Raw genomic sequence first — 80,982 nt, forward strand, 5'->3', positions numbered from 1 at the left:
ATTCTGGAGTGCAGCCACCTGGGCATCGACTTCGGCGGCCTGCGGGCGGTGAATGACTTCAACCTCACCATCGGCCGGACGGAGATCGCCGGCCTCATCGGCCCCAACGGCGCCGGCAAAACCACCATCTTCAACCTGCTGACCAAGGTCTATCAGCCCACCCGGGGCACCATCCTGCTGGATGGACTGGATACCTCCGGCAAGACCACAGCTCAGATCAACCGCATGGGCATTGCCCGGACCTTCCAGAACATCCGCCTGTTCAACAACCTCTCCGTGGAGGACAATGTGAAGATCGGTCTCCACAATCAGGAGCGCTACTCCGCCATCACCGGCGTTCTGCGCCTGCCCTGGTACTGGAGCCGGGAAAAGGCCGCTCATGAGCGGGCACTGGAACTGCTGTCCCTCTTCGGGATGGCGGACTTGGCGGACCATCAGGCCGGTTCCCTTCCCTACGGCGCCCAGCGCCGGCTGGAGATTGTCCGGGCCCTGGCCACCAATCCCTCTCTTCTATTGCTGGATGAGCCCGCCGCGGGCATGAATCCCTCTGAGACGGCGGAGCTGATGGAGAATATCGTCAAGATCCGGGACACGTTCCAGATCGCCGTCATGCTGATCGAGCACGACATGAAGTTGGTCATGAGCATCTGCGAGGGCATCTGCGTCCTGAACTTCGGGCAGGTCATCGCCAAGGGCACCGCCGAAGAGATTCAATCCAACCCCGCCGTCATTGAGGCATATCTCGGTAAACAGAAGGAGGCGTGACCATGGAACCGATTCTGAAAGTCAGCGACATCAACGTCTACTACGGCGCCATACACGCCATCAAGGGCGTCTCTTTCGAGGTAAATCCCGGAGAGGTCGTCACCCTGATCGGCGCCAACGGCGCCGGCAAATCCACCACGCTGCAGACCATCTCCGGCCTGCTCCACTCCCGGACCGGCTCCATCGAATTCCTGAACGAGAACCTCATGGGCGTTCCCGCTTTCAAGATCGTCTCCCGGGGCCTGGCCCAGGTGCCGGAGGGCCGCCGCGTCTTTTTGCAGATGACGGTGGAGGAGAACCTGGAGATGGGCGCCTATACCCAGCCCAACGCCACCATCGCCCCGGGCCTGGAGCGGGTCTATGACCAGTTCCCCCGTCTGAAGGAGCGCCGCCGTCAGATCGCCGGCACCCTCTCCGGCGGCGAGCAGCAGATGCTGGCTATGGGCCGGGCCCTGATGTCCAACCCCAAGCTGCTGATGCTGGATGAACCCTCCATGGGCCTGGCGCCCATTCTGGTGGAGCAGATCTTTGAGATCATCCGCAGCCTCCACAAGGCGGGCACCACCATTTTGCTGGTGGAACAGAACGCCCAGGCGGCGCTGTCCGTGGCGGACCGGGGCTATGTGCTGGAGACCGGCAAGATCGTCACCACCGGCACCGGCGCGGAGCTGCTGGCAAGCCCCGCCATCAAGAAAGCATATCTGGGCGGCTGACCGTCTCGTTTCCCCGGAAAACCGCCGAAAAAGGAGAGCGCAAAAGCGCTCTCCTTTTTATTTGCAGCGGAGGATCCGCTGTGGTATACTCCTGTCAAGACAGATTACGGGAGGCGGTATCATGCGCGCAGAAGAGCGGCGGGCAAAAATTCTGGAGATTCTCCACGGGGCCGGCGGGCCCGTCAGCGCGGCCACCCTGGCGGGGCAGTTTTCCGTCAGCCGCCAGATCATCGTGGGAGACATCGCCCTGCTGCGGGCGTCGGGCGCCAATATCTCTGCCACGCCTCGGGGATATGTGATTCTGGGAGAGACCCCGGGACTTGTGCGGCGGGTGGCCTGCCAGCACGGCCCCGGCGGGATGGAGGCGGAACTCAACGCCGTGGTGGATCAGGGCTGCACGGTTTTGGACGTCATCGTGGAGCACCCGGTATACGGACAGCTCACCGGGTCGCTGCAGCTGTCCAGCCGCTACGATGTTCAGCAGTTTCTCCACCGCTGCGCTGCCTCCGACGCCCAGCCCCTCTCCCTTTTGACGGAGGGCATCCACCTCCACACCCTTGCCTGTCCGGATCAGGCCGCCTTTGACCGGGTGCAGGCAGCTCTGCGGGAAATGGGCGTCCTCTTGGAGGGCTGAGCTTCATCTGGGCCTTGACAGATGGACAAATCGTGAGTATGATGTGGTATACAGGTGTCAAGACACCTGTATACCACATTTATTTTTGAGAGAGAAACAGGTGCTTCCCATGGAAAATTTCAAAGCTTTTCTGAAACGTAAAAACATCGTCATCTCCGGCAAGCGGTATGGCATCGACGCCCTGGGCGCCATGGCCCAGGGACTTTTTTGCTCGCTGCTCATCGGCACGATTCTGGACACCCTGGGGGATCAGCTGGGGATCGCGTTCCTCGTAACCGTAGGCGGCTACGCCTCCGCCATGTCCGGCGCGGCCATGGCCGTGGCCATCGGCTACGCCCTCCAGGCGCCGCCCATGGTGCTCTTCTCCCTGGTAACGGTGGGCTATGCCGCCAACGCCCTGGGCTCCACCACCCTCTCCGGCGGCAGCGGCGCCGGCGGCCCTCTGGCAGTCCTGTTCATTGCCATCATCGCTGCGGAGCTGGGCAAGGCCGTCAGCAAGGAGACCAAGATCGACATCCTGGTGACGCCCCTGGTGACCATCCTGGTGGGCGTGGCTCTCTCCGCCTGGTGGGCACCGGCTATCGGTACCGCCGCCAGTGCCGTCGGCGACTTCGTCAAGTGGGCCACGGTGCTCCAGCCCTTCTGGATGGGCATTCTGGTCTCCGTGGTCATCGGCATCGCCCTGACGCTGCCCATCTCCTCTGCCGCCATCTGCGCCGCCATCGGCCTGACCGGCCTTGCAGGCGGCGCCGCCGTGGCGGGATGCTGCGCCAATATGGTGGGCTTTGCCGTGATGAGCTTCCGGGAAAACCGCTGGGGCGGTCTGGTGAGTCAGGGGCTGGGCACCTCCATGCTGCAGATGGGCAACATCGTGAAGAACCCCCGGATCTGGCTGCCGGCCATCCTCACCTCCGCCATCACCGGACCGCTTGCCACCTGCGTGTTCCACTTTGAGATGAACGATCCCGCCTCCGGCGTGGCCAGCGGTATGGGCACCTGCGGCATGGTGGGCCCCATCGGCGTCTACACCGGCTGGGTCAACGATGTGGCCACCGGCGCCAAAGCCGCCATCACCGGCATGGACTGGCTGGCCATGGCTCTTTTGTGCTTCATCCTCCCCGCTGTCCTCACCTGGGCCTTTGGCCTGTTCTTCCGGCGCATCGGCTGGATCAAGGAGGGGGACCTGAAGCTCTCCTGACGTGACACCCCCTGGCCCGGAGGCCAGGGGGGACTTTTTATCGGTTCAATGACAGGAACAATGTACAGCCGGAAACAGCCATAGAACTATAGCGAAGCAGATCATTTCCAACGGTAGCCAACTTCATAACCCACAGCCACCATGGCCTCCATTGATTGAGGATCCGAGGAAGCAACCCGGAATAGGCCGCTGCCCATACTATATAATAGAGCAGTGCCAGCAGCCCCAGCACCAGCAGCACCCGCCGGGCCCGGACGCTGCGCACCCGGATGTCCGCCCACAGCGACGCAAAAGCGGGAATCAGGCAGCCTGCCGCCAGAACTCCCAGGGGCGGCACCACCAGCAGGTATACCAATCCTGGAAGAACCGTAAAGGTCTCCATGCGCAGGCGGTAGAGATACGGCTCCAGGGTCACCTCCATCACCAGCCAGGCAAGTACCACCACGGCACAGAGCACCGTGCACACCACATACCGCCGCTGGAACCGGGCATAGCCCTCCTCCACCGCGCCCGGGCCGTAGATCAGCTCCCGGATGTCGGTGCCCAGGGCCTCTGCCAGTGCAGTCAGGGTCTCTGCATCCGGCTGATTCTTCCCGGTCTCCCAGGCAGACACCGCCTGCCGGGTGACGTGGAGCCGCTCCGCCAGATCATCCTGGGTCAGTCCCGAGCGCTGGCGCAGCCGCTTGAGATTACGTCCCACCATGGGTTTTCCCTCCTTCCAGATTGGATCTATGATAGCATACCGGCAAATCTTTGTCACGCAACGATCCGTTGCCCGTCGGATGCAGCAGGCAAACCTGCGAAAAAGAGCCTGCAGATGGCTGCAGGCTCTTTTCTCTCCTTAAGAGATCGGGATTCTTATTCGTAGCGCAGAGCGTCGATGGGATTCAACCGGGCTGCCTTGTTGGCAGGCAGGTACCCGAAGAGGATGCCGATGGCCACGGACACGCCGAAACTCACGGCGATGGACCCCAGGGTGGGGGTGGCCGTGAAAGTGGCGGCAGTACCGCCGGTGGACATGCTGGAAGAGGCCATGAGGCCGTTGACCAGGGTGCCCGCCACAGTGGCCAGTACAAGGCCGAAGACGATACCCAGCACACCGCCGATGGCAGAGGTGGTGCCGGCCTCGATAATGAACTGGCCCCGGATATCCTTTTGCTTGGCCCCCAGGGATTTGCGGATGCCGATCTCCCGGGTCCGCTCCGTAACGGACACCAGCATGATGTTCATGATGCCGATGCCGCCCACCACCAGGGAAATGGCGGCGATGGCCACCAGGACGATCATCATGGTGTTCATCATGGTGTTCATCACGTCCATCATTTCGGCAGATGTGATGACCATGTAATAGTCCGAGGACAGATAGGTGTCATACAGCAGCCGCTCCACGATGCCCTTGGCAGCAGTGGAGGTATCCTTGCTGGTGCTGGTCATCATGTACATGTCCATCGAGGAACCGGCGCTCAGAAGCCGGGCGTTGGTATAGGGGATATAGACCTGGTCGTCTCCGCTGCCGGAGGTGTTGTCCGCCTGCTTTTCCAGCACGCCCACGATCCGGTAGGAGACGCCGCCCACGGTGAGGGTCTTGTCCAGGGCGTCGCCCCGGAAGGCCTCCTGGGCGATATAGGAGCCCACCACGCAGACATTCTGGTAACGGGAGACATCCACATAGCTGAGGAAGCGCCCCTGGGCCAGGGATCCGCCGCTCATGGTCTGCATCCGCTCGTCGTCAAAAAAGTCCTCGCTGACGCCGTACACGGAGGTATGGTCAAATTCCAGGGTGCCGGAGCTGACGGAGGTCATGGCCGACACGTAGGGGGAGACGCCGGAAAGATACTGGGGATAACGCTCCGCCAGGGCGTAGAGATCCTCCGGCTCCACATTGCGGGTGCTGCCGTCCTCCGGTCTCCACACCTGAACCTGCAAAAGGTTGGATCCCAGCTTCTCAAACTGCTCGTTCATCATGTTCTGCATGCCGTTGCCCAGAGACAGGATGACGATGACAGCGCCCACGCCGATGATGATGCCAAGCATGGTCAAAAGGGCCCGCATCTTGCTGGTGCGCAGAGACTTCAAGGCCAGCTTGAAAGACTGCGTAAAGCTCATGCCATCACCTCCCCCGCCTCATCGTCCTCGTGGGGCTGAACCACTGCCCGGGGATCCGAGGCGTCGCCGTCGTAAATAATGTGGCCGTCCTGGAGGCGTACAATGCGCCGGGCTTTCACGGCAATGGAGTTGTCGTGGGTGATGAGGACCACCGTGTCCCCCTCCCGGTTGAGCTGCTGCAGAAAGTTCAGCACTTCCCGGCCGGTGCGGGAATCCAGGGCGCCGGTGGGCTCATCCGCCAGAATCACCGAGGGCTTGCCCGCCAAAGCCCGGGCAATGGACACCCGCTGCTGCTGGCCGCCGGAGAGCTGGCTGGGCAGGTTCCGGCGCTTATCCGCCAGGCCCACCCGCTCCAGAGACTGGATGGCCCGCTTCCGGCGCTCATCGGCTCCCTCCCCCGCATACAGCAGGGGGAGCTCCACATTCTCCTGCACCGTCAGCTTGGGGATCAGGTTATACTGCTGGAAGATGAAGCCCAGCATCTTGTTGCGGATCTCCGCCTGCTGGTCATCGTCCATGGTAGAAACGTCGATGCCCCCCAGGTGGTAGCTTCCGGAGGTGGGCACATCCAGGCAGCCGATGATGTTCATGGCGGTGGATTTGCCGGAGCCGGAGGAGCCCACGATGGCCACGAACTCCCCCTGATCCACTGTCAGGCTGACGCCGTCCAGGGCATGGACCGTCTCGTCACCCATCTGGTAGATCTTATAGACGTCTTTCAACTCGATGAGATGGCCCATGGGATCAGCCTCCCATCATGGTCTGCATCAGAGTCGACGCCTGATTCAAGATCAGGATGGTATCCCCCTCGGACAGGCCGTCGGTGACTTCGATGTACTGGTCATCATTGCGGCCCACTGTGACCTCCCGCTTTTCGATCTTGCTGGGGTCCGCCACCGTGGTGCCGTCCTCGCTCATGGCACCGGGGCCGGGCACCAGCACGGTGCCGTCCCGATCCACTGCCTCCACAGGCACCGTCAGCACGTCGGGCACCTCCTCACCGATGATCTGGGCGGAGACGTTCATGCCCGGCAGCAGATCGCCGTAGTCCTCAATGACAATGGTGACGGGGTAGTTGGTAGCGCCGTTGGCAGTGGTGCCGTTGATGCTGATCTTATCCACCACGCCGATGTACTCCTCGCCCTCCCGGGCGTTGGAGGTGATGCGGACCTTCTGGCCCACCTCCACCTTGCCGATATCCAGCTCGTGGACGTTCATCTCCAGCTTCAGATAGGACAAATCGTAGATGACAGCCAGGTTGCCGGAGCTGACGCCCTCCACCTTATCTCCGGCCTTGAAATTCTTTTCGATGACCTCACCGGAGATAGGGGATTTGATGTTGTAATCGTCTACCGTATCCGCGGCAGTCTGGGAGGACAGCTGCGCCGTCTCCAGGTTCAGCTTGGCGTTTTGGATCTGATCCCGAATGGACTCGGAATCCACCGTGCAGAGCACCTCGCCCTTGGTGACGTTGCTGCCTGCCAGCTTTTCAAATCCGGTGACCGTACCGGAGCCGGTGGCGTACACCGTCTCCACGCCGCTCATATGGACACTGGCATTTCCGTAGCTGGCATAGCCGCCGATGGAGGCAGAGGCGGTGAAAGAATCGGAGACCACGCCGGGATTCGTCAGCTTCACCCGGACGGAGGATGCCTGCATACCGTTGCTGGTGACCACCTGCGTGTCCGAAATGGATACCACCGTCCCGGCCACAGAGCCCTCGAAATCCCCCACAAAGACGGAGGCGGGCTGCCCAATGTAAAAGGTATCGGCGGCAGTATAGGGGAACATGAAATCAATGGTCAGTTCCGTACTGGACACCACTTTAGCCAGGGCCGTGCCGGAGCTGACGGTATCACCGTTGTGGACATAAACTTCACTGATTACGCCGGAGATAGGCACCGTGGGGCTGCGCATCTCCAGAGCCTGCTGATAGTTCAGCTGAGCCTGCTCCACGGAGATATTGGCCCGGTCCATGGAGTTCTGGGCGTCGCTGTTGTCCAGGGTGTAAAGCAGGGTGTCCTTTTCCACATGATCGCCCTCCTCAAAAGGAGCGCTGAGAATCTCCCCGGAAACCAGGGTGGTGACGTTATAGGAGTCCGCCGGCTCCAGGGTAGCTGTACCGGAGACAGCCACCGTCAGGTCCCGCCTCTGGACGGTGTCCACCAGATAGCTGCTTCCCAGCTGGGAGTTGACGCTCTTGCGGGTCTGTGCCACGCAGCCTACCACCACAGCCGCCACCACTACCAAAACCACCAGGATCTTCATCCACTTGCGGCCCTTTTTGCCCTTGGGCAGGTGAAAGCGCTTCTTCCGGGGTGCTTCCTCCTGCTCCGTAACCGCCGGATCTTCCGTCTTCGTCTCCTGCATCAGTACTTCGTTCATAAATTACCTCCCACACGCATCTGCGTAATATACCATGTTCTTCCTTATGCTTCTGCCGGCTTCCCCAGGGAGCCTTCCGCCCCTTTGTCCCGGGCCATGCCCCGCCGGAAAATATCCAGCAGATTCTCCAGATGTGCCCGGATCTCCGGAGCGTTGTTGTTTTGCAGCGCCGAGTAAATCAGCGGACCCGTCATCACCAGCAAGGCTGACAACATGTCCCGCAGATCCCGGTCCCGCCGCAGATCCAGCAGCTCCGGATCCACCAGGCCGCTGAGTCGGGACAAAACAGCCTCCGGATCCAGCAGCCCCATCACCGAAGTCTTCTGCAGGCCGTGGTTGCATCCGATAATGGCCGCCATGGCGCCCATCTCTCCCAGCTGGCACTGGGATCCCCGCAGCTGGATGTAATCAAAGAGATCCAACAGCGCCCGGAAGATATCCCCTTTCGCCCGCATCAGGCACTCCTCAATGACCAGCATCAGCTGATCCAGATATCCGGACATCAGATAGCGGAACAGATCTTCCTTATCCTGAAAGTACATGTAGAAACTGCCGCGGGGGATCCCCGCATCCTTGATGATCTGATTGATGGACGCCTCGTTGTACGGCCGGCTGGAAAACTCCCGGGTAGCCGCCTCCAGCAGCTTTTCCTGCTTTTCCTGCGCAAGATTGAGAAAAGTCGCACTGGGCATCTGCCTCACCCTCCCTATACGAAATTGCGGCCGCAGTTTCCTCATTGCCAGCTGGATTCTACACCTTCCAGCCGGTAGAAAGTCAAGAAAAAAACGCCGCGGCGCGCATTCTGATGTGACAACCTGTCGCACATCATAAACGACAAGTTGTCATGTTGCAAGTGCCGCAGTTTAATATTCACAGAATTTTAACACATGCACTTGGATGTATCTGGCAGCATGTTCATAATTTATTCATGATTTTTCTTTAGCTTTCAGGTATGGTACAGGTATGAAAGAATACGCTTTCATAGATTCACAGTCGTGTTGTATGGAGGAACCTGCTTATGAAAAGGAAAAATTTCTTCAGGAAACGGTTACCGGCCTTTGTCATGACCCTGCTTCTGCTGGGCAGCACGGTACCAGCCGCAGCGGCCGCGGACTCACAAGCCGGTGAGGACGCCCGCACCATGAGCGCTGTGCAGACCTTCCAGGCCTCCGGTACCACCATTACCTATGAAGTGGATCCCGGCGACGAGGTCTATTTTGACTGGGAAGATTTTGACCAGTTCTTTTCCAGCTCTTATGTGCAATATGTAGAATTCGATGTCTCCAGCGGCGATTACAACGATGTGGACGGTTACCTCTGCATTGATTCCGACCGCGTCAGCGATGTGGATGACATCAATGACGCCCAGTTCTATTCTGACAGAGTCGATGATGAGGATGACTACGACTATCCCATCGACGATCTGAGCTTCGAAGCCTGGGATGATTTTACCGATACCTTTGAAATCGAATTCCGGGCCTATGACGAAAAAGAGGAACGGGTGGAGGGCAAAGTGGTCATCGAATCCACAGAGACCCACTCCTCCTCTTCCTCCCGGGGTGAGATCGTCTATGAGGTGGATGCCGGTGACGAGGTGACCTTTGACCGCTCTGATTTCAACGACGTCTTCCAGGAGGAATACGACGATTACACCCTCCGCTACGTGGTCTTTGACCCCGACAGCGATTATTCCTCCGCCGACGGCGCTATCTATTATGACTACGGCTACTCTGACGAGGCCTCGTTCTCCCGCAGCCGGCTGGGCAATTATGAGTTCTATTACTCTGACAGCGACTACGGCGACTATCCCCTTCGGGATCTGAGCTTCGTGGCCGGGAACGATTTCGACGAGGAGCTCTCCATCGACTTCCGGGCCTATTACTCCAACAGCCGCTATGTGGACGGCACCCTGGTCATCAAGCCCTCCGGCAGAAGTTCCAGTTCCAGCCGGGGCGACATTACCTATGAAGTGGATGCCGGCGATGAAGTCTATTTTGACAGCGATGATTTCAACGACTTCTTCCAGGAGGAATACGACAACTACGAACTCCGCTATGTGGTCTTCGATCCCGACAGCGACTACTCCTCTGCCGACGGCGCCATTTACTATGACTATGACGGGCGCAACGAGACCTCTTTCTCCCGCAGCCGGTTGGGCAACTATGAGTTCTATTATTCCGACAGTGATTACGGCGACTACGATCTGGATGATCTGAGCTTCGTGGCCGGGGATGACTTCGACGAAGATCTCTCCATCGATTTCCGGGCCTATTACTCCAGCAGCCGCTATGTGGACGGCACCCTGGTCATCAAGGCCTCCGGCTCCAGTTCCAGTTCCGGCAAAGCCGACATCACCTATCAGGTGGATCCCAACGATGAGGTCTATTTCGACCGCTCCGACTTCAACGATTTCTTCCAGGAGGAATATGATGACTATTCCATCCGCTATGTGGTCTTTGAAGCCGACAGCAACTACACCTCTGCCGACGGCACGCTGTATTATGACTATGGTTACTCCGGCGAGACCTCCTTCTCCCGCAGCAAGCTGAGCAACTATAAGTTCTATTACTCCGACAGCGACTACGGCGACTATGCCCTCCGGGATCTGAGCTTCGTGGCCGGACGGAATTTTGACGAGGCTGTTACCCTGTCCTTCCGGGCCTACTACTCCAATACCCGCTATGTGGACGGCACGGTGCGGATCGAACCCACCGGCTCCAGCTCCAGCACCAGCTCCCTGAAGGCCAATATTCTCTACACCACCACCACCGGCAAGGCCGTGCAGATCAACGCCAACGACATTGCCCGGTTCTACTCTGCCGCCTATCCCAACTATCAGCTCCAGTATGTGAAGCTGGACGGCGTTCCCTCCCTGGGCAGCCTGTACTACAATTACTACTCCGCCAGCAAGTACGGCACCACCCAGCTCAGGCTCACCGCTTCCAACTGCGGCAGCCAGCTTCTGTACTTCAGCCCCACTTCCACCAGCCAGTATTCCCTCTCGGAGCTGACCTACATCCCCGGCGGCACCAACTACTGTGTCACCGTTCCCTTCACCGCTTACGGCAGCGGCTCCACCTCTGTGAAGGGCACCATTCTCATCAGCGTGACTCCCACCCTGATCTCTGAGGTCTACGGCGTAACACCCAAGGGCAATTCCGTGAACTTCCCCAGCAGCTCCATCTATGCCTCCGTCGTGGTCTCCACCGGATCCTCCATGGCCAGCATCCAGCTGCTGTCTCTGCCTGCTTCCAATGTCGGCACGGTATACGCCAGCGGCACCTCTCTCACCAGAGCTGATACTTCCACGCTGTACACCTATACCTCCGGCACCAGCAGCATTTCTCAGCTGCGCTTTGTCCCTGCTACCGGCTATACCGGCTCCGTGGAGATCCCCTACGTGGCATACTCCAGCAACGGAACCGCCATCGGCGCAGGCAAGTTCTGCCTGGGCGTGGTCAGCAGCATCCGGCAGTTTACGGACATGACCTCTTCCACCTGGTGCTACAAGTATGTAACGGAGCTCTCTGACGCCAAGGTCATCGACGGCTATACCGACGGCACCTTCCGTCCCAACAATACCGTTACCTACGGCCAAGCCCTCAAGCTCATCATGCTGGCCGCCGGCTATCCCGCCCAGGCCCAGACCGGCAGCCATCCCTTCAGCGGCTACCTGTCCCGGGCGCAGAAGGACGGCCTGGTGTCCGGCTCCATCAACCTGGACACTCCCATCACCCGTCTTGCTGTGGCGCAGATCGCCGCCAAGGCCATGAAGCTGAGCACCAGCGGGCTCTCCAGTGTCAAACCCTTCACCGACACTTCCGATCCCTATGTCCAGGCGCTCAATGCCGCTGGCATCGTGGAGGGATACTTCTCCAACGGCACCAGCACCTACAAGCCCTATAACACCCTGACCCGCGGTCAGATCTCCGCCATCGTTTGGCGGATGGAGCGGGCTCTCTGATCCCATTTCCCCTAAACAAAAAAGACGCGGCCAGATCTGGCCGCGTCTTTTTTACGTGGGTGCCTCTCCCTGCCCGGGGCCGGAACCGAAGCCTTGTCCCGCAGATTTGCACCTTCTCTCCCAACGCCGAAGCTGCTCCCATCAGAGCGATCACCCGGACAAAACCAGAATAAAAAGCGCACCGAAGAGGGTCACCTCTCCGGTGCGCTTTTTGCAGTCCCGGTCATGCCTCTCCAAGACGGTACCGGTCAGGGAGGGAAGGCGCTGCACGCCCTCACGCACGTTTGGGGGCATCTCCCATGACAGGGCGGTACTTCCAGTACACATAAAACGACAAAAGCACCGTCAGCGTGTCCGCCGTCACCTGAGACCAGACGATCCCGAACATCCCAAATACGGCATTCAGGAAAAGCAGCATGGGGATATTGAACACCAGCCACCGGGTCACACCCAGAAACAGGGAGATCCGGCCCTTTCCGAAAGCTTGGAACATATAGACGGTGAAAAAGCTCAAAAACATCAGCGGCGTGGCCAGCACCCGGATGCGCAAAAACTGGGATGCCAGTTCCACCGTCTGGGGATTCTCAATGAACAGATGCGCGAACTGAACGGCAAACAGCTCATACAGGGCAATGCTGATCGCTGCGATGGTCAGCCCCAGCCGCCGGGCCAGGCGGATGGTATCCTCCATCCGCTGTTTGTTTCCGGCGGAGTAATTGTAGGCGATCAGGGGCATCATGCCCTGGCAGATTCCAATGCCCACATTCAGGGGGAAGCGCTCCACTTTCAGCACGATGCCCACAGCGGCCAGAGCCAGATCGTCATAGGACACCATCAGCTTGTCGATGATCACATAGTCCAGATCAAAGAGGAAGGTGGCAATGGCGGAGGGGATTCCCACCCCAAAGACCGCCAGAACGCTGTCCCGCCGGGGCAGGCCCCCCTTGGGGGAAAACGTGACCACGGAGCCCCGGCCCATCCGCATCAGCACCACTACGAAAAAGAGAAGGGCCGTGCAGTTGGAAAGACAAGTGGCAAGCCCGGCTCCCAACACCTCATGGCCGTCCGGCAGGAGAACAAACATAAACAGCGGATCCAGGGCAATGTTCAAAAGTCCTCCCAGGATAATGCCGGCACTGGCCTCCTTAGAACGGCCGACGCTGCGGATCAGGTTGGCCAGCACGTTGGAGAGCACCGTGGGAATCCCTCCGGTGATGATGACGCACAAAGCGTACTGCCTTGCGTATTCATAGGTATTTTCCCCGGCGCCAAGAATCCCCAGCACAGGCTCCATGAAAATTCCGATGCCCGCCGCAAACAGAGCTGCAATGGTGAGCCCCAGGTACAGCGAGAAGGCACTGACCCGCCGGGCCTCCGCCTCCTCCCCCTGGCCCAGCAGGCGGGATATCAGAGAACCGCCGCCGATCCCTGCCAGTCCGGCCAGGCAGAGGGTGATGTTGAATACCGGCAGGATCAAAGAAGTACCCGCTACCATATAGGGGTTGTCGGTCTGCCCCACGAAAAAGGTATCCGCCATGTTGTAGATCAGGACAATCAGCTGGCTGGAGATCGCCGGAACGATCATTTTCCGCAGGGCAGTGGGGATGGGAAGCTTTGCAAACACATCCTCCCGGGTGGAACTCACATTTGCTTGCATTGTACGACACCTGAGCTTTCTTGTGATCGTGCTGTTCCTTGAGAGATCCAGAGCGGCACCGTATTTCTTTTCTTGTAGTTTTTTATCATATCACACAAACAGGAGTTTCACCATCCCACGGCGAAAAATTTGCGTACACAGTGCCGGTAAAACGGCTGTCCCGTCAAAAACGTACAGGCAAAGCGGAGATCACAGGCACTTGGGCTATCATACCCCCACCGCTGACCGTCGTCTCCTATCCAAGGTCACAGTCCCCAATACATCACCCTCTCATCCCATTGGATCTGTAAGGCCGGAAAAAGCGGCAGGCCCGAAATGGGAGGCTTTCTCCCCTTCCGGGCCCGCTGGGCAATTTTTCCGGGATCCCATGGGTGCGGAAGCGGCCGCACCTGCTCCTGATCCCGTTACTCCTCCCCCATGCTCTGATGAGAGACAACGTGATACGTTTTGTCACCCACCTTCCGCAGCGTCAGCACATCCGTTCCGGAAGGGGACTCCTCGTTATAGAGCCACAGCAGATCGCCCTCCCGGTATCCCCAGGTACAGTTAAACATCCCGGGGCCGAAATCCGAGGTGTAATTGTAATAGGCATCATACTCCGACAGATAGGCCACGGCGGAGGTATCCAGATCCTCTGTGGTGATTCCGGCATACTCCTTCAGGATCAAATCCACCTGCCGACGGGGGTACTTATGGACGGGGACCGGCATGTCATCCAGGGATTCTACCTCCGAAAAGGGCCAGTTCTCCTCCTTCCTGAGGGCCTGGAACTCCGTCTCGCCGGTCTTGCTGCCGTCCCCCGGGAAGTAGCGCATGAATTCCTCGAAATCCAGCTGTGTCACGTCATCATAGTAGGAGGTCAAAAAGCAGCTGACGGGATTGACCCCGATGGGGTTTTCCTGTTCGTCCAGTACAATGGGTTCCAGGTATTCGTTGAACCAGGCCACCTCCTGGTCGCTCAGCAGCTCCGCGCCGTTCCGGATCGCCTGAGCTCTGTGGATAAAGGCCCGCACGTTCTCCCGGCGGATGTCGATACGATCCTCCTCTGTAGTCAGGTAGATGTACATGGGCTCCTCCTTCGGACCGGCGCCGCCGATGCTGAGGGAGAAGGTCTCGTCAATGGGATAGATCCGGATATAGAGCCCGGAACCGGTCTCGATGCAGTCATAGGCTTCAAAGTCCGCCCAAGACAGCTCCTCCCCTTTTCTCCCAACCAGATCCTGTACGTCCTCCAGAGTCAGCCGGGGCTTGACATCCGCACCGATACGGTCGTCCAGAGCGAAGCTCTCCGCCATCAGTTCCAGCGTCCGGGGCTCCATGGCAATGTAGGGGTAATCTGTGATGCGTCCGGAGTCATAGTCGGTGGTCACCCGCAGGCAGCCGCCGTCAGTCTCGTAGAGCCGGACGCGGATGTTCCCGTCGGGATACCTCCACGTCAGTTTTGTACCGTCTTCCGCAACGAAGCCTTGGTTCTCCAGAGCGGACTGCTGATCGGTCAGAGCCGTGTCCAACCGCTCTACCATCAGCGTGGAACCGGTTCCGTAACCGGAAACCCACTGCCACTGGTTTTCCGGATCTTCTGTCACGGCGCGCCCCCAGGCCGACACGGGAATATAGAGGTACCAGCCGTCCCCGTCAAAACGGTGGACCGGGAAATTCCCCAGGCTCCCTCCCTCCGGAACCTCCACCCGGTCGATCCAGTCCTCCACGTAGAGGGGCAGATCCAGGCCATATTCCGCCACATACCAGTCGTAGAGGGCCTCCTCACAGCTGTTGTGGTAGCCGTAGAAGTCCGTGTGTTCCGGGGCGGTTTTCTTCCAGAGGATTTCGTAGCGGCCGTTGTCGCTACGGCAGAGCACCACCAGCAGATCAGTCTGGTCGAAGTTACAGAATCCGTCCTCCGTCACGCCTCCGCCGCCGGCGATAAAGATTTCATGATTTTGGGCATTGGTGGGCTTGACCTCCCAGGAAAATTCCCACGCCTCCAGCCTGCCCTCCGGTGCCATACCCTCCAGCGACCCCAGAAACGTCACCTTCCCCCGGGCATCCTCCACCGTGTCCGTGACGGTCTGGTGGGTGTATGCACCGTCCTCACCGGCAATGGCATAGGTGATGCTGTTGCCATCCAGAATCTCCTGGACGCGGGCCTGGGCATAGTCCTCCATGCTGGCGTACTGCCCAGTCCGGTCATTGTCCGGATGGCCTGTGGGGTTTATGGCGCAGGCGGCAATGACTGCCGCGCAGGCTGCCCCGCCCGCCAGCACCGCCCACAACCGGGGCCGCCGCCAGGCCAGCACGTTTTTTACTCGGTCCCGGGGATCCCCCTCGCCGAAGGCCAGGGGCGCCCCGGCAATGATCCGCCGCCCAGTGGAAAGGCTCAGAAGGGACGCGGAGTAGTCTGCCCGGACATCCTCCCCCAGCTTCTTCATCACCGCCTCGTCACAGCTCATCTCCATATCCTTGCCCAGCAGCGTAAAGGCCAGCCACACCAGAGGATTGAACCAGTGGATGCAAAGGGCCAGAAATGCCACCAGCTTCACCACATGATCCAGCCGCCGGATGTGATGGCGCTCATGGAGCAGGATGTACCCCCGCTCCCGTTCCGGCAAGGCGGAGGGCAGATAGATTTTGGCCCGCACCAGTCCCAGCACAAAGGGGGTATCGATATGGTCAGCCAGATACACCTGCTTCTCCAAAGGCACCGCTCCCACCAGACGGCGGCGCAGCCGGATCAGGGACACCACGCCGTAACCTGCCAGCGCAGCCACACCCATTAACCAAACGATCGTGGCAATGGCCATAGGGGCCTCCAGGGGGTCAGCCACCGTCTGCTCCTCTCCCTGGGGCAGGGCACCGGTGATGGCCTCGCCCACCCCGGAAAGCGGCAGTTCCACCGCGGGTGTGGGATTGTGAACCACGTCCCGGGGCACGTAAGACACCGCGCTGGTGTGGTCGGTGACGGCTTCCAGGGGCGGATCCACCACCTGCAGCAGGGAGAATTCTGCCGTCAGCGACACCGGACACAGCAGCCGGAACAGTACCACCAACCACAGCGCATAGGAGAGGATTTTCGGTGCCTTCCGCAAAAGCAGGCGCATCAGCAGCACGAAGAGGATCACGACACCGGCGGTGAGGCTCATGTTCAGGATGACAGGCAGACATTCATAGGAGATGAAATTTCCCATAGCTCACCCCTCCCTGCTCTCATCGATCAGCTTCTGCAGCTGGCGGATCTCCTCCCGGGTCAGTTTTTTCCGGCTGGTGAAGGCCGCTAGAAACGCCGGCAGAGAGCCGTCAAAGGTCTCCTCCACAAAGCGCTTACTCTGCCTGGCGTGGAATTCCTCCCGGGAAACCGCAGCAGTGACGGTGCCGCCGTCATTGCGGAACAGTCCCCGGTCACAGAGCTTTTTCAGCACGGTGTATGTGGTGGATTTTTTCCACGTCAGCTCCTCCTGACACAGCTTCACCAGCTCTCCGGAGGTCAGGGGCTCGTGCGCCCAGATCAGATCCGCGAACCGGCTTTCGATAACACCCAGCTTCGTATCGTCCATAGGGACCTCCTTTTGGTCTATTTATTATAGACCCTCTTTCTGTTTTTAGTCTATCATAAATAAACCAAGCCTGTCAAGCGCAGCGGAAGCTGCGGCACCCAGGCGCACAACGCCGGGATCAGCCCCGGCTCCGCTTCCCCCTGCGTTTTCCCCGTCTGACGCCGCATGAGCCATTTGGTCAAAGGGCTCCCGTTATCCCGGGACACAGGCAGCAGAACAGCGGCACAGGAGATCCTGCTGCTCTGCTCTTTCCCAGATCACGCCCACCCCGTCAGCAGGGGCATCAGCTGGTTTCGGCAGATCCATGTTCCGTTATACCGGGTACGCGTCCGGGTCTTGGCCCACAGGCTGCGATCTTCCCGCATCAGGTTCACGATAGCCTCTCCGTGTTCTTCATAGTAAGCCTGTTCCGACGGGACATACTTCTCATGTGTATCATAGCCGAAATTCCGCCCGTCCCACCGCATGAAATAAGCGCCCAACCGGTCTCCCAGTTCCTTCAGAGCAGGGACCGCCTCATTGAGCACCAGAAAATTTCCCCGGCTGGCAGCCTCCAGCACCGTCAATCCAAAGGACTCGGAGTAAGAGGGGCACAAAAACAGGTTGGAAAGTCCGAACAAATCAAACACGCCCTGCCGGGGGAACCCCTGCTCATACCCCAGATCGGAGGTAAACACCAGATCCCCCTCCTCCAGTCCGAACTTGCGTCCTTCCATTCGAATGGTCCTCTTGTAGATATTGCTGGGTATATCCGCACAGGGGAAGTCGCAGAATACGACTTTGGTGCACTGCTCCGTTTTATGCTCAATGGCTCCCGCCAACGCGGCCACCTTGTCAAACCGCTTGCCGGGGGTAAGCCGTCCGGGATAGACCACCAGGAGATCCGCGCTCAGCAGATCCACACTCTCTGCCACCCGCTGTACGTCCTGACTCAGAGTTTCCAGCAGCGGCAAGCTGTTATACACCACCGCACAGTTGCCCTGGGGCACGTCATACTGCCGGGCCAGAGCCTCGATCCCCGAGTAGGTGGGATAGACAAAACGGGTGTTGGGCATGGGCGTAAACCGGGCGGAAAAGGGCTCTTCCAGCTTCTGCGGACGGTTTGCCGGCAGAGAGTGGGTAAAGGCCAGGAACCGCACTTGGGGCAAGGACTTCTGCGCCTTGCGAATGGCCACATTGTGAACCAGATGCCAACCCTGATAGAGAATGTCGTGCATGATACACACATCTACATCCTGAAGATGCCGGACATAATCCCCGGCAATCTGCTCTGCTTCCTCATAAAACCCCGCATGCACAGTCCCAGCAGGGGCAGAGTAGTCATGCCACACAATCGGCATTCCGTTACAGGTATTGGTGATCTTCACCCACTCCAGTCGCGGATCCAGGAAAACGCCCCAGCGCTCCTCATCCGGGCAAGTCTCACACACCAGGATTTTCAGCTCCACCTGGGCTTCCAGCAGCATCCTGATCTGATCCGCCACCACATTCACCAAGGAATACGTGGTGGACAGGCCGGAAAACATCGTCAAAATGGCAACCTTCATATCAGTTCCCCCTCACTCTCCTGATCTTCAAGCAGGGAGCGCGGCGGGATCCCGCCGCGCTCCTCCCGTCTTATGGTTCTTGCTCGTCGCAAATGCACGCCTTAAAGAGTGCAATCTTATCGGCGAGGATCATTTCCAGGTTGGAAACGGTGTTGACCATGGACTCCACAGACCGGTTGGTTTGCAGGATGGTCTCCACAGGCAGTCGGTCAAAGGAGAGGATCTTTTGAACCTTTTCCCCCTCGGCATTGAGGATGTGCGAGAGAGCTGCCTGCTGCAGAGCAACAGAGGTGAGCAGATCCGTAATGGCCTGGCTGCGGGGCACCGGGGCCTGGGTGGTGGTGGTAGAAGTCGTCGTGGTGGATGTGGTGGTGGTCGTTGTTGTAGTCGTCGTAGTGGTCGTGGTGGAGCTGGTGGTGGAACTGCTGGTGGTCGTTGTCGTGGTGCTGGTGGTCGTCGTAGTGCTGGTGGTGGTACTGGTGGTCGATGTGGTGGATGTGGTAGTGCTGGTAGTGCTGGTGGTCGATGTGGTCAGCAGACAGCCCATGGCCTCCGGCAGCTCTCCAATGAACAGCTCATTGTGGCTTTCGGCATTGCCCGTATAACTGTCAAAGATGATATTGCCGTTGATCTGGCTGAATGTGGTGTTGGCCGCAGCAAAGGGAGCCAACACGGAACCGTAAATGGCGGTGGTGCTGTTTGACCAGGTCAGAGCCTGGGGGAAATTCCACAGGATCCGCCGTGCATTTTCCCGGGTAGCACCCGTTCCGTTGCGGAAGATCTGATAACTGCCGTACGCAATGGCAGAGCCCTCCACGTTGATGAGGATGGTAGACCCCAGCGGCGCAATGATATTGATGCCGTTGAGCTGTGCCAGGGAGATGCCGGTACCATAGAGGTTGCCGCTGTCCATGGTAAAGACATTCAGGATCTCATCGGTACCAGTCAGATTCAGCTGTCCATAGATCACTTCACCAGTGCCGTTGGGCACCAGCGTGCTCCAAAAAGCGGAGGCACATTTCAGATACTGCTCCGCCGCCGCAAAGTCAATGGGAGATCCCACGATAAACTGGCCGTTGGGGTTTCCCATGGTATAGCTGATCACATTGCTGGCGGGATTTACCACCGTATTGCCGCCGGCGTTGGAACCTGCGGTGACGTTGACGTCTCCGCCTACCACAAAGGACGGATCGGTATTGACTGGAGGCAGCGGGATGATACCGGCGCCGACGCCGTAGTTGCTCAAGGTGGCATTGCCCCCCCACAGCCACTCGGCCCTCCGCATCGGTATTGCCCATGGTCAGATTCCCGAAAACAAATACATTATAATCATTGGCAAGGCCCAAATTGATTGCCATAGTCAATCCTCCTGTAGGAATTACACCAGCCTGGACGGATTGTTTCCAGGGGGGAGCCAGTCGAAACTGCTCCGAACTCATATTATGCGGCATTGACGAAGCCGTGAAAAAAGGCGGGGTCTCCTGTGGGAGACCCCGCCCGGTCGTTCATTATCCCTGGGGGGAAGCAGGCTGACACAGGCAGCCGTCGAAATTGGACAGTTTGGACTGGAGAATCATTTCCAGCCGGGACACCGCATTGACCATAGACTCCACAGATTTATTGGTAGCCAGCAGCACTTCCGGCGTCACGTCGGGAAGCGCCACCATCTTCTGGATTTTTTCACCCTCTGCATTGAGGATGTGAGACAGGGCGGTCTCCTCCAAAGCCACCGACTGAATGAGATCAGTGATCGCCTGATCTCTGGTCGTGGAACTGGCGGTAATCACAGGCATACCCATAGTAAGTTGTTCTTCTTTTTGCTGTATTGAGCCTTGGCTCTTGCCATCCTATGCAGCTTTGGACCCGATGATACCGGAATATTTCCGGAGCAGCACGTCCAGCTCCACCTCGTCTTCACAAATACCGCGCACCAGGATATACGCGAGCAGCTGTCCCGGAAGCCGTATTCCGCGCCTCCCCAGACGCGGCCTCTCCGGAATGACAGCGGAGCCTGCCCCCGGGCCGCCGGGGATAACAGAATCGGTCTGCTGCAGATGCGCTTTGGAGGGAGAATCCGCCCTCGACGCATCCGCGGCGGCAGAACGGAAGCCGTCCCTTTCTCTCCTAGACCGGAATACAGACCAGCAGTTCAAACCGCCCGGAAGCAGCGTCCGCTTCCAAGGTACCGCCATAGCGGAAAGCCACCTCCCGCATGCCGGGAAGCCCCAGGCCATGGGCGGTCTTGTCCGCCTTGGTGGTGCTCAGATCCGCTGGTACGGATCCAGCCAGGGCATTTTCCACCCGCAGCATGAAGAGCCCCTTCTGGATCCTGCACCGGACGGTGACGGTCTTGTCTTCCGCCTGCACTGCCGCCTCCATGGCATTATCCAGCGCGTTGCCCAGCAGTGCGCACAGATCCGTGTCCGAGAGCGGCAGGGTTTCCGGCAGGGATACGGCAAAGTCCGGGGTGAGGCCCGCCTGGCGCATAGCCTCCGCCTTAGCGGTCAGGACAGCATTGGCAGTGTCGTTGCCGCAGATCCGCCGGACACCCTGCAGGGCCTGATAGCCTGTGAGCTCCTCCAGATAAGAGAGGGCCCCGGCCGTGTCCCCCTGCTCCAATCTTCCCTGTACTACCGTCAGATGATTGCGCAGATCATGACGCAGCGTCCGCACCTGCTGCTCCTGCTGCCGCAATCCCTGATAGTAGACTTCCCGCAGGGACGCCAGGCGGCTGGACTGCTCCAACCTCTCATGATCCGAGAGCACCAGCACCGCCCGCAGCAGCATGACGGAGGTCAGCAGCACAAAGGGCAGCACCACCAGCCCCAGGTTCATGGCCTGGGCATACGCCGCCGGGGAATCATACTTCGTGTATGTCTGCAGTACCACTGCCGCCAAAGCACAAAAGGGCATGATGGAAAGGCCCAGCATCAGCCTCCAAAGCCGGGGTGAAAGGTTCACCGGCTCCGGCGGCAGACGGCGGCGCAGAAGGAGGTACAGTCCCCCAAACACCATGGGCCGGGCCAGCCGGGTCAGGACGCCATAGTTGTCCAGATTTCCCAGGTAGGTATCCAGCAGGGCGCACACCGACATCACCAGGCAGAAAACAATCAGGCACATGGTGAGCCTGCCCACCCGGTCGCCCCGGGTGCACAGGAAGAACACCGCCAGGAAGACCGGCAGGGTGTAGAGCAGATTGGGGTCCCCCACCCAGATCACCATGCCGCTGCTGCCTGCTAACAGAAGCAGCAGAAGGGCCCGCCACCACCATTTCTTTCTCACGAAAAGGAAGGGCGCCGACAACCGGTAGAGGACATATCCGTTGAACAGGGTCAAAACATACCAGAGCCCGCCCCACAGCAGATACCGCAGAAATTCCAGGAACCGCTCCCCCATGGCCTATCCCTCCAGCTCCGCCCGGGTCAGGGCCAGCAGGGCGACGGAGAGGCAGGAGCGGCTGATGGGCAGCCGGGTACCGTCGGCCAGCACTGCCTCGCTGCCCTCCACCCGTTCCACTGCCGCCGCCCGGACCAGATACCGCTGGTGGAGGCGGACAAAGCCGCCGCCCACCTCCTCCGCCACAGCGTCCAGCTTTCCATAGAAGGTATACTCCCGCCCGGGGGTGACACACTTCACCTGCCGCCGGTCGGAGACGAAGTACCGGATGTTGCTGATGGGGATACGGTAATAGGTGTCGCCGCTGCGGCAGATATAGGCGCGGTCCAGATCACGGTACAAGGCCGCCTGGGCCCGCTCCAGGATCTCCTCCAGCTGCTCCCCCTTAGGCGGTTTGAGAAGATACCCCAACACGCCCACACTGTATCCGTCAAAGACCCGGTCTGCGTATCCGGTGACAAACACCAGCTGGAGCCCCGGATCGGCGGAACGCAGCCGCCGGGCAGTCTCCAAGCCGTCCAGTTCTCCCATCTCCATATCCAGAAACACCAGATCCAGTTCCCCGGCGTGGTGCTCCAGCCATTTGAGGAGCCCCTCGCCGGAGGAGAATTCAAAAAACGCCCCCGCACTTCGCCGGTTCTCCAACGCCCGTTCCAGGGCGGATCGGAGCACCAGCCTGGCGTCGTATACATCGTCACAGATGCCGATGCGCAGCATCCTCTTTCCTCCGTTTCCGCAGTCCCGCCCAAAGGCGGGGCTTTTTTGCGGGAGGATCCTCCCGCTGTTGGGGCTATTCTACCACGGACATCCGGTTTCTCCAAACCAAACTTGACATCAAAGCCGTTGTTTATGACATCCGGGCAGTACGTTTTTCCAAATTTGTCAGCCCGGCCACCGGAAGTGACACCTCCGTTTGCGGCAGCCATTCTGCCGCGGTACCCTGGTATCAACAAGGAGGGTAACAACATGACCAACACCATCACCAGTCCCCACTCCAGGATATGGAGCGTTCTTACCACCCCGCCGTCGCTCCCCCAGGAGGGCCCCGGCTGAAGATCAACAAGTGGTTCTTCTACATCTTCTATCCCGCCCATCTGGCCCTCATCGCCCTGGTGCGGAATCTCATGTGAATCCAGAAAGGAATGACAACTATGCTGACCGTAAAAGACCTGCATAAATCCTATCAGGTGGGCAAAACCACCTACGAAGTGCTCAAGGGCGTTTCCCTGGAGGTGGGGAAGGGAGAGTTCGTGGCGGTGATGGGCCCCTCCGGGTCCGGCAAGACCACACTTTTGAACTGCATCTCCTGCTACATTCCCTCAGACTCCGGCAGCATCCTGCTGGGCGGCACGGAGCTGGCCAGGCTGGACGAGAAAGCCCTAGCCGCCGTCCGCAACCGCAAGCTGGGGTTTGTGTTCCAGGACTTCCTGCTTCTGGACGGGCTGACGGTTCGGGAAAACATTTTGCTGCCGGCCATCATCGGCGGGTCCGTCTCCGCCATGACGGAGGCCCGGGCGGACCAGCTGTGTGACGTGTTCGGCATCTCTGCCATCCGGAACAAGTATCCTGCGGAGATCTCCGGCGGTGAAAAGCAGCGCTGCGCCGTGGCCCGGGCCCTCATCAACCACCCCCTGCTGATCCTGGCCGACGAGCCCACCGGCAACCTGGACTCCAAGTCCGCCCGGGCGGTGATTCGCTCCTTCCAGCAGGCCAAGTCCGCCCTGGAGGCCACCATCTTCATGGTGACCCACGACTCCTTTGCCGCCTCCTTCTGCGACCGGGTGGTGATCCTCCGGGACGGCGTGGTGTGGAAAACACTGGGGAAGGGAACTCTGGAGCGGAGTTCTTTCCAGGATCAGCTGTTGGACGCCATCCGGGACATGGGCAAGGAGTGAGACCATGAAGACATTTACTCAGGTGTACGCCGCCCTGCGGCGAAAAAACAAGGGACAATACGCCCTGCTCACCGGCTGCTGCTTTTTCTCCGTGCTGCTGATCACCGCCTATGTGTGCATGATGCGCTCCCCCACCATTCTCTCAGTGCTGCCGGAGGGTGGAGACAGCCGCAAGCAGGTGATGATGATTTTTGTTCTAGCCGTCATCGGATGCGCCGTGTTCACCACCTACGCTGCCGGCCTCTTTTTCCGGCAGAAATCCCGGGAAACCGGCGTGTTCCTGGCTCTGGGGGCTTCCCGAAAGCAGCTGAAACGAGAACTGCGCCGGGATCTGGCCATCATCTCCCTGGGCGCCTGCGCCGCTGGGGCTATTCTGGGCGGCCCTCTGGCCTGGGGGCTGTGGCAGGTGTTCCGGGCACTGGTGGTGGACACGGAGGAGATGTCCCTTACCTTTGACCCGGCAGCCTACACCTACGCCCTGGCCTTTTCCGCTTATGTGACTGCCATGCTCTTTTTCCTGGGGGGCCGGTCTATCCGCAAGACCAACATCATGGACGTAGTTCAGGAGTCCCACAAATCCGAACCCATCCGCGAGGTGAAGCACTGGTACGGCTGGGTAGGGATGATTCTGCTGGCTGTGGGCGGTTTCTGCGGCTACATCGCCCCCACCGTGTTTGTCCGGGGCCTTCACTGGTACCCTCCGGAGGGGCTCACCGCTGTTTTCTACCTGCCCGCCCTGGTAGGACTGTATATGATTCTGCTTCACACCGTAGCCAACGGCTGGGGCGGCAAGCGGCGTAAGTATCAGGATATGATCTCTGTGTCCCAGATGCGTTTTCAGGGCCGGCAGACCGTGCGGAATATGCTGGTGATGACGGTACTCATCGCCGGGGCTTACTTCGCCACCTTTTACGCCCCCATGCTGGGCACCGGCGCCATGATGGGCTACGACGCCCGGCCGGTGGACTATGCCTATCACTTCCGCGCCGACCAGGACATCCCCCAGGAGGGTGAAGTACGCGCTCTGGCGGAGGAATATAACGTTTCCATTACCTCCTGGGCCCAGGCCCCCATGGCCCGGCTGGCAGTGGACGGAACCAGGCAAGTGGAGACCGAGGGATCTCTGGGCACCACCTGGGAGAGCGTCTACTATGAGCAGGCCAAATCCGACCTTTTCCTCTCCGAATCCGCCTACAACGCCCTTACCGGAGAAGATCTGAACCTGCAGCCCGGGGAGATCGCCGGAATTATGGACGCCACCGGCGACGGCCAGGGTGTTTTCGGCGGAGAAGTCTCCCTGGTCACCAACCCCTTCACCGGGGAGCGCTGGCCGGTGACCATGGTGGAAGATCTGCGCAATGACCTTCTCTTTGGCCGTTATGTGGTGGACGACGCCGACTACAAGGAGATGACCGCCAGTCTTCCCGACGACTGGCGGGAGGAAATGGTGTTCTTCAACGTGGAGAATGACCAAGAGACCTACGATTTTGCCAAGGCTCTCTTTTATGAGATCGTGGACCGCTCCGGTCCGGAAGTTGCACTGTACGACAGTTTCGATCCCATTGCGCGGGAGATCGAACTTGCCGAGACAGGGGAGTACTTTCTGGATCCGGAGACCTGCGAGAAGTACGGCTTTCCCTCCATCGACTACGGCCAACGGGACAGTTCCAACTTCCGCCTCTACTGGCAGTACATGCCCCAATTCCGGGTGCTGGATAAGGCGGACTTCGTCAAGACCACAGCGGTATTCCTGATGCTCTTCCTCTTTATCGCCATTGTCTGCTTTTCCGCTGTGATTGTCATCGCCTTCACCCGCTGCCTCACCATTGCCATTACAAACCGGCGGGTCTATGACGACCTGCGCCGCCTGGGTTCCCCAAGGGAATATCTGTTCCATTCCGCCCGCAGCCAGGTACGCCGTGTGTTCCTGGTTCCCATGGTGACCGGCACCGCCCTGATCTACGCCTTCTATACCATGATCATGTACTTCAACGACAATCGCCTGACTACGGGCGAGGTGGCCGGGCTTGGCATCTGTCTGCTGCTGATCGCCGCCGTGTCCGCGGTGCTCTATGGGGTCTATCGGCTCACCCGCCGCAGCGTGTGCCGCAAACTGGGCATCGGATAAAAACCGGCGCTGCTGCCGGAACAGCAGGAATGGCCTCCGTGTTTTCACGGCGGCCATTCCCGCTATAGCCGTCATCCGGGAGATCTATGCCGCAAAAAATCCTCCTATTGCGCTGTGCAACCCAAAGTTGACAAATAGTTGATGGCAAATATTCGGGATTTTCTTTATAATTGGGGCAGAGGTGATGCAAATGAGCATAGGGGCCAGGATTGCTGAACTGCGAAAACAACATCGTGTTTCCCAAGAGTATCTTGCGGAAAAGCTGGGTGTCAGCCGGCAAGCCGTATCAAAATGGGAACAGGACTTGACCCATCCCGACACAGGAAACCTAATCAAGCTGGCCGAGCTGTTCCATGTTTCTGTTGAATATCTTGCAACCGGGAAAACGGAAGATCCCGTTCCCACTAAAAGGCCCGCGAAGCGCCGCTTCAAATGGAAGAAAAAGCATGTTGCCGGCATCATCGTTTCCGCCGCATTGTGTCTTGTGATAGGCGGAATCATTCGGATCGCCACTTTACCTGTGGACTGGGATGCGGGTGCCTGCGCAGGGGGCTATGCCACGCATATTTTCAATATTTATGGCGATGAATTGGTTCAGAATTATCTGAACGCCTCTTCAAAAAAAGACGACATCCTCTCTATTTCCGCTGTACCTGGAACACAGGAGGCAGAATGGGAGGGAAGGACGATCTTTCTCCATTTTGATATTCAATATGAGGATCGTTTGGAAGGAACAACCACCGAGCGCCTAACTTTTATCGGAAACCGGTACTGGTTCGACACGTTCAAGTGGCGGGGCGCTATCATAGCAGGGTGATGTCCTTGCGTCTGCAGCACACCCGGCATCCCCCCACCGTCATTGACAATCCCATCACAGGATGGTAGGCTTTTTCCTATCAAGGAGGTAGAGCCATGTATCGTATTTTTGTGGTGGAAGACGACGATGTCATCGCAGGGGCTGTGGCCCGGCACCTGGAGGGGTGGGGCTACACCGTCCGCTGCGCCCGGGAATTTGACCGGGTGCTCCAGGAATTCGCCGCCTTTGACCCCCAGCTGGTCCTGCTGGATATCTCCCTGCCCTTTTTCAATGGCTACCACTGGTGCCAGGAGATCCGTAAGGTCTCCAAGGTGCCCATTTTATTTTTGACCTCCGCAGGAGACAGCATCCATACCGTCATGGCCATGCAGCTGGGCGGGGACGACCTGCTCTCCAAGCCCTTTGACCTGCAGGTCCTCTCCGCCAAGATCCAGGCTATGCTGCGCCGGGCCTATGACTTCGGCCCGCCGGCGCAGCTGCTCCAGTGCGGAGGGGCAGTGCTGAACGTGTCCGACGGGACGCTGACTGTGGCCGGGCAGCGGGTGGAGCTGACGCGCAACGAATTCCGCATTTTACAGATGCTGCTGGAGCGCAAGGGCCAGACCGTCAGCCGGGAGGCATTGATGACCAGGCTGTGGGAGTCCGACAGTTTCGTGGATGAAAACACCCTCACCGTCAACGTGGGCCGTCTGCGGCGGAAGCTGGAGGCGGCGGGGCTTCCGGACTTGATCCACACCCGCAAGGGTACGGGCTATCTGGTGGAGGAGTGATCCATGGTGCTTTGGGCATATCTGAAGCGGCAGTGGAAGCTGCTGCTGTTGCTGGTGGGGATCGCCGCAGTGTTTGCGGCTGTGTTCTCCCTGTACGACCTGCCGGTGGAGGCGGTGGGGTATGGGGCGGCGCTGTGCGTGGTGCTGGGGATTATCCTGTTCCTGCTGGGCTTCCGGCGGTTTTACACCCGGCACCGGGAGCTGCAGCGGTTACTGGACCGGGCGGAGGAGCCGGTGCTGCCCCTCCCCCCTGCCGGGGATCTGCTGGAAGCGGACTACCAGGCGCTGCTGACGGCGGTGGCCTCCCACCGGGCCAAGCTCTTGGCCCGGGAGCGGGACAAGCTGGAGGACATGACCGACTACTACACCCTCTGGGCCCACCAGATCAAAACCCCCATGGCCGCGGCCAGTCTTCTGCTGCAGGAGGACCCCCCGCCCCGGGAGCCGCTGGAGGCGGAACTCCTGAAAATCGGGCAGTATGTAGACATGGTTCTCGGCTACCTGCGGCTGGACAGCGACTCCACCGACTATGTCTTTCAGGACACGGAGCTGGACATTCTGATCCGTCAGGCGGTGCGGAAATTCGCCCGGCTGTTCATTCTCAAACACATCACGTTGGACTTCCGGGAAACCGGCCGCAAAGTGGTAACCGACGGCAAGTGGCTGAGCTTCGTGGTGGAGCAGCTTTTATCCAACGCCCTGAAATACACGCCAGCCGGAGGCACCGTCCGCATTTACGGCGACGGGGAGACATTGGTGATCGCCGACACCGGCATCGGCATCCGGGAGGAGGATCTGCCCCGGGTCTTTGAGAAGGGCTTCACCGGCTACAACGGACGCACCGGGCAAAAGTCCACCGGAATCGGGCTGTACCTGTGCCGCCGGGTGACGGAGAAGCTGGGTCACGGCCTGACCATTGTCTCCCGGCCGGGACAGGGCACCATCGCCCGGCTTGATCTGAGCCGGAAACAGTGGACCATGGAGTGATCCCTTACAAAACTGTAAGATACGGAGCCGGACTGTAAGCCAAAACCATGGCGGGCAGCCCGGCTCCCTTGCTATACTGGGGCCATCCCAAGCAAGGAGGCATGTTTTATGGCACTGCTGGAAGTGCAGCATCTGCAGAAAATCTACACCACCCGCTTCGGCGGCAACCAGGTTCAGGCATTGTCCAACGTGAATTTCTCCGTGGAGCCGGGAGAGTACGTGGCCATCATGGGGGAGTCCGGTTCCGGAAAGACCACGCTTTTGAACATTCTGGCCGCCCTGGATCGCCCTACCGCCGGGGAAGTCTTTTTGAACGGCAAGGCCCTCTCCGACATCCGGGAGCGGGATCTGGCTGCCTTCCGCCGATCCCACCTGGGCTTCGTGTTCCAGGACTTCAACCTGCTGGACACCTTCTCTCTCCAGGACAACATTTTTTTGCCGCTGGTCCTGGCAGGGATGGATTACCCGACCATGCGCAAGCGGCTCTTACCCATCGCGGAGCAGCTGGGAATCACGGATCTTCTGGCCAAATACCCCTATGAGGTCTCCGGCGGCCAGAAGCAGCGGGCCGCCGTGGCCCGGGCCCTCATCACCGACCCTCAGATCATCCTGGCGGACGAACCCACCGGCGCCCTGGACTCCCGGGCCTCGGACAATCTGCTGGATCTGTTCGGAGAGGTGAACGCCGGCGGCCAGACCATTTTGATGGTGACCCACTCGGTGAAGGCTGCCAGCCACGCCGGACGGGTGCTGTTTCTCCGGGACGGGGAGGTGTACCACCAGCTCTACCGGGGCAGTGAGAGCCGGGAGAGCCAGTTCCGCCGTATCTCCGACACCCTGACGGTTTTGGCGGAGGGAGGAAGCTCCCATGCGTAAGTCCAGTTTCTTTCCCCGGCTGGCCCTGGTGAACCTGCTGCGCAACAGCCGGTACTACGGGCCGTACCTGCTCTCCTGCGGCGGTACCGCCTCCATGTTCTATATTCTCCGCTACCTGACGGAAAGCGACATTGTGGCATCCGTCCGGGGCGCCGGGTACCTCCAGAGCCTGATGTACCTGGGGTGTATCGTGGTAGCGCTGTTTTCCGCCGTGCTGCTGCTCTACGCCAACAGCTTTGTCATGAAGCGGCGGCAGCGGGAGCTGGGTCTCTATAACATCCTGGGCTTGGAAAAGCGGCATATCGCCCTGCTGTGCCTGTGGGAGGCCCTCTACTGCGCCCTGGCCGCCATTGCAGGCGGCATCGCCGCCGGGATCCTCTTCAGCAAGCTAACGCTGCTGCTGTTGCTGCAGCTCTCCCGGCTGCCGGTGGAGTTTGGCTTCGAGATCAGCGTGAGCGCTATTTTCTCCACCGTTGCTCTCTTTGCGGCCCTCTTTGCCCTAACATTGGTGTGCAACCTGGTCCGTATCGGCCGGGCCAGGCCCGTGGAACTGCTCCACAGTGAGTCCGCCGGAGAGCGGGAGCCCCGGACGAAGCGGCTGCTGGTGGTCTTTGGCCTGCTGACTTTAGGAGGAGGGTACTTCCTCTCCTGGAAAGTCCGGCAGCCTACGGAAGCCCTGGCCCTGTTCTTCCTGGCGGTGGTGCTGGTGATGATCGGCACCTACTGCCTGTTCACCGCTGGATCCGTGGCTGTGCTGAAGGCTCTTCGCTCCAACCCCGGCTACTACTATCAGACCCGGCACTTCACCGCGGTGGCAGGATTGCTGCACCGGATGAAGCAAAATGCCGTGGGCCTTGCCAATATCTGCATCCTCTCCACCATGGTGCTGGTAACCGTGTCCACCACCGTCACCCTTTACCTAAGCTGTGAAGAGACATTGGATCAGATGTACCCCTATGACATCCAGGTGGCCCAGCGCCTCACCGGCTACGACGAAAATGTGGAACTTCCTGTGTCAGGAGACGTTCTGGATCAGGTGGAAGAGATTCTCGCCGCCTCCGGCCGAACTGCGTCTCATTTCGGTTGGCTCAACCTGGTGGAGGGCCAGTGCTGGTACAGCGGCAATACCCTCCAGTGGGAGACGGGCCCCGAGGTCCGTCTGCGGCTGGTAACGGAAGAGGATTACATCCGCTGCACCGGTCTGGAGGCTCAACTGGAGGCAGATCAGGTGCTGGTCTATACCCAGGGGCTTGATCTGCCGGACACCTTCTACATCGGTTCCCTGCCCTTTCATGTGGCACAGCGGCTGGAGGCTGATCTGCCGGTCAACGGCAACACCCTTGTCAGCAGCGAGGTCTCATGGGTGACGCTGGTGGTGTCAGGCCGGTCGGTGCTGGAAGATGTCATGGCACAGCCTTCCGGAGACCATTTCTCCGAGGAATTCCTGATCCAGATGAATCTGGACGGTACGGAGGAGGAAAAACTTGACCTGTCCTGGGAGCTCCTGGGCGGCATTTCCGGCGAGGGCATCACCGTCAACAGCCGCCAGGACAACACCGCCACCCTCTATACCATGTACGGCGGGTTTTTATTCCTGGGTGTCTTCCTGGGACTGCTGTTCCTGCTGGCTACGGCCCTCATCATCTACTACAAGCAGATCTCCGAGGGGTATGAGGACCAGCGGCGCTATGCCATCATGCGCCAGGTGGGCATGACGGATCGGGAAGTTCGCGCCTCCATCCACAGCCAGATTCTGCTGGTATTCTTCCTGCCCCTGGGCATGGCGGGCATCCACACGGCAGCGGCCTATCCCATGGTGTCCAAGCTGCTGGCACTGTTCCAGCTGACCAGCACCGCCCGATACGCCCTGTGCACGGCAGGCACCTTTGCGGTGTTCTGCGGCATCTACGCCCTGGTGTACGGACTGACTGCCCGTTCCTACCGCCGAATCGTGGCTTGACAGCTCGGATATCCCCACTTCAGGCCATGCTCCTAAGGCGCAGCGCTTGGCTCTCCCAGGGGGCAAAAGCGGCTCAAGTACAAAACCGTGCAATGCGGAAAATCCTACTAATCAGGACGTCAAGGAGCCGGGCAGCAGCCCGGCTCCTTGACGCATGGCAGGCCCCGCTCCTGCTCCATGGAGCCGGCTGCCAAAGAACGCCTGCTCAGGATTTTCGGAGGCAGGGATGTCGTTCCACAGGTTCAGGGACGGGAGATGGCGGACAGTCTTCTGCGATAACAGGGTCCAAAACAGAAAACGCCATCCCCAAAAGTTTTATTTCCCGGGAAACGGTTGAGCTGTTCACGAAAGAACAAGCCTTATCACATCATGATTTATATTTTTTGGGACTTTTCCGATTTTCCGGAGGTATTATAAGTGAAAAGCTTTTCAAGAAAATCAGGACAGGAGACAGAGCGCTATGCGGACAGAGCAGGAATTCAATGCGGCAGCAGAGCAATATCTGAATATGGTCTACCGCATTGCCTTAAACTGGTTCGGCTGTGTCCACGATGCTGAGGACGCGGCGCAGGAGGTGATGCTGCGGCTGTGGAAAGCAGAATCCGTACCAACAGAGGAAGCCCATCTGCGGCACTGGTTGGTCCGGGTGACATTGAACGTCTGCAAGGATCTCTCCCGGCCGTCATGGCACTTCCCCTTTGTTTCCCTTGCTGATATACCGGAAACATACGTGTCGGAAACCGAGTATCAGGGGGTACTGGAGGAGATCATGCGCCTCCCGAAAAAGTACCGCATCCCGCTGTATCTCTACCACTATGAGGGATATTCCGTCAAAGAAGTCGGGGAACTGCTCAAACTCAACCCATCCACCGTCAGAACCAGACTGGCCAGGGCCCGCGAGAAACTGAAATCACAACTGGAGGAGGGTGACCAATGAGAACTCCATATCAGGAAGCATTCGATCATGTCACCGCCTCCGAGAGGTTGAAAGCAGAGGTGTTAGACATGACCAAACGTGAAAAACAAGACCTATGCAGACGCATCCCAAAATTTGTCCTGATTGCCGCAGTGATTGCCCTGCTTCTGGCCGGGACTGCTTTGGCAGTCAATATGCCCCACCTTCAGGACTGGTTCCGGCAATACTGGGAAGAAGCTACCGGGGAAGAACTCATGAATGCGCAGCAGGAAGAAGTCATGAACAGCCTGACCCAGTCCGTAGATGCAACGTCAAATATGGAGGATGGATCGGAAAATACTTTCTCTGAGACAACATCCCCCAACGATATCCCCGCCCAGACAGCGGACAATCCGGAAGCTCCGGATACAACGCAGTCCCCGTCTGCCGGGCAAGCCCCGGCAGCATCCCCGGATCCAACCGTAACCGTGTCACTGGACTCCGTTACTGCCGGAGAAGATACGCTCTGGATGCTGGTGCATGTCACCGGAAACTATGAAGCCGGAAAGAGATACTCCTTTGGACGGGGGGAGCTGCTGGGAGCCCCGAAAAAGGAGTTTTCTGAACTGGGGATCACCGTAAGCAGCGGAGTCACAACGGAGCAGTGTCAGATTTTGACTGACGGCAGCTTGCAGATCTTACTCCGGTATCAGTGCCTGAATCCCACTGCGGATTTGACTCAAGGAGGAACCTATCAGCTCCAGCTGGAGAACCTGAAGATGGAGCGGGATCTGGTCTGGGAGGGCCAGTGGAATCTCTCCTTCTCGCTGGACAAGACAACAGCCTCGGCACCCGTGGTCTTGGAGCATATTACATTGCCTGTGGAAGGGTTAGAAGGCCAGGACACCGTAGAGTTTGAAGAGATCCGAATTACATCTACAGGGGTCAAATTGGTATGTCAGCCTCAATTCTCCGGGTACAGGCTGTGGGCGGATGTAGCGCTGATCCTGGCGGACGGATCGGAGATTTCCGGCTCCAGAGGACATGGCACCTGGACAGGTGAGGCGGATAAGAGCAACTGGTATTCCGCCTACAACTGGAACCTGCCGGTGGCAGTGGAACAAGCCGTAGCGCTTCGTATTGGTGAGACGATCGTTTCTTTCTCCCAAGAATGAAGGAAACCGGGCGCAGTTGGCATAGGGCGCCCCGGTTTCCGAATCCAGGAATGTTCCGGCATTTAAAATCTCCACAGTTGCTTCAGGACGAACAACATAGATGTCATACTTCCAAGTCTCCTGGCCATCGAATGTACTGCCCAGCCGCTTTTCTTCCACGCCTGTTACTTCCACAGAAAGCGCTCCGTATTCAAATATTTCTACGGTCCCATCATCCTGGGTGGAAACCGACGATTCCTGGTCCTGCTGCGGGGAAGCCTCAGCACCATCTGTACATCCAGGCAACATGATCAGCGCCGCAAGCATCATCCCGCGAATTTCCCTGGCCACAGCAAAATTTTCCCCTTTCAAATATGGTTCACGGAGCCTATCAAAGTATGGCGCGCATGTGGCTGGCACACGCTTTCCATCACTGCGGAAATCCCTTCGCCGCGGGAAAGATTCGTCGGAATGTCAGCCTCACTGGTAGCGATACCGCTCCCCGGTATAGCGATCCACACACCGCAGGAACAGCTCCCGGCTCTGGAACTCCAAAAAATGGAAGCCGTTCTCAGGATGGAAGGAAACGATCTTCCGCTCCGGGCAAACCCACATCCGCCAGGGCCCGGTCATGATGGTCTGTTCCATAGTGCATCTCCTTTCTTGTTACAGGACGAAGTCGTCAGAGGCTGCCCGTTCCGTCTCCAGATCCACGCCCTCCCGGCGCAGCTGCTCCTGCAATCGCTCCTGCCGCTCCGATGCCGTCAGCAGATGCTCGGTAAATTCCGGGTCCAGGGTGTCCGGCCAGGTCTCCGTAACAGCCCCATCCACCATGTCGTAGACTGTGTAAGGTTTCTCCGGCCAGCGGGTGCGGACCAGCAGCTCCGTGACGCCGTCACCGTCCCAGTCCGCCGTGGTAAAAGTCAGGCAGTCCCGCACCGTCACCAGCAGCTCCGCGTTCCAGGTCTCCCCATCTCCCCGCCAGAAGTTGTAGGTGAAGAGAAAACCGTCCCCAATGGGGTAAGGGTAAATGTGCCTGTACTCGACCGTCGCGTTGTAATAGCCGAACAGGGCGTCCCGGGTCTCCATATTGTAGTCCAGGCCCATGGCGCTTCCCACCTGGTTCATCTCGCGGCCAATACCCATCATGCCGGTTTCGGCACAGGCGGTAACGGTGCCCTCATAAGTCAGCCGGTTCCAGCGGCACTCCAGCGCATAGACCACCTCTCCGTACCCGTCCTCCATCACGGTGCCGTCAAAGTCCACGTCTCCCTCACACCGGAGCTTCAGCAGGTGGTCCCCCTCCTGAACGTAGAAGTAGTTGACTCCGTCCACGGTCTCCTTCAGCACTAGTTCCTGGGTACGGGTCTCCGTCACGTACAGGGCGCTGTAAGCGATCACCAGGGCCGCTGCGATCACCAGCGCCAGCACCGCCCCCACACGGCTCCAGGACCGCCGGCGTTCCCGACGAAGGCTGTCATCGGAAATGGTCAGTAAGTTCTTCATGGGGTCCTCCTCTCCGCTAGGGACAGCCCGCCGCCGGCAGGCCATCAGCTCCTCCACCCTCAGCCCCAGGGCTGATGCCAAGGGCTCCAGCAGCGTCACATCCGGGTAGCTGAGGCCCCGCTCCCACTTGCTGACCGCCTTGTTGGTCACATGGACTTGCTCCGCCAACTCCTGCTGAGTCAGGCCCAGTTCACGGCGGCAATCGCTGATGAAGGTGCCCAGCCGTTCCTTGTTCATGTGCATCACCTCTTGGGGAAAGTGTAACGTCAACCGTGCGAAAAGGCAATCGACCAGCAGTAGAATTGGCACAAAGCCCTTCTTCCTTCTGCGCTGCAGATAGCTTCTTTCTGCCATACTGGTGACGATACTGCTGCCCTGCATCGTGATGCACACATGGAAGAAACCGCCCCCGGCCTTCACTCCGGATACACCAGCTCCTCCGGCACCCGGTAGATCTGTCCCCACAGGGATCCATTGCCGTCCCGATAGAGAATGGTCACAAAGGTTCCCTCGTCATGGTTGTGAACACCGTCCAGATAATATCCATCTTCGTTAAACTCCAAGTTCTCCGAAATCGGAAGCCCATTTTGGATGTCGCCAATCCTGTAGGTGAACATATCTGTGACAGGTTCTTCATGAATCAGTTCCAGCTCCGAAACGGGAAGCGCGCAATAGTAGTCAAGCCGCGCCAGGGATTTGAGGCGCATTTCCTCGCTGACTGTCCCGGTGTGGACGGTAAAGCCTCCGTTTCCGGATGTCTCCTGGGAACCGGGCGCTTGCGCAGGAACCTCCGGTGCAGGCTGCTCCGGCGTTATCTCCGCAGAGGGCGGCTTCACCACCTGCCGTTCCGGGTTTTCCGTCTGCTTCGACTCCAGTGGCGATTCCTCCGGCAAATCAACGTCCGGGACGGACGCGTTCTCCCGCTCCGCCTGCTGCTTTTCCTCGTTCTCCCGGGAGTACTCCAGCTCCTGAGGCACCTTGTAGAGCCGTGCCACACAGGCGTCTTCCTCCAGCTGAAATACCGGCAGATAGAATGCCCCGCTGATCCGCTGCCGGCGGCCCCTGTATTGTCCATCCTCGTCAAATAACTCCCGCTCCGGCACCTGGATGGTCAGTGTATAACCGTCTATCGTGTATTCGTACAGATCCGTTACTGTCTGCTCATCTACCAGCTCACAGTCCGCCAAGGGCAGGTTTCGGTAATATTGAGACTGATGATATGCTACGGGCATGCCGTCCCGGTCATCCGTCTGCGCACTTCCGCCGAAAACACCCATACCGGAGAGGTCCAGGCAGACGTTCACAGTCTGGGTACCGCCGTCCCGGAATACCGCTTCCGCGGTAATGTTCGGATTTTTGGGAATATCGTCCGCACTGAGCGCCTGAATGCCCCAGAACAGCAGCAGTCCCTCCTCCATCTCCGTGCCCTCCAGGGTAACGGAGCTGCCGGAGACGGTGAACTCCTCGCCGAACACGATCAGCTTGTTCTCTGGTCCCACATAGATGGAGGACACCTGCTCCTCCGGTATGTCGGGCGTGATCCGCTGTTGGGCGAAGAAGCCCTCCTGGGTGGTAAAGGTAACCCGTTCAATGTTTTCGCCCTCGTAGCGCAAGCCCATGCTCACGTAGTAATTCTCTCCGTCGCAGTACCCGCCCCAGTAGTCGGACTTCTCCAGCAGATCCTCCTCCCGCAGCACCACCATACCATCCTCATCCAGATCCAAGGCATAGGCCTTGACGGTAAACAGGCCTGCGGGCTGCTGAGGCAGGAGCGCATACAGAACGGCCACCAGGCACAGAAGGGCGGCAACAGCTGCTCCCCCCCGCCAAAGCCACGTCAGCCTCCGCTTCTTCCAGGAATAGGTCTCCGCCTCCAAAACGAATTTTGGATCAATGCTGCTGATTGCTTGGGAAAGTTCCTCCCGTTTCATACCGGCACGCCCTCCTTTCTCAAGTAGGCCTTCAGTTTTTTTCGAATACGGTGGAGCCGGACGGACACCTGATTGTCGCTCATGCGCAGCCGAATGGCAATGGCGGAAACAGAGTCCGCATACCAGTACCGCCGCAGGAAAATCACCCGGTTCTCCCGATCCAACGCACCCAAAAAGCGGTTCAGCAGCTCCGCCAGTTCCTTGGCGGAAAAGGCGGTCTCCGCCGTATCCGGTACCGACAGACAGGTTTCCAATTCCTCCAGCGCCACGTCATAGTAGCTGTTGCGCTTGACTGCTGCACTGGCATGATACTTCTTCAGCGCCAGATTCCGGGTGATGCTGCACACATAGGTCATCAGGGGATTCGGCTGCTGAGGCGGCACCGAATTCCACACGCACAGATACGTGTCGTTGACGCATTCCTCCGTATCCAGGGAGTTGTGCAGGATATTACCGGCAATTTTACAGCAAAGCCTTCCATACTTGTTTGAAAGTTCTGATATAGCCTGTTCCGACCGGTCCAAAAACAGGGTAATGATCGCTTGATCCTCCATTTTCTCTCACTCTCCTTCCCGCCTCACCCATATACTACGGATTACAGAGCAAATCTTACAGGAAAACATCATTTTTTATTTCACGAAGAGTGTACCATCGCTGTATGATGCCGGCAAGCGGGCCACGAAGGATGAAGCAGGCAATCTCGTGGTCACCCGCCCCCAAACTGAAAACTCCATTCCAGATCTTCATTCCCCAGGAGGCAGCAGATCTGCTGGAAAAAGAGTACGCCAAATACCCGCGCAATCCCTGGCTGTTCTCCTCTTCCCGAGCCGGGGCCATGCACCGTCCGCACTCAGGGGGGCATCCTCCATCAGCGAATTCTGAAAGGCGGAAGCAGGACGAGGCAGCGCAAGCCATGGGAAACCTCATGGTGCAGATACAGTGAGGACAATAATGAACGTAAAACAGCGCACCGGGCGGGAACTTCCTGCCGGTGCGCTTTATCATGCAGCAACGTGGGCTGCGGTGGAAAAGGAGGCACAGTGAAAAGAACTTGCCTTGCCCCAATGGGCAAAGCGTGGGGTCTGGAACTTGTTCCAATGTGGGTCTGACTTTCAAAGCAATTCCCGTTTTCTCTGACGGCGGCAGGTCAGGACACAGAGAACGATGCTGACCGCCAGGAGTCCGGCTGCCACCGCCGCCTCTGTTCCTCTGGGCACCCAGGGGCCGCCCTCCCAGAGACGCCGGAAGCAGAAGGGCTGGTCCAGGAGCCAACTCCCCAGCGCCGCTCCCACCGCTGCAAACAGAGGCAGGGCCTTGAGCAGCATAGCGATGTAGCTGCCGCTGTATTGGGAGAGGAACATGGTCAATCCGGCAGCCGCCAGAGACAGCGCCAGGATCAGCCCCGCCAGCACCACCAGATAGGTCCCGTAGGTCCAGTCAAACCAGGGCGAGCTCCATTCCCAGATCCCGCCCAGGCCGCAATCGCGAAATCGCAGGGGCTCCTGAGCCAGAAACGGAATTGCATAAGCCACGAGATTGACGGCTGTCAGCACCAGTGCGGAGCACAGGGCAGCCGCCATCTGTGTGGTCAGAACGGATCGTCCCCGGCGGGAGGTCCACTGCATGGCACGGGTCCTCCGCAGCCGGTCCCGCACCAGCGTGGGGCAGAGCAGCAGCACGATGCTCAAAACACACCACACCGCCAGATCCCTGCCATACTCCCGGGTGGATTCCTTGACAGAGAACGGAAGCAGCCCGTGAGCCCTCTCCGGTTCGGCCAGTTGCTTCTCCCGCAGGATCATGGCCTCCGGATCGCCCTGCTCTTCACGGTTTGAGATGACCAGGGCCAGATGTTCATCCTGGGTGTCATAGGTATCCATGGTCTGCTCCAGCTCCCGGATCACATACCAGTTGGTGCCGCCGTACACCCGGCTCAGCAGATATTCCATGTCCATGTCCGCCTGATCACCGCCGTCGCGAGCGTTGTTCAGATAGTCCTCCCGAAATTGATCAAAGGTCTCGTAGTCCGTCAGGCCCGCTGCGGCAGCCTCCGGGATGCCGGCGATCTGCTGGGCAAAGGCCTGGATCTCCTCCGCCAGTTGGCCGTCCAGCTCCGCCCGTTCCTCCGGCTCCAGGGTGGGGCCGTATTCCGCCACCCACTCGGAAGCCAGCTGGAACTGGGCCTGAGAAGCAGGACCGTTGCAGAAGTATTCGATGTAAAACTCCGGGAACATCCAGTAGTACACCGCTCCCAGCAGCAAGATGGCCGCCAGGATGCCGGGACGCCAGATCTTCCGCAGTTCCCACGCCAAAAGTCTCATGTGAGCACATCCTTTCTTCGAAAGCGGCGCAGAGCCAGGGCCGTCCCGGCGCCGAGCAGCAGCAGATCCGCCCCCACGGCGATGGTCTCCTGCCAGGGCAGCACCGCGTTGAGGCCCAGCTCCGTAAACCAGCCGCCGCAGCAGAGCCACACGATGGTAGGCTGGAAGCAGGAGAGGACATATCCCACCCACAGCTTCAGATTCCCCAGCGCTGAGGTAAGCCCCAGGCCGCCGAAGCAGAGCAGTCCCAGCACCAGCGCCGCCAGATAAGGGCTGCGGACCAGGGTGCCGCAAAGAGACGCCAGCAGAGAAAATGCCGCCGTCAGCGCCGCTCCCAGAACCAACGCCGCCGCCAGGTACTCCGCCACAGTGAAGTCCCCCCAGGTGAGGAAGGGCCGGATCAGCATCAAATCCGAAAGGTAGTTGAACTGGCTGGAGACGCTGGCGTCCCAGATGCCGCCGTAGTCGAATCGGGCAAAGTACAATCCCAGGGTGGGTACGGCCACCAGGGCAAGGAGGACCAGTGAGGCTCCCAGAGCGGCCAGGACCTTGGTCCGCTGCAGCCGCCGCCCGGTCCGGGAGGCGCAGGCAAGGCTCTCCGTCCGGTGCATTCCCTCGTAGCCCAGGAGGTACAGCGTTCCCAGCATGGCGGCGATGGCCGTCTCCCCCAGGAGGGAACGCATCAGCGTTCCGAAAAGGAACTGATGGCTCCCCTGGGTGACAGGCCCGGCGTACAGATCTATCCCGGCGTCTGTTTGCGCCAGGTGCTTCACCCGGGCAGACAGGGCATCGTATTTCCAGGCCACCAACGACACTACTGTTGGGGAATTTTTCACTACAGCCGTATAGAAATCTTTCAAAATGCCGGTGTCGTAGGTCTCAAAGCTGTCCTCCAGGCCGGTGACGGACTGGAGCAGGACAGCCCGGTTCTCCGTCTCCGGCAGGGCGGCCAGGCCATCGCAAAACGCCTGATCCACCCGCTGGCCCAGGAGGGCGGTGTCTGCGGAGGTATCGTTGAAAAAGGCCCGGTCCTGCTCCGAGAGGGTACAGATGAGAAAGGTGTTAAACAGCAGGCTCAGCGCCAGGAAGGCCCACAGGGCTGGCAGGGAAAAGAGCTTGCGCCACTCGTACACCGCAAGGCTCATGATTGTCCCTCCCGGTAGATGGCGAGGAACGCGTCCTCCAGCCCCGGTACCACAGCCGCAGCTCCAGAAGGCGGGTTTTCCGTCAGGATCCGCAGCACCGGCCCCACCTCCCCCTGGCCCTCGCTGAGGAGGAACTGATCCGGTCCCAAAGGCGTTCCCGCCGGGACCTGAAAGACCTTTCCATGAAGCCGGGCGCAGATATTAGCAGGGGTATCGCAGCAGTAGAGATGGTGGTCCCGGAACATGACGATCTGTCCGGCAATGGTCTCTACGTCGGAGACAATGTGGGTAGACAGCAGCACGATCCGGTCTTCCGCCAGGGAGTGGATCAGGTTTCGGAACCGCACCCGCTTCCGGGGATCCAGTCCGGCTGTGGGCTCGTCCAGGATCAGCAGCCGGGGATCGTTCAGCATGGCGGAGGCGATGCCCACCCGCTGGATCATGCCGCCGGAGAACTTCTTCAGCTTCCGGTCCCCGTCCGCTCCCAGGCCAACCAATTCCAAAAGGCGGCTGATGTGTTCCTCCGCCTTCCGCTTTGGGACGCACTGGAGAGCGGCCACATACCGCAAAAACTGCCGGGGCGTGTAGTTGGGATAATATCCAAACTGTTGGGGCAGATACCCCAGCAGGCCCCGGTAGTCCGCCCCCAGGGCCAGAATATCTTCCCCATCCCAGAGGATCTGCCCCTTGGTGGGAAACAGCAGTGTGGCAAGCATTTTCATCAAGGTGGTCTTTCCGGCGCCGTTGGGCCCCAGCAGCCCGTAAACACCGGGGGTAAAGGTCAGGGAGATGTCCTCCAGAGCCGTGAAATTTCCGTATTGCTTTGTGACATGTTCAACTGAGAGCATAGATGCTTCCTCCTTCTGCGCACCGCCGGCAGAAGCGGCGCAGTTCCGTGAAATACAACGCCAACGCGGCGGCAGTGAGCAGGCAGAACAGCACGGTGGGCACTCCATTGAGCCACCGGGCAGCCCGCTCCCACAGCAGCGGCACAATCCCCAAAGCTGACCAGGCTGCCGGGGCTGTCAGCAGCCCCGCGATTCCCCGCAGCCGCAGACAGTAAAGGGACAACACCCCATACACACAGGCTGGAAACGGACAGGGCCACCATCCAAAAGAAAGAGACTTCCCCGCCCGCCAGGTACCACAGCAGCAAATTGGCCGGCACGCACACCAGCACCGACGCACTTCCGAACACCAGCATCCGCAGGGCCGTCATAGTCCCCAGAGAGATCCGGCAGGTCTGCCGCCACTCCAGTGTACCGGACTGTGTCTCCTTCCAGGCAGTCAGCAAATGCAGGGCGGCGTACAATGCCGGGGACAGCAGAAACAGTACCGGGCCCAGAGATCCCTGCCGGGCTGCCGCGGCTGCCGCCGGCAGCAGGCACAAAACCAGAAACAGCACCGCAAGGAACAGGCAATCTGCCGCCCCGAAAAACAGCGTTCGCAAGCCCACTGCCTGAAAAGTTTCCGTCAATGTGTGCCAAAGTCCCGGTCGGGCCGGAAGTCCGGCGTCCAGGATTTGGCACACGGCGGCATCTTTTTCCGCCTCCGTGGGCACGGGAATTTCGTCCCAGAAGTTATCCATGTGGATCAAACTCCTCTCTCAGCCGCCCCAACAGGCGGTAATAGCGGGATTTCACCGCTGCCTCCGGCTCACCCAGCGCGGCGGCGATTTCCGGAAAAGACTGCTCTCCATAAAGCCGCAGGCGGAACACCGCCTGGGTCTGGGGCTCCAGGCCGGAAACGTAGGCTTCGATCTGCTCCAGCAGAGCTCGATTCTGGATTTGAGTGGTGAAATCCTCCTCCCACGGCACCTCCAGTTCCTCCATGGGCAGGGGGTATCAGGTGTGATCTCCTGCGGGCGTCGATGACTTTGTTGGCGGCGATGCGGTAAAGCCAGGTGCGGAACGCCCCCCGCTCCGCCCGGTAGGCGGGCAGCGCCCGCAGCATGGCCAGGAAAATGGACTGGGTCAGGTCCATGGCGTACTCCTTGTGGCCGGTCTGGCGGTAGACGAAGCGGTAGATTTCGTCGTAGTGGGCCCGGATCAGATGATCCGCTGCAGTGTGGGAGCCTTTGCGCTGTATCTCCCGAATCCATTGCTCTTCCACTGCCTCACCGCCTTTCCGACTATATATTCGCACAATAGGGCGCCATCGTTTCAAAAAAAGGAGAAGAAATTTTTGGTCGCAGCTCAACGCCTGACTTCCAAGTTGAAATTCTCAAAATCTCGACCTGTTGACAAAGTAGATCCCCCGAGAAAACCATGGTAAAATGGGACAGGAGGTGGGGCGGATGCAACTGAAGCTGCACATGGTGACGATCGAGGACCTAGTGCCCCAGGAACACTTTCTGCGAAAATTGGAGGCGGCGCTGGACCTTTCCTTCATATATCGTGAGACGGAAAAGCTGTACAGCCGCCGGTACGGCCGGCCACCCATCGACCCGGTGGTGCTGGTAAAGTACCTGCTGGTGGGATACTTGTACGGCATCCCGTCGGAGCGGCAGATCGAGCAGCGCATCCAGACCGATGTGGCCCTGCGGTGGTATCTGGGACTGGATCTGCTGGATCGGGTTCCGGATCACAGCACCATTTCTCAGCTTCGCAGACGGAAACCGTCTTTCCGGAAGGTGTTCCGGCGTCTGTTTGAGGAAGTGGTGGAGCAGTGCATCCAACGAGGCCTGGCAAGCGGGCGTTTGGTGGCGACGGATTCCACCCACGTGAAAGCGAACGCATCCCCGGCCTCGGAGCACCTGGTGGAGGCGGTACAGAAGCCGGGGGCGTACTGGGAGCGGCTGGACGCGTATGAGGAAGAAGCGTTGGAGGAGCTGGAGCGGAGGACACAGGCGGGAAAGACGGGCAGGAAGCGGAGGCAGAAGGGACGGAGCAGGCAGGTCAAAAGCCCTCTTCGGTACGACCGAAAATGGGCCAGCCGCACGGATCCTGAGTCGGGACACCTGAACCGTCCCGGAAAGCCAAAGGGGCCCCACTATCTGTCCCATCAGACGGTGGACTGCGATCACGGCATCATCCTGGATGTGACGGTGACCTCCGGGGAAGTGAATGACGCGGTGCCATATCTGAGGCAGATCGAGCATATCCATCAGGAGATCATCCCCATCCGAGCGGCCGTGGCGGATGCGGCCTACGACCTTCCGCTGTTCCACCGGGTGCTGCGGGACCATGGCATCCGCTTTTATGTCCGTCCGCCGCCCCGCTCCGCGGCGTCCCTGGGCGGAGTTCCCGGGTCTCCCTTTTTCTACGATGAGGAGAACGATCTCTATACCTGTCCCGGCGGAAAGGCGCTGCGTCTGCGGAACCTCAACCGCAGCGTCGGCGGACTGCACTGGGTGTATTTCGCGGACAGGAGCGACTGCGCCGCCTGTCCCTTGAAAGAGCAATGCGTGGGAAAAGGACGGGCCAAACGCCTGGAGCGCAGCTACTTCTGGAGGGAGATCCGGGAGGATCTGAGGGAACTGGACAGCCCGACGTACCAGAGGGCCCTGCGCAAGCGGCAGATCTGGAGCGAGGGGACCTTTGCCGCGCAGAAATGGGAGCACAGGCTTGGCCGTCTCCTGCGACGAGGTTCAGAGGCAGCGGAAGACCACTGCCTCTTGTCAACGACCGCATTGAACCTGAAGCGGATGATCAAATGGATCATGTGACGCCGCGAGGCGTCTTTTTTGCTGTTCCTGCCTGCTTCCGTTGCTCTTGGGGGAGCTACTTTGTCAACAGGTCGGAAATCTGGGGTGCAGTAAAGGAAAAGAATATGCTGTGAGGATTCGACATAATCCGCCTGCTGCCGGGAACAATAGTCAAGGTGATGATGATGAAATACGAAAATCCCAATATGGAAGCCTATTGGAATACCCTTTCCCCGCAGGTGCAGGCCAAGATCAACGATACGGGCATTGAGCTGTGTTCTCTGGGGATGCTGATGAAGCTGGGGGATTACTATCAAAACAGCCAAAGCGAAAACGGCGCAGATACGCCGCCTGTAGAAACCGGACGAAAGGAGTGACCTCATGAACAAGCAGAAGAAAGAGCTTACCAGCCCCAAGCCAGATCAGATTGAGCGGCCCATTCCCGCCAAGATCTATCCCACCATTGACACGGACCTGGCCCGCGACAACCTGGAAAACGATCTCCCCGCAGCAGATCTGGAAGATCTGTGACACAGGTACCATGACTCGTTTTCTCCAGGCCGGGTTGTGCAGAATTTGCGTCGATGTAAAAGAAAAAATGGCGCGACGAGCGAAGCTGGCCGATCTTGAGAACGAGCTGGAAGACGAGATCTCTCCGGAGAGTTTCCTCTCTGGATTTAAACTTGCGCCGGGGATCGCGGCGGATTTTGCCTTCTCCTCCTTCCATGATGACGAGCCTAGAGGTTCAGAAGCTCTACAAGGACATGCTGGAGCACTACAACGCCGAGTTCACCCTCCAGACCTACGCCCGCACCACACGGCAAAAGCAGGACGAAGCCGCCCAGGCCATGGGAAATCTCATGGCACAGGTACAGTAAAGACATTTGGAAACAAACAGCGCACCGGACGGAAAGCCAAGCTTCCCTGCCGGTGCGCTTTATCAATTCCGTGCGAGCCCAGCAATGTAGGCCGCAGTGTGGGTCAGGTTTTTCAATGTCCCAAAAGCTCAAAATCTGTGTTGTGTAAAGGATGCTGTCTCCTCTGGGGAATATTCCAAGGGAGCCAAAGCCCTGGGCCAAATGCCCCATCTTCCGGGGAAGCTAGCAGCGCGGTTACCTCGCCGTTCCTGGAGGCTAAGTCTTTATCGGCAGACATGCCGGTCCGCTCTTACAGCAAAAGCAGAGCTCTGCGGAGGACAAGCGCTAGGGCGGGCCAGATCCAGGATAGCCGTTTTTCATTTCTCTGCTCATTCACACACTTTACATCGCAGACTTTCCGGTCATCCCATTGGTTCCTCACCCAATCGATCGGCAAGAGCGGTTACGCCATTCACCATTGGGAACCACGCCTGGATAAGCGAGGCGTTTTACAAGTCGTATGGTCTTACAGCACCAGTCTCAACCGGAACCAGCCGTCTGTCAGGTCAAACTGGCAGACGGCTCCGTTTTTTCGGCAAAAGGCACAGATGGACTGCACGCCCAAGCCGTGCCCCTCCCTTTGGGCCATCGGCAGGCCGTTGCTGTCAAAAGAGATATTTCCCGTACACGGATTGGAGATTTCCAACATGACACCGGGAGTTCCCACCATCTTGCAGCGGATCTTCCGCTGATCCTGGGGCAGCGCCAGATTGGCATGAATTGCATTTTCCAGGGCGTTTGCTAGGACAATGGCCAATTCCCCCTCATCCACCGGGAGGACATCAGGCAGAGAGAGCTTTGCCTCCACAGAAATGCCCTGGTTTTTGGCCTGATTAAAATAAGAAGTAAACACTGCGTCCAGAACCGGCGGGCAGCACCATCGGATTACCTTCTGCTCATCCAGCCGCTTTTGAGCAGCGTCCAAAAAGGCCAGAGCGGCATCCCTGTCTCCCTGTGCCAGTAGTCCTGTGACGGTCTGGAGCTGGTGGCGCAGGTCATGGCGTTGGATCCGAATGCCCTCCTCCACTTCTTTTACTTCCTGCAATTTTTCTTTCAGAGCTGAGATCTGCATCGTCAGCAGTGTGGCGCTCTGGCGTTCCATCTGAATATGGTACTGACCAAGGAGGCTCTTGAATACCGCAATATACACAATGATCAGGGGGATAACAGCAGCGTAGAGATAGGCACGCTGCGCTTCATTTTCGAGATAACTGCCTGGCCAGGCCGACACCAGAATGAGGTAGCCGCAGAACACACAGGGAATGAGGGTAAGGATCCCCCAACGGCCAGGCATCACCTGGATCAGCATGCGGAAAGGCCGCCGCAGGAAGCGCCACTCCAGATAGATGGCTGTCAAATAGAATACGCACATCAGCAGGATGTTCACAAGTCCGGAGAGGCCCAGGGAATCTGTCAGCCAGCGGATCATGGAGGCCGACAGTGCGGACACCAGAATCTGTGTCATGTAGTTAAAAACCGCCTGTGCAGGAGTGTCGTTGGCCGCCCAATATGTGAGAAAAGTAGCCGGAACAGAAATGGTGAGAAAAAACAGACGGAGCAGCAGCAATTCTCCGCCGAGCCACAGTAAAACCAGGCTGGAACCAGCCACCCAAACACTGTAAGATGCCATGATCCACAGCAGTTTCCAGCGTTTGAAGCGGAATTCAGTCAAGCTCGCCATCATTCCCACAGTCATGATTGTAATAAAAAAGGTGCGGAAGGTGAGAAAAACCACATCAGTCATTACGAATTTTCCTCCAGCCAGTAATTACCCCAGGCCTTCTTGAACTCCGCCGCCGCTGTCCGGGGCAATGTCACAGCTCGACCGTCATCCAGCAGGGCAGTTTGGGCCTGAACACCAGTCACATGCTGGAAGTTCAGCGCGAAGCTGGCCCCGCACAGATAGAAACGACGGTCAGTCAGCAACGGTGCCGCCGCCTTTTTGAAGGGAATTCGGATACTCTGGGAGTCCACAGTGCCGTCCGTGCAGAAGTAGCGCATACAGCGCCCCACCCGTTCTACATAACGGATACGCTCCAGCAGGATGCGCCGGGGCCCGGCCGCTGTAGTCACCACAATGGCCCTGCTTCGCCGACGGTCTAACTTCGCTACGGCACCGTCCAGCACCTGAAAGAACTTTCCACTCTCCACCGGCTTGAGAAGGTAAAAAAAGGCTCGGACCTCGTAGCTGTCAGCAGCAAAATCGTTGGAAGTGGTCAGGTATATGATTTCCCCACCCTCACCCAGCGCCCGCAGGCGCCGTCCGGTGTCGATTCCGCTCAGTTCCGGCATGAGGATGTCCAGTATATAGAGGTCAAAACCACCCGCGGTCTCCGCCCTTGCCAACAGCTTGACTCCGCTCCGAAACGTCTCCACCTGTCCATTCAGGCTGGGACGGGACAAGAAATAGGAGTTCAGCAGCGCCGCCGTTTGATTAAGTTGTCTTTCTTCATCATCACATATGGCGATCCGCAGCATAAGCGTCTCCCCTCCGCACCAGACTGCAAATTTTGCGCAAATAATATCAGATTTTGAGCAATCTCTTTTCCATTCTGCCAGAATTCGTACAATGAAAATAACATGGAAGGAAAAGGTCGTCAAGAGGAATCTCCGGAAGAAAATCCGGCTATGCCGCACGACCGCAGCTCAGTTTTCTCCTGGTCAAACCACTAACACCGATGTGGGATCTGCTGCTGCCGCACAATATGTGATTGGGGAAAAACCGGCGTCGTGTGAAGCTTTTCTTGTGCCATCATCGTCTTACAAAGGGAGTTTCCATGATACATAAAAATATAAACTTATTGAAAAATCAATTACTCTTTAGCCTGCTGATTCCTGACTATATCCGCCAGGAGTTTCTGCATGAATCGGTGCGAAAAAACAATTTTTCATTGCGCATCATCTGTGTAATTATTTTTGGGGTGGAAATTTTCAATCTGGTTCGGGTGGTGTTTTTGTCCCAATCCGGCCTGAGAACCCGAAACAATCGCATTTATTTTTCCATGTATTGTATTCTGATCCTTCTGGCAGTACTGTGGTTGGTTCTGCGGCATCTATTGCAGCATGCTTCGGTACGTCGGCAGTGGGCCGCGCAGTACGCCGTGACCGGCTTGATTCTCCTGTGGCACATGGGTCTCAATGCTTACGATCTGTACCGTGACCCTGCTGCAGGGACTACGGTGCTGACAACAGCACTGCTGGGATTGGCAATGTTGATTCAGACACCGCCCCGGTATAGTGTGGCACTGTTCGGTATTGGATACCTGCTGTTTTGGGCAATCATGGCCCCGCTGATGGATGCAGGCGACCGGGTCAACCTGACCATCACCTTTGTGGTGGCTCTGGCCGTCTCCTTGGCTCACGCTCATTACTCCTCGATTATGCTGAAGCAGCAAAAGCAGATTGTGGAGATCAATGCCAAATTGCAGGAACTGGTACATCTGGACCCACTGACAGGGCTCCTGAATAAGACGACGATAGAGTGTCGGGCGGAGAAACTGCTCCATCGTTTGCAACACGGCGGAAGTCGGGATGGACTTACTTTGTTTCTGTTGGATCTGGACGCGTTTAAGGGAATCAATGACCAATTTGGTCATCCCTGTGGCGACTATGTTCTGGTGCAAACGGCAGAATCCATGCGCAGGGCTTTTCCGGATGCGGCAGGGCTGGGGCGTACCGGCGGAGACGAATTTGCGGTTCTCTACGACAGAGCCCTGACGGAGAAGCAGGCTATGTCTCTACGGCGGGTGTTGGTGGAGCATTTAGAGCAAATTCAGTGGCAGGGACAGCCCATGGCTGTCCAGTGCAGTTTGGGTGTCTGCATCTGTACGCTGCCCCAACTCTCATACCGGCAGCTGTACACTGAAACAGACCGCATGCTGTATCAGGCCAAGCAAACAGGCAAGGGACAGTGCTGCGTGCGGCGATTAGCACCCTCAGAGGAAGAAAACCAATCCCCGGGGAAAGAAGCGGGGTCAACGGATCGTGCACCGGAGCACTTTGTTTTCTCCTCCCTTGCTACTGATACCTGCTCCGGAAATGGCGCTCGGCCCCCGCAAGCGTTGCGCCGCAGAAAACAATAAGACGCAGTCGGCAAGAAGGAGTGCGGTCAGGAGAACGTGTGAATCGTTTGATAACTTACCGGTTTCGCTCTGGCTATTCTGGGCGAGTTGGAGAATTGTGTGTTGCTGATCGGAGCCCGCAGGCTCTATGCATGCGGGCAACCGAGCGCAGCGAGGCTCTTGGCGAGTCGCAATAGAAGGCAATACGCATGAGGGATTACATGACGGCCCTGCACCAGAGGTTCTGCTGGAGCATGGACGGCTGTGGAAAAGCAAAAGAAGAAACGCTCCGGTCTCAGCGGTTCTACCGTACGGGGCATCCGCACCATGCTCCACGGTGCCCTGGACCGGACAGTGAAGGAACGGCTGCGATTTGAAACCCTGCTGACGGGTGCGTCGTTCCGAAAGTCCAGCATCAGGAGATGAAAACGCTGCGGCAAGAGAACCTGGACGTGGAGCAGCGGACCATAGGACGCTGCATTCACCCTGCGAACCTACACCCACTCCGCCCGGCAGAAGCGAGATGAAGCGACGCAGACCATGAGGAGTCTCATGGCACAGGCGCGGTGAGGACAATCACGAACGCAAAACAGCGCACCGGATGGGGACTTCCCTGCCGGTGCGCTGCGTTTATCGCTAATGTGGGTCATGGTGTGGGTCTGCCTCCTTCTGGCATGGCGCCTGTCATCAGGCAGCCAAAGGCAGTCCTTCTAACGCCAAAGGGACTGAACCCACATGTGCAGGACAAAAGTCCGCCGGCCACTTATGATGCCAAATGGGGCCGAAAAACATCCAGCAGCTCCCGGCACACGTTGACCGTGTCCGTGCGGCCATCTTCGTAGGTGTAAGTCAGTTCCTCTGCGGTGGCCCCTGCCCACTGAGAGACACCTCCGTACTGGATCACCAGGTGCTTGGGCCAGACATTGCTCACCTCACAGTAGCACCAGGGAATCTGATACTTCTCCAGCATCTCCAGGCAGGTCTCATGGTACGCGGTCACCACGTCAATGTCCCAGTAGACCTTGGTGCCGAACATGCCGAACTCGTTGACCATAAAGCCCACACCATATTTCTTCGCAATGTCCTGATAGGGCTTCACCTTGGTCTTGTAGATGTAGTCGGCATCTGCCATTTGTTCTTCGCTGTTGGTATATGTACTGTCTCCGTTGACGATGAGGGGCAGGGGCGCCGTACGATCCGGGTAGTCTCCGGTATCGGTGGGTACCATGACCGTGCGTACCCCACTTTGTTCCAAAATGATCGTGTCCAGACGGACATAGTGTCCATTCCCCCCGGGCTGCAGCGTGACTTCCTGCGTACCCACTGGAATCTCCACGGAATAAAGCGTGCTGCCGTAGGTATACTCCCCCTCCTGGTTGAGCATGCCCCCGGCAGGGACAATCGTCTCCAGCAGGGTGCCGTCCCCATAGACCAAGATCCGGGGATTCGTGTCAGAGGTGCTGATATGAACGCTCAGGGTACTGCTTTCCACGTCGCCCCGGATGACAATGGGTACCTCCCCTTCCATGGCAAGTCCCATGGGGAAATAGGGCTGGGGCCAGCATGGCACCGCATAGGGGTTGGTTTCCATATACTCATAGTCCGCCGCAGCGATAAAGCTGGGGGCATAGGGATGGCAGCCCACAGCCACCCCCATGGCCGCAAACCGCTCTGCCCACTCCAGGGAGCCGTTGCCCTCCAGAGAGTACAGCAAAACCCGGCCGCTGTCCGCCTGGCGGATGGCCTCCACCACAGAAGCAAGGCCCCGCTCCGCCATCCCCATGGCTGTCTCCGTCTCTTCCGGCTGGACTTCGTTGGCCAGATCAAAGGTCAGGTACTTGCTGGAAATCCCGGCATACCGCCTGGCCAGCATCTGCCAGTGATCTCTTGTAACCGCCCACTCCTCATCGCTTTCCGGCATCCCGTCCCCGGCACTGCCGTCGGCGCCCAGATAGCCCGCCATGGAGATTTGCAGATGAACCCCGTACTGGATGCACCAAGCCAGCAGCTGATCCAGCTCCAGCAGCTCATTTCGGTTCACCACCATGGGATCTGCGGGGTAGTCGGGATAGCGCAGGGTCTCAAAAGAGAGGAACAGCCGAATGAAATTGAATCCGTTTTCCGCCAGAAACCGTACGTCTGTCTCACTGTAATGCAGGTATTCCGCTGCGCTGTTCTTTCGGTTGCTGATACCCGCGCCATGCCACCCGACGGGCAGCCGGGCCTGACTGACTTCCGGCAGGTCCGTCGGGGCTGCCAGGAGTTCGTCGGTGAGAATGGTTTTGTCGTAAGTCCCCGCTTCAGGCAGAGGAATATAGTCCCCCCAGCTCTCATCCAGCTCAATTTTGCAGTAATCCGCCAGGCGCACCAGGGCCAGGACGGCATCCCGACGGGTCAGGGGTTCGTCCAGTTCCAGGGAGCCATGTTGGTTCCAGGTAAACACAGGCTGTCTGCTGACCGGGGAGACCACCGCCGGAAAAGTACACACCGCACCCCACATGTAATTGCTCTGGTAAAGCGCATACGCCATGGCTTCCCAATCGGGAAAAAGGGGATAGTCCCAGGTGAGCCCCTGCTGGGCATCCCGTATCTCCTCCGTATAAACAAGATCCGGGTTGATGGTCTCGTCCAGGTAGGATACCACCTCTTCACGGTTTCGTTCCATCAGTACCCAGGCATAGGACAGCATCAAAAATCCGTCTTCCCGGGCCATCTCCTCCTGAGAGAGCGCGGCCTGTGCCATCAGGGCCCGCCACTGCCCCATGCGGCTGTCATCCCAGCGCTCCACCACCACGCCGGTCAACTCCGCATATTCCTGAAAGGTGACCGGGGCATCCAGATCCGCCAGCCAGTCCTCTGGCAGCAGGCCCGCATCTGCCGCCCGCTGCAGCTCGCTGTCCAGTTGCCCCTCAGGGGAGGCCACGCCCCTCTCTGTCTCCAGATCACCGGAGCTGCCGCAGCCGGAGAGCAGCAGACAGAGTACAAAGGCCAGCATTGCCCGGAGGATCCGGCATCTTTTCATCAAAATCACTCCAATCAAACTATCATTTCAAGGGCAATAGAGCCTGCAGGCAAGTTCTTCATCCTTTGCTCGTCATATGATCCAGAATGAGATCCAGCAGTACGCCGTTCACCGGGAAGGCCTCGCTGAAACCGCCGGAATAGGTACAGGTATCCCGGCGCAAGCCCTCCGGGTAATCGCTCCGCACGGCAAACTCCCCTTGCTTATCCCCTATGAGACCGATGTTGGAGTAGGCCAGGAACGTCAGGGAATAGCCGATGCCCGCTTCTTCAAAGAGGTCGATGCAGTAGTTCAGATACGTCTCCAGGGGAACTGGTTCCCCGGTATCCTGCTCAGCATCAAAGAAGGCCAGATCATTGACCATGAAGCCCACTCCATAGCGCCCCGCCAACTCCAGATAAGGAGCAAAGCCATAGGTGTAGATGCTCCGGACATCGTAGACCCGGCCCTGGGCGTCCGACCAGGCTCCGTCACCGGAGAGCACCAGACTGGCCAGGCTGGACGTGGCGTCCGGCCCTCCGCAGCCTTGGCAGATAGGAGCAGACCGGAAAAGGAAAAACACAGGCCGGGTCGGGAGTAAGATCCCGACCCGGCCTCCTTGCTCCGGTCATGGTCGCTCCGGTACTGCGTCGCTCAGTGCCGGCAAAAGACTCAGGGGACAATATCTATCCCGCCCCGTGAACGTTCTTCCTTTCCGGCTTCTGCCGGGAATTTTCTCCAGTATAGCATGCCTCCTCGGAAAAGTGGTGCGCAAACAGCGCACTCATTCCTGATATATGATCTCGAATGGTGCCTGGGCCATCTGCTCCTCAGCCAGGACCTGATGGCGAGGACTCAAAACCAGCCGGGTGAGCCAGGGACATTCCAGCAACGGCGTGAGGTCGGAGAGGGTGTTCTCCCGCAGGTCCAGATCCGTCAGGGCGGGCATGGAGGAACAAAAGGACAGATCCCGCACCCCGGTCTCCCCCAGATTGACATTGCGCAGGGAGGAAAGTCCAACCAGCGCCTCGGGATGGGAGACGGTGCTGCCGAAAAAATCCACCTCCCGGAGATTCTGGAATTCCGCGAACAAAGTCAGATCCAGCGAGGGTGTGGAGTACAGCCGCAGCTCCTCCAGCCCCGTAAGCCCCGTCAGGGTCTCCGCCGCCCCCTCCGGCATGCTTCCGGTAATCAGGCGGGTCAGCTGCGGGCACGTCTCCAGGGGCGTATAGTCCGTCACCCAGGTAGTGCGCACGTTCAGAAACTGGATATCACTGCCGGCAAAAGCTGCCACCGAGGTAACGCCGGTGGCTTCCAGCCCTACCTCCCGGAGATCCGGCAGCTGTGCCAGCACGTCCGCAGAGCGCACGGGGTTTTCCCCCACATCCACCGTCTGGAGCTTCTGACAGTCGGCGATGGGACTCAGGTCGGACACCGCATTGCCGGTCAAGCTCAGGTATTCCAAGGGCAGGCCCGTCAACGGCGTGAGGTCGGTAATCTGCTGGTAGTCCAAAATCAGCACCCGCAGATTGGCGCATTGTTCCAATAAAGCCAGATCCTGGTCGTCAATGTCTCCGTGGGGAGTCTCCACCACATAGAGGTCGTGGGCGGAACTGACCATTTCCTCATGCTCCTGGAGCGTTCCCACCACCACCTGGCCGCATACCAGCAGCTGTTCCACCTCATCCAGCCGATCCTGCGGAATGGGGGCGTGCTCCTCCAGCCCCAGCTCCTGGCGCAGGGCGGCTTCCAGCAGGGGAGATGTTTCCACAGCCTGACCGGAGGACGGCCACAGCGCGGCCAGAAGGCACGCGGCGCACACCAGACCTGCCGCAGCCCACGCTACCGGCCGCAGCCGCTGGTGTTTCAGGACCCTGCTGACGGCCTGGGCAGAGGGATAGCGATCCTTGGGATCAAAGGCGGTACAGCGCCGGATCATTCGGCAAAGGGCCCGCTGTCCCGGCAGATTGGGCAGCGGATCAAACTTTCCGGAGAGCAGGAACCGCAGCAGCATGCCCAAGCTGTAAAGATCCGAGCGCTGGTCGGTCTGCTGATAGCCGAACTGTTCCGGCGGAGCTGTCTCCTCCGTCCCCAGAAACACCGTATCGCCCTTTTGCTCCATCCGGTAGCGGCGGGCGGTGCCCAGGTCAATGAGATGGCAGCAGCCGGTGGGATCCATCACCACATTTTGCGGCTTCACATCCCGGCAGATGACGGGAGGCGTCTGGGTGTGGAGATACTGGAGTACCTGGCACAGGGAGAGCGCCGCAGTTCTGACTTGTGCTGGGGAGAGAGGGCCTTGGGCAGTCACCTGTTCATACAGGCTGATGCCCTCCACGTATTCCCGCACCAGATACTCCTGTCCATCCGCTTCCAGATAGGTCATAGGGCGGGGGATCTGGGGATGACGAAGCTGGCACAGTAGCTCATATTCCTGCCGCAGGGAGTCCGCTCTCCCAACCGGCTGGAGCTTCAATACTGCGGGCCGCCCCGCCTGATCATAGATCAGAAACACCTTCCGCTCCCCGTCCTTGAAACAGGAGACGGGACTGTACTGAGCCCGCAGCCCCGCAGGCAGGATCAGAGTATTCAGAACCTGATCCCGATAGCTTTGTAAAAAGTGTTCTCTCAAATCCATATCAGGGCTCTCCAATGTAGAGGCTCCGCTCCGGCAAGGAGGAGAGCAGCTCCTCCGTTTCCAAAAGCGTCATATGCTGATTCAGGGCGAAAATCACCGCCGCGTCCCGCCGCACCCGGGGATAGAGGGCCCCACAGCCCCCTACCGCCAGCAGCCGCTGAGTTTCTTTCAATGAAAGCCGCAGCACCAGTGCCGTGCGCAGCAGAATATCCCGCCCGGGAGTCCGCTCTCCCCGCAGGATCTGGTAGCCGTAGGATTTACTGATACTGGCTGCTGCCATCCACTCCGGGGCGGAGAGCCCTGCCTGCTCCAGGATATCCCGCAAGACTTGTGGGAATGTCAGAGAAATGCGTCCCTCCCGCAGAAGGGCCCTGCCACTTTCTGAACTGCGCAGTCTATGAAACAAATTTCCTGTCGTTTCCTGCATATTCTCTCACCACCAATGATTTTATTATACCGGTGAACTCTGGAAATGCAAAGGAAATTCTCAACACCTTTACAGCTTCCAGGGGAGGCATCAAGCAGCGTGCACGGCACCGTGTCAAACTTCCTGGATGAAGAAACATGCCGGGAATTTCCAGTCTTCCGACACCATAAAGTTGAGGACACAAGCCCACAAGGCTCGTGTCCTCAACTTTATACAGGCATGCTCGAATAAATCAGCAGGTAAATGACGCCATATTGGGAGGACCCAGGGCATCATTTATACAGGCGGAAAGGCGTGATGAACCGGCCGTTCTTATCAAGGATGGCACTGAGGCGAATTTCATTGTCGGAGGTACCGCCGAACCCCTCTTCATCTTCCCAAAAACGCCCATCCAACTGGATCGTCCAGATCATTTCATAGCATTCTTTTTCCGCTACTGTAAAACTGACACCGAACAAATTAAACGGTATCGTACTTCCCTCGCCAAGTTTTTCTTCAATCTCTTCTTCGTTTTCGATTCCCGGGAAATTGACGATTCTGCGGGTTTCATCGATAATGACCGTTCTCCGCCCGGTTTGCTGATCCACAAATTCCACGAGAGGATCGGTGGGTACCATGCCATATGCAGGGCTTCCATAGGCATGCCACTGTGTAAAGGGATACTTCTCCGGCAGGCCCGACCGCTCCCACACGAATTCACGTTCACTCATCGGTGCTTCCATCCTGTCCGTTATTTTTGATCTTCAAAAGATCCCGTTGGGCAGCGATTCCTCGTTCTGTTTCCCAAAGAGAATCCGGTGTCCGAACCCGCCCAGTCGGAAAATGGGTCAATCGCGCCGCTGGACAGCATGGGACTAAAGGCGATCATCCACGCTCTCCGACAGCGTTTTGATCGACCGCACCAGTTCCTCTTTCAAACCCGGCTTGGAAAGATAAGCCAATACTGTTTCCCGAGCCCCGTGGCAGAGAAAATAGGAGACCAGCATATCCGATCCCTCCCGATTGGCTCCGATTTGAAGCTGCCAATCGTTTGGCCGGAGCAGCCGAAAAACCAGGTGTCCTTCATTCTGCGACTCCGGGATGTCAAACGCCACATGAAACGGCCCGTTCGGCGCATGCGCTTTCATGATCGCAATCGTTTTTTCCAGGACCATGGAGAGGCGCTCATCCGGCGTCCGCTCCTTCTGTCCGTCTGCTCCGGTTTTTGCGTCCATGGTGTTTGGGGACACCGCCTGTGCAGTTTCCTGTGGTTCCTTCGTCTTGATAGAGGTCTTTCGGTTATGGCTGTTCCGGTCCGGCTTTTTCCCGAAAACGCGCTTCAAAATTCCCACACGCTCTCACCCTTTCCGCCCGTCTCTCTGCGCAGCTGCGGGCACAACACCAGAATCCCTGTGTGAGTAACAAAAAAACTAAGGTGTCTGCGCAAATTAAGATCTGCTCTTTACCTGCTTTCCGCACTGCGTATACCATCCACATACCGACTGGGCGGCAGTGCGTCTATCAGATGCGATCATCCGTGGAGATACAAAGGGTTTCTTTTCCTGCATGCAGTTCTTTTTTTCCGTAGACATGGGCTTTCTCCTTTCTAGTGCTATGATTGATTGCGGCGTGCCATATTGCGGGACTCCTCCGCCAACAAGCAGACATCCCTGGGGATCTCCGTTCCGCCGTCAGGCAGAAATTTGATCCTTGCCAGGCACAGCTCGCACTCATCAATGTTTCCGCATGATTCACACTCCCTGCATACCTTCCGCAAACGCAGGTTCCTCAGGTCTCTGAGTTCCGGTGCCTCCGCCCATATCTTTCGGAGCGGCGTCTTTCGGATATTTCCCAAGGTAATCGGGAGGGCCAAACAGGGCCGGACATTCCCATAGGGATCAATGCTCAGGGAACACTGGCCGGCGTTGCAGATCAGGCTGTCCGGTTTCCTGTGGAAGGCGGCAGTGCCGGCATGGTCTCCGTCAGATAAGAGTCTCAGTGCATGTTGGATTTCTTCCCGGGTCGAAAGCTGGTGCACGGTGCCGGAACGGCCTGAATGTGTATCCAGAACTGCAAAACCGGCTGCCACTGGGATCCCAAGCCGTTTTCCCAGCTGTAAAAGCGCGCTCAGATCCTCCTGATTCTCCTTCATGACGACCGTTTTGATATAGGTATCAATTCCCGCGCATTTTGTCATCAGGGCAGCCATCAGCGTACGCTGAAAAGATCCCGGGATCTTTGTGATGGCATCGTGTACCGGGGCAGTCCCGCCATAAAGGCTGTAGGAGACGCTGTTAACCTTCCATTGCCGCAGCTGCTCCAGAATCTCCGGAGTCATGGTCAAACCGTTGGTAAAGAGGTCCACCGCCATTCCAAGAGAGGCCGCGTATTCTGTGACCTCCAGAAAGCAGTCCTTCACACCGACTTCGCCGCCTGTGAGCAGGAGGCTGACGCACCCCATGTCCCGGAGCTCATCCAAAAGGCCCTTGTATTCCTCCAGAGTCAGTTCATTTTGCCCCCGCTCCTTATGTACGCCATCCACATAGCAATGAATGCACCGCTCGTTGCAGCGATAGGTCAGCTCCAGCGCGGCGGAAAACAGCAGGTGCTCCCGGGCACATACCTCCTGGATCTGCAGGACGGCAGGCAGCTCAGCGCCGCCGTGCACATCCATGTGGTCGGTGACCAGAATGCCTTCCTCCGTCAAACGCTGTAAAAAGGTATCAATTTCCCGGCGAAAGGATTCCCGATCCGAAACGCAATACTGTTCCAGCAGGACAGCCGCCACCTCGTCTTTTGTCCTGCCTGTATCTCCGGGGAAGCACCGCAGGATATCGTAGACGATCCCATTGAACAGATAGTCTTTCCGGGCATCAATATGACGGAGATATACAAAGTCCTCATATCGTTGATAGCAGATGCCTCGATTCAAACGGAACAACGCTGTATACGGCATATTCATCCCGCCCGATCCTTACAATTTATAACCGCAGGACTCACAGTAGACACCGTCCAGGGGATTCTGCGTTCCACAATGCCGGCAGACCTTATGGGTGGGAGGGGAAGGCGGCGGTGCGACAGGTTTCGTGCTGTCAGTCTTCTTTTTGTTGGCAGTGGTGCCGGCGGTATTCTGTCTCTTCTTTTTGGAAGACCGTACCAAATACCAGATCAGGATAATCAAAGCGGGAATTGCCAGGACACCGCCTGATGCAGCAGAAGCCATCGCGCAAAGGGCAATCAGCAACCACAATTTTACGATAAATTTCAAGACCTCCATTGCTGTTACTCCTTCAAAACCGCGTCCACATCCCGCAGCAAGTTCCGGGCGTAATCAACTGCGTTTTGCAGCTTTTCCTTTTCCGCTTTCTCCTTCATGGCCACCTTGGCGGACTGATTGAGCAAGCGCTCCGCCTCAGCCAGCTGCTCCCCGCAGTACTCTTCCACAAGCCGTCTGGCATTCTGGCCCAGATCCGAATAGATGCTCTGCACGGTCTCCGATACGGACAAATTCAGGCCCGTCATCTTTCCGGCGATCTGGCTCAGGATAGCGGGCGTTCGCTGCTTGACTTCCTTTTCCCGCATCAGACCGCTGATTCCGTCCGCCGCCAGGGAGGCCAGTCCAGCCAGCAGGCCTGTGCCCGAAACCAGCGACACCGCCAATCCCACGGTGTCCCCCTTGGTCCAGATCCGGTTGTCCAGATTCATTCGGAAACTTGCGGCCTGCCGCTGGGGGATGCTGTCCACCAGCCGGGAGGAGATGTCGGCGGAAATATGGTCCAGCCAATCATACAGCTGATCCTGATGGTATTCCACGCAAGTATTGACGGCCTCCTGCAACAGATCCACACAATAGAATTCATAGTATTTCAAAAGCGTATCCGTGGACTGGCTCTCCAAATGACGGGTCTCTTCCTCAATCCGGGCCAGGAACTCGTTCATCCACCGGGAGGCTTCATATTGCATGGCTGTCAGCATCTGATCCAGTTGGGCCAGCATGGCGGCCTGGTTCTCTGCGCTGCGCTCTTTTTCCGCTTGCAGGCGTTCCAGTGCAGCGGATACCATGGACCTGTCCATCTTCAGTCCGGACTCAATGGCATTCAGCTCCGTCTCCAGATCCGCCGTCATGGCCGAGGCCAGCCTCTGCATGCGATCCAGCACAACCGTGTCCTTCTTGTCCTCCACCAGGGCGGTCAGAAGATCGCGCAGCCTGCTGAACTGGCTTTCCAGAACGGCGGACAGTGCCTCACAGGGACGCTCCTCACCCAGCTGCCGGCACAGCTCATCCAAAGCACTGATGGTCAGCAGTTCGGCGTCCGGCAGCAAGCCCGCTGTACGCTCCCGGAGAAGATCCCGGATGCGCGTATAGTTTTCCTCAGTCTCCATGGTATCCGCGTAGTTGCCTACCAGGAAGAGCGTGGTGTACCGCTGAGGCAGCACCGCAGATTTCAAGAACAACTGCTCCGTCTGAGAGAGCGGATACTTGACATTGTAGATGTAGACCACGGCATCCGCCTGCAGAAGGCTTTCCTTGACCATACCGCTGAAGTCCTGCATGGAATCTCCGGTGCCGGGCGTGTCGATGATGGTCACCTGTCTGAGAAGTTCAATGGGCCGCTTCAGTTCCAGCCGCTTCACGGTTTCTCCGGCCTGAGCCATGACCTTTTCCAAGGCTTCCCGATGGAGCTCCTCGTCTGAAAGGCAGATGCTGCGTCCGTCCGCCAGCACTGCCTGGCTGCCGTGGGGGCCATAGCTGATCCGGTTGAGGGTCACCGTTTCTGTCGTTACGTCGGTGGTGACCACATCTTCTCCCAGGAGTGCGTTGATAAAGGTGGATTTTCCACGTTTAAAATCGCCCACAACCACCAGGGTGAAGGGATTGTCTTTCTGACGGCGGATATCGCTCTCCCAATGGGAAAGCTTATCCACAAAGGTATCTCCCAGCATAGTCCGATACCGGCTGTCATATCGGAGCGTTTTCAACTGATCCAGCGCATTGTCCAGCGCAACTTCCATCTGTTCCTGAGAATAAATGATCCGGTCTTCAAGTCCCATTACAGTTCATCCCCTCTCAGTCATTGTCCAATATGTTGACGAGCTTTTTGCACCGCTCATCAACTTCCCGCTTGTCCCGCACAGGCATCCCCGGCTTTTTGAGCTCCGGCCGCCACCGGTAGAACACCTCGCACTCCTGGAACTCCTTCTCAGCAAAGATCCGACGAATGGCGGAGGGGTGATCGTTGAGCAGCTCATAGACCTTTGTGGGATTGTTCAGCGTCTGATCCAACTGCTGGCGCAGCGACTCCATGTCAACCTGTCCGGCATTGTTCAGCATACCTCCGTAGAGGAGCTTTGCGTTCACATTCCGGGCAAGCTCCGGATCGTCCGCGCAGATCAGCGCGGCCCGGTCTGCCGTCACTTCCCCGGCCCTGGTCCAGAACTGCATCAGCGCGATATTGGCCAGTGAGAGGACCAGCCCGAAAGATCCGGCCCCGCTGTTGAGGATGGCGTTGATGACATTTTGAAACACCAGATGCTGGTTGTGGATGTGCCCGCATTCATGGGCAATGACGCATTTCAGTTCTCCCGGCGTCATACGCTCCACAAGGCCGCTGAAGAGGACGATCATAGGTGTGACATCGTCGGTGGCATAGGTGAATGCGTTCATGGTCTGATTGGGGTAGACAAAAATGTTTGGTATCCCAATGCCCAGCCGGTGGGCGCAGTCCGTCCCCATTTGAAAGATCTCCGGAAACTGGTTAGGCCCCACCGCCAGCGCCTTCTGATTAAAGAACTGGATCTCCCGGGTCTCAATGGTGGCGGTGATCTTCTTGCAGATGGAATGAAAATGCGGGATCTGCATCAGCTTGGCCCGCAGCTCATAGTCCAGGTCAAAGGCGTAATCCGGAATTCCGTTTTCCAGATGGGCATTCTCGGTCTGCCTGCGCCTGGCCACGTAATTGGCAAAGCTGGTATCAATCCGGCTCAATGGCGAAGTGTCTTGTGTGCGCATGCTCTCCACTCCTCTCTCTGATCAACCGGCATTTTCCTGAGGCTGATAATTCAGTGCGCTGGCCAGCCGTTCCTTGACAGGGGTGATCTTGGCGCACACATCCTGCAAAGTCTGTCCAAGCCGCTCCATATCGCTCAAGATCTGCCGGCGCTGTGTGGCATTCTTTTGCAGATCCAGCTTGATGCGGGTAAGGTTGTTTTCCATGCTCAGCAGGGTGCTTTCCACATCCTGGTTGAGCTGCTCCGCAACCGCTTTGTAGGTGGTATTGGTGGTATCCCGCAGCCAGGTTTCCAGGGGACGCTTCATCCTCAAATCCACCATGTATTGATCCACATATTTGTGGAGCTCCGCGCGCAGGGCGGCAATTTCTTTTTCTCTGTTTTTTCCAAAGAGCTTTTTCACCGCGCCCTTGCCTGCGAAGGTACTGACCATGCCACTGGCCACAATAACCGGAAGGATCAGCGCACCGCCTGTCAGGCCCAGGGCAATCCCCACGACGGAGGTGGCTATATAGGCGCTATACCCGGCCAGGAAGCCCACGCCACCGCCCACCAGCGCACCCGGCAGGCCATTCTCTTTAAATCCGGAAAGGACGCCGCCGATGCCGATCAGGCCCACGCCGTTGGTCAAAGCGTCTACGGCCACCACGCCCCAGTCAAACATATTGCCGGAATCCTTCTTGGTAATCTTCATCTGGGTCTTGGCCAGATCCTCCGACAGCTCCTGAGCGAATTTGGATATCTCCACGATCTCATCGCCCACCCTGTTCTGGATCTCCACCTCCATTTTCTCTGTACAAGCACTCAGGAGTGACATGGCCTCCTGTTCCGCCCCTTTGACAAAGCGGTCAGCGGTGGCTTCTGTAGTGGTTTTGTCTTTCACATCATCTTTGGTGATCGTAAAATGATCGATATAACTTTGGAGCTGTTCTTCCACCGCGGCGTAGCCGGCGTTAACCTGAGGCAGCAGATCATTATAGAGACTGCCGGCCCGGGCTTTGACAGCTTCGATCTCCGTCTTTTTCGTCTCCCGCCCCTTTTTGATTTTTTCGATGGCCTCTTTTTGAACCTTCTCGAATTCCTCGGTCTCCATCTGCATGGCATCCATACGCATATGGATGGTATGTTCCGCTTCTTTCGCAATGGACAGGATTGAATTTACCGGGGAGATCAGCTCCAGCATACCCCGCTCTTCTGTCAGGAGTTTGGACAGCACCGCCTCGAAATCCGGCATCCCGCTCTTTTCCAGCAGCTCATAGTCGTTGTCCAGCTTTCCTTCCAGCGCGTCCCTGGCGGAGATAGGATACAGCCGGATGCCTCCGATCTTGGTCTGGGCATCCTGGTATTCCCGGGAATCCTCCCCGTACATCTCCGCCATCTTCGCCAGGACGCTGGCCTCGATTTTTTCCTTGATATGGGCCAAAAGCCGCGGGCGCTCCTTGGGGCGAATGTTGTCAATCTTGTTGACTACAAAAATGATGCGGCCCAGATCGCTGGTCATGACTTTCGTACGGACAAATTCCGCCTCGCTCTGGCTGAAGGGAGAGTCCGGTACCAGGACCATGATGATGGCATCCAAAGTCGGGATCACCTGCTCGGAAATGGCGGTCATGCGCTCATCGTCATTCAGGCCCGGTGTATCCACGATCTCGACACCGTTCTGGCAGAACGGGCAGGGATAGTACACAACGGACCGGTCAACCGTGGCTGCAATCTCTTCCGATTCCTTGGTGATCTTCGTGATATACTTTGAAAGATCGTCAACAGGGACTTCCTTGCTTGTCCCATCCTTGAAGATGATATCCGCTCTGGGAGCAGCATCCCATCGAATGTAATTCAGCGTAGCCGAGGTGGGAACAATATCGGAAGGGACAATGTCTCTTCCCAGCAGGGCATTGATGACTGTGCTCTTGCCACGGCGGAACTCGCCCATGACGCCTACGGAAAACACACGGTTTTTCATATGCTCCCTGCTGGTTTTCAGACTGTCGGCATATTCCTTCAGCCCCAGTTCGTCACACACGTCTCCCAGATCCGCCATACTTTCATTGACTTGGCTGAGCATCGCTTGATAGTTGAAATAAGTCTTTGATGTGCTTTCCATGGTCTCCCTCCCAAAACAATGTTTATATCTCTCAGCACGGAGTCCAGTCTTGCTTCCGCGCAGGGAATACCGTTTCTTGCATGGCGGCCTTCTGACAACCCAAGGCATATTTTTTATTTTAAAAAAACGCCCCCGGCATCCAGCAATACCGGGAGCGATCAGGAGTCCCACTCTTCAGGCAGGGCCCGGCAGGATGACTCCGGAAGGGCAGTTCCCCGAAGTGCTAGAACCATTTGGATGCGTTATAGCACCCAGTCGCCCAGGAGCAATCCGTCCGCCTATCTTTTTGCTTGTCTCACACCGATTCTTTCTATTTCTTTTGCAGCCTTCTAAAATCATGTATTATATTTAGTTATTATAATGTAACATATTGTTTCCGTCAAGTCACCCATTGGATAGACTAGGGACAAGAGGTGATGGAATGCCAATGCGGGAAAAAAAGGAGATCAACGTACAGGTGGGCCGTCAAATCCGGAAAGCCCGGGAAGACGCCGGCCTGACCCAGGAGCGATTTGCCGAATTGATCGGAATATCTCCTCAAAACGTCTCCTGTGTGGAGCGGGGTCTGGCCGGTGTATCACTGACAGTTCTGCGGAGGATGTGCGAGATCCTCCACGTGTCCAGCGATACCCTGCTGATGGGCGATCTGGGAAACAACGATGTGGACGTCATTGCAGAACGCCTGCGGCAGCTGCCTCCGGAGCAATTCCGGGTAGTGCAGGAAGTCATCAACCGTCTGCTGGAGCTAACCAACCTGTCACAGTAAAAGGAACCGGAATCGTGAGAATTGTATCACGATTCCGGTTCCTTTTGGTGTGCACACCTGCACACTTTTTCCTATTTCAGTAAGTTTGCAGCCCATGGTATAGCCGGGCAGGCAATCCCCCCATGGCGCAGCGGAGAAAACCAGGCAAACTCACGCCGGGTCAGTTTAGGCCAACCCCTCCTCGTTGAGACTGTGCAGCAGGGCGTCCGTCTCCTCCACGGTCAATCCATGGATCAAGCCGTACAGCACTGCCGCGTCCCGGCGTTTCCGAGCATACAAAGGGGGACGCCCGGCAATTTTCAGCAGCCGTTGCGTCTCCGACTCCGATAGTCTCAGCAGAAGGGACAGCCGAAGGAGAAAATTCCGGGTAGGTGTCCGGGTGCCGTTGAACATCTGGTATCCATAGCTGCGATCCAGGTTGCAGCGCAGGATCACGTCCTGTACCGTCATGCTGTGGTCACGCAGCACCGTGGCAAGATATTCCGTCAGGGACGGAGCAGCAAATGTATCTTTTTCCAGCATATCCGGCGCACTGCTTTTCCGAATACGATGCTCCAATTCCTGTGTGGATTCCATCCCCGACCACCTCACGTATGTGCGATTTTGGAATCATTATTGCAAAAGGCCATTGAAAAGTCAATACTGTGGGAACCCCCATGGTATCGGCTCTGCGAGGACGGCAAAGCAGCCCGGCGCCCTAAGCAGGGAGACACACTTTCCGGTTCGGTACGCCTCCTTTTCTGTCCACTTGTAGGCTTCATTGAATGCGCGCGCTCCGGGCTGCAACATTCAAAAGGGGTTCCCCGAAAACAGCTGTTTTCGGGGAACCCTTTTTAATTCCGGCCCGGCACAGGAACGCCAATCTTTCCACATGAAGCAAGGACTACCAGGGCTGTGAACCAAGCTTGGCCTGAATCTCCGCGGCCAGCTTTTGATGCCGCTCATAATTCAACTGCAAAGCGCTCCGCTGCATCCGCAGCTTTTCCAGGCTCTCTTCCACATGCTTGTGCTCATCGCTGTTTTGGATGTCTTCTCGGATCTGCCGCATCAAAACACTGCGCCAGGATGAAACATAGGCTTCCACCTGCCCGCCCCAAAAACGCAGCGCGCTTGTGAGGGCGCGATTTACTTGAGGCATGATATCCACCCGGGTCAAATCCTTCGACGAAGGGATCGGATCTTCTTTCCACGAAAATTGCGGGAAGGATACACAGTTCCGCCATTTCTTCAAACTGATCCGCAGGGGCTCCGGTACCAGGCCGGCAGTTTCCCGCATCGCGGCGACCGTCTTCTCCACCCTCTGCATTTCCGCCTCCACAAGGCCCTGCATGCTCCGACAGAGTCCCGCATACGTGTCAGCCGCGGTATCCGCCGCATGCCGGAGTACCACCAACAGATTGTGATGGCTGATGGTATGGGTTCTCAAACTGCCCAGCCCGGTGATGAATGGTTTCCGGCCGGCAGCCTCAAGTTCCCTGTTATGGATCATGGCTTCGGGATAGATGCCCTGTCTATTCAGGGACGCATCCATTGCCTGAAACAAATCCACCAACTGTTTATTTGCATGCTTTGCGTACTGGGCATAGGCCTGCAGCTTTCTCTCCATCCGGCAGGATTCCTCATCCAGGCTGCCGGCGGCCCCCTGATACCAAGTTTCCAAATGCCGGCCCACTTCCGCCGCCAGATCCATGGTTTTTACCGCCATATCCGCACTTTGCGCTGATGTCAAGTAGTCCAAAAGCGAGTTCTTGAAAGTGGGAAATCTGCTCTCCTCCAAGAGTTCCTCATCATCACGGATGAACCCTCGCATGGCCTGCAAAGAAGAAACCGCATAGATATCCGGATCCGACAAAATCCGGCGGGCTTTTTCCAGCAGATCCGCATCATCGCTGTAAGCGGCTTCCGCAGCAGACAAGGTGTTTTCACACAATCGCCTGCGAACCAGCTGGATCACCCGGTCCTGCTCTCTTCCGGGAGAGAATACATCAATACAGGTGATGACAAAAATAATATGATGAATGCCTCTTTGATGAATGAGCATTTGAATGGACGCCTGCTCAGACATGCTGAGCGGCTCCCGGGCGGAGGTCACAAAGATTGCCGCGTCCACCTCCCCCAGAACGCCCATGGTAACCTCTGTCATGTAATCGTTGTCGTTCAAGCCGGGCGTATCAATCAATTCAATATGGTTTTTGCAAAAAACAGAGGGATAGTGTACTACGATTTCCTGCACCGTTTTGGCCCGTTCCCCCCGTTGTACATCGTACTTGGTTCCAAAATCGATCAGTTCCTCCACAGACCGGTCTTCCGTACGGCCATCCCTGTAACGGATGGTAATCTGTTTCTTTTCCCCGTAAAGCACCCGGTTGATGGCCGCGGTCATCGGTAAAATATCGGTTGGAAGAACATCCGCGCCCAGAAGCGCATTGATAAGACTGGACTTTCCTCTTTTAAACTCTCCAATGACAGCAACCCGATAGACCTGCGAAATGATCTGATCGGAGGTTTTTCTGATCCGCTGACTGCAATCCATCCCCTGCGGATACTGTTTGGCGATATTCTCCAAAGCACATAGCTGCTCGTGTAAGAAGAATTCATTCATAGACGCTTCTCCCTGCGGCAAGTTTGCCCAGCGTTCTTTCGTATCACTGAATTTTGTTTATCATTGTACTAGAGTCTGCGACTTCATTCAAGTTTTTTCCAGCAGGGAAACATGAGAACAACGCCCCGCCCCACTCGATTCTCCGCAGCCCAACGGGGGAAGGAAAATCCCTAGGCGGGAATACCGGGAGCCTTCGTCTTCGTTTCACGCGGCAAGTGTATGGCAATCGAATTACTCCGGGGACGGAGCTCGGACGGGGCGATATAAATCTTCATCTTTCATCACTGAGCCGCGCAGAGTCGACAGCAGGTATTGCGGCCGCGTCACCTCTTCCCGTAATCCGTCATCTTTTCGGCTTCCGGTGGGAATCTTTTTGAGTATAGCATACTGCTCCGGGAAAATGGTGCGCAGACAGCGCACCCGGCGGGAACTTCCCTGCCGGTGCGCTGCGTTTTTCCCGAGGCGTGTGTCGTGAGTTTGGTGTTCCTCAAATCCGGAACTTCCCGCAAAAAAGGCGTCCCGAAAATGGTTGGTTTCGGGGTGTTCTTGTAAAGATGCTACAATGTGGATCTCTCACCCGCGAATACCACGCGCCGCAAAGATTCCGCGCCGCTCGTTCAGGCACCGATTCCGGTATCACGCAGCAAGGGAGCAGATCCCGTTTGGGATCTGCTCCCTTGACGTTTTTCCGTCATGCAAACCAATTTTATTCCGCGGCAGGCTCCACCCAACACTGGAAGGGGGCCACCGGCTTGCCATCATACACGGCTTCCTGGGCATTGTGGTTGATGACCATCCGTACCCGGTCTTCTCCAGTGCCCCGGCAGATCACTTCCACCCCGGCAGCGGAGTCCTCCAGCGGGAGGTTCTGCTGAACGGAAATTTCTTCCAGAATCTTGTCCAGAACCGACTCCTCCAGGCCGCAGCCCAGATCATACACCCATCCGTCTTTCTGGGCCTTTCGGGTGACGGCGGCAAATTCCTGATAAAACGCGTCATGGTACCGCAGCAGCACATCCGCTCCGTGAACCTCCAGCATATCCCGAAAAATCCCGCCTTGGCCCTGTACGCCGGCAAAATTTCCCTCTCCTGTCACGGGGAACTTCTGCCCCTCCTGCAGGCTCTCCGTCTCCGCCACGCAGACACCGGCAAAATCGGTAAAATCGATGGGAAGCTGCTTGCCCAGCACCAGGTTATTGTCAGGGTCCTTGACAAAATCCCGGTAGGTCAGAACCACCGTTCCACCCCGCTGCGCAAAATCCCGGAGCTTGCGCTGGAAGTCCGGCTTGGCAATGATCATCTGAGGCAGGATCACTACCTGATAGCCGGTAAGGTCACGGTCCGCAGGGATCACATCCACAGGGACATTGCGGTCATAGAAGAATTTATGGTATTTCTTCATCTCGGCTTCGCAGTCCAGCAGCTCACTCTGGCGTTGGATGCGAAATGCCGCCAGGGAGTCGTAGTCGTACACGATGGCCACTTGACTGGTGATGGGGGTCTCCAGCTCAGACGCATACTGCCGAATGTCCCGGAAGAAGCTCTGCACCTCATAGAATTTCCGGCGCTTGACATTGTCCGGATCTAGAACGCCGTAGCAGAACTGCTCGGCGCCTTTGGTGGCGCCCCGGTAACGGAAGAAGAACAGGGATTCGCAGCCCCGGGCCATAGCCTGGTACGCCCACATCTTCGCCTGGTTGGGCCGGGGGGAAAAGCCAGTGATATCGTGTCCCTGGGCGCCCATAATGGCCTCGGTGATCCAGAAATTCCGCTGTTTCAAGCCCCGGATGTAGTCCAGGCCGAAGGCGATCTCATTGGGCGGCAGCGGCTCAGGCTGGCCGCCCCATACGGGGTAGTTGTTGTAGGCGGCTACATCCAGATGCTTGGACACAGCGGAGTAATCCGCATGCTTGCCCAGTCCCCCGCCCGGGAAATCGTGGATCTCCACCACGCCGGGAATGATCTCCCGGAGCAGCCGGGCCTGAAAGGCGGCAAACTTCACAATGCTCTCACTGCGGAATCGCTCCCAGTCCAGCCGAAGAGCCGGGTTGTGGGTGGTGATGGTTCGGGCAGGCAGAGGGATCTCGCCAAAATCGTTGTACGTCTGGGACCAAAACACCGTGCCGTAGGCATCGTTGAGCGATCCGATGTTCCCGTGGAACTTCTCCTTCAAATAGGCCTGGAAGGCATCCCGGCACTGAGGGCACCAGCAGATGTCGCTGTCCTCATGGCCGAATTCGTTGTCGATCTGCCAGGCCACGATGGCCTTCTCGCCCTTGTAATGCTCTGCCATCGCCCGGATGATGCCCTCTGCGTACCGGTACAGCGTGGGACTATTGAAGCAGTACACATGCCGTCCGCCGAAGACCCGTTTGGTTCCATCCTCAAATTCCGAGAGGATGTCCGGGTGCTTTTTGGCAAGCCAGGCAGGAATGGTGGCCGTGGGGGTGCCCATGACAATGGACAGTCCCCGGACTTTGGCCCGCTCAATCACATGGTCGAAAAAGGAGAAGTCGTACTGCCCCTCTGCCGGCTCCATGAGGTGCCAGCCGAATTCCGCAATGCGGATGGCATTGCACCCCAGTTCACAGATATTGTCCAGATCCTCCTCCAGCAGGGAGGGATCCCATTGCTCGGGATAGTAGTCTACGCCAAGATACATTAGTTTTCCACCTTTTTCGCTTTCAGTTGCTGGGTTAACTCGTAGATTTTGTACTCAAGAGAAAAATGGTATTTTTTGTGCTAACTGCAATACCCAAAGCGCTTCCCCCTCTTTATTTTCTTACTATAATAACAAGAATATCATTCCGTTACAGGCCCGTCAACGCCATTACTAAAAGTTTTATTTCGTTACGTTCATTTTAGTAAATTATTAACTAAAACAATTACTCTTTTTTATGAAAAATGCAGAAGAGAACCTCTTCTGCATTTCCCACATATTTACTTTTTTTTGACGCTGCCCCGCTCTTCCAGGCGGCAGGAGATGATGATCTGTTTGGGATGGATTTTCTTCTGCCAGAGCAGCTCCATACAGATCGCCGCCGCATCTGCGTTTTCCAGGAGAAACACTTCCACCGAGGAGAGGGGCGGCTCCGAAAGCCGGGACAGGCTGGTGTTGTTGAAGGTAATGACCCCCACATCCTCAGGAACCCGGATATGAAATTCCCGCAAGGCCTTCAGCAGGCCCGGGGCTACCACATCGCTGGCGGCAAAAATGGCCTCCGGAATCTTCTTTCCGCTCTCCAGATACGCCTTTACCACTGCATAGCTGCTGGCAGAATTCATCTCACAGTCCAAAACCAGTTCCGGGTCATAGACCTCCCGCTCCAGCAGGGAGTTTTTGTAGTAATAGAATCTTGGATCCATGGATAGTTCTTTGGTTGCGCCGAAGGTATACACGCTCCCCAGATACGCCACCCGCTCATATCCGTTCTCCCGGAAGCAGTCCAGCACCTGCCGTACCGCCAGGCGATAATTGGGAACAATGCTGCAATACCGTTCCTCATCCGGAGATGAGTCCAGAAACACGATGTTGTCGGTATAACAGTGAAAATCCTGGATCTCGCCCAGAGTAAAGCGGCCTATGGCCACAATCCCATCCAGAGGCAGGTCATCGTTCTTGATAAAATGTCCTTGGTCATTGCGAAACAGCATCACAGTGCTCCAATGCCGTTCAAAGCATACCTCGTCCAGAACATTTTTCAGAATCATATAGTAGATGTCTTCGGAGAGCTGCTCCTTTTCAAACATCTGCGCAATCCCGATGCGTTTCTCCGCCCTGCCGGGCTGCTTTTGACCGTCAGCCCCTTCCGTGGATCTGGCTGCCTGATAACGCTGTTGAACTGTCTGATATGCCAGATCCTTGGCGGTCTGTACAACCCGCTTTCTCGTTTCCTCCGTTACGCTGAGGGAGGGATCCTGATTCAAAACCCTAGACACCGTCGCCGAAGATACTCCGGCGATACGGGCAATCTCTTTCAGTGTTGCCATGGTCATACTCCTATTCGCTCAGAAGGTAAAAAAATAACCATCAATTTTTATAATTTTACCGCATTCCCCAAAATGACACAAGTAAAATCTAAAGCAGCTCCGCACGGGTCTGCCATGCAAACTGCCGGCAACCGATTGAAATTGTTCCCCAAGTCCAGGATAAATTTAATTTTCCGCAGGTGCAGCATACCTTCGGGTGACTTCCCTGTGGCAATCTCACGATCGTCCTCATGAAGCAAAAGCTTTGCCAACTCCTGCTAACAGCCGTCACCTGCGGCGTGCAGGGATTCTCTCCAAGGTGCTTGAGTTCCTCTGATTTGAATTTCTTTCTCATGCCCACTCTGACCCTCCAGAACGGCGTGAACATTAAACCGTCTCCGCCATGTTGGCCACTACGGCGCTGGGTTCACCCGGCCGGCCTACACTCACACCACCCGGCAGAAGCAGGACGAGGCGGCTCAGACCATAGGCGACCTCATGGCGCAGGTGCGGTAAGGACAGCCAGAAACAAACAGCACAGCGCACCGGTTGGGAAGCCGAACTTCCCTGCCGGTGCGCTGCGTTTTTTTGCGCGGTGTGGGTCACGGTGTGGGTCTAGGCCTAGCTGCCCTCTCAAAACGAGAACTTCTTACATAGCAAAACGCCCCGAAAACAATCGTTTTCGGGGCGTTTCGTGGAGCTAGTGGGGTGACTCGAACACCTGACCTGCTGATTACGAATCAGCTGCTCTACCGACTGAGCTACACTAGCAAATCAATTTTTGAAAGAACGAAAAAGGTTGTCAGAAGTATCAAAATCCGCCGCTTACACACTCGAGCGAAAGTGATTTTAGCACACTTTCCCAGGAACGTCAACACCTTTTTCAGGAGTCTTTCCGAATATGCGCCACCGCCCGTATAATACAGTACGTATTTTTGAAGGAAGTCCTGCATTTTTTGTTTGACTCTTTTGTCGAAAATCTGGGAATGTTGGCGCGTCAAGCAGAAAATATGGCGATTTTATCTCGGATTTTTTTCTCTTCCCCACAAGAATTTTCGCTATGTTTTTCCTGGGTTTTCCAGTTTTCGTCTTTTGCAAGCTTTTTTTGATATTAACATAAAATAAAGTGCAACCTATTTCTACAAAAAGTTATTCACATTTTCCACACGCTTTTCCACATTCATTTTTCCCTTATATATCAGTTATTTTATTACTATTTTCCATTTAATGTAAAACCTGCAAACTGACTTTTTCACCATGTAATATTTTGATTTTAATTTACATAATTTTTTATCTGCATTTTAATTTCTCCCTTTTCTCAAAAATTATTTTGAAAATCCACATTTTTTGCAAATGAAACCCTGACGCCGTCAAAAAAGCAAGCTTAAACGCTTTACATGCAATCTCATCTGTTTTTCAAATATGCAAAAATGCAAGGGGAGCGGCGCTTAAAGCGCTGCTCCCCTTGTCCGTTTTCTCCTCACGCCCCCTGAGAGATGTCCCGGGTAGCGTAAGCATTGAGTTCCATCCCCGCTGTGTGCCCGGCCAGATACTCGTAATACCCCTGGGCACCGATCATGGCGCCGTTGTCCCCGCACAGCTTCAGCGGCGGCAGATACAGCCGGCACCCCTCCCGGCGGCAGGCTGCCTCCAGGTCGCCACGGATGATACTGTTGGCCGCTACGCCGCCGGCAGCTACGATCACCTTGCGTCCCGCCTGACGGGCCGCCGCCATGGCACGGGGCACCAAGGCATCGCTGACCGCCTGGGCAAAGTCCCGGGCCAGGGCTGCCCGATCCAGCTCCTGGCCTACCTGCTGGGCATGGTGAGCCAGGTTCACCACCGCGGTTTTCAACCCGGAAAAACTCATATCCAGCTCCGCACCGTCCACATGGACATGAGGCAGCTGGTACACGCCGCCCTTGGAGCCCTGCGCCAAATCGTCCATAGGCTTTCCGCCGGGATAGGGCAGCTCCAACACCCGGGCAGCCTTGTCAAAGCACTCGCCGGCAGCGTCGTCCCGGGTTGCCCCCAGGATGTGCATATCCGTGTAATCCGCCACATCCACCAGCAGCGTATTGCCGCCGGAGATGGCCAGAGCCAGGAAGGGCGGTTCCAGCTCCGGGAAGGCCAGGTAATTGGCGGCGATATGGCCTCGGACATGGTGCACCGGGATCAACGGCACTCCCAGCCCGTATGCCATAGACTTGGCGAAGCTCAGCCCCACCAGCACCGCGCCGATCAGCCCTGGGGCATAGGTGACTGCCACAGCGTCGATATCCTGCCGGGTGCAGTTTGCCTGGGCCAGAGCCTGCTCCGTCAGGGCGGCGATGACCTCCACGTGCTTGCGGGAGGCGATCTCCGGCACCACGCCGCCGTAAAGGGCGTGCATATCCGCCTGGGAGGCCACCATATCCGAGAGCTCTCTGCGGCCGTCCTCCACCACCGCCACGGCAGTCTCGTCACAGGAGGACTCAAATGCAAGGATCTTCATTGGGTCTATTCCCTCTCTTTCATTCGTTCCAGGCCACTTTGGGCAGCGGCTTGGCGCCGGGCGCCCGGGGGATGCGCACATACCGGGCGTATTTGTCCGGGGAGAATCGCTTCAAATAGATATCCCGGTGGGCCTCCATGAGCCGCTGATCCGCCATGGGCTGCTCCGCCCAATACAGTGTCTTGTAGGGCACGCCGAACATCTCCGTATCGTACCCGGCCAGCCGGGCGTGGTTGCGGGCATAAAATCCCAGCCGCCGCCGGGCCATGTCGGGGTCCGGTGCGTATTCCGGCATCTCACTCTCCCCCAGGATCACCATACCCGGCTCCGCCTCCAGCATCTTCCCGATCAGCAGCGCCCCCACGCCCCCATTGCGGCAGCGGGGGGAAACGCACAGATAATCCAGCAACGCCCAGCCCGGGTCTCCCAGCCACAAAAAGCACTCTCCCACGATCTCCGATCCGTCAAAGAGGCACCAGGGCCGGTAATACCCGTCCTCCAGCATCCGGCGGATGATCCGCAGGGGCTTCAATTCCGCCGCCGGGAAAGAAACTTTCAGATGGGCGTCATACACCGTCTCCAGCTGTTCCGGCGTCGGCAGCTTCAGCTCCATAGTCAAACTCCTTCGTCATGATGATGGCATCCTCCTTGGGATGCTCATAGTAATTCTTCCGGCGGCCCACACTGCGAAAGCCCAGCCCGCCGTAAAGGGCGATGGCACCGTAATTGGATGCCCGCACCTCCAACGTCAAAAAGGCCAGGTGATTGCCTTTGGCGAAGTTCAAAAACACCGCCAGCAGCTGCCCTGCCACTCCCTGACGACGATACTCCGGCTGCACCGCCACATTGGTGATATAACCCTCGTCCAAAATCACCTGCAAGCCGGCATAGCCCGCCACGTGGCCCCCGTCGTCTAGAGCCACCAGGAAGGCGGAGCAGGCGTTGTCCAGCTCCTCTGCCAGCATGTTCCGGGACCAGGGGGTGGAAAAACAGACCTGCTCCAGCTCTGCAATCTCGTCCAGATGGTCGGCATTCATGGGCACGATACGCACATGCATTTGTTCTCTCATCGTTTTCTCCTCTCCGCCCGCAGGCGGCAACTTGGATTTTGTTCCGCTTCCCGACTCAATCCTTGGCTTCCAGCCAGTTTTTGCCCCAGTGGGCTTCCGCTGTCAGGGGCACAGAAAGGGTCACCACCCGCTCCATCTCCTCGGCCAGGATCCGGGCCACCTCCGGGGCATCCGCCTCCGGGCACTCCACGATCAGTTCGTCGTGAACCTGGAGCACCAGCCGGGCCTGGGGCAGGTCATCTTTCAGCCGCCGCCACACGGCGATCATAGCCAGCTTCATGATGTCCGCTGCCGTGCCCTGGATGGGCATATTCAGCGCCACCCGCTCACCGAAGGCGCGCAGGTTGCGGTTGGAGGAGGTGAGCTCCGGCAGATCCCGCCGCCGGTGGAACAGTGTCTCCACAAAGCCTGTCTCCCGGGCCTTTTCCACCACGGCGTCCATATACTTCCGCACACCAGGGAAGGTGGCAAAATACGCCTCCATATATGCCTTGGCCTCCGCCACCGTGGAGCCGATGTCCTGGCTCAGGGAAAAGGCGGAGATGCCGTAGACGATGCCGAAGTTCACCGCCTTGGCCCGGCGGCGCATCTCATGGGTCACGTCCTGGGGCGCCACATGGAACACCTTGGCCGCCGTCTCGGCGTGAAAGTCCCCGCCGGAGAGGAAAGCCTCCCGCATCCCCTCATCGCCGGAGATGTGGGCCAGGAGCCGCAGCTCGATCTGGGAGTAGTCCGCATCCACCAGCACACACCCATCGGCGGGAATGAACATCTTGCGGATCTCACTGCCCAGGTCCGTGCGGGTGGGAATGTTCTGGAGATTGGGCTCCGTGGAGCTCAGGCGGCCGGTGGCGGTCACCGTCATCTGGAAAGAGGTACGCACCCTGCCGTCGCTGTCCATGGCCTTGAGCAAACCGTCGGCATAGGTGGACTTGAGCTTGGTAAGCTGGCGGTACTCCAGCACCGCCCCCACGATAGGGGCCTCATAACGGAGCTTTTCCAGCGCGTCGGCATTGGTGGACCAGCCGGTCTTCGTCTTCTTGCCGTGGGGCAGGCCCAGCTTGTCAAAGAGGATTCCCCCCAGCTGCTTGGGGGAGTTGATGTTGAACTCCTCCCCCGCCATATCATAGATCCGCTGCTGAATCTCCCCGGCCCGGGCGGAGAGCAGCTCTCCAAAGGTGGCCAGAGCCCGGGCATCCACCCGGCAGCCGGCCAGCTCCATCTCCGCCAGTACCCGGCAAAGAGGCATCTCCACCGTTTGGAGCAGATCCCACAGATCCTTCTCCCGGAGCTTGGGGACCAGTGTTTCGTACAGGGCGTCCACCGCCGCGGCGTATCGATCGAAGCTGGCCTGGGCCGCCGCCGGGTCTCCCAGCAGGGAGAAGGCGTCCTTTTCCAGATGGAGAGGCTTGGGCAGCTCCTCATTGTAATAAGTCACAAAGAGGCGCGCCAAGTCGTAGCTTCCCGCCGTTGCGTCCAGCAGGTAGGCCGCCAGGGCTGTGTCAAAGATGAAGCCCTCAGCAGGGAGTCCATTTTCCAGCAACGTGCGCATGAGGTCTTTGACGTTGTGGGAGACCTTTTTGATATCGGCGGAGAACAACGCCCGCAAAAGGCCATTCCAATCCCCCTGATACTGGTCGAAGAACAGCTCCGCCGTCAGGGCAGTCGTCTCCCCGGTCCCGCACACCACCGACACGCCGGTGAGGTCCGGCAGGGCCAGCAGGGCCACGTGATCCGCTTTCCGCCACAGGGAGAGCAGTTGCTCCGCCTGCTGCGGCTCCGTCACCTGCTCTACTGTCACGGTAAAGTCCGCGGCTTTTTTCTCCGCCGCCTGGGCAGCCGGTTCCGCTGTAAGGCCGAAGCGCTCGATGAGCTTGGTGAACTCCAGGCGCAAAAAGAGGGGGTACGCCGCCGGGCCGGGGTCACGCACCAGATTGTCCTCCGGGCGGAACTCCAGCGGCGCGTCGGTGGCAATGGTGGCCAGCCAATAGGAATGGCGGGCGCTCTCCTCCCCAGCGGCCAGTTTTCGGATGGCGGCGGGCTTTGCCTCGATGTCCGGCATCTTCTCGTAGAGGGTCTCGATGCTGCCATACTTCTGGATGAGATCCATGGCGGTCTTCTCTCCCACACCGGGGACGCCGGGGATGTTGTCGGAGGCGTCCCCCATGAGGGCCTTGAGGTCGATCATGTGGATGGGATCGAAGCCGTATTGTTCCCGGAAGGCCGCCGGAGTCATGTCCTTGGTAGTGGTCTGGCCCATGCGGGTTGACACCAGCTTCACCTTGGTCTTGTCGGTGATGAGCTGCAGGGAGTCCTTGTCCCCCGTCACCACCACGCACTCCCAGTCCGATGCCTCACACTTGCGGGAAATGGTGCCAAGCAAATCGTCCGCCTCCCATCCCTCCAGCTCATAGCGGGGGATGTTCAGGGCGTCCAGGACTTCCTTGAGCACCGGCATCTGCATGCGCAGCTCCTCCGGCATGGGCTTGCGGGTGGCCTTGTACGCCTCGTCCGCCGTGTGGCGGAAGGTGGGGGCGTGGACATCGAAGGTGACGCACACCGCGTCGGGCTTCTCCTCCTCCCGCAGCCGCAGCAGCGTGGTGAGAAAGCCGAACACGGCGTGGGTATAGAGCCCGTCCCGGGTGGTAAGGGGGCGGATGCCGTAATAGGCCCGGTTGATGATGCTGTTGCCGTCAATGGCCATGAGCTTCATGGGATTGCCTCCTGGAATGAATTCACAGATTAAAATAGTATACCCCAAGTTTTGCCTTTGCGCAAGGCGGGCCTTGACGGCGGCGGGATTTCTGATAAACTGAATCCATACATTTTCCCACAAAAGGAGACTCCCATGAAAGATCCCCACACCCTGCTTTTGAAAATCACCCGGATTTTGGAACTGGTGCTGGCCGCCGCCATTCTGGTGGTCATCGTGGCCGGCGCCGTCATGCTGTTCTATCAGACTGCCGCGGACCTCACCGCCGTGCCGGAGAGTTTCTCCGTGGGAGATTTCCTCTCGGGAGCGCTGCTGCTGGTGATGGGACTGGAGTTTGTGAAGATGCTGGCTCTCCACACCGCCGCCTCTGTCATCGACGTGCTGCTCTTCACCATCGCCCGGCAGATGATCGTCACCCACGGCAGCTCCCTGGATACCCTCCTGGGGGTAGGCGCCGTGGCGGGGATCTTCGCCATCCGCAAGTTCCTCCACCCCGGCGAGGAGGACGGCACCCAGCACTGATTTTTCCCAAAAACAGCGCACCAGCCGCGGACGGCATTGCGTCCGCGGCTGGTGTTTTTTAGGGAAGGCGTCCCGTCCGGTGGTAAAGGACTTTCACCAGATACGCGCCGGCATACCCCAGAGCTGCGCCCAGCAGCGCTCCGCAGAGCACGTCGCTGGGCCAGTGGACATACAGGTACAGCCGGGAAAAGGCGATGACCACCGCAACTGCCAGGGCGGGCTTCCACAGCCGGGAGCCGCTGGCCTTGAGAGCGAATACCGCCGCAAAAGAGGCCGCCGTGTGTCCTGAGGGGAAAGAGGCATCCAGAGGAGGGGCCGTCAACAGTTCCACGGCGGTATTCACCGCAAAGGGCCGGATGCGGCCCACCAGGGGCTTGAGGATCAGATTGCAGCAGATGAGGTCCAACACCAGGGCGCATCCCACGCTCCAGCCCTGGCGGCGGGTCTTGCGGAAGAGCACCAGCACCACCGCCAGCAAAATCCATAGCTCTCCGTGGTTGCAGGTCCAGCTGACGGCAGGCAGCACCGCATCCAGAAAGCCGCAGCGAAGATGGGCCTGGATAGCGTCCAGAATGGCCAGTTCAAAATTCTGCACGAAAAACTTCCTTTCTTTCAGCGTCTGGCTCTACACTACCATGCCCTTCCCACAGACGCAACGTCTTTTTTTCCGGTTTTTCCCGACAGGATGCACAAAATTTCCAATATTTCCAATTCTGCCCGTTGACAGCGCTCCTTCCTGGTGGTATGATGCCCTCAAAATTGAATCGCTTAGATAGAGGCGCGAGGTTCATCAGTACCCTCCGGCAAGGCCAGGCAGCCGCCGGGCGGGAAAGGGGACATCGCCGAAGTGTTTTGGAGCTGCCTGGCTCCGGGGCGCTGGGCCGTCGGGAAATACCCGCCGGACTGTCACAAGACTTTGTGAAGCGCTATCAATGGCTGTCGGAATCCTTGCGTCATTCCGCCTTTTCCATGGACCGCTTGACAAAGCGGTTCATTTTTTGTTCTCCGGCCCCAGCGGCGGACGGCGGGAGAACCGGTTTTTTCACGCCGCAACAATCAATTTTTTGGAAAGGTGACGAAGATGAGAAGATTTGTAACTTTGCTGCTGGCCCTGTGCATGGCCCTGTCCCTGACCGCCTGCGGCGGCAGCGACACCACCGAGACCACCACCGACGAGGAGACCACCCAGACTGAGGGTACCGAGGCGCAGACCGATACCAGCGACATCCCCGGCCTGGAGGACGGCGTATTCACCGTGGGTATGGAGTGTGCCTATGCTCCCTACAACTGGACCCAGATGGATGATTCCAACGGCGCTGTGCCCATCTCCAACGTGCCCGGCGCCTATGCCAACGGCTATGACGTCATGATCGCTCAGAAGATCTGCGACGCCTACGGCTGGGAGCTGGAGGTCGTCTCCAGTGCATGGGATTCCCTGACTCCCGCTGTCCAGGCCGGCACCATGGACGCCAACATCGCCGGCCAGTCCATGACTGCTGACCGTATGGCCGAGGTGGACATGGCAGGCCCCTACTACTACGCCACCATCGTGTGCGTGACCACCAAGGACAGCCCCTATGCCTCCGCTACCTCCATTGCAGATCTGGCCGGCGGTACCTGCACCGCCCAGTCCGGCACCATCTGGTATGACTCCTGCCTGCCCCAGATTGAAAACGCCAACCTGCTGGCTCCCGCCGAGACTGCTCCTGCCATGATCATGCAGCTGCAGACCGGCACCGTAGACTTCATCTGCACCGACATGCCCACCGCCATGGGCGCTGTGGCCAAGGACGACAGCCTGGTGATCCTGAACTTCTCCGGCACTGACGGCGACTTCCAGTTTGCCACCGAGGAGGAGCGGGCCGAGAACGTGAACATCGGCATCTCCGTCCAGAAGGGCAACACCGCCCTCAAGGACGCCATCGACGCCGTCCTCTCCACCATGACCGAGGATGACTTCAACACCCTGATGGACGAGGCCATCGCCGTCCAGCCTGAGGTCTAAGTTCCCGGCAGACCTGTAATTTTACACACGTGCCTCCAGCCCTGAACGGGGCTGGAGGCTGCCGTGTCTTTAACGAAAGGAGCGAATCCCCTCCATGGAAAAGCTGTTGGAGCTGGGTCAGGACATCGTCGTACTCTGGACCAAGTACTCTCCCATGTACTGGAACGGCATCAAAAACACCATCATCCTGGCCGTTGTCGCCACGGTGATCGGCTGCATCATCGGCCTGGTGTGCGGCATCCTCAACACAATCCCCTACGCCAAGAATGATCCTCCCGTCAAGCGCTTCTTTTTGAAGCTGGTGCGGGTGATCGTACGGATCTATGTGGAGGTCTTCCGGGGCACCCCCATGGTGCTCCAGGCCGTGTTCATTTACTACGGCCTGCCCTATTTCACCGACGGACAGGTGGCCTTCTCCGGCAACAGCGGCATCTGGCTGGCCTCCATCATCGTGGTGTCCATCAACACCGGCGCCTACATGGCCGAATCCGTCCGGGGCGGCATCATCTCCATTGACCCGGGCCAGACGGAGGGCGCCAAGGCCATCGGCATGACACACGTGCAGACCATGACCTCCGTTATTCTGCCCCAGGCCATCCGCAATATCATTCCCCAGATCGGCAACAACTTCATTATCAACATCAAGGACTCCTCCGTCATGTTCATCATCTCCTTTACGGAGTTCTTCGCCGCCCACCGCTATATCGTGGGTGTCAACAACATGTACTTTCCCTCCGCGGCCATCGAAATGGTGGGCTATCTCACCATGACCCTCATCGCCTCCTTCGCCCTGCGGTGGATCGAAAAGCTGCTGGATGGCTCCGACAGCTACGAACTGGTGCAGACGGATTCCCTGACCATGACCGCCGGGACTTACAGCCATCCGGACCGGGGCACCCCCTTCGACGAGCACAGCAAGGAGTACCGGGAGCGCACCAAGCAGGCCCTGAAAAACCGCAACGGCAGCACGAGAGGAGATCGCTGATATGGGTGAACTGATTTTAGAGGTCCGGCACCTCTCCAAGGCGTTCGGCACCAACCAGGTACTACGGGATATCGACTTCACTGTGGACAAGGGAGATGTCATCTCCATCATCGGAGCCTCCGGCTCCGGCAAATCCACCCTGCTGCGGTGCATCAACCTGCTGGAAACCCCCACCTCCGGGGAGATCCTCTACCACGGCCAGGACGTGGCCGGCCGGGGCGTCAATGCCGCCAACTACCGCTCCCATGTGGGCATGGTGTTCCAGTCCTTTAACCTCTTCAACAACATGACCGTGCTGGAAAACTGCATGGTGGGCCAGGTGAAGGTTCTCAAAAAGAACCGGGAGGACGCCCGCAAGAGTGCCATGAACTATCTGGAAAAGGTGGGCATGGCTCCCTATATCAACGCCAAGCCCCGGCAGATCTCCGGCGGCCAGAAGCAGCGGGTGGCCATCGCCCGGGCCCTGGCCATGGATCCGGAAGTGCTGCTCTTTGACGAGCCCACCTCCGCTCTGGATCCGGAGATGGTGGGTGAAGTCCTCACCGTCATGCAGGCCCTGGCCAATGAGGGCATGACCATGCTGGTGGTGACCCACGAGATGGCCTTCGCCCGGGACGTCTCCACCCATGTGGTGTACATGAACCAGGGCGTCATCTGCGAGGAAGGCGCTCCCGCCGAGGTCTTCGGCAACCCCCAGCGCCAAGAGACGAAAGACTTCCTCTCCCGGTTCCGCCAGAGCTGAGCCACGAATCTTCATGCAAAGTCCCCCGGCA

71 protein-coding genes, 1 tRNA gene, 2 pseudogenes and 1 riboswitch are annotated in these 80,982 nt (G+C 58.0%); of the genes and pseudogenes, 27 read left to right on the forward strand and 47 right to left on the reverse strand.

Annotated features, from left to right (window positions below):
- The 4 genes from ACT67G_RS02320 to ACT67G_RS02335 all read left to right on the forward strand — a co-directional run.
- A partial coding sequence (locus ACT67G_RS02320) for an ABC transporter ATP-binding protein (protein ID WP_443662853.1) occupies positions 1-765 on the forward strand: 765 nt, incomplete at its 5' end.
- An 11-nt stretch (positions 766-776) separates the two neighbouring features.
- A complete protein-coding gene (locus ACT67G_RS02325; protein WP_443662910.1) occupies positions 777-1,478 on the forward strand; it encodes an ABC transporter ATP-binding protein in 702 nt (233 codons plus the stop codon).
- A 121-nt stretch (positions 1,479-1,599) separates the two neighbouring features.
- Positions 1,600-2,112 carry a transcription repressor NadR gene (locus ACT67G_RS02330; RefSeq protein ID WP_326215252.1) on the forward strand — a complete coding sequence of 171 codons (513 nt, stop codon included), beginning with the start codon at positions 1,600-1,602 and terminating at the stop codon, positions 2,110-2,112.
- Positions 2,113-2,221: 109 nt separating this feature from the next.
- The gene (locus tag ACT67G_RS02335; RefSeq protein WP_326215251.1) at positions 2,222-3,310 is read left to right on the forward strand and encodes a PTS transporter subunit IIC; all 1,089 of its coding nucleotides are present in this window, start codon (positions 2,222-2,224) and stop codon (positions 3,308-3,310) included.
- Between the two features lie 37 nt (positions 3,311-3,347).
- Here ACT67G_RS02335 and ACT67G_RS02340 read toward each other — a convergent pair whose 3' ends face one another.
- The 5 genes from ACT67G_RS02340 to ACT67G_RS02360 form a co-directional block, all read right to left on the reverse strand.
- Positions 3,348-4,013 (reverse strand): helix-turn-helix domain-containing protein, encoded by a 666-nt coding sequence (locus ACT67G_RS02340; RefSeq protein ID WP_443662854.1) that lies wholly within the window; start codon positions 4,011-4,013, stop codon positions 3,348-3,350.
- Positions 4,014-4,168: 155 nt separating this feature from the next.
- The gene (locus tag ACT67G_RS02345; protein WP_325247922.1) at positions 4,169-5,416 is read right to left on the reverse strand and encodes an ABC transporter permease; all 1,248 of its coding nucleotides are present in this window, start codon (positions 5,414-5,416) and stop codon (positions 4,169-4,171) included.
- The gene (locus ACT67G_RS02350) at positions 5,413-6,156 is read right to left on the reverse strand and encodes an ABC transporter ATP-binding protein (protein ID WP_443662855.1); all 744 of its coding nucleotides are present in this window, start codon (positions 6,154-6,156) and stop codon (positions 5,413-5,415) included. Before ACT67G_RS02350 ends, ACT67G_RS02345 begins: the two co-directional genes overlap by 4 nt.
- Positions 6,157-6,160: 4 nt before the next feature.
- On the reverse strand, positions 6,161-7,801 hold the full coding sequence (locus tag ACT67G_RS02355) for an HlyD family efflux transporter periplasmic adaptor subunit (RefSeq protein ID WP_443662856.1): 1,641 nt from the start codon (positions 7,799-7,801) through the stop codon (positions 6,161-6,163).
- Between the two features lie 44 nt (positions 7,802-7,845).
- Positions 7,846-8,493, reverse strand: coding sequence for a TetR/AcrR family transcriptional regulator (locus ACT67G_RS02360; protein WP_443662857.1), 648 nt, complete (start codon positions 8,491-8,493; stop codon positions 7,846-7,848).
- 326 nt (positions 8,494-8,819) lie between these two features.
- Here ACT67G_RS02360 and ACT67G_RS02365 point away from each other — a divergent pair, with 326 nt between their 5' ends.
- The gene (locus tag ACT67G_RS02365) at positions 8,820-11,765 is read left to right on the forward strand and encodes an S-layer homology domain-containing protein (protein ID WP_443662858.1); all 2,946 of its coding nucleotides are present in this window, start codon (positions 8,820-8,822) and stop codon (positions 11,763-11,765) included.
- Positions 11,766-12,039: 274 nt separating this feature from the next.
- Here the strand turns inward: ACT67G_RS02365 and ACT67G_RS02370 are convergent, their stop codons facing one another.
- The 9 genes and pseudogenes from ACT67G_RS02370 to ACT67G_RS02410 form a co-directional block, all read right to left on the reverse strand.
- Positions 12,040-13,422, reverse strand: coding sequence for an MATE family efflux transporter (locus tag ACT67G_RS02370; protein WP_443662859.1), 1,383 nt, complete (start codon positions 13,420-13,422; stop codon positions 12,040-12,042).
- A gap of 404 nt (positions 13,423-13,826) precedes the next feature.
- On the reverse strand, positions 13,827-16,607 hold the full coding sequence (locus tag ACT67G_RS02375; RefSeq protein ID WP_443662860.1) for a M56 family metallopeptidase: 2,781 nt from the start codon (positions 16,605-16,607) through the stop codon (positions 13,827-13,829).
- Between the two features lie 3 nt (positions 16,608-16,610).
- Complete coding sequence (locus ACT67G_RS02380) at positions 16,611-16,973, reverse strand: BlaI/MecI/CopY family transcriptional regulator (protein ID WP_443662861.1); 363 nt, start codon at positions 16,971-16,973, stop codon at positions 16,611-16,613.
- A gap of 257 nt (positions 16,974-17,230) precedes the next feature.
- Positions 17,231-18,520 carry a glycosyltransferase gene (locus ACT67G_RS02385; RefSeq protein WP_326215224.1) on the reverse strand — a complete coding sequence of 430 codons (1,290 nt, stop codon included), beginning with the start codon at positions 18,518-18,520 and terminating at the stop codon, positions 17,231-17,233.
- 70 nt (positions 18,521-18,590) lie between these two features.
- On the reverse strand, positions 18,591-19,766 hold the full coding sequence (locus ACT67G_RS02390) for a choice-of-anchor A family protein (RefSeq protein WP_443662862.1): 1,176 nt from the start codon (positions 19,764-19,766) through the stop codon (positions 18,591-18,593).
- A 34-nt stretch (positions 19,767-19,800) separates the two neighbouring features.
- Positions 19,801-19,971, reverse strand: a pseudogene (locus ACT67G_RS02395) (hypothetical protein); the annotation flags it as partial.
- Positions 19,972-20,028: 57 nt separating this feature from the next.
- Positions 20,029-20,319: a hypothetical protein gene (locus ACT67G_RS02400; protein WP_443662863.1), complete on the reverse strand. Its 291-nt coding sequence runs from the start codon at positions 20,317-20,319 to the stop codon at positions 20,029-20,031.
- A 325-nt stretch (positions 20,320-20,644) separates the two neighbouring features.
- Positions 20,645-21,916 carry a sensor histidine kinase gene (locus ACT67G_RS02405; protein ID WP_443662864.1) on the reverse strand — a complete coding sequence of 424 codons (1,272 nt, stop codon included), beginning with the start codon at positions 21,914-21,916 and terminating at the stop codon, positions 20,645-20,647.
- A 3-nt stretch (positions 21,917-21,919) separates the two neighbouring features.
- Entirely contained in the window at positions 21,920-22,633 is a 714-nt protein-coding gene (locus ACT67G_RS02410; protein WP_443662865.1) for a LytR/AlgR family response regulator transcription factor, read from the reverse strand.
- Between the two features lie 284 nt (positions 22,634-22,917).
- Between ACT67G_RS02410 and ACT67G_RS02415 the strand changes: the two genes are divergently transcribed.
- The 10 genes from ACT67G_RS02415 to ACT67G_RS02460 all read left to right on the forward strand — a co-directional run bounded on the left by ACT67G_RS02415 (position 22,918) and on the right by ACT67G_RS02460 (position 33,419).
- The gene (locus ACT67G_RS02415; protein ID WP_443662866.1) at positions 22,918-23,046 is read left to right on the forward strand and encodes a hypothetical protein; all 129 of its coding nucleotides are present in this window, start codon (positions 22,918-22,920) and stop codon (positions 23,044-23,046) included.
- Between the two features lie 21 nt (positions 23,047-23,067).
- Positions 23,068-23,811 carry an ABC transporter ATP-binding protein gene (locus ACT67G_RS02420; RefSeq protein WP_443662867.1) on the forward strand — a complete coding sequence of 248 codons (744 nt, stop codon included), beginning with the start codon at positions 23,068-23,070 and terminating at the stop codon, positions 23,809-23,811.
- A gap of 4 nt (positions 23,812-23,815) precedes the next feature.
- On the forward strand, positions 23,816-25,939 hold the full coding sequence (locus tag ACT67G_RS02425) for an FtsX-like permease family protein (RefSeq protein WP_443662868.1): 2,124 nt from the start codon (positions 23,816-23,818) through the stop codon (positions 25,937-25,939).
- A 190-nt stretch (positions 25,940-26,129) separates the two neighbouring features.
- Positions 26,130-26,756, forward strand: a complete 627-nt coding sequence (locus ACT67G_RS02430; protein ID WP_443662869.1) for a helix-turn-helix domain-containing protein — start codon at positions 26,130-26,132, stop codon at positions 26,754-26,756.
- Between the two features lie 95 nt (positions 26,757-26,851).
- A complete protein-coding gene (locus ACT67G_RS02435; protein ID WP_443662870.1) occupies positions 26,852-27,526 on the forward strand; it encodes a response regulator transcription factor in 675 nt (224 codons plus the stop codon).
- A 3-nt stretch (positions 27,527-27,529) separates the two neighbouring features.
- Complete coding sequence (locus tag ACT67G_RS02440) at positions 27,530-28,513, forward strand: sensor histidine kinase (protein WP_443662871.1); 984 nt, start codon at positions 27,530-27,532, stop codon at positions 28,511-28,513.
- A gap of 108 nt (positions 28,514-28,621) precedes the next feature.
- Positions 28,622-29,389 carry an ABC transporter ATP-binding protein gene (locus ACT67G_RS02445; protein WP_325245521.1) on the forward strand — a complete coding sequence of 256 codons (768 nt, stop codon included), beginning with the start codon at positions 28,622-28,624 and terminating at the stop codon, positions 29,387-29,389.
- A complete protein-coding gene (locus tag ACT67G_RS02450) occupies positions 29,382-31,349 on the forward strand; it encodes an FtsX-like permease family protein (protein ID WP_443662872.1) in 1,968 nt (655 codons plus the stop codon). Before ACT67G_RS02445 ends, ACT67G_RS02450 begins: the two co-directional genes overlap by 8 nt.
- A 460-nt stretch (positions 31,350-31,809) precedes the next feature.
- Positions 31,810-32,286, forward strand: a complete 477-nt coding sequence (locus tag ACT67G_RS02455; RefSeq protein WP_325245525.1) for an RNA polymerase sigma factor — start codon at positions 31,810-31,812, stop codon at positions 32,284-32,286.
- Complete coding sequence (locus ACT67G_RS02460; protein WP_443662873.1) at positions 32,283-33,419, forward strand: hypothetical protein; 1,137 nt, start codon at positions 32,283-32,285, stop codon at positions 33,417-33,419. The genes ACT67G_RS02455 and ACT67G_RS02460 overlap by 4 nt, the downstream gene beginning before the upstream one ends.
- A 459-nt stretch (positions 33,420-33,878) precedes the next feature.
- On the opposite strand, the gene ACT67G_RS02465 is transcribed toward ACT67G_RS02460, so the two are convergent.
- The 4 genes from ACT67G_RS02465 to ACT67G_RS02480 form a co-directional block, all read right to left on the reverse strand.
- Positions 33,879-34,046 carry a hypothetical protein gene (locus tag ACT67G_RS02465; RefSeq protein WP_443662874.1) on the reverse strand — a complete coding sequence of 56 codons (168 nt, stop codon included), beginning with the start codon at positions 34,044-34,046 and terminating at the stop codon, positions 33,879-33,881.
- Positions 34,047-34,064: 18 nt separating this feature from the next.
- Positions 34,065-35,141, reverse strand: a complete 1,077-nt coding sequence (locus ACT67G_RS02470; RefSeq protein WP_443662875.1) for a helix-turn-helix domain-containing protein — start codon at positions 35,139-35,141, stop codon at positions 34,065-34,067.
- Positions 35,142-35,320: 179 nt separating this feature from the next.
- Positions 35,321-36,835, reverse strand: coding sequence for a hypothetical protein (locus tag ACT67G_RS02475; protein WP_443662876.1), 1,515 nt, complete (start codon positions 36,833-36,835; stop codon positions 35,321-35,323).
- Positions 36,832-37,389 carry an RNA polymerase sigma factor gene (locus tag ACT67G_RS02480; protein ID WP_443662877.1) on the reverse strand — a complete coding sequence of 186 codons (558 nt, stop codon included), beginning with the start codon at positions 37,387-37,389 and terminating at the stop codon, positions 36,832-36,834. Before ACT67G_RS02480 ends, ACT67G_RS02475 begins: the two co-directional genes overlap by 4 nt.
- Positions 37,390-37,520: 131 nt before the next feature.
- Between ACT67G_RS02480 and ACT67G_RS02485 the strand changes: the two genes are divergently transcribed.
- Positions 37,521-37,778: a hypothetical protein gene (locus tag ACT67G_RS02485; protein WP_443662878.1), complete on the forward strand. Its 258-nt coding sequence runs from the start codon at positions 37,521-37,523 to the stop codon at positions 37,776-37,778.
- Between the two features lie 169 nt (positions 37,779-37,947).
- Here ACT67G_RS02485 and ACT67G_RS02490 read toward each other — a convergent pair whose 3' ends face one another.
- The 6 genes and pseudogenes from ACT67G_RS02490 to ACT67G_RS02515 all read right to left on the reverse strand — a co-directional run.
- Positions 37,948-39,156, reverse strand: a complete 1,209-nt coding sequence (locus ACT67G_RS02490) for a hypothetical protein (RefSeq protein ID WP_443662879.1) — start codon at positions 39,154-39,156, stop codon at positions 37,948-37,950.
- The gene (locus ACT67G_RS02495; protein ID WP_443662880.1) at positions 39,153-40,301 is read right to left on the reverse strand and encodes a hypothetical protein; all 1,149 of its coding nucleotides are present in this window, start codon (positions 40,299-40,301) and stop codon (positions 39,153-39,155) included. Before ACT67G_RS02495 ends, ACT67G_RS02490 begins: the two co-directional genes overlap by 4 nt.
- Positions 40,298-41,149, reverse strand: a complete 852-nt coding sequence (locus tag ACT67G_RS02500) for an ABC transporter ATP-binding protein (RefSeq protein ID WP_443662881.1) — start codon at positions 41,147-41,149, stop codon at positions 40,298-40,300. Before ACT67G_RS02500 ends, ACT67G_RS02495 begins: the two co-directional genes overlap by 4 nt.
- Positions 41,083-41,889: a hypothetical protein gene (locus tag ACT67G_RS02505; RefSeq protein WP_443662882.1), complete on the reverse strand. Its 807-nt coding sequence runs from the start codon at positions 41,887-41,889 to the stop codon at positions 41,083-41,085. The genes ACT67G_RS02500 and ACT67G_RS02505 overlap by 67 nt, the downstream gene beginning before the upstream one ends.
- A complete protein-coding gene (locus tag ACT67G_RS02510) occupies positions 41,882-42,118 on the reverse strand; it encodes an RNA polymerase sigma factor (protein ID WP_443662883.1) in 237 nt (78 codons plus the stop codon). The genes ACT67G_RS02505 and ACT67G_RS02510 overlap by 8 nt, the downstream gene beginning before the upstream one ends.
- 94 nt (positions 42,119-42,212) lie before the next feature.
- Positions 42,213-42,446, reverse strand: a pseudogene (locus ACT67G_RS02515) (RNA polymerase sigma factor); the annotation flags it as partial.
- A 151-nt stretch (positions 42,447-42,597) separates the two neighbouring features.
- On the opposite strand from ACT67G_RS02515, the gene ACT67G_RS02520 reads away from it, so the two are divergent.
- The 4 genes from ACT67G_RS02520 to ACT67G_RS02535 all read left to right on the forward strand — a co-directional run bounded on the left by ACT67G_RS02520 (position 42,598) and on the right by ACT67G_RS02535 (position 44,825).
- Positions 42,598-43,968 (forward strand): IS1182 family transposase, encoded by a 1,371-nt coding sequence (locus ACT67G_RS02520; protein ID WP_443662884.1) that lies wholly within the window; start codon positions 42,598-42,600, stop codon positions 43,966-43,968.
- 164 nt (positions 43,969-44,132) lie between these two features.
- A complete protein-coding gene (locus tag ACT67G_RS02525; RefSeq protein ID WP_326215198.1) occupies positions 44,133-44,324 on the forward strand; it encodes a hypothetical protein in 192 nt (63 codons plus the stop codon).
- Positions 44,325-44,328: 4 nt separating this feature from the next.
- Positions 44,329-44,478 (forward strand): hypothetical protein, encoded by a 150-nt coding sequence (locus ACT67G_RS02530; protein ID WP_325247456.1) that lies wholly within the window; start codon positions 44,329-44,331, stop codon positions 44,476-44,478.
- 176 nt (positions 44,479-44,654) lie between these two features.
- Entirely contained in the window at positions 44,655-44,825 is a 171-nt protein-coding gene (locus ACT67G_RS02535) for a hypothetical protein (protein ID WP_443662885.1), read from the forward strand.
- 505 nt (positions 44,826-45,330) lie between these two features.
- Here ACT67G_RS02535 and ACT67G_RS02540 read toward each other — a convergent pair.
- Complete coding sequence (locus ACT67G_RS02540; RefSeq protein WP_443662886.1) at positions 45,331-46,329, reverse strand: sensor histidine kinase; 999 nt, start codon at positions 46,327-46,329, stop codon at positions 45,331-45,333.
- Positions 46,330-46,607: 278 nt separating this feature from the next.
- Complete coding sequence (locus tag ACT67G_RS02545) at positions 46,608-47,342, reverse strand: LytR/AlgR family response regulator transcription factor (RefSeq protein WP_443662887.1); 735 nt, start codon at positions 47,340-47,342, stop codon at positions 46,608-46,610.
- A 299-nt stretch (positions 47,343-47,641) separates the two neighbouring features.
- Between ACT67G_RS02545 and ACT67G_RS02550 the strand changes: the two genes are divergently transcribed.
- Positions 47,642-48,946, forward strand: coding sequence for a GGDEF domain-containing protein (locus ACT67G_RS02550; RefSeq protein WP_443662888.1), 1,305 nt, complete (start codon positions 47,642-47,644; stop codon positions 48,944-48,946).
- Between the two features lie 243 nt (positions 48,947-49,189).
- Positions 49,190-49,351, forward strand: coding sequence for a hypothetical protein (locus ACT67G_RS02555; RefSeq protein ID WP_443662889.1), 162 nt, complete (start codon positions 49,190-49,192; stop codon positions 49,349-49,351).
- Positions 49,352-49,688: 337 nt separating this feature from the next.
- Here the strand turns inward: ACT67G_RS02555 and ACT67G_RS02560 are convergent, their stop codons facing one another.
- From ACT67G_RS02560 to ACT67G_RS02610, 11 genes are all read right to left on the reverse strand, one after another.
- The gene (locus ACT67G_RS02560; protein WP_443662890.1) at positions 49,689-51,947 is read right to left on the reverse strand and encodes a cellulase family glycosylhydrolase; all 2,259 of its coding nucleotides are present in this window, start codon (positions 51,945-51,947) and stop codon (positions 49,689-49,691) included.
- Positions 51,948-52,005: 58 nt separating this feature from the next.
- Positions 52,006-52,509, reverse strand: a complete 504-nt coding sequence (locus tag ACT67G_RS02565) for a hypothetical protein (protein ID WP_325247462.1) — start codon at positions 52,507-52,509, stop codon at positions 52,006-52,008.
- 201 nt (positions 52,510-52,710) lie between these two features.
- Complete coding sequence (locus ACT67G_RS02570; RefSeq protein ID WP_443662891.1) at positions 52,711-54,564, reverse strand: protein kinase domain-containing protein; 1,854 nt, start codon at positions 54,562-54,564, stop codon at positions 52,711-52,713.
- 1 nt (position 54,565) lies between these two features.
- Positions 54,566-54,970: a hypothetical protein gene (locus ACT67G_RS02575; protein ID WP_443662892.1), complete on the reverse strand. Its 405-nt coding sequence runs from the start codon at positions 54,968-54,970 to the stop codon at positions 54,566-54,568.
- Positions 54,971-55,263: 293 nt separating this feature from the next.
- On the reverse strand, positions 55,264-55,701 hold the full coding sequence (locus ACT67G_RS02580; protein ID WP_443662893.1) for a hypothetical protein: 438 nt from the start codon (positions 55,699-55,701) through the stop codon (positions 55,264-55,266).
- 144 nt (positions 55,702-55,845) lie between these two features.
- Positions 55,846-56,322, reverse strand: a complete 477-nt coding sequence (locus ACT67G_RS02585) for a hypothetical protein (protein WP_443662894.1) — start codon at positions 56,320-56,322, stop codon at positions 55,846-55,848.
- A gap of 260 nt (positions 56,323-56,582) precedes the next feature.
- Positions 56,583-57,926, reverse strand: coding sequence for a PqqD family peptide modification chaperone (locus tag ACT67G_RS02590; protein ID WP_443662895.1), 1,344 nt, complete (start codon positions 57,924-57,926; stop codon positions 56,583-56,585).
- An 18-nt stretch (positions 57,927-57,944) separates the two neighbouring features.
- Positions 57,945-58,247, reverse strand: a complete 303-nt coding sequence (locus ACT67G_RS02595; protein WP_443662896.1) for a hypothetical protein — start codon at positions 58,245-58,247, stop codon at positions 57,945-57,947.
- 5 nt (positions 58,248-58,252) lie between these two features.
- Positions 58,253-60,022: a dynamin family protein gene (locus ACT67G_RS02600; RefSeq protein WP_443662897.1), complete on the reverse strand. Its 1,770-nt coding sequence runs from the start codon at positions 60,020-60,022 to the stop codon at positions 58,253-58,255.
- A gap of 16 nt (positions 60,023-60,038) precedes the next feature.
- Positions 60,039-60,980 carry a M48 family metallopeptidase gene (locus ACT67G_RS02605; RefSeq protein WP_325247830.1) on the reverse strand — a complete coding sequence of 314 codons (942 nt, stop codon included), beginning with the start codon at positions 60,978-60,980 and terminating at the stop codon, positions 60,039-60,041.
- Positions 60,981-61,001: 21 nt separating this feature from the next.
- A complete protein-coding gene (locus tag ACT67G_RS02610) occupies positions 61,002-63,083 on the reverse strand; it encodes a dynamin family protein (RefSeq protein WP_443662898.1) in 2,082 nt (693 codons plus the stop codon).
- A 421-nt stretch (positions 63,084-63,504) separates the two neighbouring features.
- Between ACT67G_RS02610 and ACT67G_RS02615 the strand changes: the two genes are divergently transcribed.
- The gene (locus ACT67G_RS02615; protein WP_443662899.1) at positions 63,505-63,849 is read left to right on the forward strand and encodes a helix-turn-helix domain-containing protein; all 345 of its coding nucleotides are present in this window, start codon (positions 63,505-63,507) and stop codon (positions 63,847-63,849) included.
- A 165-nt stretch (positions 63,850-64,014) separates the two neighbouring features.
- Here ACT67G_RS02615 and ACT67G_RS02620 read toward each other — a convergent pair whose 3' ends face one another.
- The 9 genes from ACT67G_RS02620 to polA all read right to left on the reverse strand — a co-directional run bounded on the left by ACT67G_RS02620 (position 64,015) and on the right by polA (position 76,697).
- The gene (locus ACT67G_RS02620; protein WP_325247833.1) at positions 64,015-64,425 is read right to left on the reverse strand and encodes a hypothetical protein; all 411 of its coding nucleotides are present in this window, start codon (positions 64,423-64,425) and stop codon (positions 64,015-64,017) included.
- 307 nt (positions 64,426-64,732) lie between these two features.
- Complete coding sequence (locus tag ACT67G_RS02625) at positions 64,733-66,451, reverse strand: dynamin family protein (RefSeq protein WP_443662900.1); 1,719 nt, start codon at positions 66,449-66,451, stop codon at positions 64,733-64,735.
- Positions 66,452-67,157: 706 nt separating this feature from the next.
- Positions 67,158-69,113, reverse strand: coding sequence for a beta-galactosidase (locus ACT67G_RS02630; protein ID WP_443662901.1), 1,956 nt, complete (start codon positions 69,111-69,113; stop codon positions 67,158-67,160).
- 278 nt (positions 69,114-69,391) lie between these two features.
- Entirely contained in the window at positions 69,392-70,441 is a 1,050-nt protein-coding gene (locus tag ACT67G_RS02635; RefSeq protein WP_326215193.1) for a LacI family DNA-binding transcriptional regulator, read from the reverse strand.
- Positions 70,442-71,115: 674 nt separating this feature from the next.
- Positions 71,116-71,191: transfer RNA gene (locus ACT67G_RS02640), tRNA-Thr, on the reverse strand.
- A gap of 709 nt (positions 71,192-71,900) precedes the next feature.
- Positions 71,901-72,914 (reverse strand): tRNA (adenosine(37)-N6)-threonylcarbamoyltransferase complex transferase subunit TsaD, encoded by a 1,014-nt coding sequence (gene tsaD, locus ACT67G_RS02645; protein WP_443662902.1) that lies wholly within the window; start codon positions 72,912-72,914, stop codon positions 71,901-71,903.
- Between the two features lie 19 nt (positions 72,915-72,933).
- Positions 72,934-73,527, reverse strand: a complete 594-nt coding sequence (locus ACT67G_RS02650) for a GNAT family N-acetyltransferase (protein ID WP_326216151.1) — start codon at positions 73,525-73,527, stop codon at positions 72,934-72,936.
- On the reverse strand, positions 73,481-73,984 hold the full coding sequence (gene rimI / locus ACT67G_RS02655; RefSeq protein WP_325246176.1) for a ribosomal protein S18-alanine N-acetyltransferase: 504 nt from the start codon (positions 73,982-73,984) through the stop codon (positions 73,481-73,483). Before rimI ends, ACT67G_RS02650 begins: the two co-directional genes overlap by 47 nt.
- Positions 73,985-74,039: 55 nt before the next feature.
- Positions 74,040-76,697: a DNA polymerase I gene (gene polA, locus ACT67G_RS02660; protein ID WP_443662903.1), complete on the reverse strand. Its 2,658-nt coding sequence runs from the start codon at positions 76,695-76,697 to the stop codon at positions 74,040-74,042.
- A 135-nt stretch (positions 76,698-76,832) separates the two neighbouring features.
- Between polA and ACT67G_RS02665 the strand changes: the two genes are divergently transcribed.
- The gene (locus ACT67G_RS02665; RefSeq protein WP_326216154.1) at positions 76,833-77,219 is read left to right on the forward strand and encodes a hypothetical protein; all 387 of its coding nucleotides are present in this window, start codon (positions 76,833-76,835) and stop codon (positions 77,217-77,219) included.
- Between the two features lie 58 nt (positions 77,220-77,277).
- Here ACT67G_RS02665 and ACT67G_RS02670 read toward each other — a convergent pair whose 3' ends face one another.
- On the reverse strand, positions 77,278-77,814 hold the full coding sequence (locus ACT67G_RS02670) for a phosphatase PAP2 family protein (RefSeq protein ID WP_325247851.1): 537 nt from the start codon (positions 77,812-77,814) through the stop codon (positions 77,278-77,280).
- A gap of 170 nt (positions 77,815-77,984) precedes the next feature.
- A riboswitch (Lysine riboswitch) is annotated at positions 77,985-78,156 on the forward strand.
- A 144-nt stretch (positions 78,157-78,300) separates the two neighbouring features.
- Between ACT67G_RS02670 and ACT67G_RS02675 the strand changes: the two genes are divergently transcribed.
- The 3 genes from ACT67G_RS02675 to ACT67G_RS02685 all read left to right on the forward strand — a co-directional run bounded on the left by ACT67G_RS02675 (position 78,301) and on the right by ACT67G_RS02685 (position 80,951).
- Positions 78,301-79,224 carry a transporter substrate-binding domain-containing protein gene (locus ACT67G_RS02675; RefSeq protein WP_443662904.1) on the forward strand — a complete coding sequence of 308 codons (924 nt, stop codon included), beginning with the start codon at positions 78,301-78,303 and terminating at the stop codon, positions 79,222-79,224.
- A gap of 94 nt (positions 79,225-79,318) precedes the next feature.
- Positions 79,319-80,209, forward strand: a complete 891-nt coding sequence (locus ACT67G_RS02680) for an amino acid ABC transporter permease (RefSeq protein ID WP_443662905.1) — start codon at positions 79,319-79,321, stop codon at positions 80,207-80,209.
- 1 nt (position 80,210) lies between these two features.
- Complete coding sequence (locus ACT67G_RS02685) at positions 80,211-80,951, forward strand: amino acid ABC transporter ATP-binding protein (RefSeq protein WP_325247854.1); 741 nt, start codon at positions 80,211-80,213, stop codon at positions 80,949-80,951.
- The last annotated feature ends 31 nt before the right edge of the window (positions 80,952-80,982 follow it).

The organism is Dysosmobacter sp., from assembly GCF_052306735.1.
Classification (GTDB): domain Bacteria; phylum Bacillota; class Clostridia; order Oscillospirales; family Oscillospiraceae; genus Oscillibacter.

Excerpts from the sequence above, each read along its gene's own strand:
- ACT67G_RS02330 (WP_326215252.1), top strand. The coding sequence starts at position 1,600 with ATGCGCGCAGAAGAGCGGCGGGCAAAAATTCTGGAGATTCTCCACGGG.
- ACT67G_RS02335 (WP_326215251.1), top strand. The coding sequence starts at position 2,222 with ATGGAAAATTTCAAAGCTTTTCTGAAACGTAAAAACATCGTCATCTCC.
- ACT67G_RS02340 (WP_443662854.1), bottom strand. The coding sequence starts at position 4,013 with ATGGTGGGACGTAATCTCAAGCGGCTGCGCCAGCGCTCGGGACTGACC.
- ACT67G_RS02345 (WP_325247922.1), bottom strand. The coding sequence starts at position 5,416 with ATGAGCTTTACGCAGTCTTTCAAGCTGGCCTTGAAGTCTCTGCGCACC.
- ACT67G_RS02350 (WP_443662855.1), bottom strand. The coding sequence starts at position 6,156 with ATGGGCCATCTCATCGAGTTGAAAGACGTCTATAAGATCTACCAGATG.
- ACT67G_RS02355 (WP_443662856.1), bottom strand. The coding sequence starts at position 7,801 with ATGAACGAAGTACTGATGCAGGAGACGAAGACGGAAGATCCGGCGGTT.
- ACT67G_RS02360 (WP_443662857.1), bottom strand. The coding sequence starts at position 8,493 with ATGCCCAGTGCGACTTTTCTCAATCTTGCGCAGGAAAAGCAGGAAAAG.
- ACT67G_RS02365 (WP_443662858.1), top strand. The coding sequence starts at position 8,820 with ATGAAAAGGAAAAATTTCTTCAGGAAACGGTTACCGGCCTTTGTCATG.
- ACT67G_RS02370 (WP_443662859.1), bottom strand. The coding sequence starts at position 13,422 with ATGCAAGCAAATGTGAGTTCCACCCGGGAGGATGTGTTTGCAAAGCTT.
- ACT67G_RS02375 (WP_443662860.1), bottom strand. The coding sequence starts at position 16,607 with ATGGGAAATTTCATCTCCTATGAATGTCTGCCTGTCATCCTGAACATG.
- ACT67G_RS02380 (WP_443662861.1), bottom strand. The coding sequence starts at position 16,973 with ATGGACGATACGAAGCTGGGTGTTATCGAAAGCCGGTTCGCGGATCTG.
- ACT67G_RS02385 (WP_326215224.1), bottom strand. The coding sequence starts at position 18,520 with ATGAAGGTTGCCATTTTGACGATGTTTTCCGGCCTGTCCACCACGTAT.
- ACT67G_RS02400 (WP_443662863.1), bottom strand. The coding sequence starts at position 20,319 with ATGGGTATGCCTGTGATTACCGCCAGTTCCACGACCAGAGATCAGGCG.
- ACT67G_RS02405 (WP_443662864.1), bottom strand. The coding sequence starts at position 21,916 with ATGGGGGAGCGGTTCCTGGAATTTCTGCGGTATCTGCTGTGGGGCGGG.
- ACT67G_RS02410 (WP_443662865.1), bottom strand. The coding sequence starts at position 22,633 with ATGCTGCGCATCGGCATCTGTGACGATGTATACGACGCCAGGCTGGTG.
- ACT67G_RS02415 (WP_443662866.1), top strand. The coding sequence starts at position 22,918 with ATGGAGCGTTCTTACCACCCCGCCGTCGCTCCCCCAGGAGGGCCCCGG.
- ACT67G_RS02420 (WP_443662867.1), top strand. The coding sequence starts at position 23,068 with ATGCTGACCGTAAAAGACCTGCATAAATCCTATCAGGTGGGCAAAACC.
- ACT67G_RS02425 (WP_443662868.1), top strand. The coding sequence starts at position 23,816 with ATGAAGACATTTACTCAGGTGTACGCCGCCCTGCGGCGAAAAAACAAG.
- ACT67G_RS02430 (WP_443662869.1), top strand. The coding sequence starts at position 26,130 with ATGAGCATAGGGGCCAGGATTGCTGAACTGCGAAAACAACATCGTGTT.
- ACT67G_RS02435 (WP_443662870.1), top strand. The coding sequence starts at position 26,852 with ATGTATCGTATTTTTGTGGTGGAAGACGACGATGTCATCGCAGGGGCT.
- ACT67G_RS02440 (WP_443662871.1), top strand. The coding sequence starts at position 27,530 with ATGGTGCTTTGGGCATATCTGAAGCGGCAGTGGAAGCTGCTGCTGTTG.
- ACT67G_RS02445 (WP_325245521.1), top strand. The coding sequence starts at position 28,622 with ATGGCACTGCTGGAAGTGCAGCATCTGCAGAAAATCTACACCACCCGC.
- ACT67G_RS02450 (WP_443662872.1), top strand. The coding sequence starts at position 29,382 with ATGCGTAAGTCCAGTTTCTTTCCCCGGCTGGCCCTGGTGAACCTGCTG.
- ACT67G_RS02455 (WP_325245525.1), top strand. The coding sequence starts at position 31,810 with ATGCGGACAGAGCAGGAATTCAATGCGGCAGCAGAGCAATATCTGAAT.
- ACT67G_RS02460 (WP_443662873.1), top strand. The coding sequence starts at position 32,283 with ATGAGAACTCCATATCAGGAAGCATTCGATCATGTCACCGCCTCCGAG.
- ACT67G_RS02465 (WP_443662874.1), bottom strand. The coding sequence starts at position 34,046 with ATGGAACAGACCATCATGACCGGGCCCTGGCGGATGTGGGTTTGCCCG.
- ACT67G_RS02470 (WP_443662875.1), bottom strand. The coding sequence starts at position 35,141 with ATGAACAAGGAACGGCTGGGCACCTTCATCAGCGATTGCCGCCGTGAA.
- ACT67G_RS02475 (WP_443662876.1), bottom strand. The coding sequence starts at position 36,835 with ATGAAACGGGAGGAACTTTCCCAAGCAATCAGCAGCATTGATCCAAAA.
- ACT67G_RS02480 (WP_443662877.1), bottom strand. The coding sequence starts at position 37,389 with ATGGAGGATCAAGCGATCATTACCCTGTTTTTGGACCGGTCGGAACAG.
- ACT67G_RS02485 (WP_443662878.1), top strand. The coding sequence starts at position 37,521 with ATGAAGCAGGCAATCTCGTGGTCACCCGCCCCCAAACTGAAAACTCCA.
- ACT67G_RS02490 (WP_443662879.1), bottom strand. The coding sequence starts at position 39,156 with ATGAGACTTTTGGCGTGGGAACTGCGGAAGATCTGGCGTCCCGGCATC.
- ACT67G_RS02495 (WP_443662880.1), bottom strand. The coding sequence starts at position 40,301 with ATGAGCCTTGCGGTGTACGAGTGGCGCAAGCTCTTTTCCCTGCCAGCC.
- ACT67G_RS02500 (WP_443662881.1), bottom strand. The coding sequence starts at position 41,149 with ATGCTCTCAGTTGAACATGTCACAAAGCAATACGGAAATTTCACGGCT.
- ACT67G_RS02505 (WP_443662882.1), bottom strand. The coding sequence starts at position 41,889 with ATGGATAACTTCTGGGACGAAATTCCCGTGCCCACGGAGGCGGAAAAA.
- ACT67G_RS02520 (WP_443662884.1), top strand. The coding sequence starts at position 42,598 with ATGCAACTGAAGCTGCACATGGTGACGATCGAGGACCTAGTGCCCCAG.
- ACT67G_RS02525 (WP_326215198.1), top strand. The coding sequence starts at position 44,133 with ATGAAATACGAAAATCCCAATATGGAAGCCTATTGGAATACCCTTTCC.
- ACT67G_RS02530 (WP_325247456.1), top strand. The coding sequence starts at position 44,329 with ATGAACAAGCAGAAGAAAGAGCTTACCAGCCCCAAGCCAGATCAGATT.
- ACT67G_RS02540 (WP_443662886.1), bottom strand. The coding sequence starts at position 46,329 with ATGACACAGATTCTGGTGTCCGCACTGTCGGCCTCCATGATCCGCTGG.
- ACT67G_RS02545 (WP_443662887.1), bottom strand. The coding sequence starts at position 47,342 with ATGCTGCGGATCGCCATATGTGATGATGAAGAAAGACAACTTAATCAA.
- ACT67G_RS02550 (WP_443662888.1), top strand. The coding sequence starts at position 47,642 with ATGATACATAAAAATATAAACTTATTGAAAAATCAATTACTCTTTAGC.
- ACT67G_RS02560 (WP_443662890.1), bottom strand. The coding sequence starts at position 51,947 with ATGAAAAGATGCCGGATCCTCCGGGCAATGCTGGCCTTTGTACTCTGT.
- ACT67G_RS02570 (WP_443662891.1), bottom strand. The coding sequence starts at position 54,564 with ATGGATTTGAGAGAACACTTTTTACAAAGCTATCGGGATCAGGTTCTG.
- ACT67G_RS02580 (WP_443662893.1), bottom strand. The coding sequence starts at position 55,701 with ATGAGTGAACGTGAATTCGTGTGGGAGCGGTCGGGCCTGCCGGAGAAG.
- ACT67G_RS02590 (WP_443662895.1), bottom strand. The coding sequence starts at position 57,926 with ATGCCGTATACAGCGTTGTTCCGTTTGAATCGAGGCATCTGCTATCAA.
- ACT67G_RS02595 (WP_443662896.1), bottom strand. The coding sequence starts at position 58,247 with ATGGAGGTCTTGAAATTTATCGTAAAATTGTGGTTGCTGATTGCCCTT.
- ACT67G_RS02600 (WP_443662897.1), bottom strand. The coding sequence starts at position 60,022 with ATGGGACTTGAAGACCGGATCATTTATTCTCAGGAACAGATGGAAGTT.
- ACT67G_RS02605 (WP_325247830.1), bottom strand. The coding sequence starts at position 60,980 with ATGCGCACACAAGACACTTCGCCATTGAGCCGGATTGATACCAGCTTT.
- ACT67G_RS02610 (WP_443662898.1), bottom strand. The coding sequence starts at position 63,083 with ATGGAAAGCACATCAAAGACTTATTTCAACTATCAAGCGATGCTCAGC.
- ACT67G_RS02615 (WP_443662899.1), top strand. The coding sequence starts at position 63,505 with ATGCCAATGCGGGAAAAAAAGGAGATCAACGTACAGGTGGGCCGTCAA.
- ACT67G_RS02620 (WP_325247833.1), bottom strand. The coding sequence starts at position 64,425 with ATGGAATCCACACAGGAATTGGAGCATCGTATTCGGAAAAGCAGTGCG.
- ACT67G_RS02625 (WP_443662900.1), bottom strand. The coding sequence starts at position 66,451 with ATGAATGAATTCTTCTTACACGAGCAGCTATGTGCTTTGGAGAATATC.
- ACT67G_RS02630 (WP_443662901.1), bottom strand. The coding sequence starts at position 69,113 with ATGTATCTTGGCGTAGACTACTATCCCGAGCAATGGGATCCCTCCCTG.
- ACT67G_RS02635 (WP_326215193.1), bottom strand. The coding sequence starts at position 70,441 with ATGGCAACACTGAAAGAGATTGCCCGTATCGCCGGAGTATCTTCGGCG.
- tsaD (WP_443662902.1), bottom strand. The coding sequence starts at position 72,914 with ATGAAGATCCTTGCATTTGAGTCCTCCTGTGACGAGACTGCCGTGGCG.
- ACT67G_RS02650 (WP_326216151.1), bottom strand. The coding sequence starts at position 73,527 with ATGGAGCTGAAGCTGCCGACGCCGGAACAGCTGGAGACGGTGTATGAC.
- rimI (WP_325246176.1), bottom strand. The coding sequence starts at position 73,984 with ATGAGAGAACAAATGCATGTGCGTATCGTGCCCATGAATGCCGACCAT.
- polA (WP_443662903.1), bottom strand. The coding sequence starts at position 76,697 with ATGAAGCTCATGGCCATTGACGGCAACAGCATCATCAACCGGGCCTAT.
- ACT67G_RS02665 (WP_326216154.1), top strand. The coding sequence starts at position 76,833 with ATGAAAGATCCCCACACCCTGCTTTTGAAAATCACCCGGATTTTGGAA.
- ACT67G_RS02675 (WP_443662904.1), top strand. The coding sequence starts at position 78,301 with ATGAGAAGATTTGTAACTTTGCTGCTGGCCCTGTGCATGGCCCTGTCC.
- ACT67G_RS02680 (WP_443662905.1), top strand. The coding sequence starts at position 79,319 with ATGGAAAAGCTGTTGGAGCTGGGTCAGGACATCGTCGTACTCTGGACC.
- ACT67G_RS02685 (WP_325247854.1), top strand. The coding sequence starts at position 80,211 with ATGGGTGAACTGATTTTAGAGGTCCGGCACCTCTCCAAGGCGTTCGGC.